This is a genomic window from Alphaproteobacteria bacterium (assembly GCA_019635875.1).
Taxonomy (GTDB): Bacteria; Pseudomonadota; Alphaproteobacteria; order Reyranellales; family Reyranellaceae; genus JAFAZJ01.
On the sequence record JAHBYP010000009.1, the window covers coordinates 107,562 to 219,578 of the forward strand.

The following is a 112,017-nucleotide window of genomic DNA, read 5'->3' on the forward strand; positions in this document are numbered from 1 at the left end:
GTGAAGTCCTTGTCGGTGTCCGTATAGGCCTCGTACATCGCCTCGCGCGTGCCGCCGTTGTTGAGCGCCTTCTTGGTCTCGTCGGCGACGCCTTTGCCGTAGGGCGACTTGTCGTGCAGGATCGCGACGCGCTTGCCCTTGTGATACTTGTTGATGTACCCGCCGACCGTCACGCCCTGGACGTCGTCACGGCCGCAGACGCGGAACAGCGTCGTGTTGCCCTCCTTCGCCGCGTCCTCGGTGAGGCGCGGATTGGTCGAGGCCGGGCTGATCTGCAGGATGCGAGCCTCCCGGTAGATCTTGGAGGCCGGTATCGACGAGCCGGAGCAGAAATGGCCGGCGACGAACGCCACCTTGTCCGACACCATCTTGTTGGCGACGGCCGTGGCCTGCTTGGGATCGCAGGCGTCGTCGCCGATGATCAGCTCGAGCTTCTGGCCGTTGACGCCGCCGGCCGCATTGATGTCGGCGATCGCCATCTGCGCGCCGCGGCGCAGCTGCTCGCCGAAGGCGGCGTACTGGCCGGTCATCGGACCCGCCGAACCGATCTTGATCTGCGCCCAGGCGCTGCCGCCCAGCGCGACGGCGACCGCGGTCGCCGTCCCCAATGTGATGACCCAGCGCTTCATCGGATCTTCTCCCTTTTGCCTCTCCCACGCCCCGAGGGGCGACTGACGGAACCTTAGTTCGCCCGGCGAGCGCCGCCAAGCGCGGAGCGGCCTCAACCCCCAGGCTTGTCGCGCCAGCCGAACAGCCCGTCGCGCTGGTGCAGCCAGGGATACTGAGCCACCATCATCGCCGCGCGCGTCGCGCGATGCATGGCGAGCCCGGCGATGGCGAGTATCGCCCAGGCCAGCGCGAAGCCGATCGGCGCCCACAACTCGCCGTTGGACAGCGCATAGTCGGCGAAGCGATGGGTCGCCGCCAGCATCGCCGAGTACAGCACGACCTGCCAGCCCGGCTGCCACGTGATCGCGACGCTGCGCCCGGTGATCAGCGTCGCAGGCAAGGCCAGCAGCACCAGGGTGAGCAGCCAGCTCCACGGTGTGTTGCCCAGCCAGGGCAGGAACTCGCTCATGCGCAGCTCATGCCCTTCTCCGGAGGGGCTGCCTGGTCGGGGCGTGCCACTCCAGTAGCGCGGCGGACGATCGACGCGACGCGCCACTGGAGTGGCGCGCCCCCAGCCTTTTGAGGGCCATAAGCGACGGCCCTGCCCACGGGGGAAGGTGGAATCTTCGTCGCCATCAGTGCCCACCCAGGTAGGCCGCGCGCACCTCGTCGTTGGCCAGCAGGTCGCGCCCGGCGCCGCTCAGCGTGATGCGGCCGTTGACCATGACATAGCCGCGGTCGGCGAGATTGAGCGCACGGTGCGCGTTCTGCTCGACGAGGAATACAGTGACGTCCTCCTGCCGCGCGATCGAGCCGATGGTGTCGAAGATCTGCTTGACGATCAGCGGCGCCAGGCCGAGCGAGGGCTCGTCGAGCAGCAGCAGGCGCGGCCGGCTCATCAGCGCGCGACCGATCGCCAGCATCTGCTGCTCGCCACCCGACAGGGTGCCGCCTCGTTGCTCGCGCCGTTCCTTGAGCCGCGGGAAAAGCGCGAAGACACGCTCGATGTCCTGCGCGAAATGCGCCGGGTCGGCGAAGGTCGCGCCCATCTGCAGGTTCTCGTACACGCTCATGCGCGCGAAGATGCGCCGGCCCTCCGGCACCTGGGCCACGCCCGCGCGCACGATCTCGTGTGTCGGCAGCCCGATGATGTCGCGCTCCTCGAAGCGGATGCGCCCGGCCCGCGCACGCGGAGCGCCGCAGATGGTCATCAGCAGGGTCGACTTGCCCGCGCCGTTGGCGCCGATCAGCGTGACGATCTCGCCGCGCCGGACCTCGATGTCGACCCCGCGCAATGCCTGGATGGCACCGTAGAAGGTCTCGACGCCCTCGACGCGCAGCATGGGCTCAGCCATGTGCCGTCTCCTCCTCGCCGAGATAGGCGCGGATCACGGCGGGATCGGCGCGCACCTTGACAGGCGATCCGGCGGCGATGCCGCGGCCGTAGTCGAGCACGACGATGTGATCGGAGATCGACATGACGACGCTCATGTCGTGCTCGATCAGCAGAACGCCGACGCCGTCTTGATCACGGATCGAAACCAGCAGCGCGTTGAGCTCGGCCGATTCGCGGGCGTTGAGACCCGCCGCCGGCTCGTCGAGGCAGAGCAGCGCCGGATCGGTGCACATTGCGCGCGCGATCTCCAGGCGGCGCTGGCTGCCGTAGGGCAGTTCGCCCGCCGGCCGGTCGGCCTCGTGCAGCAGGCCGATGCGATCGAGCCAGCCGCGCGCCTTGTCGATCGCCGCGCGCTCGGCGGCGGCATAGCCGATGCCAAGGATGCCGAGCACGGTGTAGCCCGACGCACGCATCAGGCGGTTGTGCTGCGCCACCAGGAGGTTCTCGAGCACGCTCATCGCCGGGAACAGGCGGATGTTCTGGAAGGTGCGTGCCACGCGCGCGAGGCGGCCGATCTCGTGGCCGGACATGCGCTCGAGCAGGAACTCGCCGCCCTCGTGCGTCAGCGTCAGCCGGCCGACGGTCGGACGGTAGAAGCCCGTGATGCAATTGAACACCGTCGTCTTGCCGGCGCCGTTGGGGCCGATGATGGCGGTGATCTGACGCGGCTGGCCCTCGAACGAGACGTCGCTCACCGCCACCAGGCCGCCAAAGCGCATGGTGAGATGCTCGACGCGGATCAGCGGCGTGCTCACCGCCCCGCTCCGCCGGGATTGAGCCGCACCGTGGGGTCGCGATGGGCGATCAGTCCGCGCGGGCGGAACACCATGATCAGCACCATGGCGAGACCAAACGCCAGCATGCGGTACTGGCCGAGATCGCGGAACCATTCCGGCAAGCCGATCAGCAATATCGAGGCCAGCACGACGCCCAGCTGGCTGCCCATGCCGCCCAGTACGACGATGGCCAGGATGATCGCCGATTCGATGAAGACGAAGCTCTCGGGGCTGATGAAGCGCTGCTTGGTGGCGAAGAAGGAGCCGGCGATGCCGGCAAACATCGCGCCGATGGCGAAGGCGGTGAGCTTGGTGTTGGTGGGATTGATGCCCAGCGCCCGGCAGGCGATCTCGTCCTCGCGCAACGCTTCCCATGCTCGGCCCACCGGAAGTCGCCGCAGGCGCAATGTGACGAAGTTGGTGATCAACGCCAGGATCAGGATGAGGAAGTAGAGGAAGATCAGGCGGTGCTTGCCGTCGAACTCGATGCCGACCCACTCGTGGAAGGGCGTCTGGCCCGCGGGCGCGGTCTCGGCGAAGGGATGGCCGAACAGCGTCGCGCCGGGAATGCCGCCAATGCCCGCCGGACCTTCGGTGAAGTCGGTCCAGTTGAGGAGGACCAGGCGCACGATCTCGCCGAAGCCCAGGGTGACGATGGCAAGGTAGTCGCCGCGCAGGCGCAGCACCGGGAAGCCCAGCAGGATGCCGAAGAAGGCGGCCATGATCCCGGCCGCCGGCAGGCAGATCCAGAAGCTGAGCCCATGCTGCGTCGCCAGCAGGGCGTAGGCATAGGCGCCCACGGCGTAGAAGGCGACGTAGCCGAGGTCGAGCAGGCCGGCCAGGCCGACGACGATGTTCAGGCCCCAGCCCAGCATGACGTAGGTCAGGATGAGGATCGCGAGATCCATCACCTTCTGATCGGCGAACGGCAGGAACGGCAGGACGAGCGCGACCACGAAGAGCGCCGCGCCGAACCATGGAAAGGCGTGCTTCAGCGAACCGAGCACGACATCGGTGCCGCGCGCGATCTCCGTGGCGCCGCCCCGGGTGCTGCGCACGAGGCTCCAGCCGCCGCGCAGGATGAGCATGATGCCGGCGCCGACGAACACCACGGCGAGGAAGGTCGAAGGCGTCGGCGCGAACAGCCCTGCCAGCAGGGCCGCCATGCCCAGCCCGATCGCGCCCAGCGGCAGGTCCGCCGACAGGTTGAGACCCAACCGGCCGATGAAGATCGCGATGCAGGCGACCAGCACATCGATGATCTGGTAATCGAACTGCAGCCCGGCGACGCCGTGATCGGCGGTGCGGAAGCCGGCGACGAAGATGCCCAGCGCAAGCGCGACGCCTGCCGTGATCGCGGCGTCCTTCACGGCGAACGAGAGCGGCGCCATCTCAGACTTTCTCGATCTCGGGTTTGCCGAGCAGGCCGGTGGGTCGGAAGATCAGCACCATCACCAGCACGCCGAACACGGCGACGTCCTTGTACTCGCTGGAGAAGTAACCGGCCCAGAACACCTCGATGAGGCCTATCAGCAGCCCGCCCAGCATCGCGCCGGGCAGCGAGCCGATGCCGCCCAGCACGGCGGCGGTGAACGCCTTGATGCCGGCGAGGAAGCCGACGAAGAAGTCGGTCACGCCGTAGTACATCAGGAACATCACGCCGGCGACCGACGCCAGCGCCGCGCCCATGACGAAAGTCAGCGAGATGGTCCGGTCGACGTCGACGCCGAGCAGTGATGCCATCTTCCTGTCCTGCTCGCAGGCGCGCTGCTGGCGGCCCAGCGCCGTGCGGTTGATCATCATGGTGAAGCCGGTCAGCAGCGCGATGGTGACCACCACGATCACGATCTGCAGCCACGACACGCGCACGTCGAAGCCGTCGGCGCTGTACATGATGAATCCCCCCTGCACCAGGGAGACATGCGGCTTCGGGCGCGCGCCCTGCAGCAGCTGCACGTAGTTCTGCAGCGCGATCGACACGCCGATGGCAGAGATCAGCGGCGCCAGCCGGAAGGAGCCCCGCAACGGCCGGTAGGCCAAGCGCTCGATCGCCCAGCCATAGGCGGCGGTGAAGGCCATCGCCAGCAGCAGCACCAGGATGACCGCCAGCGGTGCCCAGCCGATGCCCAGCGTGACGCAGATGATGAAGCCGATCAGGGCAATGAAGCTGCCGATCATGAACACTTCGCCGTGCGCGAAGTTGATCATGCCGATGATGCCGTAGACCATCGTGTAGCCGATGGCGATCAGGCCGTAGATCGCGCCGAGGGTCAGCGCGTTGACAAGCTGCTGAAGGAAATACTCCATGCGCCCCCGTGTCTTGATTGTATCGATATAAACCCGATCAGCCGTCCGGGAGCAAGCGGCGACGGTTCACAGGTTGCGGACATTGCCGTCGTGAAGGTCGAACTCCTCCTGGTCGTCCACGTCGTGGATGTAGGTGACCTTGCGACCGCTGACCTCGACCTTGAAGCAATTCTCCTCCTCGTCCCGCAACTTGAGGCAGAGCTGGTTCTCCTCGTCGATGCGCCAGCGGCCCCGGTCGATGTCGGCGTCGACCTGCGAGACATAGGTGCCGTCGGGCGCGAAATAGTCGACGACCTCCGAGCCATCGATGGTCGCCGTCGTCGTGTTGCCGATCAGGCGTTCGATCGCGGCCCTGCCGGTGAGCCTGGCGCCGGCCGGAGGTGGCGGAGGAGCCGTCACCGTCGTGCCGGCATATGTCACGACCAGTCCCAGCGCCTTCATCGCCTCCTCGGCCTGGGCGATGGCGCCGAGGTCGGCAAATGTCACCGGCCGTTGCGGATTGAGGGTGATGCTGAGCGGCCCTTGCGTGCTCTGCCAGTCGCGCAGGAATGCCGCCACGGTGCGCGCCGCCGCCTGGGTCACCGGCCCTTCGCCGCCCAGCATCATCATCACCGCCTGCGCCAGTGTCTCGGCGTGCCGCTCGGGGGGCACGCCCTCCTCCGCCGCCAGCGCCCGGATCAACCGCGCCATCAGCGAGGCGTCGTGGATGACCAGCGAGGCGCTGCGCAGACTGGCCGCGCCGGCGGCCCGCCCGGGTGCATCGGTCACGTCGGGCGCGACTCCGTCGACCGTGATCGCCAGCGCCAGTCGCGCCAGGCCGCGAAGATCGATCTCCAGCTGCGCCAGTTCGAAGACCCGACTGGCCGGATCGAGCCGATAGGCGATGGCGATGTCCGCCCGTGCCGAGTCGGTGCCGAGGTACTTGCGCATCGCACCTTCGGGTGCCGCTTCGCCGTCGAGCGCGATGCCTTCGAAGCGGGCGCGCACAAAAAGCGGCGGCCTGTCACGGGCGATGCTGTTGAAATCGATCTCCTCGACGCTAACGCGTGCGATGCGCGTCGGCACCGGCTTCACCGGGATATTGCCCGGCTCGACCATGTCGGGTGGCGGCGTTACGACGACGTTCTCCAGCACGAAGCCGTTCGGGCCAAGCGATGAGCCGCTGGCGAAGCGGAACATGTCCACCTTGCCCTTGGCGACCAGCAGATCCTGGAACCGGCTGAAGCCGTCAGCCCAGGCGGCCGGAGCCCCGGTCAGCATCAAGAGGACAAGGATCGTCGGTCGTGCGAACCGCATGGCGAACCCCCAAGAATTGGCCCATCGTAGCACCAATCATGCCGCCTCTGTCGCGCCGTGCCCGTGTCTGTTAAGAGGGCCGCTGAACGTCACCTCCAACCGCAGAAAACAGCGAGATTCGCCATGTCGTCCGCCATCGCCAGCGCCGTGAAGGCCGCCAACGCCAAGGGCATCAAGGAGGGCGCCGCGCCGTTCGACTGGCAGGACCCATTCTTCCTCGACGAGCAGCTCAGCGAGGAAGAACGCGCCATTCGCGACGCCGCGCGCGACTATTGCCAGGACAGGCTGATGAGCCGGGTGCTCGAGGCTAACCGGCATGAGAAGTTCCACCGCGAGATCATGAACGAGATGGGCGCGCTGGGCCTGCTCGGCAGCACGCTGCCCGAGAAGTACGGCTGCGCCGGTTCCAGCTACACCGTCTATGGTCTGGTGGCGCGCGAGGTCGAGCGCGTCGATTCCGGCTACCGCTCGGCGATGAGCGTGCAGTCCTCGCTGGTCATGCACCCGATCTATGCCTACGGCACCGAGGAGCAGCGCATGAAGTACCTGCCCAGGCTCGCCACCGGCGAATGGGTGGGCTGCTTCGGCCTGACCGAGCCCGACCACGGCTCCGATCCCGGCAGCATGATCACCAGGGCGGCCAAGGTGCCGGGCGGCTACAGGCTCAACGGCGCCAAGATGTGGATCACCAACAGCCCGATCGCCGACGTCGCCGTGGTGTGGGCCAAGACCGAGGACGGCGCGATCCGCGGCTTCATCCTCGAGCGCGGCATGAAGGGCTTCGAGACGCCCAAGATCGAGGGAAAGTTCAGCCTGCGCGCCTCGGTCACCGGCTCCATCATGCTGAGCGACGTGATGGTGCCCGACGAGAACCTGCTGCCCAACGTCGCCGGGCTGGGCGGGCCGTTCGGCTGCCTCAACAATGCGCGCTACGGCATCGCCTGGGGGGCCATGGGCGCCGCCGAGTTCTGCTGGATGCGCGCCCGCGACTACACGGTGGAGCGCAAGCAGTTCGGCCGGCCGCTGGCCGCCAACCAGCTGATCCAGAAGAAGCTCGCCGACATGCAGACCGAGATCGCGCTGGGGCTGCAGGCGTGCCTGCGGGTCGGCCGGCTGAAGGACGAAGGCAAGGCCCAGCCGGAGATGATCTCCCTGATCAAGCGCAACAATTGCGGCAAGGCGCTCGACATCGCCCGCCAGGCGCGCGACATGCACGGCGGCAACGGCGTGTCGGACGAGTATCACGTCATCCGCCACGTCATGAACCTCGAGGCGGTCAACACCTACGAGGGCACGCACGACGTGCACGCCCTGATCCTCGGCCGGGCGATGACGGGAATGCAGTCGTTCACCGGGCGCTGAGGAACGCAGCGCGGCGATCCACGTTTCTCTCGACGGCGCCCACCGTAGCGGGCGCATCGGGAGAAACGCCGTGCCGCCAGAGCCGCGCAAGGGAATGCCCGACACCGCGCTGACGCGCGATGTCTTCGATCGCCGCTTCCGTGAACGCTTCATCGATCCGGCCTTCGACAAGCTGAAGAGCGAGATCGACCGTATTGCCGACGCCGCGTGGGACGCCTACAGCGACGGGCGCAAGGCGCCGCGCACGCGCAAGGCCGGCGCCGGATACGCCGATCCGGACTACGAGCTGAGCGACGACTGGCGCGCGGCGAAGTCTGCCGTTGAGGCCGCGCAGCGCCAACACGATGACCGCCAGGGCCCGCTGCGCATCTTGATGATCAACGGCTCGTCACGCAGCGAGCACACCTGCCCCGGGGAGATGTCCAAGAGCTGGCGGCTGCTGGAGATCGCGCGGGCCGTGCTGAGCCAGGCCGACGATGTCGAGATCGAGGTGCTCGACCTCAGTCGGTTGTCTTCCGAGTACGGCCTGCACATCCATCCCTGCAAGGCCTGCTTCTCGACCGCGGCGCCGCTCTGCCATTGGCCCTGCTCCTGCTATCCCAATCACGGACAGGGCCAGGTGCAGGACTGGATGGCCGAGATCTACACGATGTGGGTGCGCGCGCATGGCGTGATGATCGTGGCGCCGGTGCACTGGTACCAGGCGCCCTCGCCGCTGAAGCTGATGATGGATCGCATGGTCTGTGCCGATGGCGGCAATCCCGATCCAACGGCGAGCGGCGGCAAGGACGCGGGGCGCGCCAAGGCCCTGGAGCTGCAGGGTTGGCACTACCCGCGCCACCTCGAGGGACGCCTGTTCTCGCTGATCGTGCATGGCGACACCGAAGGCGCCGAGACCTTGCGCCGCATGCTGGCCGACTGGCTGACGTCGATGCACATGGCGCCGGCGGCCCCGGGCGCGGTGCTCGAGCGCTACATCGGCTACTTCAGGCCCTATGCCACCAGCCACGAGGATCTCGACGCCGACACCGACGTTCAGGAAGAGGTCCGCATCGCCGCGCGTACCCTGCTGGAGGCGCTGCGCCGCAAGCGCGACGGCAAGCTGCTGTCGACCGGGACGATGCACCAGGAGCGGAGGCCGAAATAACCGCGTCGTCCTGAGCGAAGCGAAAGACCTTGCGGTGGTGCGAACGGGCACATCGCATTGATCTGCCCGCGATACCGCTGGATCCTTCGCCTCGCTCAGGATGGCGAGGACCGATCAATCCTCCAGCCAGCGCTGGCAGCCGGTCTCGTTGAGGATCGCGCCGAGGCCGGGCGCGTCCTTCGCCGCGGCGTACTTGCGCTTGATCTCGGCCAGCGAGCGCGCGTGATACCTCTGTGTCTGCTGGGTGAAGGGCCGCCCTTCGAGCATCACAGTGAACTGCTCCTGGCCACCCTGCAGCGCCGCGGCATTGGCGTGCGACCAGGGCAGGTACAGACCGCACACTTCGGTGTCGAGCAGGCGGCCGATGCCCCATTTTAGCGACGACCAGTCGTCCCAGCCGCCCTCGACCCTGGGCTGCAGCATGCGCTCGATCCAGCGCCATGTGTTGGGATAGAGCTCGTCGATCAGCGCCCTGGGCGTCGGGTCGGTCCAGCACTCGTAAAGCTGGCCCCAGACGCCGAAATCGGCCAGCGCCGGCCGGTCGCCAAACAGGTACTTGCGGCCGACGAGATGCGCTTCCAGCGTGTCGAGGATGCGACGCAGGGAACCTTCGATGGTATCCTTGGTGCCTTCGTGCGAGCCGACGAAGCGCAGGCGCGGAATCATGCGGCCGCGCACGCCCTCCGCCGTCTGCGCGACGGCCGCCTCGTCCGAGCCGTCGGGGGCGATCTGCGCGGCGATGCGCTGCGAGGCCGAGGCGGCATCCGCCGCGTAGCTCCAGCGATAGTGGAACATCGACTTGTTGCCCCACTCGTCGGCGTACTCCTCGACCAGCTCGGACAGGAACCGCAGCGCCGGGTCGTCGGGATGGATCGACGGCTCGGGCATTCTCGCCTCGAGCTTCTCGATGATCGGCGTCGAGTCCTGCAGCGCCTCGCCCTCGGGCGTCACCAGCAGCGGAATCAGCGGCAGCTTGGCGTACTTCTGGAACTCCTCGGCGCTCTTGGGTCCGCGCGGGATCCACTCGTGCTCGATGCCCTTGAACCGCAGATAGGAGCGCACCTTCACGGAGTAGGGCGACAGCTCGGAGCCGAACAGGCGGTATCCGCTCACAGCCATTTGCGACGCCTCATCCAGAGAAACAGGCCGCCGACCATCATCACGACCGTGACCCAGAAGTAAAGATAGCCGTGTTTCCAGCCCAGCTCGGGCATGTTGCCGATACCGGTCTCGAAGTTCATGCCGTAGACGCCGGCGAGGAAGCTGAGCGGCATGAAGAACACGGTGACGATGGCCAGCGTCTTCATCACCTCGCTGGTGCGGTTCGAGGTCTCCATCAGGTGGAGCTCCATCAGGCCGCCGGCCATGTCGCGGTAGCTTTCGACCAGTTCCTGCACCGTCACGGTGTGGTCGAGGCAGTCGCGCAGGTAGGTGCGCGTCTCGGGCTTGATGAACGGCGTGTCCGGCCGCATCAGCGCCAGCACGGTCTCGCGCTCGGCCCATTGGACGCGGTGGAAGCCGACCAGCGCGCGCCGCGCCGCGTGGATGTCCTGCGCGGTCTCGCGCGTGGATCGCGGCCCCATCGACAGCTCCTCGAGCTCCTCCAGCCGCTCGCTCAGCCGCGCCAGCAACGGGAACTTGCGGTCGATCACGAGATCGACCAGGGCATAGACGAGGTAGTCGGTGCCGAACTGGCGCAGGCGCGAGCCATCCTGCTGGATACGCTCGCGCACCGGCCTGAAGATGTCTTCCTTGTGCTCGTGGAAGCTGATCACGTAGTTGTCGCCGAAGAAGATGCTGACCTGCCGGCTCTTGAACACATCGTCGACGATCACCGGATCGTTGAGCACGACGAAGCCCTGCCTGTCGTAGATCTCCAGCTTGGGCCGCTGGGTGCCGTGGAACACGTCCTCCAGCGCCAGCGGATGCAGATGAAAGGCCTGGCCCAGCGAGCGCAGCATCTCGGCGCCGGCGTGGCCGGCGACGTCGATCCAGGTGCGGCCCGGCGTGGTGAGGTGGAAGCTGCATTCCGCCACCTCGACCTCGTTGTAGACCTCCCAACCTTCTTGCGTGTACTCGGTCAGCGTGAAGGTCAGCGCCTCGTCCGGCATGGGCTCGCGCCCGACCAGCATGCCCGGCGAGGTGCCGGGCTTGGCGCGGCGGATGAGCCCGTCGAACATGGCGGCTCCGTCGGCTAGAAATCGATCTCCGGCATGCGCTTCACTTCCGGCGGCTTGGCCAGGTAGTCGCCGAGCTTGCGACCCAGCTCCTTGAAGTGCGGCGCCGCGCGATGCGCCGCCAGCGCCGCCTCGTCGTCGTAGCGCTCGAGGAAGACGTAGACATTGGCGTCGTCGGTGCGATGCAGCGCGTAGAGCTTGTTGCCCGGCTCGTTGGCGCGCACGGCCCTGGCCAGCTGGCCGACGACCGCCTCGAAATCGGCGTTGGTGCCGGGCTTGATGGTAAGGGTCGCGATCACGCCGATCATGCTGTCCTCCTCATGGTCCTGTTGTGCTTCAACACGATGACACGGGCCTGATCAAGCCTTGGCCGCCGGCGTCGTGGTCTCCAGCCCGCCGACATAGAAGCGGTTCCAGGTCGGCGACACGACCATCTCGTTGATGCACACGCGGGGCGGCAGGCTGGCGAGGAACAGGATGGTCCTGCCGAGATCCTCCTCCTGCAGCATGCGGTCGAGCTCGACCTGCGGCGGCTTCACCGGCCGTCGCTCCATGATCGGCGTCGCCGCCTCGCCGGGGCACAGGCTGCAGGCGCGGATGCCGAACCTGCCCTGCTCGGCGTTGATCGATTCGCTGAGGAACCGCGCGCCGGCCTTGCTCGCGGTGTAGCTCGGCCCGCCCAGCGGCGAGACATGGCGACCGAGCCAGCTGGCGACGTTGACGATCAGCCCGCCGCCCTGCGCGCGCATGGTCGGGATCACCGCGTGGCAGCAGTAGAAGGTGCCGTCGAGATTGATCGCGCGCACCTGCTCCCAGCCCTCGGTGTCGACCGTGCCCCAGGCGCGGGTCGGAATGTTGATGCCGGCGCTGTTGACCAGGATATCGATGCGGCCCTGCGCCTTGACGATGCGCGCGGCGACATCGGCCACCGTCTTCTTGTCGGCGACATCGAGCAGCTCGATCGCATACGAGCCGCCGGCCCGCTTCACCAGCGCCGCGGTTTCCTCCAGCGTCTTCGCCGTGCGGCCCGAAAGCGTGACATGCGCGCCCTCGCGCGCCAGCTCGATCGCGCCCGACCGGCCGATGCCGGTGCCCGCGCCGGTGATCCACGCCACCTTGCCGTCGAGAATGCCCATGATCCGCTCCTAGGCCGGTCGCTTGCGCACGAGGTACTTGTGCTCGCCGTCCATCACGAGGTCGCCCTTCTCGTTGTGCACGGTGATCCTGCACACCACGACGCCGGTCGTGCGATTGGGCTTGAGCCCGGTGATCTCCATCATCGGAAACAGCGTGTCGCCGACATAGACCGGCTTGAGGAAGCGCGAGGATTGCTCGATGAAGCCGATCAGTGAATCGCCCAGTACATGCGGGAAGATGCCGCCGCCGGCCGCCGCCTGGATCGCCACCTGCAGGCCATGCGCGAGCATGTCGCGATGGCCGCGCGCCTGGCAGTAGACGCGGTCGTAGTGGATCGGATGGTTGTCGCCGCTGGCCAACTGGAAGGCGGCGAACAGCGCCTCGGTCTGGGTGCGCGAGTTGATGTAGAAGCGCTGCCCGAGCTTGAGGTCCTCGAAGTAGTGCGCCGGCCCGAAGCTGTGCTTCGCCGGGTCGAACCGCTCAGCGGTTTCGTGCGCTTGCGCCACGTGGTCCCCCGTCTAGGATGCGCCGCAAAATCGCCGCGGATGCTACGGGAGGGACCCCATGCGCGCCATGCAAATCGTCGAGTTCGGCAAGCCGCTGAAGCTGAACAGCTACGACGATCCCAAGCCCTCGGGTTCCGAGGTGCTGGTGAAGATCGTCTCGAGCGGCGTGTGTCATTCCGACCTGCATATCTGGGAAGGCTTCTTCGACATCGGCGGCGGCCAGAAGCTGGAGATGGCGGCGCGCGGCCTGAAGCTGCCCTTCACGCTGGGCCACGAGATCGCCGGCGAGGTCGTGGCCGTCGGTCCCGACGTGAAGGACGTGAAGCCGGGCAGCCGCTACGTCGTCTTCCCGTGGATCGGCTGCGGCACCTGCGCCGCCTGCCAGGCCGGCGAGGAACTGCTGTGCCCGACGCCGCGCACGTTGGGCACGCGGCGCGACGGCGGCTACGCCACGCACGTGATCGTGCCGCATGCCAGGTACCTGGTCGATCCCGGCAATTCGCCGATCGATCTGGCGTGCACCTACGCCTGCTCCGGCCTCACCGCCTACAGCGCGATCCGCAAGACCGAGACGGTGAAGAACCGCAAGCGCCTGCTGCTGGTCGGCGCCGGCGGCGTCGGGCTCGCAGGCCTAGAGGTCGCCAAGGCGATCTTCGACGGCGAGATCGTGGTGGCCGACATCGACGACAGCAAGCTCGCGGTGGCGAAGAAGCACGGTGCGCACCACACGGTGAATCCCAAGGCCGATGGCGCGGTGCAGAAGCTGGTGCAGGAGACCGGCGGCGGCGTCGACGCGGCCATCGACTTCGTCGGCGCCGCGGCCTCGTTCCGCTTCGCCTTCGACTCGATACGCAGAGGCGGCAAGGTGGTGATCGTCGGCCTGTTCGGCGGCGACGCGCCCTTCGCGCCCATCGCCATGCCGTTCAAGATGGCGGCGATCGAAGGCTCCTATGTCGGCAACCTGCAAGAGCTGCAGGAGCTGATGAAGCTGGTGCGCGAGGGCCGCGTTCAGCCCCTGCCCTACTCCACCCGTCCCCTCGAAGCGGCTTACGATGTGCTGGAAGAGCTCAAGGCCGGCAAGGTCGTCGGCCGCGTGGTACTGACGCCGTAGTAGTCATGCTGTCGACATCCTGACGCGCGCAGAAGTGAACTGTCGCGGCGTCGCGTTGCCGCGTCGGCGCCGCATATCACCTCTTGCCTGTGTGCTCCACCGACAGGAGGTCCCCGATGAACCAGGATCAGCCCCGCCGTGATCTTTTGGCAGCAACTGGCGCCCTCGCGGCAATCGGCGCGATCGGCCTGACCTCGGCCGCGCGCGCGCAGCCGGCAACGCCGAAGGTCGAGTACGCGATCAGGAAGCTGCCCTTCGCACCGGACTCTATCGCTGGCCTGTCCGAGAAGCTGCTCGTCAGCCACCACCAGAACAACTACAGCGGCGCGGTGAAGCGCCTGAACGCGATCACGGCGCAGCTCGGTACCCTCGATATGGCAACGGCGCCGACCTTCGTGCTCAACGGACTGAAGCGCGAGGAGCTCCTAGCTGCCAACTCGATGATCCTGCACGAGCTATACTTCGAAATGCTGGGCGGTACCGGAGATCCTCAAGGCGCGCTGGCCCAGGCGATGATCCGCGACTTCGGCAGCGTTGCGCGCTGGAAGACCGAGTTCTCGAGTATCGGAAAGGCGCTGGGCGGCGGCTCGGGCTGGGTGCTGCTGAGCTATTCGCCGCGCGATCGTCGCCTGGTGACCAGCTGGGCGGCCGATCACACCATGAGTCTGGCGGACGGGCGACCGCTGCTGGCGCTCGACATGTACGAGCACGCCTATCACATGGACTACGGTGCGCGCGCGGCCGCCTATGTCGACACCTACATGCGGACCATCCGGTGGGACCGTGTCGGCGTACTGTTCGAGCGGGCGACTCGCGACGGCTAGACTCAGCTCAGCCGATCGCCAGGCGCGTGCCGGCACCCTGGGCAAGAGCACGGCGATAGATGCCGGCCGCGGCGGCGACGTCCTGCAGGCCGAGGCCGGTGCTGTCGAACAGCGTGATCTGCCCGTCGTCGGTTCGTCCGGACTTCCGTGCGGCGACAATCTCCGCCAGGGTAGCGTGCACGGTCTCGCGCGTGACCGCACCCGCCGCCATGGCGTGATGCAAGTCGCCGATCTCGGCACACTGCTCTAACGAGTCGACGACTGCGCGCGCGGCCGCGTAGAGCCGCGGGTGGATCTCGCTCTTGTCGTGGTTGTCGGCGCCGATGGCGGCGACGAAGGTGCCCGGCCGCACCAGTTCCGTGGTCAGGAACGGGGTGCGAGCCGAAGTGCAGGTGACGATGACGTCGCTGTCGCGGGCGACGGCGAGATCAGGGCTCGGGCGTACCTCGAGCTTCAGCCGCGCAGCGAGCTCGCGCGCCAGCCTGTCGGCGGCGTCGGACCGGATGTCCCAGATGTGGATCGTGTCGAGACGCAGCGCGGCCGAAATGGCGATCGCCTGGATGCGGCCCTGCACGCCGGCGCCGCAGATGGTGGCAATCTTCGAGTCCGGCCGCGCCAGGTGACGGGCCGCGAGCGTGGTCGCCGCCCCCGTCCGATTGATGGTGACCTCGATCGAATCCATCAGTGCCAGCGGCCGCCCGTTGCTCGCGTCGGCGAGATAGATCACGCCCTGCACGGTAGGCAGGCCAGTTGCGGCGGGATTGCCGGGATAATTGCCGTTGAGCTTGATGGCGACGACGGGTGGATCGCCCGTCAGCAATGCCGCGCCCTTGGCATGGTACGAGCCGCCCGGCACCTGGAACCCTGCGGCTGGCGGTGCCAATGCCGCGCCGCCGACGGCGGCCCGAAAGCCCGCTTCGACGGCATCGACGTAGTCGCCGTAGGTCATGAGCCGGGCGATATCGGCACGCGACAGGACGAGCAGGGTCGACATCTCAGTACCTCGGGCGATGCTCGGCGACCCAGCTGCGGGCGTGCTCGACCGGCTTGCCGATGAAGGGCGCCACCATGGCGCGGACCTGCACGACGCTGGGCAGCGCGCTCATACGCGCCAGCCAGGCGAGGATGCGCGGCCGGGTCGACAGCAGGCCCGGGCCTTCGGGCGTCAGGCTGAGCGAGGTCATGGTGGGCAGCATGAAGAAATCCGCGAGAGTCGGTCGCTCCTCGATCAGGAACGCACGTTCGTGCGCCAGCTCGCGCTCCAGGACGTCGAGGCCAGCCGCGATCCTGGGCAGGGCGGCAGCAACGACCTTCTCGTCGGGGGCGATGCCCAGCGCCGGGTAGATCAGTCGCTCATGCGCCAGGTGATAGGCGACGTATGGGTAGTAGTAGCTGTTGAGCGCGCTGATCCACTGGTTCATGCGCGCCCGCTCGCGCACGCCGGCCGGCTGCAGGCTGGGACCGTAGAACGCGTCGTCGACATAGGTCGCGATGGCGGCAGTCTCGTAGAGCCGGAAGCCGTCGTGGTCGAGAATCGGCACACGGTTGAACGGATGCAGCGCGAGATGGTCCGGCTTGCCCATCTCGGGCTCGAGGTCGTGGAAGTCGAAGGCCACGCCTTTGTGCGTCAGCACGAGACGCACGATGTTGACGTAGGTGCTGACGGGAAAGCCGTAGACGGTCACGCCGGTCACGGTCGCCTCCTATGCGTCGTCGATGCGGTAGACCGCCGCGCGATGCGTGCGCGGCAGGAACGCGCAGAGCCAGTCGCCTGATGGCGACAGCGCCGTGGTGTGCGCTCCGTGCTCCGTCTCGATCGTCGCCATCTTCTGCAGCGGCGACGTCGCGAATACGTCGATCACGCCCGGATCGCCGACCGCGACATAGAGCTGACGGCGTCGGCGGTTGAACCAGACGACGTCGGGCGCACCGCTCAGCCTCTTCTCGTCGAGCACCCCGCCTGAGCGCGCGTCGAACGTCACCAGCACGCCGGCGTCGCAGGCACAGAACAGCCGCTGCGTCTCGAGATCGATATCGAGGCCGTGCGCGCCGGCGTGCGGAACAGCAATCGTGCGCGCGATGCGGTCAGGCCGGCGCGCATCGATGACGACAATCTGGGAAGGTTCGGCGATGTTGACGTAGAACAGCCCGGTTGTCGGATCGAACACCGTCCAGCGCGTACGGCCGGGCACCGCGATCTCGCGCCGCACGGAGTCGCCGCCCAGCCAGACCATCGAGACCGTGTGTGTGCCCGGTGTCGCCTCGTCGCCGACATTGGCCGCGAGGACGAGCCGGCGGCTGTGGTCGTATGCCAGGCCGTTGGGTCGCACGCCTACCCCCAGGCGACGCACCACGGGCTCGCGCCCGGGGACGAACACGCCGATCGTGTCGGCGCCGCGATTCGACGAGAGGACGATCTGCCCCTCCTCGCTGACCAGCGCGCCGGCTGCGCCAGGCAGGTCGGGGATCGAATAAAGATACTCGCGGCGCAGCGGATCGAGGACGTCGATGGCGTCATTCGCGGTGTGCGCGACGTAGACGTGACCGCTCGCGGCGTGCACCGCGGCGTGGTCGAAGCCGCCCCTGCCCTTGTGCGGCGGCAGATCGACATGGCCGACGAGGTTTAGCACGCTCATGGCGACCCTCCGGACGGACTGCGGGTGCGCAGCTGAAAGGCGATCGCGACAATCGCGCCAGCCACCGCGAGGCCCAGCGCGGTCACGATGGCGAGGCCGGTCACGCCGCTTTCGGTGGCGTTGATCACGATCCAGCCGCCGACCGCGAGAAACACCGCGCGACTGACGACGGCGACCAGCGGCCAGAATGTCTGGCCCATGGCCTGGAAGGCCTGGGTCAGCGTGTTGGTGCCGATGAAGGCGTAGCCAAGCGCGGCGACACAGAGATAAGCGGCAGCCGGTGCGGCGATGTTGGCATCCGTGGTGAACAGCGAGATCCACAGCCCAGGCCACAGGATCGCCAGCACCCCGACAATGCCCGTCGCCGCTACCGCCAGCCCCGCGGCAATCCAGGCGATGCGCAAGGCGCGCGCCGTCTGGCCGGCACCGATATTGGTGCCGACCATTGCCACGACGGTCGCGCCCAGCCCGAACACCAACGGGTACATCAGGTACTCGAGACGCACCGCCGCACCCACGCCAGCGAGCGTCGCCACACCCAGCGCGCCGGCATAGCTGGTCAGCAGTGCGAGCGAGACATTGTTGAGAATCGGCTGCAGCGACAGCGGCGCGCCGGTGCGAAGAATGTCGCGGAACAGCCGGCCGCTCAGTGTCACGCTGCGCAGGGTCAGGCGTATCGGTGCCCGCCCCGATGCCAGGTACGCCGCGAGGAACAACGACGACGCAGTGAACGAGAACACCGTCGCGATGCCCGCACCGGCAATGCCCAGGGCCGGCACCGGCCCCCAGCCGAACACGAGCAGCGGCACCAGGCCGATGTGCAGAATCTCGGCCGCGATATAGACCCAGGCCAGCACACCCACTTGCCCCGTGCCGCGCACCACGCTGGTGAGCGCGCTCAGCAGCCAGTACGCGAATGCGCCGGCGAAGATGACGTTGGAGTAGTCGAGAGCCGCCACGAGGATCGCGCCACTTCCACCCAGCGCGCGATAGATCGCGGGACCGGCGGCCAGGAACACGGCGCTGAACAGGACCGCGACCGCGAGAGCGATAATTAGACCGTGCACCGCAAGCGCTGCGGCTTCCTCGCGCCGGCCCGCGCCGATCGCGCGCGCGACGGCCGAGGCCATCGCGCCGCCCATGCTGAAGTTCGCCGTCTGCTGCATCAGCATCAGCAGCGGAAAGACAAGCGCCAGACCGGCCAGCGCGTCTGCGCCGAGCCGGCCGATGAAGTGCGCGTCGACCGTCGTGGTGACGGTGATGAGCACGACATTGACCACGAGGTTGGGCACCGACAGCCGCAGCAACGTCGGCACGATCGGTCCCTCAAGCAGCAGGCGCGTGCGCGCTGCCGCCGCCGGCACGGCTGCCGGCTGCGTCGCGGCCATGCTCATCACGGCCTCACATCTTCGGCGGCCAGTTGTGGGTCTCGCCCGTCAGGCTGCGGCACCACGCATAGAGCGCGTCGTACATCACCATGCCGTGCTTCAGCATCTCGTGGTCGTCCTGGCAGATGTGACCCAGGCCGAGCGAGATCGCGAACAGGCCGGCCGATTGCGGCGTCAGGTCGAGTCGCGAGGTGTCGGCACCGCGCACGATGTCGGCCAGGCGATCAAGGCCCGGCGCATCGAGCCGGTATTCGGCGATGAAGGCGTCGAAGCTGCACTTCTCCCCGACATGGCTGAACTTCACGCCGGGGATGTCGTAGGGCTCGGCCCCGGTCTCCTTGGCCACGGCGAGCACGCGCTCGGGCGGCACGTAGAGAAACTCCGGCTGCTTGTCGATGAAATGCGTGATCAGCCACGGACAGGCGATGCGGTCGATCTTGGGACGCTCGCGGGTAACCCACTTCATGGTGTGTCTCCTTCCTGATGCGGTTCCGTCGGCATGCCGTCGGCGCGCCACGCGCCGATGCCGCCGGCGATGGTGACGGCGTCGAGGCCCTGCTCGCGCAGCTTGGCGGCGCAATCGCCGCCGATCTCGAAGCCCCAGGCGCAGTAGACCAGCGCCTTGGCGCCCTTGGGCAGCGTGGGCACGACCGCCTCCACCTGGCCGGGCGGTACGCGGCGCGCGCCGCGCAGGCGCACCGGCACGAGCGTGGCGTCGTCGGACTGGCGCGCGTCGATCACCAACAGGTCGGGATTGGCCTCGAGCAGCGCGCGAGCGGCTGCCGTGTCGATGGCGTGCGCCCTCGTCTCGGCATGTCTCCCCATGAATCTATCGGCGACACGCTGCCAGGAGAGATTGGCCATGAAGGCATTGACATAGGCGCCGACATTGGCGCCGAAGTCGATGTGATAGGAATGCTCGTACATATCGAGCGCCAGGATCGGCGAGCCGCCCGCGAGGCTGTGCGTGTGATCCGCTGCCCAGACGTTCATCAGCCGCCCGTCGCGCGGCGAGCGCGTCAGCAACACCCAGCCCGAGCCACCGCCCAGCGCCTTGCCCATGGCGACGAACTCCGCGCGCCATCGGCCGACGGACCCGAAGTCACGCTCGATGGCCCGCGCCAGCTCGCCATCAGGGTCGCCACCCGGTCCGCCCAGTGCCTCGAAGTAGAGCTCGTGCAGGAGCATCGAGTTGGTGGCGATCAGCTCCTCGCGCTTCAATCCGTTCAGCCGAAAGCCGGGCGCACTCGTTGGATCGAGAACGGCCAACTCGCTGCGGATCGCGTTCAGGCGCCGCACCGCGCCGCCGTAGTTGTTCTCGTAGTGGCTGGTGATCAGCCGCCAGCTCATTCCGTTCAGACGCGCCGGCTTGAAGGAAATCGGTCGAGCGTACAAAGGCATGGTCGCTCCTCAGTTGATATACTCGTTTCAACGCAATGATACCCATGCGACCGGCGATGGCAAGGAAAAAGATATAGGTGTTGCAAATTACCTGGTGACGATGATACAGATGCACCGTGACCACGCTGGAACACCCTCCTTCCCTGACCTGGCTGCTGTTGATCCATCAGCTGCCGGCCAAGCCGCCCTATGCCCGAGTGAAAATCTGGCGCCGCCTCAAAGGCTTGGGCGCCGTCACGGTGAAGAATTCGGTGTACGCGCTGCCGAGCAACGCCGAGACTCGGGAGGACTTTGCCTGGCTGGTGCGGGAGATCGTCGAACTCGGCGGCGAGGCCTTCACCTGCGAGGCGTCGCTGGTCGACGGCCTCGACGACGGAGAGGTCCAGGCCCTCTTCGATGCCGCGCGCGACCAGGACTACGCCGAGATCTCCGAGACCGCGCGGGAGCTTGCCGCTCGCCGCGCAAGCCTCGAAACGGCCGAGCTGCGCGCCGACTTCACGGCGCAGGTAGCGCGCCTGCGCCGGCGTCTCGACGAGGTCATGGCGATCGACTTCTTCGGTGCCGATGGCCGCGAGCCCACCAAGGGACTTGTCTCCGGCCTCGAGTCCGAACCACAACCGGAGGATCCAGCCATGGGCGAGACTTCAGCCGATGCCGGCACGGCCGGCGGGCCGAAGGGACGGGTCTGGGTGACGCGCAGGGGCGTGCAGATCGACCGCATCGCCTCGGCCTGGCTGATCCGCCGCTTCATCGACAGCGAAGCGCGCTTCAAGTTCGTGCCCGGCACCGGCTACGCGCCGCAACCCGGCGAGTTGCGCTTCGACATGTTCGAAGGCGAGTTCACCCATCGCGGCGATCGCTGCACCTTCGAGGTGCTGATCGGCGAGGTAAGGGCGCTGAGCGGCGCGGAGGATCCGGCGCTTGTCGCGATCGGCGAGATCATCCACGACATCGACCTGAAGGACGGCAAGTACGGGCGAGAGGAGGCCGCCGGCATCCGCACGCTGATCGCCGGCATAGCCGACTCCCATAAGGACGACGAGCAACGCCTGGCGCGCGGCGCCGCCGTGCTCGACGATCTCTATCAGTCCTTCCGGGGAAAGAGAGGCGGCAAATGACCGATCAGGCTCTGCCCGCCCGCCCGGCGGATGCGCCCGGCCACGGCGTGACCTTCGGCGAGGCGATGAAGGTCTGGCTGCGCGTCGCGGCCCTGAGCTTCGGCGGTCCCGCCGGACAGATCGCCGTCATGCACCGCATCATCGTCGAGGAGAAGCGCTGGATCGGCGAGACGCGCTTTCTGCAGGCACTGAACTACTGCACCCTGCTGCCCGGGCCGGAAGCACAGCAGCTCGCCACCTATATCGGCTGGCTGATGCACAAGACCAAAGGCGGGCTGGCGGCCGGCCTGCTCTTCGTGCTGCCCGGCCTGCTGTCGATCATGGCGCTGAGCTGGATCTACGTGATCTTCGGACAGGTCGGCATCGTGCAGGGCCTGTTCTTCGGCCTGAAGGCCGCCGTGCTGGCGATCGTCATCGAGGCCGTCGTGCGCGTCGGCAAGCGCGCGCTGAAGAACCGGGTGATGGTCGGCATCGCCGCCGCGGCATTCATCGCCATCTTCTTCTACGATGTGCCCTTCCCGCTGATCATCGTCATCGCCGGCGCGATCGGCTACATCGGCGGCCGCGCCGGCGCGGCGGCGTTCCTCGGCGGCGGCGGACACGGCAAGGTCGGCGACAGGCAGGTCGCCGATCGCGATTCGCTGCTCGGCGAGGAGACGCCCGCACATGCGCGTCCCAACCTGCGCTGGTCGCTGCGCATCAGCGCGGCGTTCCTGCTGCTGTGGCTGGGGCCGGTGGCGGCGCTGCTGGCTTTCCTGGGGCCGGACAACGTCTTCAGCAGCATCGCCGTCTTCTTCAGCAAGATGGCGATCGTCACCTTCGGCGGCGCCTATGCCGTACTGGCCTATGTCGCGCAGCAGGCAGTCGACCAGTACCACTGGGTGACCGCCGGCGAGATGCTCGACGGCCTGGGCATGGCCGAGACCACGCCCGGCCCACTGATCATGGTGACGCAGTTCGTTGGCTTCCTCGCCGCCCATCGCGCGCCCGGCGGTTTGCATCCCCTGCTCGCGGCGACCCTTGGCGGCCTGCTGACCACCTGGGTGACCTTCGCGCCCTGCTTCCTGTGGATCTTCTTCGGCGCGCCCTTCGTCGAGGCGTTGCGCGGCAACCGGGCGCTCTCGGCAGCGCTGGGCGCGATCACCGCGGCGGTGGTCGGCGTGATCCTCAACCTCGCGGTCTGGTTCGCGCTGCAGGTGCTGTTCAAGAGCCACGTGCCCGTGGGCTGGCTCGGCATGTCGCTGCAGGCGCCGGTGCTGTCGTCGGTCGACTGGCCGTCGCTTGCGCTCGCGGCGGCCGCGGCCATCGCGGTGTTCCGCTTCAAGGCCGGGATGATCCCGGTGCTGCTGGCCAGCAGCCTGGCCGGCATCGCCTGGCACTTCCTTCGTGGCGCGCTCTGACGGCTTCAGGCAGCGGTCTTGTGCGCGCGGCCCATGCCATTGAACAGGTCAAGCATGCGGCCGATCCAGCCGTGCAGCGGGTCGTCGCCGGCCAGCAGCGGCACGGCGCAAACGGTCCGCACCCACATGAAGGCGCCCATCACGGTGTAGTCCGGATAGGCAGGCGCGGCACCGGAAATGAACGGCTGGTCGCGCAGTTGCTGGCGCAGCGGCTCGAGCGTTGCGCGCAGCGCCGGAATGCGCTGCTCGCGCGCGGCGCTCTGCGCCGCCTCCAGGCTCGTGCCCAGGCGCTTCTCGCGGCTCTCGCGGAAGTACGCCTGGTCGGCGGGATGGGCGGCGGCATGGATGTCGGCGACGACCAGCGGGAACAGCGCGCCGTGCAGGGTGACATTGGTCCAGGCGGCGACAAAACGCGCGAACGCCTTGCCGCGTTCGCCGCCCAGCAGCGCCGGGCCGTCGGTATAGGCCTCGTCGAGTTGCTCGGCGATGTCCCAGCTGTCCTTCACCACCTTGCCGCCATGGCCGGCGTCGACCATGACCGGCACCGTGCGGGCCTGAGCAAAGGCGATCTTGTCCTTCTCGGTGAATCCCACCGGCACTTCGTCCCAGCTGAGCCGCTTGTGGGCCAGCGCGAACTTGGCGCGCCAGCAGAACGGGCTGGGCCGCCGGCCGCCGGTGACGTCGAGGTCATAGAGGGTGATCGTAGCCATGACGGCTCCATCGGTAGCGCGTGGCGCATCCTATCGACGGCTTGTGCCACACGGAACAGCCGGATGCGTCTTGAGCGGGTAAACTGGCACCATCGACCACATGGAGAGCCCCGTGGCCAACGTTCCGTTTGTCGCTCCGTCCTCGATCCCCGAGAGCTGGCGCAGGACGCCGCTGCAGCTGGCCGGCACAGGCGAAGTCACGATGTACCGTGGCTTCTCGCGCAACGCGCAACGACGCATCAACGAGCGCATGGTGGTGCGGCCCGAGCAGGACAGCGGCGGCATCTTCTCGCGCCGGCTCGACGCGGCGCACGACGCGATCTTCAACCAGTATGGCCGCAACCCGACTCTCGCCGGCCCGGAGGCGGGCGGCGTGGTGGCCGTCCACCTGAGCGCGGCGGATTGGAACCTGCTGGTACGGCAGAACGGTATCAGCGAGCGAGGCAACTACCCCGGCTTCTCGCGTCAGCTCAACTCGACCGAGATCCGCGTCAACTCGCCGGAAGCCGGCGAGCTGATCAACAACGCGCGGATGAGCCTGATCGCCCCAGACGGCCGCTACGACTTCCGCGGCCGGATCTAGCCGCTCCTGCCGTCGATCATGCGGATGATGCCGGAGAAATCGACGGCGCCCGAACCCGCGTTGACGAACAGGTTGTAGAGCTGCGCCGCCTCGGCGCCCATCGGCGTCGAGGCGCCGGCCGAGCGCGCCGCGTCCTGCGCCAGCATCAGGTCCTTGAGCATCATCGCCGCGGTGAAGCCGGCGGCGTAGTCGCGGTTGGCCGGCGATGCCGGCACCGGGCCGGGCACCGGGCAATAGCTGGTGAGCGCCCAGCTCTGGCCCGACGCCGTCGAGGCGATGTCGAACAGCTTCTGCGCATCGAGCCCGAGACGCTTGGCCATCATGAAGGCCTCGCAGGTGCCGATCATGGTGATGCCCAGCATCATGTTGTTGCAGATCTTGGCCGCCTGGCCGTTGCCGCTGGCACCGGCGTGCACGATGTTCTTCCCCATCTTCTCGAGGATCGGCCGGGCACGCGCAAAGGCCGTATCCGGACCACCGACCATGAAGGTCAGCGTGCCGGCCGCCGCACCGCCGACGCCGCCCGAGACCGGCGCATCGACCATGTCGAGTCCGGCCTTGGCCGCCGCCGCCGCGACGTGGCGCGCGCTGTCGACATCGATGGTCGAGCAATCGATCAGCAGCGCGCCCTTGGCCGCGGCGCCGAGCACCGAACCCTCGTAGACCTCGCGCACGTGCTTGCCGGCGGGCAGCATGGTGATCACCACCTCGGCACCGCTCACCGCCTCGGCGATACTCGCGGCGCGCGACGCGCCCGAGGCGACGGCGGCCTCGACCGCCTTGGCCGCAAGATCGAACGCCGCGACCTGATGCTGCGCCTTGAGAAGATTGGCGGCCATCGGCCCGCCCATGTTGCCCAGTCCGATGAAGGCGATCCTGGCCATATCCACTTCTCCCTCAGTCGAACGTCAGGTCGTTGGCGACCGGCTTGAAATGCGCCTCGACCATGTCGCGCGGGACTCCTTCGAGCGTCGCTGGGGTCCAGGTCGGCTTCTGGTCCTTGTCGATCAGCACCGCGCGCACGCCCTCGAAGAAGTCGTGGCCGGGCTTCATGCATTCCTGCGACATGCGGTACTCGATGGTCATCACGTCCTCGAACGAGCGGTTGGCGCAGCGCGCCAGCTGCTCGAGCGTGATCTTCAGCGACAGCGGCGACATCTTCTGCAGCACCGCGAGCTGCTTGCCGGCCCACTCGCCGCCGTGGGCTTTCAGCTTGGCGAAGATCTCCTCGACGCTGCCGGCCGAGAAGCAGCGGTCGATGTCCGCCATCATTGTCGGCAGAGTCGGTTGACCCGGATCCTCGGCGAAGGGCGCGACGATCGCGTCGATGCGCCGCGGCAGCGGCGTGCCTGACAGGTCGGCATTGGCCAACGCCTCGATCACCTGAGGCAGCCTGGCACTCGGCACATGGGCCTGCACGATGCCCGCCCAAAGCGCATCGGCGGCACGCAGGCGGTGACCGGTCAGTGCCAGGAACACGCCGAGAGCGCCCGGCAGGCGATTGAGGAAGTAGCCGCCGCCGACATCTGGGAACAGCGCGATCGCCGTCTCCGGCATGGCGAACAGGAACTTCTCCGTGGCGATCGAGTAAGTGCCATGGACCGACAGGCCCACGCCGCCGCCCATGTCGATGCCATCGATCAAGGAGATCCACGGCTTGGCGAAGCGGTAGATGCGGCGATTGACGATGTACTCCTCGCGAAAGAAGTCGCGCCGGCCGGTGCCCGAGGGATTCTCCTTCGCCTCACGCGCGAGGAACGCCACGTCGCCACCGGCACAGAACGCCTTGTCGCCGGCACCGCGCACGATCACCGCCTTCACCTGGGGATCCTTCTCCCACTGCGGCAGCATGCGCTCCATCTCGCGGATCATGCCCACCGACAGTGCGTTGAGCGCCCGCGGCCGATTGAGCGTCATCAGGCCCAGGCCGTCCTTCACCTCGAACAGTATTTCAGCTTCCGACACGCTCGCACTCTCCATCAACCCGTCATCAGCCGGCGCGCGATCACCACGCGCATGATCTCGTTGGTGCCCTCGAGGATCTGGTGCACCCGCAGGTCGCGCAGGTAGCGCTCCAGCGGGAAGTCCTTGAGGTAGCCGTAGCCGCCGTGCAATTGCAGCGCCTCGTTGACGATGCGAAAACCGGCATCGGTGGCGAAACGCTTGGCCATGGCGCTGGCCTGCGTCGCATCGGGCGACTTGGCGTCGAGCAGCGAAGCGGCCTTGTGGATCAACAGGCGCGCCGCTTCCAGCTCGGTCGCCATGTCGGCCAGCTTGAACTGTGTCGCCTGGAACTCGGCGATCGGCTTGCCGAACTGCTTGCGCTCGACGACATAGCGCGAGGCGGTCTCCAGGCAGGCGCGCGCGCCGCCCAGCGAGCAGGCGCCGATGTTGATGCGCCCGCCATCGAGACCGGCCATGGCGATGCGAAATCCGTGGCCCTCGGGCCCGATGCGGTTGGCTACCGGCACCCGGCAATTCTCGAAGATCACCGCCGCGGTAGGCTGGCTGTTCCAGCCCAGCTTCTCCTCCTGCTTGCCGAAGCTCAGGCCGGGCATGCCGTTCTCGACCACCAGGCACGACACGCCGCCGGCGCCCTCGCCGCCGGTGCGCACCATGGTGACGTAGATGTCGCTGCGGCCACCGCCGGAAATGAACGCCTTGGTGCCGTTGAGCACATAGTGGTCGCCGTCGAGCACCGCCTTGGTGCGCAGGCCCGCGGCATCCGAGCCGGCGCCGGGCTCGGTCAGGCAGTAGCTGGCGAAATGCTCCATCGAGCAGAGCCGGGGCAGGAAACGTTGGCGCTGCTCTTGATCGGCGAAGGCGTCGATCATCCACGCCGCCATGTTGTGGATCGAGATGTACGCCGCGGTCGACGGGCAGGCGGCCGACAGCTCCTCCATGATCAGCGCGGCGTCGAAGCGCGACAGCGCGCTGCCGCCGACATCGTCGCGCACATAGATGCCACCGAAGCCCAGGGCCGCCGCCTCGCGCAGCGTGTCGACTGGGAAGAACTTGTCGCGATCCCATTGGGCCGCGTGCGGCAGCATGCGATCGCGGGCGAAGTTGCGCGCGAGCGTCTGGAAGGCGAGCTGGTCCTCGGAGAGGGCAAAATTCATCGGCGGCCACCATAGCCAGCGACTCCGGCCTGTCAACGAAACGCAACCGCGCTATTCTGCAGGTGATAATGAAAAGGGGAGCGCGATGGCGTGGCGTGCAATGACGGCCGAGGAAACCGCCAGCCGACCCGAGGCGCACCTCGGAGGCTCTTTGCTGCTGGTGGTGGTCTGCGCCGCGGCGCTGGCTGTCACCTTCGTGATCACAATGCTGCTCGCGATACTGATGGTGGCTTCGGGGACGTTGGGCCTGTCGGTGGGCAACCTCTTCAGGTCGGGGATGGCAGGGTTAGGCGCACTCTACGCCGTCCCAATGCTTTTCTTGCTGCTCTGGGCGTTGGCATTCTCGCTCATGACGCTCGTGCGCTCGCCATTCACGCCGAGCTTTGCCGCGGGCGGGCTCATTGGCTGGGTCGGGGTGCGCCTGGTGATCGGCATCATCGGCCAGTTCTGGATCGCGAGCCGCTACAGCGGCGACGGCGGCGGTCTCGTCTTGCAATCGGTGCTGCCGATGCTGCTGGCCTTTGTCGGCGAGATCATGCTGGTCGCCGGCTTCTGGATCTACATGCGCGACGGAGATCGGCCCAACGGCTACTATCGGCGTCTCGTCCGGGCTTGAGTGGCGGGCAGGCCGACGGTGGGCAGTTCGAGAAAGCACTCCTTCGGCGCCGGCGGCGCTTCCTCGACGCGGCGCAGAATGAAGGTCGAGCAAGCCGGACCTTCGACGCGGCCGACGATGTGATGACGCCCGCCGGCGAAGCGGCCGCGGAAGTTCACCGTGACGTAGCCCGACGGCCGCAGGATCCAGTGGCTTTCGTCGCTTTCCAGATTGATCGTGCCGGAAGCCGTCTCGACATGGCCGAGCATGGTGTAGCAGCCGACCGGCACACTGGGGTTCTCGGCCACCGGGTAGAAGTGGAACAGCGCCTCGGCACGCTGGTCGTCGCCGCGGATGGTCAGTGTAACGCCCGTCAGGCCCTGAGCGCAGTAGTAGGTGCCCTGCCAACGCCCGGCCAGACGGTCCTGCGCCGGCGCCGATGTCGAAACCAGCAGCAGGGCCAGCAACACCACGACCAGCCGGATCATTCCCGCCCTCTCCCTGCGGCACGGCGAGGGCTTACGGGGCGGCGTTCCCTGCCCTATAAGCTCGGCCAAGGGAGAGATAGTCCATGCCGCAGCGCTACACCACCCTCGGCTCGTTCCCGACCACGCGCATGCGCCGCAACCGCCGCGCCGACTGGTCGCGCCGCCTCGTCGCCGAAACCAGGCTCGGCGTCGACGACCTGATCTGGCCGGTCTTCGTGCAGGAAGGCAGCAACGCGCGCACGCCGGTCGCATCGATGCCCGGCGTCGATCGCCTGACCGTCGATCTCTTCGTCGAGGCGGTGCGCGAGGCGCGCGACCTCGGCATTCCGGCGATCGCCATCTTCCCCGAGGTCGATCCCGCCGCGAAGACGCCGGACGCGCGCGAGGCCCACAATCCAAAGGGCCTGGTGTGCCGCGCCATTCGCGCCGCCAAGAAGGCCGTGCCCGACATCGGCATCGTCTGCGACGTGGCGCTCGATCCGTTCAACAGCGACGGCCACGACGGCATCGTCAAGGACGGGGTGATCCTCAACGACGAATCCGTCGAGGTGATGATCAAGCAGGCGCTGGCGCAGAGCGAGGCCGGCTGCGATGTGCAGGCGCCGTCGGACATGATGGATGGCCGCATCGGTGCCTTCCGCAAGGCGATGGACGATGCCGGCTACAAGGACGTGCAGATCATGTCCTACGCCGCCAAGTATGCCTCGGCGTTCTACAACCCGTTCCGCGACGCCATCGGCAGCTCGGGCGCGCTGAAGGGCGACAAGAAGACCTACCAGATGGACCCGGCGAACTCCGACGAGGCGCTGCGCGAGGTCGGCATGGATATCGCCGAGGGCGCCGACATGGTGATGGTCAAGCCCGGCCTGCCCTATCTCGACATCGTGCGCCGCGTGAAGGACGCCTTCGGCGTGCCGACTTACGCCTACCAGGTGAGCGGCGAGTACGCGATGCTGCGTGGTGCCGCCGATCGCGGCTGGCTGGTTTGGGAGAAAGTGCTGATGGAGACGCTCAGCTCCTTCAAGCGCGCCGGCTGCGACGGCATCCTGACCTACGGTGCGATCGACGCGGCGAAGCTGCTGGCGAAGAAGTAGCCGGCCGGCGCCGGCCATGCGCCTGATCCCGTCGGCCCGCGCCTTGCTGATCGATCCGCAGGATCGCGTGCTGATGATGAAGCTCGCCGGGCGGCGCATCGTCGATCCCGCCGCGCGGTTGCGGCCGACCTTCTGGGTTACGCCCGGCGGCTCGCTCGAGCCCGGCGAGTCGTTCGAGGACGGCCTGCGCCGCGAGCTGCGCGAGGAGACCGGCCTGGAGGTCGGCGATGTCGGCCGCCACGTCTGGATCAGCGACAAGGAACTCGACATCGCCGGCGAGCGCGTGCTGACGCGCGCCCACGTCTACGCGCTGCGCGTGCCGGCCTTCGAGCCCGTCGTGCGCACCATGACAGCGGACGAGGCCGACGCTTTTCGCGGCTTCCGCTGGTGGTCGATCGACGACATCGCCAGTTCGCGCGAAACCTTCATACCGCGCGACCTCGCCGGCCTGATGCGTCCCCTGCTCGCCGGTGACTGGCCAACGGCGGCGATCCGGATCGCGCCTTAGAGGTTGCTCAGCCGCGGCCGGATCGCGTGTGCCGGCCCGGGCCCGATGGGCTCGATCGCGTCTTTGCGCCTGCCATCCGCATTGACGTCGGGCATAGCCGATGTCGGCTGGCCCTCCTGTGGAGCCTCCAGGCCGTCTGGCGTGCCGCCGGCGTTGCGCTCGCCCCGGGCGTTGAGCGCGGGCTGTGGCTTGGTGAAACCGGCGTCCCTCATGCACGAGTCGATGGCGGCATTGGCGGCGACCCCCTGCGCCGCGCCGTGCACCATCCCCACCACCAGCGCTCCTACGAGAATGCCGATCACGCCCCCGGACGAGGTCGCTTGCTGGTAGGCATGCGATGGTACTGGCCCCGACGTACGGGCGTTCGCCTCGGCCCTGCACTTGGCAAAGGTGGCGTCACGGTGCTCGACGCTGGCTTCCTCCTTGTTCCAGCTATCCGCCGTCGGCGCACAGGCCGGCAGCATCGCGACAAGCGACATGGATACCGCGCAAACACGGATGGCGCGACGCATACCTCTCCCCCAATCAGTCTGCAGCGCAGCCAACAATTTAGGGCAGTATCGCGCGCGCGGCAATCAACCGATGCTACGGCACGCCAGGAAAGCTGTTGACGTACATGATCTTGACGTCGGGAAAGGACGTCACGAACTGGACCTTCAGGTCCGGCCAGGACGTGACCACCTGCCACTTGCCACAGGAATCGGGAAACGAGCCGACGTTCATGACCTTGAGGTCGGGAAACGAGTTGACGATCTGCACCTTGATGTCGGGCGAGGAGGTCACGACCTGGACCTTGCCCCACAGCTTGCGGCCCTTGAAGGTGCAGTCCTTGCCCACCGCCTGCGCGCTCGCTTCGCCCGCGACGGCGGCCAGCGCCAGCATCGCTGCCACCGCGCATGTCACGCTTCTCATTTCGTGATCTCCCCGATGAAGCGCTCAATCGCGCGATCATGCCACGGCAGCGCGTGACCCGCGGCATGGAATCCGACATGGCCGCCGCCTTCGGCAAGCAGCGGCGTCAGATCGGGATGCGCCCTCCAGTCGAAGCCGCGATAGATCGCGATCGGTATCCACGGGTCGTCGCTCGCGGCGATCGCCAGCGTAGGCTTGCGGATGGCGGGCATGAATCTCAGGGCCTTGTTCTTCTCGTAGTAGTCCTCGGCGCCGGCGAAGCCGTGGCGTGGCGCGATGAAGACGTCGTCGTACTCCCATACCGAGCGGCAGCCGAGGATCGCGTCGCGCTCCGTCGCCGTCAGCCGCGCGCCCGCGGCCGTCGCCTCCGCTTTCATCTGCCCAAGGATGTAACGATGATAGAAGCGATTGCGTGGCCGCAGCATATGCTGGCAGGTCACCGACAGATCCACCGGCGTGCACACGGTGGCCGCACCGATCAACGGCGCCGAAGCTCCCTCCTCGCCGAGGAACTTGAGCAGCATGTTGCCGCCCAGCGAGTAGCCGACGGCGAAGATCCCGTCCTTCGTCAGGCGGGGATCGAGCAGGCCGAGGACGGCGCGGAAGTCCTGGGTGCGGCCGGCGTAGTAGATGTCGCCGCAGGTCGTGCGCGACTCGCCGGCGGCGCGGAGGTTCAGCCGCAGCACCCGTCGGCCCTGCGACAGCATGTGACGTGCGGTGGTGCGCACGTAGGCGCTGTCCTCGCTGCCGGTCAGCCCGTGGATCAGGATCACCAGCGGGCCACCGCGATCGACCGCCGGCCGGTCGAGCCTGGCAAGCAGCGTGTCGCCACTGCCGTCGGCCATCGGCAGTCGGATGCGCTCGCTCGCCCCGGCGCCCAGGTGCGTCGTGGGCGGCAGGATGCGGTTGGCGATGGTCTGTAGATCGGCGGTCAGCCAGGGGAATCGCGGGCGAAACGGCTCGATGTCGAGAGCGACGGACATTGCGTCGAACAATACCATTGTTGCCTCCGTCGCAGGCGCCGGACATAACCTGCCACCATGGTCCGTCCATCCTTCGCCCTGGGCGTCGCCCTGGTCGCCGGCGCCGCTCTGTGCTGGAGCGTCGCCGGCGTCGTCACGCGCTCGCTGCAGGCCAATCCGTGGGAGATCGTGTTCTGGCGCTCGGTGGTGATGGCCCTGACCATCGGCGGCTATCTCATGGTCTTCGATCGTGTCGCGACGCTCGACGCGCTGCGTCGCGCCTGGCGGGCGATGCTGCTGAGCGCCTTTTGCCTGTCGGGCGCCTTTGTTGGTTTCTTCGTTGCATTGCAGCACACCACCGTGGCCAACACGCTGGTGGTCACCGCCTCCGCGCCGCTGATCGCCGCCCTGCTGGCGCGCGTGTTTCTTGGCGAGGCGGTACGGCCGGCGACCTGGATCGCGATGCTCGCCGCGATCGGCGGCGTGGCGCTGACGGTCGTCGATTCGCTCGCGGGCACGGGCATCGTCGGCCCGCTCCTGGCGCTCCTTTGCGCCATCTGCTTCGCCGCCAACATGGTGGTGCTCCGGGCCCGGCCCGACGTGAGCATGATGTTCGCCGTAGTGCTGGGTGGCATCGTCTCGGCGCTGATCACCCTGCCCCTGGCCTGGCCCTTTCCGGCGCCGACCAACGAGATTCCTTGGCTTGCCTTCCTCGGCGTCGTGCAGCTCGGACTCGGTCTGGTGCTGTTCACCCTGGGCCTGCGCCACCTGCCGGCGGCAACCGCAAGTCTCGTCGGCCTGCTTGAGACCGTGCTCGGCCCGCTCTGGGTCTGGCTGGCCTTCAGCGAATCGCCTGGCCTCTACGGCTTCATCGGCGGCGGCGTGATCGTGGGAGCGCTGGCGCTCAACACCCTGTGGGAAATGCGCGCCGCCAGGCCACGGCTGGCGCCGGCCTAGCGGGCCACCCTTTCGCCATGCTCTCGCCGCAGGCTGGTGGCGCATGAGGCGCGTCGTCATCGTTCTCAGCCTCGCCATCGCCGCACTGTTCGCGTTCGGCCACCCGCTGCGCTGGACGACGGCGGCGTTGCTCATGTCCGACATCGCCGCCTCCGGCGAGCGATCGCTCTTCAAGCGCCTCACCGGAACGCCGCGCGAAGCCACCAGCACGCTGCGCAACGTCGAGGTCGATCTCTACACGCCGGCCAGCGGCGCCCGGGCGAGTCTGGTGCTGGTCCCCGGCGCCGCGGTGCTCGGTCGCGACGAGCCACGCCTGCAGAACCTGGCGCGCTCGCTGGCGCGCGTCGGCTTCCTGGTGATCGTTCCGGAATTGCCGGGCCCGCGCCGGTTGTCGCTGTCGCGCGCCGATGCCGATACCCTGGCGGAGGTGCTGCGCGGCGCCAACGCCAATCGCCCCTGGCTGCCTTCCGGCATCGCCGCGATATCCTACGGCGTCGGGCCGGCGATCATCGCCGCGCTCGAACCCGACCTCGTGTCCAAGGTCGACTTCATCATCGGCATCGGCGGCTACCACAGCACCGACAGCGTCATCCGGTTCCTGGTCACCGGCACCTTCCGCCGCGCGAACGATCCGCTGCTGCATCGCATGGGGCCGAACACCTACAGCCGCTGGGTGTTCTTGCAGGCCAATGCCGGCCGCCTCGAGGACGAGCGCGACCGCGACCTGCTGCGCTCGCTGGCCGATCGCCGGCTCGAGGACAGCACCGCCTCCTCTGCCGACGTTCGGGCGATGCTCTCGCCGCAGGGCCTGGCAGTGCTCGACCTGCTCGAGGAAACCGACCCGGCGAAACTGCCCGCCCTGATCGCGGCGCTGCCAGAGGCGGTGCGGCGCGACATCGATGCCTTGAACCTCGCGCTGCACGACCTGAAGCCGCTGAAGGCGCGCCTGATCCTCGTGCATGGCCGCAACGATTCGATCATCCCCTACAGCGAGAGCGAGGCGCTGGCTGCCGCCGCGCGACCCGGCGCGGCGAGGCTCTTCCTCGTCGATCGGATCGGTCATGTCGGCTTTTCCGCCGTCACCCTGGACAATGCCTGGGGTGTCTGGCGCGCCGTCGACGCGGTGCTGGCCGAACGGAGATGATCGGGGCGCGCCCGCGACCAGGCAATTGCTGGCCGTAGCCCGGCGCACTATGTCTGGAAGGTCCATCTCGTCTGAGCTATGACACTCCCGATTCGAGGGAGTCGCATGAGCGTTTCTGCCACCAAGGGCCCGCTGTCGGGCGTCACTGTAATCGACCTGTCGCGTATCCTCGCCGGTCCCTACTGCACCATGATGATGGCCGAGCTCGGCGCGCGGGTGATCAAGGTCGAGCCGCCCAAGGGCGGCGACGACGCGCGCGCCTATGGGCCGTTCATCGAGGGCCGCTCGATGTATTTCGCCTCGGTCAATCGCGGCAAAGAATCGATCGCGCTCGACCTGAAGCTGGATGCCGACCGCGCGATCTTCGAAAAGCTGCTGGCCAAGGCCGACGTCCTGGTCGAGAACTTCCGCCCCGGCACCATGGAGAAGCTGGGCTACGGCTGGGAACAGCTGCATCCAAGGTACCCGCAGCTGATCTATGCCTCGGCCTCGGGCTTCGGCCACACCGGTCCGAACTCCAGGGACCCGGCCTACGACATGGTCGTCCAGGGCATGGGCGGCATCATGAGCGTCACCGGCTATCCCGAGGTACCGCCGGCGCGTGTCGGCATGTCGATCGGCGATATCGGCGCCGGCCTCTACACCGCCATCGCCGTCAACGCCGCGCTGCTGCACCGTTTCCGTACGGGCGAATCGACAAAGGTCGACATCGCGATGTTCGACTGCCAGATCGCGCTGCTGGAGAACGCGGTGATGCGCTACCAGGTCGAGCGCGAGATTCCCGGCCCGCTCGGTGCACGCCATCCCACGATCACGCCGTTCCAGGCCTTTCGCACCGCCGACGGCTTCCTGATCATTGCCGCCGGCAATGACGGGCTGTGGCTCAAGACCTGCGAGGCGCTGGGCCGGGCCGACATGGCGGCCGACCCCGCCTACAAGACCAATGCCCTGCGCCTGAAGAGCTTCGAGAAGATCCAGGGCGAGATCGAATCGGTGCTCAAGACCAACACCACCGAGCACTGGATCGCGGTCATCGGCAAGGCCGGCGTGCCGTGCGGGCCGATCAACAACATCGAGCAGGCGCTGGCTCACCCGCAGGTCGCGGCGCGCAACATGCTGGTAACGGTGCCCGACGGCAACGGCGGCGTGCTCAAGCTGGCCGGCAATCCGCTGAAGATGTCGGCCTTCGCCGACGACACGACGCGCCCGCCCGCGCCCGACCTCGACAGCGACCGCGTGCGCATCGTGAAGTGGCTGGACGGGGCGTGATCGCTCCCGTCGCAGCATGAAGCGCCTGGGCCGCATCCTCGGCCGACTCGGCGGCGTGCTGGCCTCGCTGGTCATCGTGCTCGCGGTGATGGCTGCAGGCCTCTACTTCCATCTGCGCGGCTCATTGCCTTCGCTCTCCGGCAACCGCACCATCGCCGGCCTGCGGGACCGCGTGCAGATCGTGCGCGACACCAACGCGGTGCCGCACATTTTCGCCAGTTCATACGAGGACGCGGCCCTGGCGCTTGGCTACGCCCACGCCCAGGACCGGCTGTGGCAGATGGAGTTCGGCCGCCGTGTCGGCGCCGGCCGCGTCGCCGAGATGCTGCCGCCGCTGGGCCCGCTCAAGCCGCTGCTCGATCTCGACCGCACCATGCGCGGTCTCGGCGTCTATCGGCGCGCGCAGGAAAGCGTCAACGCCCTGCAGCCGCGCACCCGCCGCATCCTCGAGTCCTACGCCCAGGGTGTGAACACGTATATCCGCGACCGCCAAGGCTCGTTCGGCCCGGAGTTCACGCTGCTGCAGGTGACACCCGAACCCTGGGCGCCGGCGGATACGCTGGTGATCGCCAAGCTGTTCGCGCTCAGCCTCGACGGCAACTGGCGGGCCGAGCTGATGCGCGCGCGCGTGATGCTGGCGCTGGGCGAGCAGAAGGCGCGCGAGCTCTTTCCCCAGCTCGACGATGCGCGCGACGCCACGCTATCGGTGGTCAATGAGGCACTGCGGTCGCTGCCGCTCGATCGGCTCTACGACGTCACCGAGCACGACGCGACGCGCAAGCGCGAGGCATCGAACGAATGGGTCGTATCGGGCGCGCGCACGCGCTCGGGCAAGCCCCTGCTGGCCAACGATCCGCATCTCGGCCTCGCCGCGCCCGGCACCTGGTATCTCGCCCGCCTGGTTGGCCGGGATTTCGACATCCGTGGCGCCACCATGCCCGGGGCGCCGGCGATCCTGCTGGGCCACAACAACCGCATTGCCTGGGGATTCACCACCACCAACCTCGACAGCCAGGATCTCTTCATCGAGAAGATCGATCCGACCAATCCCAACAACTACGTGACCCCCGACGGCTCGCGCGCCTTCGCCGTGCGCGAGGAGGTCATCAACGTCCGCTTTGGCGACCCTGTGCGCCTGCGCGTGCGCGAGACGCGCCACGGTCCGGTGATTTCCGACGTGCTGGATCCCAAAGCCATCGCCGCGGCGACACCCGCGGGCCATGTGCTGGCGCTCTCGGCCACCGCGCTCGATCCCGCGGACACCTCCGCCGAAGGCTTCCTCGAGATCGGTCTGGCGGCCAACTGGGAGCAGTTCCTCGCTGCAACGCGCAAGATCGTCAGCCCGATGCAGAACATCGTGTTCGCCGACATTGAGGGAAACATCGGCTTCATCTCGCCGGCACGCGTGCCGATCCGCCGCCGGGGCGACGGCAGCCTGCCGATGCCGGGGTGGACCGGCGAGTACGATTGGGCGGGTTTCGTGCCCTTCGAGGAGCTGCCGCGCGCCTTCAATCCGCCCAGCGGTGTGATCGTCAATGCCAATGCGCGTGTCACGCCCCAGGCCTATCGTCATTTCATCACCAGGGACTGGGTCGAACCCTACCGGCAGCGCCGCGCCGCGGCGATGCTCGCGGCCGCCCAGCGCCACAGCGTCGGCAGCATGATCGCGATGCAGGAGGACAACGTCTCGCCCGATACGGCCGACACGCTGCCTCTGATGCTGGCGATCGAGCCGCGCAGTTTCCGCCAGGCCGCCGCCATCGACATGCTGCGCGCCTGGAACAGGCGGATGCTGGCCGACCGGCCGGAGCCGTTGATCTACAGCGCCTGGCTGCGCGAGCTGCACCGCGCGCTCTACTCCGACGAGCTGGGCGAGGACCTTTTCCGCGAGGTTTCCGGCCAGAGCGTCGCCTTCCTGGTCAAGACGCTGCGCGAGAACAGCCCGTGGTGCAACGACACGCGCACGCGCGAGGCCGAGACCTGCGCCGACATCATCGCACGGGCGCTCGACACGGCTCTGGACCAGCTCGTCGCACGCTTCGGCGCCAGCATGGAACGCTGGCGCTGGGGTGACGCGCATCCGGCGGTCCACCGCCATGTGCTGCTCGATGCCCTGCCGCTGGTACGCAACTTCGCCTCGGTTCGCTTTCCCTCGGACGGCGGCCCGCATACGCTCAACCGCGCCGCATACAGCGTACGCGATCCCTTCGGCGCCGTGCATGGCGCGACCTTGCGGGCGATCTACGATTTCGATGATCTCGACAACAGCCGCTTCGCCATCCCGCTGGGCCAGTCCGGCAACGTGCTGTCGCCGTGGTACCGGAACCTGGTCGACGGCTGGCGCCGCTTCGACTATGTGCGCATCGCGGGATTCCGCTTCGCCGTGATCAACCAGGGCATCGGCACTCTCAATCTCGCGCCACCGGCGAAGTAGGCATCAGCCAACCCTTGTAGGCGACGAGCCTGCCGAGCAGCGGCACGGCTATATCGACATCGAAGGTGAAGCGCCCGCGCCCGTCGATCCGCTCGCTCACATGCACGCGCGGCCAAAGTGCGCGCGGCAGGCGGATGCCCAGCACATAGGCCGCCGCGATGGCCTGCGACAGGCCATTGCCGTCCAGCGTATTGCGCAATGCGAAGGACAGGACGCCGAAGCGCTCGATTACAGTGCCCGTATCCGGCCCCTCGCCGGCGTATTGCAGCGAGACGAACGGTCTGCCGGTGAACCATCGCCGCCAGCGCTCGACGCCATCGCGCGCCTCGAACTCGACCGTGACGTCGACATCCCGGGCCGCGCGCGGCATGCCGACGATGCGCGCGGCGATGAAGGCCAGCGGATTGGACGCGCCCACGATATCGGTGCGACCCGACCAGAGCGCGCGCGAGACATTGTCGTGCAACGCCCGGATCGGTGCCGGCAGAACGGACCAGGCGCCGCACCCACAAACGCCTTCGTAGACCGGCCCGACTTCGTCCGACGCGGTGCGGATCGCCAGCCCTTCGGCGACGGCGAGGATGTCGTCGAGCGCCAGCAGTCCGACGCAAGCCCGCGCGCCGCGCTCGGCGACGGAGCCGCGCTCCAAGCCACGGGCCAGCGCGACGGCGGCGAGCGTCGGCACCCATGGTCCGTCCCCAGACTCGGCGATCAGGCGCCAGCGGCGCGAGACGGCGCGGCCGTCCGCGTGACGGCCGGCGACATCGACCGCCATGCCGCCATGGTCGGTGCCAAAAGCGCGAACGAGGTCGGCGGTCCAGACAAGGCTGACCACTGCCGGGGCCAGGGAACGCACCCAGCGCCAGCGCACCGGCCATGAGAGCAGCCACAGCCCCAGATGCAGGAGCGACAGTTCCAGCCCGGCATGGAACAAGACGCGCTCACGCACCTGGTAGCGTTCGGGGAAGATCGCGAGATCGGGCACGTCGCAGGCCGAGAACCAGCGGCGTCCCAGGGTCGGCAGTCGGCGACGATGCAAATCGTGCCAGCCAGGGACTTCGCACCATCGCCCACCTCGCCACACACTTAGTGGACGGCCGACATAGCTCAGGATCGAGGCCACGGTGGCGCGGCCACGTGGCGCGCGATTGCCCGGCGTGATGGCGATGTCGATTGCCTCGATGTCCGCGAGGCCCTCACGCAGCCGGTCGACAACGGCCGACGACAGCGCGGGGACCGTGCTCGCGCCGCTGGCGACCAGGACTCCAGCAGCGCCCGCCGCCTCATCGAGCGCGCCGATGCCGGCGACAAAGTCGCGCGCATCGGCAAGGTCGATGTAGTGGGCGCCCATCGCGATGCAGGCCGAGGCGACGGCATAGTCGCGGCCCTGGAACGGCCCGGCAGTATGGATGACCAGGTCGGGCCCGGTCGCGCGCAGCGCCTCATGCCAGTCGCCGGCGAGATCGAACGCGGCAGTCGTCACCCCGAGTTCCTGGCGCAGCCTCCCCAGCCTTGCGCGGTCGCGGGCGACGGCGGTGATCGCGATCGCGGGATCGCGCACCAGCAGCCGGCAGATGCGCGCGCCAAACAGGCCGGTCGCGCCCAGAACCGTAACCTTCATTCCACGAACCGGCGGCTGATGTCGGGTGTCGGGACCAGGCACGAGTCGCGCTTGCCGAACAGGCGGTAACGGTTGTCGGCGATGGCGTTGTAGACACAGTCGGTCAACGCCAGCGGCAGGAACCGCAGAACCGTCAGCCACGGCCAGGGCCAGGGCAGATGACGCAGGATGGCGAAGAGCGCGCCCGACTTGAACCAGGCGCGGCCATCCTCGATCAGGATGCTGCTTTCGAAATCCGTCGTCGAGAGGCCCAGCCGCGAGAGCAGCGACTGGCCCAACGGTGTCTGCGCGGCAACGAAGCGGAACCGGGCCCGGGAATCGCGCCGGATGACGAAGGCGACGAAGCCCGAGCACATCACGCAGACGCCGTCGAACAGGATCAGCGGCCCCACCACCGCCGGCGGCGGCAGGGCGGTTCCGTTCGGCGGCACGCGCCGTCGCGACGACATGGGGTGCCCCTTTTTCGTCCCTCGATCCTGCGCGTGAACATTGATCATTGCCATTGACAGGAAGCCGCATGTGGGAGCGATGCCGCGGACGAAGCGCTGGCCGTATCGCGATCGATGTGCCTACACTTCACTGTCGCCCACCACGTTCCGGCATACCAGATGTTCATACGGCAAGCACAGGCCCCGCTGCGGTTCTTCCGAACCACGCCGGCGCTGCGCTGCCCGTATCTCACGCACAAATTCGAGACCAAGCTGGTGACCGAGCTGGCGGGCCCCGATGTGCTCGATCTGCACGACCGCTTGACCGATTCCGGCTTCCGCCGCTCGCACCATTTCGTCTACAAGCCGCTTTGCGATGGCTGCCGCGCCTGTGTGCCGGTGCGGGTGCCGTCCGGTGCGTTCGCGCCGAGCCGCTCTCAGCGACGCATCTGGCGCGCCAACGAGGGCGTGCATGCCGCGGTGGTGCCGGCGATGGCGACCAGCGAGCAGTTTGCGCTGTTCTCGCGCTACGTCGCCGCCCGCCACGGCGACGGTGACATGGCCGACATGGATTTCGACGACTACCGTGCCATGACCGAGGAGAGCCCGGTCGACACGCATCTCGTCGAGTTCCGCGACGGCGGGCCGGCCGGCCGGCTGATCGGCACCTGTCTGATCGATGCGCTGGGCTCTGGCCTGTCGGCGGTCTACAGCTTCTTCGATACGCGCCAGCCACGCCGGGCACTGGGTGTCTACATGGTGATGTGGCTGATATCGGAGGCGGCCCGTCGCGGTCTGCCCTATGTCTACCTCGGCTACTGGATCAGTGATTCGCAGAAGATGGCGTACAAGGTGCGCTACCGCCCGATCGATGCGCTGGGTGCCAATGGCTGGGAGAGGCTGGGTTAGCTGCGGCGCCGGCGCTCCCAACGACGCCCTACAGATGTTGGAACGCCGCCAGCAGCACCAACGCCACACTGCCCAGCATGATGCGATACCAAGCGAAGATGCCGAAGCCGTATCGGCTGACGAAGCTGACCACGGCGCGCACAACCAGCATCGCGGCCACGAAGGCCAGGACGAAGCCGACAACAATCAGGAGTATGCCGCCTGAATCGGCGCCGAGCGATGCGCGATTCTTGAACGTGTCGTAGACCGCCGCACCCAGCATCGTTGGTATCGCCAGGAAGAACGAGAATTCCGCCGCCGTCGCGCGATCAGCACCGAAGACCCGGGCGCTCATGATCGTGGCGGCGGAACGCGAGGTGCCGGGGATCATGGCGAGGCACTGGAAGATGCCGATCTTCAACGCCAGCTTCCAGTCCATGTCGTCGACCCGCTTCACCGAGGGCCGGGGCGCGAAGCGCTCGATCAGCAGGATGACGAAGCCGCCCACGATCAACGCCACCGAGACGACCCAGGCGTTGAGCAATACTTCCTTGATCTGCCTATGGAACAGCACGCCGATCACGACGGCGGGCAGGAAGGCGATCACGATGTTTGCGGCGAAGCGCTGGGCCACCGGATCGCGGCGGATGTCGAGTGCCGTGCGCCACATCTTCGCGCGATAGAGCCAGCAAACCGCCAGGATGGCGCCAAGCTGGATGACGATCTCGAAGACCTTGCCCTTGGGGCCCTGGAAGCCGATCAGCTCCTGCATCAGGATGATGTGACCTGTCGAAGAGACCGGCAGGAACTCGGTCAGACCTTCGAGGATGCCGAGCAGCGCGGCCTTGAGGATGGTCAGGATGTCCATGCCGCCTCCGCCGCCGTCCACGCCGATCAGAACTTGTTGGCCCGCGGTGAGCCGGACGGCGGCAGCCGTCCCGCCTGGGCCCTTTCGCCGATCCACTCCTTGAGCTCCGCCGCGCTTTTCGTGCGGCTTTGCCACGACAGGCCCTCGGACAGCTTGAACGCCCTGGCGTCCGACAGCCCGCCATCCTTGTGCTTCTGCAGGATCACGCCGCGGCCGCGCGCCATCTCGGGCACCTGCTCGATCGGGAAGACAAGCAGCTTGCGATTGTCGCCGATCACCGCGACGTGGTCGGCACCGTCGGGCACCACCGAGCAGACGGCGGCCTCCTCGTTGTCAGTGAGGTTGAGCACCTGCTTGCCGTTCTTGGTCTGCGCCACGACCTCGTCCTCGGGCACGATGAAGCCGCGTGTCTGGTGCGAGGCGACGAGGAAGCGCCGTCCGCCCTTGAGCACCAGCATCTCGACGATGTCCTGGTCGTTGGCGAGGTCGATCATCAGGCGCAGCGGCTCGCCATGGCCGCGTGCGCTGGGCAGCTTGTCGATGCCCACGGTGTAGAAGCGGCCGTTGGTGCCGAACACCAGCAGCTTGTCGGTCGACATCGCGTGCAGGGTGAACTTCTCGCGATCGCCTTCCTTGTACTTCAGATCGGCGGCGGCGGTCGGCTCGAGGTGGCCCTTGGCGGCGCGGATCCAGCCCTTCTCGGAGCAAACGACGGTGACCGGCTCCTTCTCGACGAAGGCCTCGATCGGCACGTCGATCGGCACGGGCGCGTCGGCGACCTCGGTGCGGCGACGACCCTCTTCGGTCTTCGCGCCGTACTTCCTGCGCAGCTCCTGGATCTCGCCGGCGATCGACTGCCACTGCGCCTTCTCGTCGGCGAGCAGCGCCTTCAAGCCCTTACGCTCCTCGGTCAGCGCCTTGTTCTCGCGCTTGATCTCGATCTCTTCCAGCCGGCGCAGGCTGCGCAGGCGCATGTTGAGGATCGCCTCGGCCTGTGCGTCGCTCAGCTTGAAGCGGCTCATCAGAACGGCCTTGGGCTCCTCCTCGCGGCGGATGATCTCGATCACCTCGTCGATGTTGAGGTAGGCGATCAGGTAACCGCCCAGCACCTCCAGCCGCCGCTCGATCGCCGCCAGCCGGTGCTGGGTGCGCCGCTGCAGGACGACGCGGCGATGGTCGAGAAAGGCCTGCAGCGCCTCGCGCAGGTCCATGACCCTGGGCGTCTGGTCGGCGTCGAGCACGTTGAGGTTCAGCGGGAATCGGCTCTCCAGATCGGTGAGCTTGAAGAGCTGCTCCATCAGCAGGTCGGCCGGCACGTTGCCGGTCTTGGGCTCGATCACCAGGCGGATATCGTCGGCCGATTCGTCGCGCACATCCTCGACCATCGGCAGCTTCTTGCCGTTGACCAGCTCGGCCAGCTTCTCGATCAGCTTGGCCTTCTGGACCTGGTACGGGATCTCGGTGATGACGATGCGGTACTGGCCGCGCGGCAGCGGCTCCTTCATCCATCGCGCGCGCATGCGGAAGGAGCCGCGCCCGGTCCTGTAGGCCTCGATCACCGATTCGCGCGGCTCGACAAGGATGCCGCCGGTCGGGAAGTCCGGGCCGGGCACGTGCGCGACCAGGGTCTCGATGCGCGCGTTGGGCATCTTGATCAGATGCAGCAGCGCATCGCAGAGCTCGCCGACATTGTGCGGCGGGATCGACGTCGCCATGCCCACTGCAATGCCCGCCGCGCCGTTGGCCAGCAGGTTGGGGAAGGCCGCCGGCAGCACGACCGGCTCGGTCTCGGAGCCGTCGAAATTGGCGCGGAAGTCGACGGCATCCTCGTCGATGCCGCTGAGCAGCGCTTCCGACACCTCGGTCAGGCGCGCCTCGGTGTAGCGCATGGCCGCGGCGTTATCGCCGTCGATGTTGCCGAAATTGCCCTGGCCATCGACCAGGGGGTAGCGGATGGCGAAATCCTGCGCCAGCCGCACCAGTGCGTCGTAGATCGATTGGTCGCCGTGCGGATGCAGCTTGCCGATGACGTCGCCGACGACGCGCGCGCTCTTCTTGTAGGGTCCGTTGGCGTCGAGCCTCAGCTGCTGCATGGCGTACAGCAGCCGGCGATGCACGGGCTTGAGCCCGTCGCGCACGTCGGGCAGCGAACGCGCCATGATGGTGCTGAGCGCATAGGAGAGGTAGCGCTCGGAGAGCGCCTCGCCCAGCGCCACCGGCCGGATCGGGGGTGGCGGCGGCGCGGCCGTTACGGTCTTTTTCGCCATTCTCTAGAGGGGCCGGTGGCCGCGAAGAACGGCCGCCGTTTCGTTGTTGTAGCGGATATTGCCTGCCTCAATAGGTCCGCGCGGCAGCCGAGGCAAGCGGCATGTTTCCGCAGGTTTTCCGACCACAGTTCTGTCATCCCGAGCACAGCGAGGGATCTTGGTGCTGACGAAAAGATCCCTCGCTGCGCTCGGGATGCCAGCAAAACTTACTCCGACGCCTGCCGCTTGAGCGCATCAAGGAACCGGTCTCGGGCCGGCGGCAAGGGGCGATTGTGTGGCCAGAACACGTGCCGCTCGATGAAATAGCCGGTGAGTTCCAGCCCCATCAGCACGTCCTCGACACCCGCTGCGCCGCCCACCACCAGGAAGGACGGCAGCTTCAGCAGCCTGTCGGCATAGGGTGCCCCCGCCTCCTCGCTCACCGCGCGGCCGGTCTTGGGCGAGACATAGACGAGCCTGTCGGTCGCGCCCGTGGCGGCGCATTTCTCCAGGTCGAGGCCGAAGCCCAGCTCCTGCAACAGCCCCAGCTCCAGTCGAACCAGGATGCTGGGCCAGCCCTCGTGACCGATCGCGGTCATCAGCGCGACGAAACCGTCGTAGATCGCCGAATGCGGCTCGCGCTCCGGCAGCGCGCCGTCGATCAGCGCGCAGGCGGCGCTCAGCCCGCTCAGCTCCAGTGCATCGTCGAGCGCACGCGCGGCATGGGCGGCCAGCAGCTCGCCCCTATAGGTCCCGAGATGCTCGGCCAGGCGCGCGCGCCATTCGACGCGCACGAGATTGCCCGGCTGCCAGAGCGGCCGCTGCCGCGACGACATGCCCCCGTGAACCAGACCGGCATGCCGCCCGCGCTCGCGCGTCAGCAGCGTCGCGACGATGGCATTCTCGCCATGCTCGCGCGTGTGCAGGACGAAGCCATCGTCGATCCAGTCCATGTCACTACCAAGTCGTCGTCCTGAGCGAAGCGAAGGACCTTGCGGTGGTGCGCACACGCCATGCCGCGAGATCCTTCGCTTCGCTCAGGATGACGGGGATGGGTTCAAGCATCGTACTCCAGCCCCCACGCCGTGTAGCGCGAGCGGTCGTCGGCCCAGTTGGCACTGACCTTGACGTGCAGGAACAGGTGCACGGGATGGCCGACCACCTCGGCCAGCTCGCGCCGCGCGCGCGCGCCGATCGACTTGATCTTGGCGCCGCCCTTGCCCAGCACGATCGAGCGCTGGTTGTCGCGCGCGACATGGATGGTGCATTCGACTCGCGCGCTGCCGTCCTTCTTCTGCTGCCAGCCCTCGGTCTCGACCGCGATCTCGTAGGGCAGCTCTTCGTGCAGCTGCTCGAAGACCTGCTCGCGCACGATCTCCGACGCCAGCTGCCGCATCGGCATGTCGGTGGTCTGGTCCTCGGGGAAGAGAAACGGGCCGGGCGTAGCCTGCGCGGCGACGTGGTCGAGCAGGTCGCCGACGCCATCGCCGTTGATCGCCGACACCAGGAAGGTGCGCTCGAACGCCAGCGCCTGGTTGGTCTCGGCGACCAGCGCCAGCAGCTTCTCGCGCGGCAGCAGGTCGATCTTGTTGACGACGAGGATCTTGGGATCGGGCCGGCTCGCCAGCCGTTCGAGGATGGCGCGCACGTCCTCGCTCAGCCCCTTGGCGGCGTCGATCACAAGCAGGATGCGATCACCCTCCTCCGCGCCCTTCCAGGCCGCGGCGACCATGGCGCGCTCCAGCCGGCGCTTCTGGGTGCGGAAGATGCCCGGCGTGTCGAGGAACAGGATCTGCGCGCGCCCGCCGTCCGGCAGCTCGCGCATGGCGATGCCCATGATGCGCGTGCGCGTGGTCTGCACCTTGCGCGAGACGATCGAGACCTTGGCGCCGACCAGCGCGTTGACCAGGGTCGACTTGCCGGCGTTGGGCGCGCCGACCACGGCGACCACGCCGGCGCGGGTCTTCATCGCCGACTGGCCACTCACCGCAGCGTTTCCAGCAGGGTCTGCGCGGCGATGCGCTCGGCCTCACGCTTGTTGCCGCCGGCGCCGCGCATGGCGGCATGTCCCTTGACCTCGACCTCGATGACGAACTTGGGCGCGTGCGCCGGCCCTTCACGGCCCACCTCGCGGTAGACCGGCAGCGGCAGGCCGCGGCCCTGCGCCCATTCCTGCAGCTCGGTCTTGGGATCGCGCGGCGGCTTGGGTGAGCCGGCGATCAGTGGCTGCCACAGCCGCTCGATGAAGCCGCGCGCTGCCTGAAGGCCGCCGTCGATATAGAGCGCGCCGATCACCGCCTCGCAGGCATCGGCGAGGATTGCCGACTTGTCGCGCCCGCCGGTGGCATCCTCCGACTCTCCCAGGATGAGGTCGCCGCCCAGCTCGATCTCGCGCGCCACCGCCGCCAGGGCGCCGGCGCGGACCAGGGCGGCGTGGCGGCGCGCCAGCTCGCCTTCGCTCTCGGCCGGGAATTGCGCCAGCAGCATGTCGGCCACGACCAGCGACAGCACGCGATCGCCGAGGAACTCCAGCCGCTCGTTGCCGAAGCGGAACGCCGCGTCGACGCGCTGGCGCTCGGCGGCGCTGCGATGCGTCAGCGCCTCGTCCAGCACGGCGGCATTCCTGAAGCTGTGGCCGAGCAGCCCGGCCAGTCGCACATGCGCGTCGGCCGATCGGCGCCCGGTCTTGCGGCGCTCGGCCACCACGGGAGCCTCAGTGAATCGCCTGGCCGATGCGCGACCAGCGGATGCGGCCCTCGAAGGGCGCGGTGACGAAGTTGCCGATGCCGTCGAGAATGCGGCCGATCACGCCGAGAGAGACTCCGCTCAGCAGGCGCTCGGTGAAGCCCGGCTCGTAGCCGGTCTCGATGTAGGAGAAGAACAGGAACTCGGCGCGGCCGACCAGGTTCTCCATCGGCACATACCAGCCCTGGACCTTGGTCTCGACCTGGCGCATACGCCCGTCGGGCATGCGCTCCATCGAGGTGAGGAAGCTGCGGCTGTCGGCCGAGTTGTCGCGATTGTCGCCCATGACGAAGACGTGGCCGGGCGGCACCTTGAACACCTCGGTGTTGTCGAAGCGCTCGTTGTCAGACTCCTCGAGGATGCGATGCGACACACCGCCGGGCAGGGTCTCGCGATAAAGCGTGCTGCGCGTGGTCCCGCCGCCGCTGCCCTGCACGGTGTCGTCGATGCGTGCGCGCTCGACCGGCTTGTCGTTGATGTGCAGGACGCCGCCCTTCACCTGCACCGTGTCGCCCGGCAGGCCGACGATGCGCTTGATGTAGTCCGTCCTGTGGATGCCTTCGCCCTGGTCGCCGGGGTACTTGAACACCGCGACGTCGCCGCGCCGCGGCGCGCTTTCCATGACCCGGCCCGAGAACGGCGCCAGCGACAGCGGGAAGGAGTGCCGGCTGTAGCCGTATGAGTATTTCGAGACGAACAGGTAGTCGCCGACCAGCAGGGTCGGGATCATCGAGCCGCTGGGGATGTTGAACGGCTCGAAGGCGAAGGTGCGAACGACCAGCGCGATCAGCACGGCATAGACGACGGTCCGGATGGTCTCGCCCCAGCCGCCCTCGTCCTTGCTGTCCCGGTTTCTGCTCGCCATTCCGCCGTCCATCATCGCCTGCGCCGGCCGGACGGGGTCACCGGCCGACGGAGCGCGGATATAACAGGGATCGGGGGGCGAGTCCTGCTGATTTCCCTGAGATTTCCGGGGATTCCCGCCTGCGTCACACGAACGCAGGCGATCCAGCACGGTCACAAATCAGGCGGTTGTCGCTTGCCTGCCCACCGCCCAGGCATCATCCCAAGCAGCGGCCAAGGTTGGAATTCTCCCTACGATTGCCGACTCAAGCCGGCAGGGCCTCGATGACCACGAAGGCCTGGGCCAGCGGCCCGTCATCGGTGATGGTGACGTGGACCTCGACCCGCATGCCCGGCGGGGTGATCTCCTGAAGCCGGGCCAGCGCGCCGCCGGTCATGACCACGGTGGGCTTGCCGCCGCGCTGGTTGACCACCCCCATGTCGCGCCAGAAGACGCCCCGGCGGAAGCCGGTGCCCAGGGCCTTGGAGCAGGCCTCCTTGACGGCGAAGCGCTTGGCGTAGCTCGCCGCCCGCATCGCCCGGCCGTCCGATTTGGCCCGCTCGATATCGGTGAACACCCGGTGCGTGAAGCGGTCGCCGAAGCGCTCCAGGCTCTTCTCGATGCGGCGGATGTCGATCAGGTCGCTGCCGATGCCGATGATCATGCCCCGCCCATAGCGCGAAGCTCAGGCTTTCGCCACCCCGCGCGCGAAGTCCATGATCCGGCGCATCTCGCGGATCGCCGGCACGAATCCGACGAAGATCGCCTCGCCGACCAGGAAATGACCGATGTTCAGCTCCCGCACATTGGCGATGGCCGAGATCGGTGCGACGTTCTCGTAGTTCAGCCCGTGCCCGGCATGGCACTCCAGGCCCAGCGTCTCGCACAGCGCGGCCGCCTTCTGGATGCGCGCCAGCTCGGCGGCGCGCTCGGCACCCTCGATCTCGCAGTATCGGCCGGTGTGCAGCTCGACCACAGGTGCGCCCAGCGACACCGCCGCCTCGAGCTGCCGCGAATCGGCCTCGACGAACAGCGACACGCGGATGCCGGCATCGCGCAGGCGGGTCACGATCGGCTTGAGGTTGTTGTGCTGGCCGGCGGCGTCGAGCCCGCCCTCAGTCGTGCGCTCCTCGCGCTTCTCCGGCACGATGCAGGCGGCGTGCGGCCGGTGCTTGAGCGCGATCGCCAGCATCTCCTCGGTCGCCGCCATCTCGAAGTTCAGCGGCAGCGCGACCTCGCTTACCAGCCGCGGAATGTCGGCGTCGATGATGTGCCGGCGATCCTCGCGCAGATGCGCGGTGATACCGTCGGCCCCCGCCTCCTTCGCCAGCAGCGCCGCACGCACCGGATCGGGCGTGCTGCCGCCGCGCGCGTTGCGCACGGTGGCGACGTGATCGACGTTGATCCCGAGGCGCTGATGGGCGGCGGTCATGGAGAGTCCGACAGGTTGATCGTCGCCGCGATGCTACGGAGACGTCCATTCAGCGTCCGCCAGGAGATTGTCCGCATTGTGGGACAAAGTCACATCCGCGCCCGCTCCACCGCATTGATCACCGGCGTCGCCCGCAGTGCCGCGGTGATCTCCGCCAGATGCCGCACGTCGTTGACCTCAATATCGACGATCATGTCGAAGAAGTCGGGCGAGCGGTTGACGATCTTGAGGTTGTTGATGTTGCCGTCGTTCTTGGCGATCACCGTCGTCATGCTCGACAAGGTACCGGGCTGGTTGGCCACCGTGATCTTCAGGCGGCCGACATACTTGCCGATGTTCTCGCCGCTGGCCTGCCAGCCGACATCGATCCAGCGCTCGGGCGTGTCGGCGAAGCTCTCCAGGGTCTCGCAGTCGATGGTGTGGATCGTCACGCCCTTGCCCGTGGTGATGATGCCGACGATACGGTCGCCCGGCAGCGGGTGGCAGCAGCGCGCGAAGTGCACCGCCATGCCCGGGATCAGGCCGCGGATGGCGATCGCGGTGCCCTTGCCATCGGCACCCGAATCGCCCTGGTCGCGCAGCCTGGCGCGGGCACGCGCCAACGGCACGACGTCGGCGCCCTTGGCGCCGCGCGTGCGTTGCGCCTTCAGCCCGGGATAGACCGCCATCACCACGTCGCGCGCCGAGACGAGGCCGGCGCCGATCGCGGCGTGCAGGTCCTCGACGCTGGCCTGCTTGAAGTTGGCCAGCACGCCCTGCAGGCCCTTCTCGGTCTGCGTCTCGCCGCTGTCGGTGAAGGCGCGCGACAGCATCGAGCGGCCAAGGGTCAGATACTGCTCGCGCTGGCGCGTGCGCACGAAACGGCGGATCGCCGCCTTGGCCTTGCCGGTGACGACGAAGCGTTCCCATTCCGGTGACGGCGTCTGCGCCTTGGAGGTCGAGATCTCGACCTGGTCGCCGTTGCGCAGCTCGTGCCGCAGCGGAACGATGCGGCCGTTGACCTTGGCGCCGACGCAGGTGTCGCCGATCTGCGAGTGCACGGCGTAGGCGAAGTCGATCGGGGTGGAGCCGCGCGGCAGGGTGATCAGCTCGCCCTTGGGCGTGAAGCAGAACACCTGGTCCTGGAACATCTCGAGCTTGGTGTGCTCGAGGAACTCCTCCGGGCCGGAGGCCTTGTCGAGGATCTCCAGCAGCTCGCGCAGCCAGCGGTACTGACGGCCCTCGGTATGGCTGTCGCCGTCCTTGTAGATCCAGTGGGCGGCGACGCCGTGCTCGGCCTCCTCGTGCATCTCGCTGGTGCGGATCTGGATCTCGATGCGATGGTTCAGCGGCCCGAGCACGCCGGTATGCAGCGAGCGGTAGCCGTTGGGCTTGGGCAGCGAGAGATAGTCCTTGAAGCGATCCGGCACGACGCGGTAGCGCGCGTGAATTGCGCCCAGCGCCCCGTAGCAATCGGCGATCGTGCCGACCACGACCCGGAAGGCCATGATGTCGGAGAGCTGCTCGAACGAGACGTTCTTGCGCTGCATTTTGCGCCAGATCGAGTAGGGCGATTTCTCGCGACCGCTGACCTCGGCCTGCAGTCCCTGCTCCTTCAGCGTGGCGCCCAGCTCGGCGACGATGCGCGGCACGGCACTGCGGCCCCTCTCGCGCAGGAAGTCGAGCCGCGCCACGACCGATTGGCGGCCCTCGGGATTGAGCTCGGCGAAGGCCATGTCCTCGAGCTGGTCCTTGACGCGCTCCATGCCGATGCGCGAGGCGAGCGGCGCGTAGATGTCCATTGTCTCGCGCGCGATGCGGCGGCGACGTTCGTCCTCCTTGATGTAATTCAGCGTCTTCATGTTGTGCAGCCGGTCGGCCAGCTTGACCAGCAGCACGCGGATGTCGTCGGACATCGCCAGCACCAGCTTGCGGAAGTTCTCCGCCTGCTTGGTGCGGTCCGATTGCAGCTCCAGCCGAGACAGCTTGGTCACGCCGTCGACCAGCTTGGCGATCTTGGGGCCGAAGAGCTGCTCGATCTCCTCCAGCGTGGCGTCGGTGTCCTCGACCGTGTCGTGCAGGAGCGCGGTGACGATCGAGGCGCTGTCGAGCCGCATGTCGGTGAGGATGCCGGCGACCTCGAGGGGATGCGAGAAATAGGGATCGCCCGAGGCGCGCGTCTGCGCGCCGTGCTTGCGCAGGCCGTAGACATAGGCGCGGTTCAGCAGATCCTCGTCAGCACCGGGATCGTAGGCCTTGACGCGCTCAACCAGCTCGAACTGGCGAATCATGCGTCGAATATAATCGCTGCGACGCGGGATCGCCACGCGTGGCGCTCGGCGCCGCCGCAATCGTTGTCATCCCGAGCGCAGCGAGGGATCCCGGCGGTATCCCGGATCCCCCGCTGCGATCGGGATGACAGTCGGAAACGGCAAAGCGCCGGTCGGCGGACCCGACCGGCGCTCGCGAAAACGTAAGGTCCCTGACCGATCTACGGCTGATCGGTATCGTCGTACTCGTCGGCGCCCGGCAGCGCGCGCGGCTGCGCGGCCTCGGCGCCCTGCTGCGCCAGTGTCGCGGCCAGTTCCTGCTCGAGCTCCAGCATTTCGCCGCCCTCTTCCGGACGGTCGATATCGGAGTGCTTCTGCAGGCCCTTGACGATCGACTCGCGCAGCACGTCGAGCTGCATCTTGGACTCGGCGATCTCGCGCAGGGCGACGACCGGGTTCTTGTCGCGGTCGCGGTCGAGCATCAGCGGCGCGCCGGCCGAGATGTCGCGCGCACGCTGGGCCGCCAGCATGACGAGATCGAAACGGTTGGGTACCTGGACGATGCAGTCTTCGACGGTGACGCGTGCCACTGAGGGCCTCCATCACGGCAAATGGGGAGCGCGGTGATACCGGCGGCAGGCGCCGATGGCAAGCCTTCAGGCGGGCAGGCGCTCGGCCGCCTGGCCGGCCGGCAGGGCCGCAATCAGCGCGTCGATCGCCGCACCGGTGAGCGGATGCCGCCAGTCAGGCGCGATGTCCCGCAGGGGCAGAAGGACAAAGGCCCTTTCTTCAAGTTTCACATGAGGAATGATTGATATTCCTATATAATTCAACCGATTAATAATCGACCTATAGTCAACGAGATCAAGGTCTATGAAGCGTGGGGCATTGCGAACCGAGCGCACGCGCCCGAAATCGTCCTCGATGCCATGCATTGTCGCCAGGAGGGCGTCGGGGCCCAGACCGGTGGCGACCTCGGCCACGGCGTTGATGTACCAGGGCTGGTCGGACGCCGGCACGGGCGCCGTGCGGTACCAGGGCGAGCGTCTGACCACGCGGACACCGCGATCATTCAAGCGGGCGAGCGCGTGCCTCAAGGTTCGGGTCGGTGGCCCGAACTTCGGATGGGGAAGGTTGGCGCCCAGACCGATGTAGATGCTCACTGATTATTTCCCAAGCACTGTCAGCAGTTTATGACCGAGAACTGCGAGAAACGTCGAAGTCGTTGATAAATCGTCAACATCTTGCCGTCCGCAATTGACTCACGTACACTCAGTGGTAGTTTGCGTCGTTTCCGAATTGTCGGCGGCATGGAACCAACTGTGCCAGCCAACCAAGAATTACCTCCCCTCTGGACTCATAAGGATTAGTGCGATGAAAAATCATTTCTACCCCGAAGAGCGCCTAGCCCTCTTCATCGACGGTGCCAATCTCTACTCTGCCGCCCGCGCCCTGGGCTTCGATATCGACTACCGCAAGCTGCTGAAGGTCTTCCGCGACCGCGGCCGACTGGTGCGTGCCTACTACTACACGGCGCTGGTCGAGGATCAGGAATACTCGCCCATCCGTCCGCTGGTCGACTGGCTCGACTACAACGGCTACACGATGGTGACCAAGCCGACCAAGGAATTCACCGACGCCATGGGGCGTCGCAAGATCAAGGGCAACATGGACATCGAGCTGGCCATCGATGTCCTGGAAATGGCCGAGCATCTCGACCACGTCGTGGTGTTCTCGGGCGACGGCGACTTCCGCCGCCTGGTCGAAGCCGTGCAGCGCCGCGGCCTGCGCGTCTCGGTGGTCAGCACCATCAAGTCGGCGCCCCCGATGGTCGCCGACGAGCTGCGTCGCCAGGCCGACGAGTTCATCGAGCTGGCCGAGCTGGCGCCGCTGATCGCGCGCTCCGCCGCCGACCGCCCGTCGCGCCAGACCAGCCCGATCCAGCGGCCGGACGCTGATGCCGACGACGACGGCCAGATGGTGCGCTCAGCCTGAGGCGGCCTCCCTCGACCGGATCGACGAAAGGGGGCTGCGGCCCCCTTCTCATTTGCCTAATGTCCGCGCCGTGTCCGACAGCACCACCTTCACCCCGCCCTCGCGTGACTGCCCGCTCTGTCCGCGACTGGTCGATTTCCGCCACCTGCATCGCGCCGAGCACGCCGACTGGCACAATGCGCCGGTGCCCTCCTTCGGGCCGATCACCGCGCGGCTGCTGATCGTCGGCCTGGCGCCTGGCCTGCGCGGCGCCAACCGCACCGGGCGGCCCTTCACCGGCGACTACGCTGGCGACCTGCTGTACTCGACCCTGCTGAGATTCGGCCTGGCGCGCGGCACCTTCCGCGCCGATCCGGGGGACGGGCTGGAACTGCTCGATTGCCGCATCGCCAACGCCGTGCGCTGCGTGCCGCCCGAGAACAAGCCCCTGCCCACGGAGTTCGGTCACTGCCGGCCGTTCCTGGTGAGCGAGATCGCCAGCATGCCAAACCTCAAGGTGCTGGTGGCGCTGGGCAAAGGCGCGCACGACCAGGCACTTCGCGCACTGCATGTGCGGCCGGCCGGCAGGTTCCCCTTCGTCCATAATCGCCTGCACGATCTGCCCAGCGGCCTGGCGCTGGCCGACAGCTACCACTGCTCGCGCTACAACACGAATACCGGGCGCCTGACCGAGGCCATGTTCCACGACGTGTTCCGGTCCGTCCTGGAGCGTCTGGCGGGCTGACGCCACGCCGCCGCCGGCGTATGCTGCGCCCTGAAATGCCCGACAAAGACCCCCTGCTGGAAGCGGCCCTATCGCATCATCGCCAGCCGCATCGCGCCTATCACGACGAGCGCCACGTGCTCGAGCTGCTGGAGCTTGCGGCCGAGCACACCCCCGATCTGACCGAGACAGAGCGGCTCGCCATCCTGTTCCACGACGCCGTCTATGTGCCCGGGGCCCCCAAGGGCATGAACGAGACCCTCTCGGCGCTGCTGATGCGCGCCACGGTGGCCGGCCTGGTGCGCGCCGGCACGATCCCGGCGCCGCCGCAGCAGATGATCGACGACGCCGCGGCGATCATCGAGGCCACGACACATGTCGATCCGCCGTCGCCGGCGGCCGAGCGCGTCTGCGACCTCGACCTGTGGCGCCTGGCGGCGCCGTGGGAGGAGTTCCAGCAGCACAGCGCCGACATCGACCGCGAGTTCCGCCATCTCTACCCGCCGGGCGATTCGTGCAAGCTGGCGCGCAAGGAGTTCTACCGCTCCATGCTGGAGCGCGAGCACGTGTTCCACACGCCGTACTTCCGCCAGCGCTTCGAGCCGATCGCGCGCGCCAATTTCCGACGCGCGCTGCAGGCATAGCTCAGGCCGCCAACGCCTTCTCGACCGCGCCGGTCACTTCCTTCGACATCGGAGCAACGCGGCTCGACCAGGCCTCAAGCAACTGGCCGTCGCGGCCGATCAGGTACTTGTGGAAGTTCCAGCGCGGCGCGGCGCCTTCGCCGAGCTCCGACGCTATCCAGCAATAGAGCGGATGCGCTGAAGCGCCGATCACCGCCTGCTTGGACGTCATCGGGAAGGTCACGCCGAAGCGCGTTTCGCAGAAGGCACGGATCTGCTGCTCGCTGCCCGGTTCCTGGGCACCGAAATCGTTGGACGGCACGCCAAGCACGACGAGACCCTTCGGGCCATAGGTTTCGTGCAGCTTCTGCAGGTCGGCGTATTGCGGCGTGAACCCGCAGGCCGAGGCGACGTTGACCAGCAGCACCGGCTTGCCAGCAAAGCGGCTCATCGGCAGGTCGGCGCCGTCGATGTCGGTGAAGGTGAAATCGGTTGCCGGCATCTTCTGCTCCTTTGGGACCGCTTCAGCTCTCCGTGTCGTAGCGCTGCTCGAGCCACGGATCGCCGTGATTGTGATAGCCGCGCACTTCCCAGAATCCCGGCTTGTCGTGCTGGCTGAACTCGATGCGCTTGATCCACTTTGCGCTCTTCCAGAAATAGAGCTTGGGCATCACCACGCGCACCGGCCCGCCGTGCTCCTGGCTGATCGGCTCGCCATTCCACTTGATCGCCAGCAGGACATCGTCGTCGGCAAAGCAGTCGAGCGGCACGTTGGTCGTATAGGTGTCATAGGAATGGAAGATCACGTGCCGTGCCTCGGGCTTCGGCTTGACGACATCGAGGATATGCCGCGCGCTCACGCCCTCCCAGTCGTTGTCGTAGCGCGACCAGGCGGTGACGCAGTGGATGTCGCTGCGATGACGCACCATCGGCTCGTCGGTGAACTCGCCCCACTTCCACACTGTGGGGATCTCGACGAGCCCGTCGATGGTGATGCGCCAGATGCTGGTGGGGATGTCGGGCTGCACGCCGAGATCGAGCACCGGCCAGTTCTGCACCAAGCGCTGGCCCGGCGGCAGACGGTTGGCGCGACGCAAATCGGCCGCGCCGGTCAGCAAGCGGCCGTCACGCGCCCATTTCTGCTTGCTGTCGATCAGCTTATCCCTGATCCGGCCGAACAAGCCGACACTGTCATCGTCCTGCATCACCACCGAACTCCGTCGCTCGCCTTCCCTTCCCCCGGAGGGGGAAGGTGCCCGAAGGGCGGAAGGGGGATGTCGAAGACGGACTCCTGCGTTCGTCCTCGACATCCCCCATCCGTCATCGCGCTTCGCGCGCTGCCACCTTCCCCCTCCGGGGGAAGGTAGGCAAGACGTCAGATCGTGCGGCCCGCCTTCTCCCAGTAGGGCTGGCGGAGCTTGCGCTTGAAGATCTTGCCGGAATCCTCGCGCGGCAGCTCCGGCGTAAATTCGACGACCTTGGGGATCTTGTACTTCGCCAGTCGCTCCGCAAGATATGCGCGCACGTCGCCGGCGCCGATGGCATTGCCGTCGATCGGCTGGATATGAGCGCAGATCGCCTCGCCGAATTCCTCGTCGGGAATGCCGAACACGGCACAGTCGCGCACGCCGGGCATCTGGATCAGCACCGACTCGATCTCCGCCGGATAGATGTTCACGCCGCCGGAGATGATCATGTCGCGCTTGCGATCGCACAGGAAGACGTAGCCGTCGGCGTCCATGTAGCCGACATCGCCGACCGTCACGAGATCGCCCAGCGCCACGTCGCGGCGCTTTGCGTCGTCGTTGTTGTAGGTGAAATCGCTCAGCCCGGGCGCCTTGAGGTAGATCTCGCCCACCTCGCCCTGCTTCACGTCGCGGCCCTGCTCGTCGACGATGCGCAGGATGCCGCCGGGCACCACGCGGCCCACCGTGCCGGGCTTCTTCAACGCCTCCTCCGAGGTGTGCCAGACCACGACACCGGTCTCGGTGGCGCCGTAGTACTCGTTGATCACCGGTCCCCACCACTCGATCATGCCGCGCTTCACCGCGGGCGCGCAGGGCGCGGCGCCATGGGTCAGGAAGCGCAGCGAGGAGACGTCGTACTTCCCCTTCACCTCCTGCGGCAGGCGCAGCAGGCGCACGAACATGGTGGGCACGATGTGCATGTGACTGACCTTGTGGCGATCGATCAGCCTGAGCATGTCCTCGGCCTCGAAGCGCGGCTGCAGCACGATGGTCAGCCCCAACCGCGCCGCGACCATGCCGTAGGCCGCGGGCGCGGAGTGGTACATCGGCCCGTTCATCAGGACGACAGTGCCGGGGTCGGCCCTAAGATCCCAGACCACCGCGACCTGATCCATCATCGATTGCTGCACCTCGGGCGGCGTCGGCCGCCGCCGCACGCCCTTCGGCTTTCCGGTGGTCCCAGAGGTGTAGATCATGCTGCCGCGCGACGCCGGCGGCGGCTGCATATGCGGCGTGGCGGCGGCGAGAAAGTCGTCCCAGGCGGTGACGCCGTCAGGCACATTCGCCTGCTCGTCGCCGACGGCATACGCCGCGGCGATCTCCGGCGGCGTCTCGACCGCCAGCACCTTCACTCCGGCGGGGATCGCGTCCCTCACCTTCGCCAGCAGATCGGCATGTGCCACCAGCGCCTTGGCGCCGCTGTCGCTCAGGATGTAGCCCGCCTCCTCGCCGGTGAAATGCCAGTTGATCGGCACCGCATAGGCGCCCAGCAGCGAGGCCGCCATATTGGCCTCGAACAGCTCGAGATCGTTGCGCAGCAGAAGCGCAATCGAATCGTCTTCGCCCACGCCCAGTGCCTTCAGCGCGCCGGCCGCCCTGGCCGCGCGTGCCGCCAGCGCGACATGCGAGCGTTCGCGCTCGCCCGAGATGATGCGGCTCAATGCGGCCTCCTCAGCCAGCCTCGATGACGTCGCCGATCAGACGGTAGGACGTGCCGTCGAAGCGCTGCAAGCGCAGCTTCTGGTAGGGCTTGTAGTCGTTCGCCGAGGTGTCGAGCGTGATGCCCGGCAGGGTCAGCGGCGAGGTGTATCCCTTCAGGCTCGCGGCCTGCTTCATGACGTTCTCGCGCGTCAGCTCGTCGCCGCACTGGCGCAGCACATGGGCGATCAGGTGGCCGTAGGTGAAGCCGGCGGCGGCGAAGGAATCGTGCGGATTGAGCTCCGGTGCCCAGCGCTTGATGAAGGCGTAGTACTCTTTCATCCCGGCGTCGTCCTCCCAGGCTGGATCGCCCGGGCTCTTGGCGTTCGCCGCGGTGATCACGCCGGTCGCGGCGTCGGTACCGGCCGGACGCAGCACGCCGACGACCGAGGACGAGCCCACTGGCAGGTAGACCTGGGCCTTCCAGCCGAGCTCGCGCGCCTTGCGGATCGCCTGCGTCGCATGCTTGCCCGTGGCGATGACGAACAGTGCGTCTGCGTTGCTGGCGCGCAGCTGGATGACCTGCGAATCGACCGTTGGATCGGTCGTCTCGTAGGTCACCTCGGCCACGATCATGTCCTTGGCCTTCGCACCGAGCGCGTGGCGGAAGCCCTCGGCGTAGTCCTTGCCGAAATCGTCGTTCTGGCGAAGCAGCGCGATCCTGGCATTGGGCGTGCTCTGCAGGATGTGGCGCGCGTAGACCTCGCCCTCGGTCTCATAGGCGATCATCCCCATCATGGTCCAGGGATGGTTCTTGGGATCGTTCCATTGCGAGGCGCCCGTCAGAATGAACAGCTGCGGCACCTTGCGCTGATTGAGATAGCGATGGATCGCGCGGTTGGTGGCGGTGCCCAGTGTATTGACGATGGCCAGCACCTTCTCGCTCTCGACCAGCTGGCGCGTCATCTCCACGGTCTTGGGCGGGCTGTAGCCGTCGTCGAGGCTGACCAACGTCACCTTGCGGCCGTTGATGCCCTTCTGCGTCTCGTTGAGCATGCGGAAATACGCCGCCTGCGACTTGCCGACGACACCCAGAGCCGAGACCGGGCCGCTATAGGGCATGCTCTGGCCCAGCCTGATCTCGCTGTCGCTGGCGCCGGGCCCATAGCTCTTGGCCCAGGCGGCGCTGCCGACTACCGGTACCGCCAACGCGCCCAACGAAAATGCACGTCGCTTCATGACTGTCCCCTCCTCTCGCGTTTCTTCGGCGCCTCGTCCTTCGCCGCGCGCGCGCCGCGCGCGATCAGCCGCATGGTCGCGGCGTGCAGATCGCGGAACCCCGCATCTTCGCTGAGGAAGCCGGCCAGACGCAGCACCACCAGGCCATGCACCGCCGCCCACATGGCGTAGCCGACGATACGTGCGTCGCCCTCGACCAGCCCGACCGAAGCCATGTCCTCGGCCTGCCGCGTGATGAAGCCGCGCGCCCGCTTGGACTCCCGCGCCAACTCGGGATGCTCGGTGTCCTCGGCGCGGTGGTGGTCGAACATGATGCGGTAGGCTGCCGGGTTGGCGAGCGCGAAGTCGAGATAGGCCTGGCCCACGGCGCGAGCCCGCCTCGCCGGATCGGCGTGCCGTCCGGCCTCCGCTTCCAGCGCGTCGGCAAAGCGCCGGAAGGCGTCGGCGCGCACCGCCGCCAGGATCTCGTCCTTGTCCTTGAAGTAGCGGTACGGCGTCTTGGGACTGCAGCCCAGGTCGTCGGCGAGCTGGCGCATGGTCACGCCGTCATAGCCGTAGCGCGCGAAGCGCTCGGTCGCGACGCGACAGAGCTCGCTGCGGAAACCCGCGATGTCCTCGGCGGATAGGATCTTGGGCACGGCCTCTTTAATTCACAGCGTGAACTGATAGTCAACCCAAGCTTCCGGTCCTATAGATTGCACAATACTTGCGTACGGCACTATCTCGGCCTATATCCTGCCGATGCCGGCCCCCTCCTTTGCCGCGGTCATCCACCTGCTGCGCGCCCAGGCCGCTATCGCCGACCGCTTCTCCCGCGGGCTGGGCGTCCTGCACGGCCTGGGCCTCAACGAGGTGCTGCTGCTGATGCATCTCGAGCGCGCACCCTCGAACCGGCTCAGCCGCGTCGACCTCGCCCAGCGTCTGAGCGTCAGCCCGTCGACCGTCACCCGCATGACCTCGCCGCTGGAAAAGATCGGCATGGTCGGCCGGCAATCCAACCCGCGCGATGCGCGGCTGGCCTATGTCGTGCTGACCGCCGGCGGCCGCAAGGCGATCGCCAATGCCCGTGCCTCGCTGGAGCAGATGGCCGAGGGCGTCTTCCGCGACCGCTGGGCCGACGAGGAGATCGCCACGCTGGCGTCCCTGCTCGCCCGCCTCACGTCAGGCCAGCCCGGCGACATCGCCTGAACAGAGTCCCCTGATGATCCTGCACCTTATCTGCGGCTCCACCGGCGCCGGCAAGACGACATATGCACTGGAGCTCTGCCGGCAGACCGGCGCGGTCCACTTCTCGATCGATGAGTGGATGGTGAGCCTCTACGGCCCGGATGCGCCACAACCGCCGGACTGGGGCTGGATTTCCACACGCGTGCGCCGCTGCGAGGATCTCATCGCGATCCTGGCGCTGCAAACCGCGGGCCGCGGTGTACCAGCCGTGCTGGATCTCTCATTCCTGCGTGCCGCCGACCGTAAGCGCTTCGCCGACAAGGCGCGCGAGGCCGGCGTGCCGGTCAAGCTGCACCATGTCGATGTCGCGGCGGATGAACGCTGGCGCCGCGTGCAGGAGCGCAATGACCGCAAGGGCGAGACCTATCGACTCGCCGTCACGCGCTTCATGTTCGATGGCATCGAGTCGATATGGCAGCCGCCCGGCACGGACGAGATGGCTGCTCTCGACGGCGTGCGGGTCTGATCAGGCGGTTTCCTCGAACAGCTCGCGGCCGATCAGCCAGCGGCGGATCTCCGAGGTGCCGGCGCCGATCTCGTAGAGCTTGGCGTCGCGCAGGAAGCGGCCGGTGGGATAGTCGTTGATGTAGCCGTTGCCGCCGAGGATCTGGATGGCGTCGAGCGCGATCAGGGTGGCCTTCTCGGCGGCATAGAGGATCGCGCCGGCGGCGTCCTTGCGCGTGGTCTTGCCGGCGTCGCAGGCCCGGTTGACCGCGTAGACGTAGGCGCGCGCGGCGTTCATCACGGTGTACATGTCGGCGACCTTGCCCTGGATCAGCTGGAAGGTGCCGATGGGCTGGCCGAACTGCTTGCGTTCGTGGATGTAGGGCACGACCACGTCCATGCAGCTCTGCATGATGCCCAACGGGCCGGCCGCCAGCACCGCGCGTTCATAGTCGAGGCCGGACATCAGCACGTTGACGCCCTTGCCGACCTGGCCCAGCACGTTCTCCTCGGGAATCTCGACATCCTCGAACACCAGCTCGCCGGTCGAGGAGCCGCGCATGCCCATCTTGTCGAGCTTCTGCGCCACCTTGAATCCCTTGAATCCAGTCTCGACGACGAAGGTCGTCATGCCGCGAGGACCCGCCGCCGGATCGGTCTTGGCATAGACGACGATGACCTGCGCGTCGGGGCTGTTGGTAATCCACATCTTCGTGCCGTTGAGCACGTAGCGATCGCCCTTCTTCTCGGCGCGCAGCTTCATCGACACCACGTCGGAGCCGGCGCCAGTCTCGCTCATGGCGAGGCTGCCGACATGCTCGCCGGAGATCAGCTTGGGCAGATACCGGCGTTTCAGCTCGTCGCTGCCGTTGCGGCGAATCTGGTTGACGCAGAGGTTGGAATGCGCGCCGTAGCTCAGGCCGACCGCCGCCGAGCCACGGCTGATCTCCTCGACCGCGATCGCCTGCTCGAGATAGCCCAGCCCGGCGCCGCCATATTCCTCCTCGACCGTGATGCCCAGCAGGCCCAGCGCACCCATCCGCGGCCACAGCTCGCGCGGGAAGCGATCGGTCCTGTCGAGCTCGTTGGCGATCGGTGCCACGTCGTCGGCGGTGAAGCGCTGCACCGTCTCGCGAATCGCATCGGCGGTCTCGCCCAGCATGAAGTCGAAGGGCGGCATGCGGTTGGAAATCATGATCGCAACGGTTCCTCGTGACGCTTGGAGGGCATGATCCACGAAATCATCGCGCCTGTCGGCCTGAATCGACGAGCTGTGCAGGGTCCTATCCCCTCGGCTGGCGGCAGCGACGCGCTTGCGCCCGCAAGGCTGCCGGGATCCGGCTGCCCTGCAACAGTCAGTCGCGATCGCCTGGGCGGCGCGGTCGGAAAGGCACGGGCCGAACGGCTGGGGCGGTTGGTCCAATCCGCACTGGCCCTAAAGCAGAAAGACTGCCGCAAGCCCCAGGAAAGCGCAGAAGCCTACCACATCGGTCACGGCCGTCAGGATCACGGTGGACGACACCGCGGGATCCACCCCGGCCCGACGCAGGCCCAACGGTATCAACGCGCCTGAGAATGCGGCGATGACCAGATTGATGATCATCGCGGCGGCGATCACCAGGGCGATGCGCAGGTCATCGAAGCGCAGCCAGGTGATGGCCCCGAGCAGCAGTGCGAAAGTGAAGCCGTTGGCGCCACCGACGAACAGCTCCTTGATCACGAAGCGCGCGACATTGGCGATGGTAAGCTCGCCCATTGCCAACGCGCGCACCGCAACGGTGACGGTCTGCATGCCGGCATTGCCGCCCATCGAGGCGACGATCGGCATCAGCACGGCCAGCGCCACGATCTTCTGCAGCTCGTCCTCGAACTGGCCGATTGCTAGCGAGGCCAGCAGCGCCGTGCCGAGATTGACCAGCAGCCACCAGAAGCGCTGGCGCGCCGTGCGCACCATGGGCGCGTGGACGTCATCCTCGCGCACGCCACCCATCTTCAGCAGATCGTCCTCAGCCTCCTCGTCGATGACATCAAGCACGTCGTCGACCATGATCACGCCCAGCAGGCGGTCCGAGGAATCGATCACCGGACAGGACACCAGATTCTGGTCGCGGAAGATGTGCGCGACCTGCTCCTGCTCCGTCGTCACCGGGATCGAAGGAATGTCGGGGTCCATGATCTCGATGATCGGCACCGGGCGCTTGGTGCGCAGCATGCGGCCCAGCGCGACCGATCCCAACAAACGGCGTTGCTCATCGACAACGAAGAGGTCGTAGACGTCGTCCGGCAGATCGGTGGCCTCGCGGCAGTAGTCGATGACCTGGCCGACGGTCCACGTGCTTGGCACCGCCACAAGCTCGCGCTGCATCAGACGGCCGGCAGTGTACTCCGGATAGGCCAGCGTCGCCTCGATCGCCGCGCGCTCGTCGGCCGGCAGCGCCGCCAGCACCTGCGCGCGTTCCTCGTCGGGCAGGTCCTCGATGATGTCGGCAGCGTCGTCCGTATCGAGCTCGCGCGCCGCCTCGGCGATGTCCCTGGGCTCGAGCGCCTCCAGCACCTCGTCGCGCACGTCATCATCGAGCTCGACCAGGGTTTCGGGGTCGAGGTCGCGCTTCAGGATGCCGATGAGCTGGTTCCGCGCGTCCGAACGGACCTGCTCCAGCAGGTGAGCGACGCCGGCCGGACTCAGATCGGCGGCGATGGCGCGAATCTCGTCGACTCGTCCATGTTCGAGGTGCTCGAGTACGGTGCGCAGCAGCGTCTCGGTTACCTCCTCCAGGCTCTCACTTTCCTCGCCGGGAGCGCGCGCAGTGTCGGCCATGGCGGTCTCCTTGGTACGCTATCTCTCTCTCGGCCTTCCCCGACAGTGGGGGTAGGCAGGAACGGTGGCCGATCAGCCAATGCGCCGCGCGGCCTCCTGCGCGTCGACCACAGCGAGCGCGCTCATGTTGACGATGCCGCGCGCCGTTACGGACGGCGTCAGGATATGCGCCGGCAGGCGCGGGCCCAGCAGGATCGGTCCGACATGCAGCCCGTCGGCCGCAGCCTTGAGCAGGTTGAAGGCGATATTGGCGGAATCGAGCGACGGGCAGACCAGCAGGTTGGCCGGCCCCTGCAGCCTGGAGCGCGGAAACAGCTCGCGCCTGATCTCCTCGTCGAGCGCGCAGTCACCGTGCATCTCGCCATCGACCTCGAGTTCCGGCGCGCGCTGCCAGATCAGCTTCAGCGCGGCGCGCATCTTCTCGGCGGAGGCGGAATCAGCGCTGCCGAAATTGGAATGCGACAGCAGCGCCACCTTAGGCTCGATGCCGAAGCGGCGCACCTCCTCGGCCGCCAGCACCGTGGTGTCGGCGATCTCCTCGGGATCCGGATTCTCGTTGATATAGGTGTCGCAGATGAACAGCGGCATCTTGGGCAACACGATCAGGCTGACGGCGGCAAACCGCTCGATGCCCTCGCGCAGGCCGATCACGTCCCGTACGTGATTGAAATGCGTGCGGTACCTGCCGAAGGTGCCGGCGATCAACGCATCAGCGTCACCCTTGCGCACCGCCAGCGCGCCGATCAGCGTCGGGCTGGAGCGCACGAGGTTGCGCGCCGCCACCGGCGTGACGCCGCGGCGTTCCATGATCTCGTGATAGGTCGACCAGTAGGAATCGAAGCGCGGATCGCTTGCCGGGTTGATCAGCTCGACATCCTCGCCGGGCCGAAAGCGCAGGCCCAGGCGCTGGGCGCGATGGGCGACGATCTCGGGTCGGCCGATCAGGATCGGCTGCGCCAGCTTCTCGTCGAGCAGCACTTGCACGGCGCGCAGCACGCGATCGTCCTCGCCGGCGCTGAAGATCACCCGCTTGGGGTCGCGCCTGGCCTGGTCGAATACCGGGCGCATGATCAGGCCGGAGCGGAAGACGAACTGCTCCAGCCGGTGACGGTAGGTCGCCATGTCGGCGATCGGCCTTGTGGCCACGCCGCTGTCCATCGCGGCCTGGGCTACCGCCGGCGCAAGCTCGACGATCAGTCGCGGATCGAACGGCTTGGGAATGATCTGCTCGGCGCCGAATCCGTCGCTGCCCTCGCCGAAGGCCTTGGCGACGACCTCGGAGGATTCGGCGTGCGCCAGCCGCGCCAGCGCCTGCACGCAGGCCACCTTCATCTCGTCGTTGACCGTGGTGGCGCCGACATCGAGCGCGCCGCGGAAGATGAAGGGGAAGCACAGGACGTTGTTGACTTGGTTGGGGTAATCGCTGCGGCCGGTGGCGATGATGGCGTCGTCGCGCACCGCCTTGACGTCCTCCGGCATGATCTCCGGGTTGGGGTTGGCGAGCGCCAGGATCAGCGGCTTCTTGTTCATGCGCGCGACCATGTCGCGCTTGAGCACGCCGCCGGCCGACAGGCCGAGGAAGACGTCGGCGCCGTCGATGATCTCGCCCAGGGTGCGCTTGTCCGTGGCGCGCGCGTAGCGCTCCTTCCACGGATCCATCAGCGTGTTGCGGCCTTCGTAGACCACGCCCTCGATATCGCTGACCCAGATATTTCCGACCGGCAGGCCGAGCTTGACCAGGATGTCGAGGCAGGAGAGCGCCGCGGCGCCGGCGCCGGAGCACACCAGCTTCACATTGGCGATGTTCTTGCCCACCAGCTTCAGGCCGTTGGTCACGGCGGCGCCGACGATGATCGCGGTGCCGTGCTGGTCGTCGTGGAACACCGGGATCTTCATGCGCTCGCGCAGCGCGCGCTCGACGGTGAAGCACTCCGGCGCCTTGATGTCCTCGAGGTTGATGCCGCCGAAGGTCGGCTCGAGCGCCGCGACGATGTCGATCAGCTTCTGCGGATCCTTCTCGGCGACCTCGATGTCGAAGACGTCGATGCCGGCGAACTTCTTGAACAGCACCCCCTTGCCTTCCATCACCGGCTTGGCGGCCAGCGGGCCGATATCGCCCAGGCCGAGCACGGCGGTGCCGTTGGTGATCACCGCCACCAGGTTGGCGCGGGAGGTGACGGTGGCCGCCTCGGCCGGGTCGGCGACGATGGCGTTGCAGGCGGCGGCGACGCCGGGCGAATAGGCCAGCGACAGATCGCGCTGGGTGGCCAGCGGCTTGATCGGCGTGACCTCGATCTTTCCCGGGCGTGGCTGGCGGTGATAGCGCAGCGCGGCGTCGGCGAGTTCCTCGGCCATGTTTCCTCCCGGGTATGCACCCCAAACAAAGCGGCCGCCCCTGATCGGGGCGGCCTCCTTGTCGCATCTTGCCGGTTACGAACGGATGATTGGTGCGCCCGAGAAGACTCGAACTTCCACGGTGTTACCCGCCAGCACCTCAAGCTGGTGCGTCTACCAATTCCGCCACGGGCGCAAACACCGATCGGCCGGCCTGGATGCCCGGTCGGGCCTGTCGGCCAAACCGGCCGGGGAGATAGCAAATCGCCCCTCTGGAGGCAACGGTTTGACCGTCCCAGGCCGAAAGCCTATCTCACGGCCATGGAATGGCGGGTCGAGGACCGGCTGGTGCCCTATCCCGAGGCCCTGGCGACGATGGAAGCCCGGGTGGCGGCGATCCGCGCCGGCACGGCCGCCGAGCAGGTCTGGCTGCTGCAGCATCCCCCGCTCTATACCTCGGGGACCAGCGCCAGGACGGCCGACCTGCTGAGCCCCGATCGCTTCCCGGTCTACGCAGCCGGCCGCGGCGGGCAGTACACTTATCACGGCCCCGGCCAGCGCGTGGCCTATGCCATGATCGACCTGCGCCGGCGCCGCAGCGACGTGCGCCGCTATGTCCACGACCTCGAGGAATGGATCATCCGCGCCTTGGCCCGGTTCAACGTCACCGGCGAGCGCCGGTCGGACCGCATCGGCGTCTGGGTGGCGCGCCCGGACAAGCCGCCGATCCTGGCCCCTGATGGCACGACGCTGCCGGCCGAGGACAAGATCGCCGCCATCGGCGTGCGCGTGCGCCATTGGGTGGCCTTCCACGGCATCTCGATCAACGTCGACCCCGACCTCAGCCATTTCCAGGGCATCGTGCCCTGCGGCATCCAGGGCTACGGCGTGACCTCGCTGGTCGATCTCGGCCTGCCCGTCACCATGGCCGATCTCGACGTCGCATTGCGCCAGGCGTTCGACGAGGTGTTCGGCCCGTCCGCAGCGAATTGTCAGGCGCCCGTCTTCATCCGATAGCGGAAATCGCAGTACGGCGCGCCCTTCATGATGGTCTGGGTGCGCGTGAACTCGATCTCCGGGCCGCCGACGTCGGCGATGTGGAAGTCGATCTCGCACAGCAGGATCGTGCCGAGATCGGGCTCGCCCAGCGCCTTGAAGAACTCGGCGTAGCGGCAACGCGTGATGTTGTAGTCGCGCGCCTCGGCATCCTCGCGCAGCATGTCGCGCTCGACCGAGTCACCGATCCGCGGGCGCAGATCGGCCCAGATGGCGTCGAATCGCTGCTTCGGCCCGCCCGTTTCAGCCGCGCCGATGCGGTGATAGAGGCCCTTCGACCACTCGCGCAGCGCCCCGCCGACGAGGCGGTTGGCGCGCTCCGCGCCGAGCTCGGCCCGCAGCGTCTTGAGCACCGGCACCAGCACGCGCGCCTGCGCCTTCACCTCGTCCATCAGCGACACCTGGGATGCGATCTCGGTCATGCCCGTCCTCCTGCTCAGAGCGTGGCGATTTCTCCAAAGCCGGGGCCTACCGTCTCGACGGCGTCCTCGACATCCACCGAATCGACCCGCGCCGCACGCGGGCCCCGGCGGCAGGCGAGGATGAAAAGGTTCAGCGCATCCTGCGGGCCGGTTGCGACGGCTTCGACCGAGCCGTCGCTGCGGTTGCGCACCCAGCCCTTCAGGCCGAGCGCCCGCGCCTGGCCGACCGCCCAGTAACGGAAGCCGACGCCCTGCACGCGGCCGCGGATGCGCAGCCTCTTCATGCCGCCCCTCCGGTCAGCCGGCGATCGCGCGCCAGCCGTTCTGCAGCGTAAGCACCACGCCGGAGGCCAGCAACAGGCCGAGCACGACGATGCGGAACGAGGCCGGCGGAATGTGTCGCGTGGCGATGGTGCCGATCCAGGCGCCGGCGATCAGGCAGGGCAGCATCCAGGCCCAGCGCCACAGCGTGGTGGAGCCGATGTAGCCGGCCCAGGCCACCATCCCCAGCGCTACGATCTGGCTGGCCGAGTTCAGGATGGTCATCAGGCCGCGGTGGCGCTGCTTGTCCCAGCCGCGCAGCACGCCCCATACCGCCGGCACCGCGCCGGTCAGCCCGGCCAGCCCGCCCATCACGCCGCCCACGGCGCCGATCGCGGCATCGGCCAGCTTGCCGCCGCCCTCGACGCGCAGGCGCGTGCCCATCGCCAGCTGGAACAGCGCATAGGCGATCAGCAGCAGGCCGAAGCTGAGCCGGAACAGGTCGAGGTCGGTGTGGGCGATCAGCCAGACGCCGAGCGGCAGACAGACCAGCGAGGCGCCGAGCATGGGAAACAGCGTCGGCCAATCGACCGTGCGCCACACCGTGGGCACGGCGACGCACTGCGACACCACGGCGCCGAACAGCACCAGGGGCGTCAGCTCCGAAAGCGGGAACAGCCACACCCAGAAGGCGATCGACACCAGCGCGTAGGCAAATCCCGACAAGCCGGAGACGAAGGCGGCGACGAAGGCCCCGGCGAGGAATACGGCGAGATCGGTTGGAGACATCTAGTCTTCCTGGGACCGCCGGCTCAAGGCAGGAGGCCGGCGGGACGCCGGCGGTCCCACTACGCGAACTCGAGGATCTTCTGGTCGACGCGCAGGCTTTCGCCGGGCTGGGCGTGCAGCTTGGCGATGGTGCCGTCGCGCGTGGCGCGCAGCACGTTCTCCATCTTCATCGCCTCGACCTTGGCCAGCGCCTCGCCGGCCTTGATCTCCTGGCCCTCGGCGACCTCGACCGAGACCAGCAGGCCGGGCATCGGCGAGAGCAGGAACTTCGAGGTATCGGGCGCGGCCTTCGTCGGCATCAGCTTTAGGAGCTCGGCGCGGCGCGGGCTGAGCACCAGCACGTCCGCCTGGCCGCCGGCGTGGAACAGCGTGTAGCCGGCGCCCCTTGTGTCGACTTGCGCCACCACGCGCGTGGCATCGATCATGGCGTCGAACAGCGGCTGGCCGGGGGACCAGCGCGTCGCGACCTTCATCTCGCGTTGCCCGACCGTGACCTCGATACTGCCGAACAGTTCCTCGATCGACACCGAGGCGTCGTGGTGCACGCCGTTCAGCACCACCACGACCGAACCGGCCGCCGGGCCGCCGTGGCGTGCGCTGGTGATCCGATCGATGGTCGCGGCGACGGCGATCAGGATCGCAGGATCCCTGGGCGGCAGATGCGCCGTGGTGAAGCCGCCCTTGAATTCCTCGGCGATGAAGTTGGTGGTGAGCTTGCCGGCGCGGAAGCGCGGATGACCGACCAGCGCGGCGAGGAAGCTCATGTTGTGATTGAGTCCGCGCACGTAATATTCGTCGATCGCCTGCAGCATGCGATCCGAGGCCTCGTCGCGCGTGGCGCCGTAGGTCACCAGCTTGGCGATCATCGGATCGTAGAACATGCTGATCTCGCCGCCCTCGTACACGCCGGTGTCGACGCGCACATCGGCGGCGGCCGGCGGCGGCGAATAGCGGACCAGGCGCCCGGTCGAGGGCAGGAAGCCGCGGAACGGATCCTCGGCATAGACGCGCGCTTCGACCGCCCATCCCCTGAGCTCGACGTCCTTCTGCGTGAACGGCAGCTTCTCGCCCGCCGCGACGCGGATCATCAGCTCGACGAGATCCAGGCCGGTCACCATCTCGGTCACCGGATGCTCGACCTGCAGGCGCGTGTTCATCTCCAGGAAGTAGAACTTGCGGTTCCTGTCGACGATGAACTCGACCGTGCCGGCCGACTTGTAGTTCACCGCTTGGGCCAGCGCGACCGCCTGCTCGCCCATCGCCTTGCGCGTCTTCTCGTCGAGGAAGGGGCTCGGCGCCTCCTCGATCACCTTCTGGTGGCGGCGCTGGATCGAGCATTCGCGCTCGCCGAGATAGACGCAGTTGCCGTGTTCATCGGCCAGCACCTGGATCTCGATGTGGCGCGGCTCCTCGACATACTTCTCCACGAACACGCGATCGTCGGCGAAGCTCGCCTTGGCCTCGTTGGTGGCCGAGACGAAGCCTTCCCTGGCCTCGGCATCGTTCCATGCCAGCCGCATGCCCTTGCCGCCGCCGCCGGCCGAGGCCTTGATCATCACCGGATAGCCGATCGACTGGGCGATCTTCACCGCCTCGTCGGCATTGGGGATCGCCTCGAGGTGGCCGGGCACGGTGCTGACGCCGGCCTTCTTCGCCAAGATCTTCGATTCGATCTTGTCGCCCATGGCGTGGATGGCGTGCGCATCCGGGCCGATGAAGGTGATGCCGGCCTTCTCCAGCGCCGCCTGGAATTCCTGCTTCTCCGAGAGAAAGCCGTAGCCCGGATGCACCGCCTGCGCGCCGGTCTTCCTGCAGGCCTCGACGATGCGATCGACCACAAGATAGCTCTGCGCCGAGGGCGGCGGGCCGATGAACACCGCCTCGTCGGCCTCGCGCACGTGCAGCGCGTCGGCGTCGGCCTCGGAGTATACCGCCACCGACTTGATGCCCAGCGCCCTGCAGGAGCGGATCACGCGGCAGGCGATCTCGCCGCGATTGGCGATCAGGATCTTGTCGAAGGGCGGCTCGGTCGGCCGGCTCGCCGCCGCCTTGCGTGCCGCCGGTGTCGCACTCGCATCCGGGGCGGCAACGCCCTTCGCGGCCTTCTTGCTGGCGGCCATCAAGCTCTCCATCAAACCGGATTGGGCTGAACGGGCAGGTCGAGCGCGCGCACCACGAAGGCCAGGCGCTCGGCGACCTCGATCAGGATCTTGTAGCGACCGGAGGCGCCGCCATGGCCGGCCTCCATCTCGGTGTGCAACAGCAGCACGTTGTCGTCGGCCTTGGTGGCGCGCAGCTTGGCCACCCATTTCGCCGGTTCCCAGTACGTCACGCGAGGATCGTGCAACCCTGCCGACACCAGCGTCGGCGGATAGGCCTGCGCCTCGACGTTGTCGTAGGGGCTGTAGGTCTTCATGTAGTCATAGAATTCCGGCTCGGCCGGATTGCCCCACTCGACGAATTCGGGCGGCGTCAGCGGCAGGGTCGCATCGAGCATGGTCGACAGCACGTCGACGAAGGGCACCATCGCCAGCACCGCGCCGAAGAGATCGGGCCGCATGTTGGCCACGGCGCCCATCAGCATGCCGCCCGCGCTGCCGCCCATCGCCGCGATACGGCCGGACGCGGTGCGCCTGTTCTCGACCAGGTATTCGGCGCAGGCGATGAAGTCGTCGAAGGTGTTGCGCTTGTTCAGCAGCTTGCCGGTCTCGTACCAGGCGCGCCCCATCTCCTGCCCGCCCCTGATATGGGCGATCGCCCAGGCCATGCCGCGGCGCAGGAAGGGAATGCGGTTGGCCGAGAAGCCGGCGTCCATCGAGGCGCCGTAGGAGCCGTAGCCATACAGCAGCAGCGGCGCCTCGCCGTGCTGCGGCGTATCGCGGTGGCGCACGAGCGAAATCGGCACCTTCACGCCGTCCTTCGCCGTCGCCCACAGGCGCTCGACGACATAGGCCGACGGGTCGTGGCCCGGAACCCGGGTCTCCTGCACGACGTCGAGGCGCGAGGCCGCGACGTGATAGTCGTACCAGGTGCGGGGCCGCGCCGGCGATTCGTAGACCAGGCGCAGAGTCGGCCGATCCCATTGATGGCCGCCCATCGCCGAAACCGTGAAGGCCGGATCGGGGAACGTCACCACGCGGCCGCCGGCGGCGCTGTCGTGCCCGCCGGGCACGACGCGCACGCGCTTGAGGCCCTCGGCGCGCTCGACCATCCACCAGAAATCGCGCGCCGCGCCATGCCCGGCGATGAAGACGTCGTCGGAGGGCGGTACGACCTCGCGCCAGTTGGCCTCGATAGGCTCGGACAGCGGCGCACGAACGATGCGGAAGTTCAGGTGCCTGTCGTTGGTGCGGATCAGCAGCTCCTCGCCGCGATCCGCAACGTCGTATTCGTGATCGGCGCGGCGCGGCAGGATCAGGCGCGGCGGCCGCGTCGGATCGTCGAGCGGAATCAGCCGCGTCTCGCTGCTGTTCTTGGCCGCCGATTCGATCATCAGGAATCGGCCGGACGCGCTCTCGCCGATGCCAAGGAAGAAGGTTGGATCCGCTTCCTCGTAGATGATCGGATCCTCGTCCGTCGCCCCGCGCTCGTGGCGGTGCAGCCAGCGCGGCCGCTGCTTTTCGTCCTGGCGGATGTAGAAGAGCGAGCGCGAATCGCTCGACCAGCCAAGGCCCGGCGAGCACTCGACCTTCAAGGTCTCGGCATCGATTCCCGTGTCGAGATCGCGGATCCGCAGCCGCAGGCGTTCCGAACCATCACGATCGTCGAGGATGGCCAGCCAGCGATGATCGGGCGAGACCGCCCAGTCGCGAACGGCATAGAACGACTGCCCTGCCCCCTCGACATTGGCGTCGAGGAAGACCTGCTCGGGATCGCCGGGCGTCGCACGGCGATACCACAGCGGATACTCCTTGCCCGGCACGAAGCGGTGGCCGTACCAGCGGCCGTGCAGCCACTCCTGCGGCGCGCTGTCGTCGGGGATCACCAGCGCCTTGAATTCCTCCAGCAGCGCCGGCCGGATGTCGCCCGCGCCGCCCAGCACCGTGTCGCAGTAAGCGTTCTCGGCGCGCAGATAGGACAGCACCCGCTCGTCCTTGACGTCGGGGTAGCCGGGATCGCGCAGCCAGTGCCATGGATCGTCGCGCCCGTCGGCGTGGCGATGCCGCACGCGTGCCGCCAGCGGCGGCGGCGCGAAGGCGGACTGGCGAAAGGTCTTCACAGCGGGATGTTGCCGTGCTTGCGCCAGGGGTTGTCGAGCTTCTTGCTCTTAAGCAGCTCCAGCGCCCGGCACACACGGCGGCGCGTGCCGTGCGGCATGATGACGTCGTCGATGAAGCCGCGATTGGCCGCCACGAAAGGATTGGCGAACTTCTCGCGGTACTCCTTCTCGCGCGCAGCGAGCTTGGCGGCATCGCCGATGTCGGAACGGAAGATGATCTCGACTGCGCCCTTGGCGCCCATGACCGCGATCTCGGCGCCCGGCCAGGCGTAGTTCATGTCGCCACGCAAATGCTTGGACGCCATGACGTCGTAGGCGCCGCCATAGGCCTTGCGCGTGATCACCGTGACCTTCGGCACCGTGGCCTCGGCGTAGGCGTACAGAAGCTTGGCGCCGTGCTTGATGATGCCGCCGAATTCCTGCGCCGTGCCCGGCAGGAAGCCCGGCACGTCGACGAAGGTGACGATCGGGATGTTGAAGGCGTCGCAGAAGCGCACGAAGCGGGCGGCCTTCTTCGAGGAATCGATGTCGAGGCAGCCGGCCAACACCATCGGCTGGTTGGCGACGAAGCCGACCGTGTCGCCGTTCATGCGCCCCAGGCCGATGACGATGTTGCCGGCGTAGTCGGCCTGCAGCTCGAAGAAGTCGCCCTCGTCGCAGACCTTCAGGATCAGCTCCTTGATGTCGTAGGGCTTGTTCGGGTTGGCCGGCACCAGCGTGTCGAGCGAGGGATCGTCGCGCATCGAATCGTCCGCGGTCGGCCGGTGCGGCGCCTTCTCGCGGTTGTTCAGCGGCAGGAAGTCGTAGAAGCGGCGCAGCTGCAGCAACGTCTCGATGTCGTTCTCGAAGGCGAGGTCGGCGACGCCGGATTTCGTGGTGTGGGTGATCGCGCCGCCCAGCTCCTCCTGGGTCACCGTCTCGTGCGTCACGGTCTTCACCACGTCGGGGCCGGTGACGAACATGTAGGAGCTGTCCTTCACCATGAAGATGAAGTCGGTCATGGCCGGCGAATAGACCGCGCCGCCGGCGCACGGGCCCATCACCACCGAAATCTGCGGAATGACGCCCGAGGCCATGACGTTGCGCTGGAACACATCGGCATAGCCCGCCAGCGAGTCGACGCCCTCCTGGATGCGCGCGCCGCCGGAATCATTGAGCCCGATCACCGGCAGGCCGTTCTTCATCGCCGTGTCCATGACCTTGCAGATCTTGCCGGCATGGGCGGCCGACAGCGCGCCACCGAACACCGTGAAGTCCTGGCTGAACACCATCACCGGCCGGCCATTGATCTTGCCGTGGCCGGTGATCACGCCGTCGCCGGGGATGCGGTTCTCGGCCATGCCGAAATCGGTACTGTCGTGCTCGACGAACATGTCGAACTCCTCGAAGGAGCCCTCGTCGAGCAGGACCTCCAGCCGCTCGCGCGCCGTCAGCTTGCCCTTGGCGTGCTGCGCCTCGATGCGGCGCTCACCGCCGCCCAAGCGCGCCGCGGCCCGCTTCTTCTCGAGCACCTGGAGGTTTTCCAGCATGAGCGATCCCCGATCCTTCGGCCTTGCGCAGGTCACCCAAGGCACACGCTATGCCATTGGCCGCCCGACGAAAAACGCCTGCCCATAGCACCGCCTTCCGCGAAGCGCCAGCCGCGCGCGACCGCCCTGCGGACGCCCGCCTGCCCGCTGTGGCATGCTACCCGACATGCACGTTCTTGCGCTCATCGCTGCCCTGTTGTTCGCCCTCGGTGCCGCCCTGCGGATGGGCACCGACCTGTCCGCCATCTTTCTGCGCTACGCGGCGATGACCCCGCTTTCCGAACCGCCGTGGCTGGCACAGACGGTCGCATCCCTGCTTGTTGCCGGTGCACTGGTCGGCCTGCCGCTGCAAATCCGCATCGCGGCTGACCGATCCGACCAGGCACGGCCAAAGCTGTTCGCCGGCGCGGGCGCGCTGGTCTCCGTCGTGATCATCATTCTGTCGCTTGTCGTGATCGGCCTGCATGGCGACCTGCCGATGCTGCAGATGATCGTGCTGCGGCAGGGGTTGGACATGGGCGGGCAACTCGGCGCCATGCCGGTTCTGCTGATGCTGAGCGGCATGGCGGCGATCGCCGGGCGTCTGGCGCCGAGCGCCGGTGCGCTGCTGGCGGCGCCGCTGATCATGCTGGGTGCCATGGCGCTGACCCTCGAGGTCAGCATCGTCGGCGCGGCGCTCACCGCGATGCTGTTCCTGCTGCTGTGCGCCGCCGCCCTGCTGCCGGCCGCGATCCTCGGTCGCCGCCCGGCACTGGCGGTCTGGCCGATCGCCGCCGTCAGCGTCTCGGCATTCGGGCTGATCCTGCATCCCGGCCTGCTCACGCCCGGCGAGCTGACGGCGCTGCTGGCGACGGCCGCCATCGTGGTCGGCGCCACTGGTCTTGTCGGCGCGAGCCCCGAACGGCGCCGCGCTTGGCTCGAGCGTGCCGCGGGCGAGCTTGGCGCCATTGTCCTGGCGCTCGCGGCGCTCAATCTCATGAGCTTCCTGATCACGGCGGTGCCCTGGATCGTCGACGGCAAGCGGGCGCTGGCGGGCGTGACGCCGGCGATGATGCTGGCCGGGACCTTCATCGCCTACATCGTCGTCGCGGCCTTCACCGGACCGCTGACCGGCGTGGCCGTGGTGCTGATCATGATATCGGCGACCTACGGCGCCGGCGTACCGGCCGACATCCTGGTCGTCGGGCTGGCGATCGCCGCCCTGCAGAACATGGTCGGGCGCGGCACGGCGCGGCAGTCGCCGCAGGGCGAAGCGGTCGCCCTGCCCGCACGACAGGCGGGATGGACCCAGACACTGATCATCTTCATCGTGATGGCGCTTGGCGCCGCCATAGTCCTGGGCTGGATCTGAGGTCAGCGCGCCCGGTAGACGCAGTTCCAGACGTGCGCGCGCATGAAGGCGTCGAGCGCCGAGCGGCTGCCATTGAACGCATTGCGGTCGATCGGCTTGCCGTCGATGCGCGATTCCGGCAGCAGCGCGGTCGCCGAGCGATCACCGTCGGTGTACTGCCACAGCGCGAAGCTGCGCCACGGCAGACCGTCGAGCCGCGGACCCGAACCGTCACGCAGCAGGCCGCCGCCCTCGGCCCGCAGGCTGGCGATCCAAAGCGGCTGGCTGCCAAGCAACTCCCAGAGACCCGGCCGCTCGGCGATGTCGCCCCGTCGATCCTTCAGGAAGTTCTCGTAGCTGTAGACCAGGATGGGCCTGCCGGTGCGCGCGATGACGCGGCGGATGAAGCCGCCCAGCTCGACGGCAGGCATGAAATTGTCCGGGTCGCTGCTGGTGGGCTCCCAGTCGACGGCCAGCAGAATGCGCCGACTGGCCGACGGCAGGCGCTCGCAAGCCGCCTTCACGACCTTGAGGAAATCGTCGGCCTGCTGACTGCCGGTGCCGGTGCGGGTGCCGACGTGGTAGGCGCCGAGCCCGAGCCCGTGCGCCGCCGCCTGCGCCAGCCGCTCCTCGAAGCGGAAGTCGGCGTCGCTGAAATTGCCGACATCGAGCCCGATGGTGGCGCGGTGGATGATGATCGACACGGCATGCCGCGTCCGCATGCGCGCGTCGATCGTCACTTCGTTGTGGCTCGACAGATCGATGACGCTGGTCGTGAGTTGCTGCGCCGGCGCCTCGCCCGGCGCGAGGAAGCCCACGGCCAGCGCCAGGGCCCTAACGCAACCGCGCATCGTCCAGCAACTCGAGGAAACGCGCAGCGGCCTGGATGTCGGCGCGCAGGCGCTGATGACGCGATGTCGCTTCGGCATCGGCACCCCAGCGCTCGATCTCGAACAAGGCATCGAGCTCGGCGGCTTCGAACGCCGCGGCGCCGTCGAGGCGCCGGTCCGAGACGGCGAGCGCCAGCACGACCGAACCCATCCAGGTCGTGAGGTTGTAGAGCGCCGCCAGCGCAAGGTCGCCATGCGCGGCCACCGCCTGGCGGACGCAGTCGATCGCATCAGGCGACTGCGTGCGCAGCATCACGCCCGACGCCGGCTCCAGCCGTGCATCGTGGCGTTCACCGAGCCATGACAGCAGCGGATCCCAGACCTTGCACTGCCGAGTCACCAGCGAATCCGGGTCGGTGGCGCGATAGCACAGCAGGTCGGAACCGGCGTACTTGGTGGTGTCGGCAATGACCTTGTCGCGCTGCCCCGGCACGCGCTCCAACCCGGTCGCCGCCAATCGCATCAGCGGCATCTGCAAGGGCTTGATCTCGCCTCCCGCGGGCTGCGCCTGCCACTCCTCGGCGATGGCGCGCGCCAGATCCTGCTTCGGCACGACGATCGGCGTGCCACCGGGTGCACGGATCGGCTTGCCGTCGAGGCGTATGTCGAAGCCACCGTCGACTGCCGACGCGCTGGCCGTGGAGTAGAATCGCTTCATCGCGGACGACGCGGCGGGCGCGGTGGACGATCGATCGGGATCGCCGGTGGCTGCGGCAATTGCAGGCGCATCAACGGCCTCAGGCCGTCGATCCGCGCGGCGACGCGGGCGCAGGCATTGGGCGACGCAGCACTGCCGGCGTCACCGGGCGGTCTTCGGCCCGACGCAGCAATCGCTGCGGTCAGGCTTGGGATACGCACCTGCGGCGGCACGCCGGCGGGCAGCTTGTTGGCACCCATATCTACGTTACCGGAGACGCGCGCGAGGTTGCCCTTGATGCGCAACGGCACGGCGATCTGCATCAGCGCCACCTCGCGCGGCTCCGACCACAGGACGACCTCGAGCTGCTCATTGCGCATGTGCAGATAGCCGCCGCCAACGGCGGTGAAGCGCGGCGCATCGAGCGCGAAGCGGCGCATGCTGGCCACGCCATTGTTGATGTCGATGCGGCCACCAATGCAGTTGATGTGGCCGTTGCCGGGTTCGCCGAAGGCAAGCAGCTTCGACCATTGCGGCGGGAAGACGGGCAGCGCGTCCGGCGCCATCACGCCCGACGAAGCCGCGAACTCGACACTGCCGGAGGCCACCCCCATTGCGTCGCGCAGCGAACGACCGGTGCCGCGCAGGCGAAGGTCGATATCGACCGCCAGATCGCTGAAGCCGGTACCGAAGCCCAGCAGGGTGAGGATCTCATTGAGGGGCACGCGCGACGAGGAGGCATTGATCGTGGTGACCGGATTGTTCGGCGCGACGTCAATCTGGATGTCGAAGCCCGCCTGGCCACCGCCGATGGTAGCCGCCGGGCGCAGCGTCAGCTTGCCGTTGCTGAGCGCCAGCGCAATCGACAGATCCTGCACCTTCACCGACATGCCGCCAAGCTCGGCGATCTTGACGCTGACCGATGCGTTCCATCGCCGGATCATCTCAAACGGATAGGGATCGGCCGGGATCACTCGCTGATCCGCCGAGGGTGGCGGGGGCACCGTCGCACCCGGTGGAAGGACGGGGCTGACGCCAGGCTGGGCGACCATGGGCTGGGGCGTCCGCGCGCGCAGATCGGCGAGCTCGACCTTGTCGGCGGCCAGGTTGAGGGCAATCATCGGGCGATTCTGCCGGTCCTTGCGCAGGGTAACGTCTCCCTTGGCGACGCTCGAGCCGATGCGCAGCTCGACGATCTCGACCTTTGTAACGGCGCGCGGATTGGAAAGCTTGAAGGTCAGGGCAACGGGCGCGGTTTCCGGAAACGGGAACCCCAGCAGCGGCGCCAGCGCGGCCATCGAGCGGGCCTCGATCGAGCCGCTGACGCCCACCGCCTTGCTGGTCGCGGATCCGCTGATGGAAACGGGGCCCGCCCCGAACGTGCCCTCGAGCTTCAGCTCGCCGGGCAATCCCCGCATCCAGCCATCGAAGGTGCCGGCACGGCCGGCGAGTACGATCGGCTCACCGCCATTGATCTTGCCGGCGAAGTCGATGGTGAACGGCGAGTTGGTCGCCGAGGCCATGCCCGCGAAGCGCTCGATGGCCACGACCAGGGTCTGGCGGTCAGCGGTCTCGCGCAGAGTGAGCGTCGAGTTGTTTGCCTCGATGCGATTGATCCAGGGAAGAGTGGGGATCGTACGCACGCGCAGCGAGCGGCGCTCGCTGGGATGCGGCCCCGAACCTTCCACCGGTGGCGTCATTTCCAGGTTCGAGCGGCCACTGGCATCGCGCTCCACCAGAATATCGGCGCCGGCCAGCTCGACGCGACCTATGCGCAGCTCGCCCAGCAGCAGAGAGACCGGATCGAGGTGCAGAATCAGCCGGCTGATGCGCGCCATCTCCGGCCGGCTGCCGCCTTCCATGTTCGATACCGTGACGTTCTCCGCCACCGCGGAAGGCGACAGGGTGAAGTTGACGCGGAGCTGTCCCCTGATCACCAATTCACGGCCCGTGGCGCGGCGCACCTGGTCGACGATCTGGTTCTGGTAGCGGCTCAGATCGCGCGTACTGGCCCAGACATAGAGGCCAGCCGGCGCCAGCAGGGCCAGGAGAAGGCCCGCGCATGCGAAGATCAGCCAGCGTCTGAGACGTCCCATCGTGCGCCAGATGCGCCTGCCGGGGGCTGGCGGCGCTTGTCTCTTGGTTAGCGGGTGCCCGGCGCCACGTCGCGCGGCGAGGAGAACCCGAATGCAGTCATAGTACGACGAAAATGCGGCGGCGGTTCGGCAAAGAGGTCGAGCCGGCCGCTTCGCGGATGCGGCATGACGAGGCGGGCGGCGTGCAGGTGCAGCCCCGCTTCAGCCTCCGACGGCAGCCCCTCGGTGCCCGGTCGTGGACCGTATTTGACGTCGCCGAGGATCGGTGTGCCCAAGGCCGCGCAATGGGCGCGCAGTTGATGCGTCCGTCCGGTCAGCGGTCGCAGCACCGCCAGTGCGACATGCTTGCCCACGGTGTCGGCGACCACGTAGTCGGTGATCGCATCGTCGCCCTCCTCGTGGTCCACCGCCATCGCCTCGCGACCGCGGCGGCCCACGGCGGTCTTGGCCAGCGGCAGATCGATGCGGCCCCGCTCGGCCTTGGGCACGCCGACGAGGATGGCCCAATAGAGCTTGGTGGTGTCGCGACGGCGGAACGACTCCGCGAGCTTGGCGGCCGCCCCGGCGGTGCGGCCGAGCACCAGCAGGCCGCTGGTGTCGCGATCAAGACGATGCACCAGGCGCGGCCGCTCCGTGGCCTCGAATTTGAGCGAATCGAGCATGCCGTCGACGTGCACCGAGGTGCGGCTGCCACCCTGAACCGCCAGGCCGGGCGGCTTGTTCAGGACCAGGACCAGCGGGTCGCGATGGACGATGCGGGACTTGAGGTCTTCGATCAGCCCCGGCGGCGCGGAGATGGCGCGCTTTTGCCCGTCGGCGGGCTGGATTTCCAGAGGCGGGATGCGGATCACCTGGCCGGCGGCCACCCGGTCGCCCGACTTGGCGCGCTTGCCGTCGAGACGGATCTGGCCACCGCGCAGCAACTGCTCCAGCCGCCCATGGGTCAGTCCGGGATGATGGCGGCGGAACCAGCGATCGAGGCGGATCTCGGCATCGTCGGCCTCGACCGTGACCTGCTGGACGCCAGGCGCGCCTGTGTCGCTCATGGCGCGAGGGTATCGCATGGACGGGGTCCCGCCGGCTATCGTCGGCCGATGGGTGACCTGGACCTGACCGCCGAAATCGAGCGGCTCGCTTTCGAGACGTTGACCCCGGTGGCGCCGCTGGCGCCGCCGGCGGCGACCGTCACGGCCCGGCTGTTCCGTCCGGACGGCCACGCTCGACCGGCGCCGGCCATGGTGATCCTCAGCAGCAGCGCCGGCGTGCAGCGGCATCGCGAGCTCTACTATGCCCGACGCCTGGCCGAGGCGGGCGTCGCCGCCTGCGTGGTCGACAGCTTCGGCCCGCGTGGCGTGCGCTCGACCGTGGCCGACCAGTCGAGGGTTTCGGCCTTCCAGATGGAATGCGATGCGGTCGCCGCCCTGCGCCTGCTGCGCGAGGACCCGGCGATCGACGGCGGGCGCATCGGTGTCATGGGCGTATCCAAGGGCGGCGTCGCAGCGATCAACAGCGCCATCGCCGTGCGCCGGGCCTGGCGCGGCGTCGATGACGACTTCGCCCTGCATGTCGGCATCTGCCCGGGCTGCGTGGCGCAGCATCGCAATGCCACGACCACCGGCCGGCCGGTCTTCTTCATGCTGGCGCGCCACGACGACTACACGCCGGCGCGTTTCGCCATCGACTATGCCCAGCGCATGCGCGCCGCCGGCAACAGCGCCATCCGCGTCAAGGTCTACATGGCACACCACGGCTGGGAATCGATCGGTCCTGTCTACGCGATCGCCAACGCGCAGAACTATTCACGCTGCGCCAACCTGATCGAGGACGACGGTCGGCATTTCGTGGCGGCGGCCGGACGCGCCATGAGCGAGGCCGAGTACCGGCAATGGGTCCGCGACAACAACCTGCTGGATTTCGGCGCCCATGCCGGCGGCGGGTCGGCGTCGCTCAGAGATCGGGCCACCGAGGACTTGCTGGGGTTCCTGGCAGTGCACGGGTTCAGGCAGTGACACTGCGCGCCTTTGCAGGCGGCCGAGCGTTCACATATAAATGGGCCCACAAGACAAGGGGGAGTAACACCTTGAGGCTCTTTTCTGGCGTGGCGGCACGTGTTGCATCCCTCGTGCAACTTGTTGCCCTTGCCACCGGCTTCGTGGCGATCCTCGCCGTCTCGGCGGCAGCCCAGGGCGACGTGGTGTCCCTGGCCCTGCGCGAACGGGTCAAGCAGGCGGTCCAGGCCAGCACGGACTACGCCGCCCCGATCCACGGCGCGATCGAGAAGCACTACCAGGAGCGGTCCTTCGAGCCGCTGTGGCTCAAGGACGGGCGCCGCAGCGAGAAGGCCACCGCCCTGCTCGCCGCCCTGCGCAGCCTGACCGCCGATGGACTGGAACCCGAAGACTATGACGTCTCGGCCGTCGAGAAGCTGCTGGACTCGCAGACCGCGCTGGACCTCGCCCGGGGCGACTTCCTGCTGACCCGTGGATTGCTGTTGGCCGCCGCCGACCTGTCGACCGGACGGGTCAACGCCAACGCCATCGACAAGGACATGTCGCCTGTCCAGCGCAAGCCGGACTACGACCTGCTGCTGCGTGACGGAGCGGCCCATGCCGATCCCAAGGCCTTCTTCGAGACCCTCATGCCGCAGGGCGTACAGTATCCGGCCCTGAAGAAGGCGCTGGTCGAGTGGCGCGAGAAGGCCCGCACCATCCGCTACACCACCGTCCCGCCGGTGACCACGCTGCTCAGGCCCGGCGCCGTCGACCCACGCATCGCCGTCATCCGCACCCGCCTGGCCGAGACCGAGCCCAACGTACCTGAGCCCGGTGCCAACGGCCCGAATCACTACGATGATGCGCTGGTCGACGCGGTCAAGCGTTACCAGGAGGAGCACAATCTCAGCGTTGACGGTGTGATCGGCGCCAAGACCGTCTTCTCCCTAAACATCCCGATCGAAGAGCGGGTGCAGCAGGTCGTGGTCAACCTCGACCGCCGCCGCTGGGCGGCGGAAACCCCGGGCGAGCGCTTCGTGATGATCAACGCTGCCGACTATTCGATGTACTTCTTCGACGAGGGCAGGATCGCCTTCCGCAGCAAGGTCATCGTCGGCAAGCCCAATGAGCAGACGCCGGAGATCACCAGCACGCTGATCACCTTCCAGACCAACCCCTACTGGACGGTGCCCAGCTCGATCGCCGGCAAGGAACACCTGCCGCTGCTGCGACGCGATCCCTACGCGCTGCAGAAATCGAACATGCGCATCTTCACCGACTGGTCGAGCGATACCGAGCTCGACCCCGCCTCCGTGGACTGGGAATCGATCAATCCCAAGGCCTTCCCCTACCGCATCCGCCAGGAGCCGGGCCCCGGCAACGCGCTTGGCTACATCTTCTTCGGCTTCAAGAACAAGTACGGCATATACATGCACGACACCGCGTCGCGCTTCCTGTTCACCCAGGGCAGCCGCAATTTCAGCTACGGCTGCATCCGGCTGCAGAACCCATTCGACTTCGTCGAAGCGGCGTTCAAGAGCAGCGAGATGAAGGCGCGCGTCGCGGCGGCGGCCAATTCCGGCAGGCAGGCGAGCTTCGGATTCAGCAAGCCGATCGACATCCACGTCACCTACCAGACCGTATTCGCCGACCTGGACGGCAAGGTTCAGTTCCGCGACGACGTCTACGGCCGCGACCGCAAGGTCGCCGCCGCAATGAAGCGGGTGCGGGTGTTGGAGAAGCGCTCGTCGTAGATTCCCTCTGTCATCCCTCGGTGCGCTCGGGATGGCAGTGCCTGATTCTACGGATCTCCCGAACGCTGTGAACGCAATCGCGCCCAGTATTCGATGCGCTTGAGGATGTCGCGTTCGAAGCCGCGCTCGACAGGGCGGTAGAACTGCCGGCGCGCCATGCCGTCGGGGAAGTAGTTCTGGCCCGAGAACGCATCGGGCGCGTCGTGGTCATAGTCGTAGCCGCGGCCGTAGCCGATCTCCTTCATCAGCCGCGTCGGCGCGTTGAGGATGTGCATCGGCGGCATCAGCGAGCCGGTCTCCTTCGCCGCGCGGTTTGCCTCGCCCTGCGCGACATAAGCGGCATTCGATTTCGGCGCGGTGGCGAGATAGATCACTGCCTGGGCGATCATCAACTCGCCCTCGGGCGAGCCTAGCCGTTCATAGGCGTCCCAGGCCGCCAGCGTCTGCGGCAGCGCCTGCGGGTCGGCCATGCCGACATCCTCCGAGGCAAAGCGCACCAGCCGGCGCACGACGTAGAGCGGATCCTCGCCGCCCTGCAGCATGCGCGCGAACCAGTAGAGCGCGGCATCGACGTCGGATCCCCGCAGCGACTTGTGCAGGGCGCTGATCAGGTTGTAGTGGCTCTCCTGCGCCTTGTCGTAGATCGGCGCGCGCTTCTGCATCAGCGCGGCCAGCCCCTGCGCGTCGAGCGGCGTCTGTTCCTTCAGCTCGAAGAGCTGCTCGGTCATGCTCAGCAGGTAGCGGCCATCGCCGTCGGCCATGGCGCAGAGCGCGTCGCGACCGTCGTCGTCGAGCGGCAGCTTCCGGCCCATCGCCTGCTCGGCCCGTTGGATCAACAAGCGCAGCGCCGTGTCGTCGAGACGCCGCAGCACCAGCACCTGGCAGCGCGACAGGAGCGCGGCGTTGAGCTCGAAGGACGGGTTCTCGGTTGTCGCGCCGACGAGCGTCACGGTACCGTCCTCGACAAAGGGCAGGAAGCCGTCCTGCTGGGCGCGGTTGAAGCGGTGGATCTCGTCGACGAAGAGCAGGGTGCCCTGCCCCGCCGCGCGCCGGCCGCGCGCCGCCTCGAAGACCTTGCGCAGATCGGCGACACCGGAGAACACCGCCGACAGGGGCTCGAAATGCAGGTCGACGCGATCGGCCAGCAGGCGGGCGATGGTGGTCTTGCCGCAGCCCGGCGGGCCCCAGAGGATCAGCGAGCCAAGCCGGCCGCTCTGCAGCATGCGACCCATTGGCGCCGTCGGCGCCAGCACGTGGTCCTGGCCGACGACTTCCTCGATGCTGCGCGGGCGCAGGCGGTCGGGCAGCGGCGCCGGCGCCAGCCCGGCGAACAGCGAATCGTTCGCCGGTTCCGCGCGCCCCTTCCTCGCCGCCACCGGCCCCTTCCTCAGCCGCGGAAGGTGAAGGTGCGCTCCTCGCCCTTGCGGCGCACCGTGACCGACCAGCCCGGCTTCTCGCCGCCCAGCGCCGAGCGCAGGGTGGCCACCGAATCGATCGGCTGCCCGTTGATTGAAACGATGTAGTCGCCCGGCCGGACGACGCGCGCGATCGGCGCACCCTGGGCGATCTCGGCGACCACCACCCCCTGCGTCCAGGCATCGACGCCCAACTCGTCGGCCACCGCCGGCGACATGTTCATCACGGTGACGCCGGCCAGCGGATTGCGGCCGCTGAGCTGCGAACGGTCGCGCGCAGGGTTCTCCGGCGGCGCGGTCAGCCTGACCTGCACCGAACGCTCCTGGCCGCGACTCAGCACACGGACGTTGGCGGTGCTGTTGAGCGGCAGCGTCGCGAGACGGAAGCGCAACGAGGCCTCGTCGTCGACCGCCTGCTCGTTGATGCTCAGCATGACGTCGCCGACGCGCAGGCCGGCCCTGGCCGCCGGACCGTCAGCCGCCACCGCTCGCAGGATCACGCCGTGCGGCCTCGCCAGGTTGAGCGACGTGGCGATATCGGCGCTGACGCGCTGCACGCTGGCGCCGATCCATGAGCGCACCATGCGCCCACCGCGCTCACCGGCCTCGATCATGCGCGCAATGATATTCGACGGCGTGGCGAAGCCGATGCCGATCGAGCCGCCGCTGCGCGAGAAGATCGCGGTGTTGATCCCGATCAGCCTGCCGTCCATGGACACCAGCGCGCCGCCGGAATTGCCGGGATTGATCGCCGCGTCGGTCTGGATGAAGAATCCGTTCTCGGTCACGCCGCTGCCGCTACGGGCCAGCGCCGAGATGATGCCGCTGGTCACGGTCTGGTTGAGGCCGAAGGGATTGCCGATCGCCAGCACCAGGTCGCCGACCTCGAGGGTGTCCGAATCGCGCAGTTCGAGGAATGGCATGTTGCCGGGCTCGCCATCGAGCTTGAGGATGGCGAGATCGTAGCGATCGTCGGTCGACAGCACCGTGGCGGCGAATTCGCGCCGGTCGGCGAGCACGACGTTGATCTCAGTGGCGCCGCGCACGACGTGATTGTTGGTCACGATCAGGCCGCCCTGGCGCACGATGACGCCGGAGCCGAGCGACTGCGCCACTCGCTCCTTCGGCAACTGGCGCAGGAACTCGTCGCCGAAGAAGCGCAGGAATGGCGGAATCTCCTGCTTCACCCGTGTGCGGGCGTAGATGTTGACGACGGCCGGCGAGACGCGCTTGACCAGCGGCGCGAAGGAGACCTGCATCTGGTCGCGCGATGCTGGAACCTGCTGCGCCCAAGTCGGAGCCGCCGAAAGCAGGCCGGCGACAAGAGCCACGGACAAGGCGGCGATCCTTGCATTCATCTGGCGCTCGCTCCCCATGGAGACAGTGTAGACCTCGAAACGCCCGGGTAGAAAAGGAAAGAGGCGGCACTGTGGCCGCCCCCTGCCCGTTCCCCGCTCGCCACAGGCCGTTACGCTGCAGCCTCGGCGTTCTCGTCCGCCTTCTCGGCCGACGGGCCGCTGTCCTGGCCCTTGGCGTCGACATCGCGGTCGACGAACTCGATCAGCGCCATCGGCGCGGCGTCGCCGTAGCGGAAGCCGGCCTTGAGCACGCGGGTGTAACCGCCGGCGCGGCTCTTGTAGCGCTCGGCGATGGTCGTGAAGAGCTTGTGCACCATGCCCTCGTCGCCGAGTTGCGCCAGCGCCTGGCGGCGGGCATGCAGATCGCCGCGCTTGCCCAGCGTGACCAGCCGCTCGACAATCGGGCGGATGTCCTTGGCCTTGGGCAGGGTGGTGCGGATCTGCTCGTGCTTGATCAGCGCCAACGAGAGGCTCTTGAACAGCGCCTTGCGCTGGGACGAGTCCCGGTTGAACTTCCGTCCGTTCATTCCATGTCGCATCGTCAATCTCCAATGTTGTGTTTATCGACGGCCGCTTGCGATTGCGCGGCCGCGTTGGGGGCCCCGGGGCCCCGGCACGCTACAAACTTACGCCACAGGCTCAGTACGGCTCCTCGAGACGCTTGGCGAGCTCCTCGATGTTCTCCGGCGGCCAGTTGGGGATCTCCATGCCGAGATGCAGACCCATCTGGGCAAGAACTTCCTTGATCTCGTTGAGCGACTTGCGGCCGAAGTTCGGCGTGCGCAGCATCTCGGCCTCGGTCTTCTGCACGAGGTCGCCGATGTAGATGATGTTGTCGTTCTTCAGGCAGTTGGCGGAGCGCACCGACAGTTCCAGCTCATCGACCTTGCGCAGCAGGTTGCGGTTGAACGGGATGTCGTCGGCGACGACATCGGCCTTCACCGCCTGCGGCTCCTCGAAGTTGATGAAGAGCTGCAGCTGGTCCTGCAGGATTCGCGAGGCGATCGCCACCGCGTCGTCGGGACTGACCGTGCCGTTGGTCTCGACGCTCATCGACAGCTTGTCGTAGTCGGTGACCTGGCCGACGCGGCTGTTGTCGATCTTGTAGGCGACCTTCTTCACCGGGCTGAACAGCGCGTCGACCGGGATCAGGCCGATCGGCGCGTCGGCCGGTCGGTTGGCCGTCGCCGGCACGTAGCCCTTGCCGGTCGAGACCGTGAGCTCCATGTGCAGCGAGGCGCCGTCGTCGAGCGTGCAGATCAGGTGCTTGGGATCCATGATCTGGATGTCGCCGGTGGTCTCGATCATGCCGGCGGTGACCTCGCCGGGACCGGTAGCGCGCAGGATCAGGCGATGTGCCCGGTCGCTCTGCATTTTCACCGCCATCGACTTGATGTTCAGCACGATGTCGGTGACGTCCTCGCGGACACCCGGGATGGAGGAGAACTCGTGCAGCACGCCGTCGATCTTGATCGACGTCACGGCAGCGCCCTGCAGCGAGGACAGCAGCACGCGGCGCAGCGCGTTGCCGAGCGTCAGGCCGAAGCCGCGCTCGAGCGGCTCGGCGACGATGGTTGCGACGCGCATGGCGTCGCTGCCAGGCTCGACCTGCAGCTTGTTCGGCTTGATCAGTTCCTGCCAATTCTTCTGAAGCACGGGGGGCTACCTCTCGGATCGGCTTGCAGGCCAGGCATCGCGCGGACCCGCGGCGGCCTCGATTATCGGGCGCCGCGGCGACGGGCCGCGGCGTACTGTGGACAGCGGACGAAGATCAGACGCGACGACGCTTGGGCGGGCGGCAGCCGTTGTGCGGGATCGGCGTGACATCGCGGATCGCGGTGACGGCGAAACCCACGGCCTGCAGCGCGCGCAGGGCCGACTCGCGCCCCGAGCCCGGGCCCCGCACCTCGACCTCGACGGTGCGCATCCCGTGCTCCATGGCCTTGCGGCCGGCGTCCTCGGCCGCCATCTGCGCCGCGAACGGCGTCGACTTGCGCGAGCCCTTGAAGCCCTGCGTGCCGGACGACGACCAGGCGATCGTATTGCCCTGCACGTCGGTGATGGTGACCACCGTGTTGTTGAACGACGCATTCACGTGGGCGATGCCCGACGTGATGTTCTTGCGCTCGCGACGCCGGGGACGCGCGGCGGCGGCTGTGCCGCCGGCAGGTGCTTTCGCCATGACTTCGAACCTCTTGGCCTAGACGGCTTTCTTCTTGCCAGCGATCGGCTTGGCCGGTCCCTTGCGGGTGCGGGCATTGGTATGGGTGCGCTGGCCGTGGACCGGCAGTCCCCGGCGGTGACGCAACCCGCGATAGCAGCCGAGATCCATCAGCCGCTTGATGTTCATGGCCACTTCGCGGCGCAGATCACCCTCGACCATGTAGTCACGGTCGATGGTCTCGCGGATGCGAAGCACCTCGTCGTCGCTCAGCTGGTTGACGCGCCGCTCGTCGGCAATGCCAACCTTCTGGCAGATCTCCTTGGCCTTCAGCGCGCCGATGCCATGGATGTACTGCAGCGAGATCAGGACGCGCTTGTTGGTCGGAATGTTAACGCCTGCGATACGGGCCAATTTCCCAGCTCCTTCAATACGTTAAGCGCGGCCGTATCCCGACGGTCGCGCTTCGGCTATTTCTGGAAAGCGCGCGATTATAGGGATCGAGCCTCGCGAGTCAACCATCTGCCGAGTTTGTCAAGCCTTTCCCACCACCGCCTTCAGCTGGCGGTAAACCTCGTCCATGGACGCCATGCCGTCGATCCGCCGCAGCACCCCGCGCGCACCGTAATAGGGCAGCAACGGAGCGGTCTGGGACCGGTAGGCGGCCATCCGGGCAGTCACCGTCTCGGCGTTGTCGTCCTTGCGGCGGACGAACTCGGTCGAGCCGCAGACGTCGCACACGCCCTCCGTCTTCGGCCGCTTGAACGTGTCGTGGTATCCCGCGCCGCACTTGGCGCACGAAAAGCGGCCGACGATGCGTTCGGTGAGCACCTTTTCGTCGACCGTCATCTCGATCACGTGGTCGAGCTTCCAGCCGCGATTGGCCAGCATCTTGTCGAGCGCCTCGGCCTGGGCCGTCGTCCGCGGGAAACCGTCCAGGATGAAGCCCTGGGCGCAATCGGGCTGGCCGATGCGGTCCTCGATCAGGCCGACCATGAGATCGTCGGGAACCAGCCCGCCGCTCTCCATGATGCCCTTGGCCTTCCTGCCCAGCTCGCTGCCCGAGGCGACGGCGGCGCGCAGCATGTCGCCGGTCGACAGTTGCTTCAAGCCGAACTCGTCCTGCAGCCGCTGCGCCTGGGTGCCCTTGCCGGCGCCTGGCGGCCCCAACAGGATCAGCTTCATTTGTTCTTGCCCCCCTTCAGACGCGCCTGACCGATCAGGTCGCCGTACTGGTAGGCGAGCAGATGCGACTGGATCTGGGTGACCGTGTCGAGCGTCACCGAGACCACGATCAGCAGGCTGGTGCCGCCGAAGTAGAACGGCACGCCGCCCTGGGCGATCAGCACCTCGGGAATGATGCAGACCACCGAGAGGTAGGCCGCACCGATCGTGGTCAGGCGGGTGAGCACGTATTCGAGGTAGTCGGCGGTGTTCTTGCCGGGACGGATGCCGGGCAGAAAGCCACCATACTTCTTCAGGTTCTCCGCGGTGTCGGCCGGCTGGAAGACGACCGTGGTGTAGAAGAAGCAGAAGAACACGATCAGGCCGACATAGACCGCCAGGTAAAGCGGCTGGCCGTGGCCGAGATACACCGAGATCCACTGCACCCAGTCGCTGGTGCCCTGGCCCTGGAATCCGGCCAGGGTGGCCGGGAACAGCAGAAGCGAGGAGGCGAAGATCGGCGGGATGACGCCCGAGGTGTTGATCTTGAGCGGCAGGTAGCTGGCCTGGCCGCCATAGACCCGATTGCCCATCTGGCGCTTGGGATACTGCACCAGTATTCGTCGCTGCGACGTTTCGATGAAGACGACGAATATCACCACCGCGATGATGCCGATGATCAGGCCGATGATGAACAGCGCCGAGAGCGAGCCCGTCCGGCCCAGCTCCAGGGTCTGCACCATGGCCCCGGGCATGGCCGCGACGATGCCGGCGAAGATGATCAGTGAGATACCGTTGCCGACGCCGCGCGCCGTCACCTGCTCGCCCAGCCACATCAGGAACATGGTCCCGCCGACCAAGGTGACCACGGTGACGAAGCGGAAATAGAGTCCGGGATCGTGGACCACCGGGCCGACGGCGCTGGTCTGAGATTCGAGGCCCACGGCGATGCCGTAGGCCTGGATAGCCGCCAGGAAGACGGTGCCGTAGCGGGTGTACTGGTTGATCTTCTTGCGGCCGGCCTCGCCTTCCTTCTTCAGCGCCTCGAGCGACGGAATCACCGTCGTCAGGATCTGCATGATGATGGAGGCCGAGATGTACGGCATGATGCTGAGCGCGAAGATCGACATGCGGCCGATCGAACCGCCCGAGAACACGTCGAGCATGCCAGCGAGGCCGCCGGACTGTCGCTGGAAGACTTCCGCGAGGGCGGCCGGATCGACGCCGGGCACCGGGACGTAGGAGCCGATGCGATAGACGATCAAAGCGCCCAGGGTGAACCACAGGCGCTTCTTGAGCTCGGTCGCCTTGCCGAGATTGCCCCAGTTCAGGTTGCGGGCGAGCTGTTCGGCGGCTGAGGACATGGCTTCCGATCCTCCGGCAGCCGGCGGCGCAGCGCCGGCGCATCATCGATCGCGGGCGGGAAACAGCCGCGGCTAGGCCGCTTCCGCCTCGACGGGCGCCAGGACAGTCACCTTGCCGCCGGCCTTCTCGATCGCCTCGATCGCGGCCTTGGACGCGCCGGTCACGGTGATCTGGAGAGCGGCCTTGACCTCGCCCTTGCCGAGCAGGCGCACGCCGTCGCGCAGGTGGCGGACGATGCCGGCCGCCTGCAGGGCGGCAGCGTCGACCGGCTTGCCGGCCTCAAGCTTGCCGGCCTCGACGGCGCTCTGCAGCGTGCCGAGATTCACCAGCGCGTATTCCTTGCGGAACGGATTGTTGAAACCACGCTTGGGCAGGCGGCGGAAGAGCGGCATCTGGCCGCCCTCGAATCCCTTGATGGCGACGCCCGAGCGGCCCTTCTGGCCCTTGCCGCCGCGTCCGGCGGTCTTGCCCTTGCCCGAGCCGATGCCGCGCGCGACGCGCATGCGCGACTTGCGGGCGCCCTGGTTGTCGGAAAGCTGATTGAGTTTCATGGCTGGCTCACTTGGCGTCTTCGACGCGCACGAGATGCTGCACCTTGCCGATCATGCCGCGCACCTCGGGCGTGTCCTTGAGGACCTTGCTGCGGTGGCGCTTGTTGAGGCCAAGGCCGACCAGGGTCTCGCGCTGATCGTGGCGGCGGCCGATCGGGCTGCCGGTCTGCGTGACTTTGATCGTCTTCCGGTCGGACATGGGAACGCTCCTCAGGCGGCGGCTTCGGCGGCCTGGTCGTCGCGGCGGCCGAGGATATCGCCCACCTTCTTGCCGCGGCGGTTGGCGACCATGCGCGGCGACTGCACCAACGACAGCGCATCGAAGGTCGCCTTGATCATGTTGTGCGGGTTCGACGTGCCGACCGACTTGGCGACGACGTCCTTCAGGCCCAGCGTCTCGAACACGGCGCGCATGGCGCCGCCGCCGATGATGCCGGTACCCGCCGGAGCGGCACGCAGCACGACGCGGCCGGCGCCGAAATGGCCGAGCACGTCGTGGTGCAGCGTACGGCCCTCGCGCAGCGCCACACGGATCATGCCGCGCTTGGCCGCCTCGGTCGCCTTGCGGATCGCCTCGGGCACCTCGCGCGCCTTGCCGGTGCCGTAGCCGACGCGGCCGCGCTGGTCGCCGACGACGACGATCGCGGCGAAGCCGAAGCGCTTGCCGCCCTTCACCGTCTTTGACACGCGGTTGATACCCACGAGCTTGTCTACCAGCTCGCTCTCCTCGCGATCGCCGCCGGCGCCGCGCTGCTGACCCCGACCGCCGCCGTCGCGATCGCGACGACCGCGGCCGCCGCCGCCCTCGCCGTCGCGCGGACCGCGGCTCGAACCACCCGGTGCACGTGCCATGTGCCTGCTCCTAGAACGACAGGCCGCCCTCGCGGGCGGCATCGGCCAGCGCCTTGACGCGGCCATGGAACATATAGCCGCCGCGATCGAACACGACGGTGCTGACGCCGGCCTTGATCGCGCGCTCGGCGATCAGCTTGCCGACCTCGGTCGCCGCCGACTTGTCGGCGCCCGTCTTCAGCTTGCCCTTGAGCTGCTCGTCGGCCGACGAGGCCGAGGCGACCGTATGACCCTTCAGGTCGTCGATCACCTGGGCGTAGATGTGCTTGCCCGAGCGGAACACGCTCAGGCGCGGACGACCGCCGGCGCGCTGCTTCAGCGCGTGGCGGGTGCGGCGCTGGCGCCGCTCGAACTGAACCGACGTGGTCATGGCGGCCCTTACTTCTTCTTGCCTTCTTTACGCAGGATCTTCTCGCCCGCGTACCTGATGCCCTTGCCCTTGTAGGGCTCCGGCGGCTTCCATCCGCGGATCTCGGCGGCGATCTGGCCGACCTTCTGCTTGTCGGCGCCGCTGATCTCGATCTCGGTCGGCTTGGCCGTCTTGATCGTGATGCCCGGCGGGATCGGAATCTCGACGTCGTGGCTGAAGCCGAGCTGCAGCTTGAGCTGCTTGGCGTCCGCCGCGGCGCGATAGCCGACGCCGGTGATCTCGAGATTCACCGTGAAGCCCTCGCCGGCGCCGTGCACCAGGTTGTGAACGAGGTTGCGGTTGGTGCCCCACAGCACGCGCGAGCGCGGGTTGTCGTGGCGCATCTTGAGCGAGATCAGGTTGCCCTCGCGGACCACCTCGATGTCGTCATGCACGACCATCGACAGCTCGCCCTTCTTGCCCTTGGCCTTGATCGCCTGGCCCTTGATGTCGACCGTGACGCCGGCGGGCACCGGCACCGGGTTCTTTCCGACGCGCGACATGATCAGAACACCTTGCAGAGGACTTCGCCGCCGACATTGGCGGTGCGGGCCTCGCTGTCCGACATGACGCCTCGCGGCGTCGACAGGATGGAGATGCCGAGGCCGTTGTAGACCTTCGGCAGGTCGGCGATCTTGGAATAGATGCGCCGGCCCGGCGTCGACACGCGATGGACCTCGCGGATCACCGGCTTGCCGTTGTCGTACTTCAGCTCGACGCGCAACTCCTTGATGCCGGCGCGCATCTCTTCCTCGAAATAGCCGCGGATGTAGCCCTCGCGTTGCAGCACGTCGAGGACATTCGCGCGCAAACGGGATGCCGGCATCGTGACGCTGTCGAGCCGCGCCGCCTGACCGTTGCGGATGCGGGTCAACATATCGCCGACAGGATCGCTCAGTGCCATGACCGTCGTCTCCTTCGACTCACCAGCTCGACTTGACCACGCCGGGCAGCTGCCCGCGCGAGGCAAGGTCGCGCAACGCGATGCGCGAGAGCTTGAACTTGCGGTAGACCGCGCGCGGGCGGCCGCTCAACTCGCAACGGCTGGCCAGGCGGTCCTTGGCGCCGTTGCGCGGCAGCTCGTTGAGCGTGAGCTGCGCCTCGAAGCGCTCCTCCACGGGACGCGAGCGGTCCATGATCACTTCCTTGAGCGCCTTGCGCTTGGCGGCGAACCGCTTGACCAACGCCGCCCGGTTCTTGTTCTTCTCGACCATGCTGGTCTTGGCCATGTGAGCCTCCAGCTCTCAATTGACGAAGGGGAAGTCGAAGCCGCGCAGCAGCGCCTTGGCCTCGGCGTCCGTCTTCGCCGTGGTGCAGATGATGATGTCCATGCCGCGGACCTGGTCGACCTTGTCGTAGTCGATCTCCGGGAACACGAGCTGCTCCTTGAGGCCCATGGCGTAGTTGCCGCGGCCGTCGAAGGAACGGCCGTTGAGCCCGCGGAAGTCGCGCACGCGCGGCAGCGCGATATTCACCAGGCGATCGACGAACTCGTACATGCGGTCGCGTCGCAGGGTGACCTTGCAGCCCAGCGCCATGCCCTCGCGCACCTTGTAGGTGGCGATCGACTTGCGCGCCTTGGTGATCACCGGCCTCTGACCGGAGATGCGGGCGAGCTCGACGGCGGCGTTGTCGACCGCCTTGCGGTCGGCGACGGCCTCGCCGACGCCCATGTTGATGACGACCTTGTCGAGCTTCGGCACTTCCATCGGATTGCCGTAACCGAACTGCTTCAGCAGCTCGGCGCGCACGACCTTCTCGTAGTGCTCTTGCAGACGGGCGGGCATCTTTCCCACTCCCCTAGCGATCGATCGACTCGCCGGAGGCGCGCGCGATGCGCACCTTGCGGCCGTCGTCGAGGAACTTGAATCCGACGCGCGTCGGCTTGCCGCTCGACGGGTCGATGTGAGCCACGTTGGAGACGTGGATCGAGGCTTCCTTGGCGATGATGGCGCTCTCCTCGCCGGCGCGGCGCGCCTTCTGGTGTCGCTTCATCATGTTGACGCCCTGGACGACGACGCGGCTGGCGTCGGGCAGCACCTGGACGACCTCGCCCTGCTTGCCCTTGTCGCGGCCGGTGATGACGACCACCCGGTCGCCCTTGCGGATCTTCAGTTTCGGCATCGCGTCCTCACAGCACTTCCGGTGCCAGGGAGATGATCTTCATGAACTTGCGCGCGCGCAGCTCGCGGGTGACCGGTCCGAAGATTCGGGTGCCGACCGGCTCGTCCTGCTTGTTGACGAGCACCGCAGCGTTGCGGTCGAAGCGGATGGCGCTGCCGTCCGGCCGGCGGATCGCCGCGGCGGTGCGCACGATGACCGCACGGGCCACCTCGCCCTTCTTCACCTTGCCACGCGGGATCGCGTCCTTGACCGCGACGACGATGACGTCGCCGATGGTCGCGAACTTGCGCTTCGAGCCGCCCAGCACCTTGATGCACTGCACCCTCTTGGCGCCGGAGTTGTCGGCGACGTCGAGGTTCGTCTGCATCTGGATCATGTCTGCCTATCCGGCGGGTGACCCGCCGCTCCCAAAATGCTTGGCCCAGCCGTCCCTCAGGACGCCTGTCCGCCCTCGGTGATCACGACCCACCGCTTGGTCTTCGACAGCGGACGGCTCTCGATGATGCGCACGGTCGTGCCGGTCTTCACCGTATTGGACTCGTCGTGCGCGTGATAGCGCTTGGAGCGCCGGATGAACTTCTTGTAGACCGGGTGCTGAACGCGACGCTCGACCTCGACAACGACGGTCTTGTCCATCTTGTCGCTGACGACGACGCCCTCAAGAATTCGCTTCGGCATCTCGTTGCTCCTCAGGAGGCGGCTTTTTGCTTGAGCACGGTCATGATGCGCGCGATGTCGCGACGCACCGCCTCCACGCGGGCCGTGTTGCCCGACTGCGGACCGATCACCCCGTTGGCCTGCTGGAAGCGCAGGTTGAACGCCTCCTTGCGCAGGTCGCCGAGCTGGGTCTTGAGCTCGTCGGCCGTCTTGGCGCGCAGATCGCTGGCCTTCATCACGCGCCTCCCTCGCTCATGCGAGCGATGAACTTGGTCTTGATCGGCAGCTTCGCGGCGGCGAGGTCGAAGGCCTCCTTCGCCACGTTCACCGGCACGCCGCCGATCTCGAACATCACGCGGCCCGGCTTGATGCGGCAGGCCCAGAACTCCGGCGAGCCCTTGCCCGAACCCATGCGCACCTCGGCCGGCTTGAGCGACACCGGCAGATCCGGGAAGATGCGGATCCACACGCGGCCGGCGCGCTTCATGTGACGCGTGATGGCGCGGCGGGCGGCCTCGATCTGGCGCGCGGTGACGCGCTCGGGCTCGAGCGCCTTCAGGCCGTACTCGCCAAAGGCCAGCGTCGTGCCGCCCTTGGCCTGGCCGCGGATGCGGCCCTTGAAGGCCTTGCGGTACTTGGTTCTTTTCGGACTCAGCATGACACTGCCCTATCCCGTCTCAGCGCCCGGCCTGGGCTTCTTCGAGACGCTTGTCCTGGACCATCGGGTCGTGGACCATGATCTCGCCCTTGAACACCCAGACCTTGACGCCGCAGGTGCCGAAGGTGGTGAACGCCGTCGCGGTGCCGTAGTCGACGTCGGCGCGCAGCGTGTGCAGCGGCACGCGACCTTCGCGGTACCACTCCATGCGCGCGATCTCGGCGCCGCCCAGGCGACCCGAGCAGTTGATGCGGATGCCGAGCGCGCCCAGGCGCATGGCCGACTGCACGGCGCGCTTCATGGCGCGGCGGAAGGCGACGCGGCGCTCGAGCTGCTGGGCGATGTTCTCGGCGATCAGCGTGGCGTCGATCTCCGGCTTGCGGATCTCGACGATGTTCAGGCTGACCTCGGCCTGACTCATCTTGCCGAGCTCGGCGCGCAGCTTCTCGATGTCGGCGCCCTTCTTGCCGATGACGACGCCGGGGCGCGCGGTGTGGATGGTCACGCGCGCCTTCTTGGCCGGCCGCTCAATGACGATCTTGCTGACGCCGGCCTGGCGCAGGCGCTCGCGCAGGAAATCGCGGATTCGGATGTCCTCGTGCAGCAGGCGCGCATAGGCGCCCTCGCCGGCGTACCAGCGCGAATCCCACGTCCGGTTGATGCCGAGGCGCAGGCCGATCGGGTTGACCTTCTGACCCATTACTTCGCCTCCTCCTGCGCGCGCTCGCGCACGACGATGGTCAATTGGCTGAACGGCTTCTCGATGCCTGCGCTGCGGCCGCGCGCGCGGGTGTGGAAGCGCTTCATGACGAGGCCCTTGCCGACGCTGGCCTCCGACACGAACAGCCGGTCGACGTCGAGCTGGTGGTTGTTCTCGGCGTTGGCGACCGCCGACTGCAGCGCCTTGCGCACGTCGGCGGCGATGCGCTTGCGCGAGAAGGCGAGCTCGTTGAGCGCCTTGCCGGCGCCCATGCCGCGGATCTGCTGGGCGACCAGATTGAGCTTGCGCGGGCTGACACGCAGCACGCGCAGGACCGACTTGGCCTCGTTCTCCGCCTCGCGGCGCTCGTTGGGTTTCTTGCTCATCGCGCGACCTACTTCGACGCCTTCCTGTCACCGCCACCGGAGTGGCCGTGGAAGGTCCGGGTGGGCGAGAACTCGCCGAACTTGTGGCCGACCATCTCCTCGGTGACGTTCACCGGGATGAACTTCTGGCCGTTGTAGACGCCGAAGGTCAGGCCGACGAACTGCGGCAGGATGGTCGAGCGCCGCGACCAGGTGCGGATGACCTCGTTGCGGGTCGACTGCCGAGCGGCATCCGCCTTGTCCAGCAGATAGCCGTCGACCATCGGTCCTTTCCAAACTGAACGTGCCACGTTCGTCCTCCTTGATCCGTCGCGATCAGCGCGTCGCGTGACGGCGCCGGATGATCATCTTGTCGGTCGCCTTGTTGTTGCGGGTCTTCTTGCCCTTCGTGGGCTTGCCCCAGGGCGTGACCGGGTGACGACCGCCCGAGGTGCGGCCCTCGCCGCCGCCGTGCGGATGGTCGATCGGGTTCATGGCGACGCCGCGCGTCACCGGGCGGCGGCCCAGCCAGCGCATGCGGCCGGCCTTGCCGTAGTTGATGTTCTGCTGGTCCGGGTTGCTCACGGCGCCGATCGTCGCCAGGCACTCGGCGCGCACCATGCGCACCTCGCCCGAGCTGAGCTTGAGCTGCGCCATGCCCTGGTCCTTGCCGACCAGCTGGACATAGGTGCCGGCCGACCGTGCGATCTGCCCCCCCTTGCCGGGCTTCATCTCGACGTTGTGAACGATGGTGCCCACCGGCATGTTGGCCAGCGGCATGGCGTTGCCCGGCTTGATGTCGACGCGCTCGCCCGAAACGACCTGGTCGCCGGCCTTCAGACGCTGCGGCGCCAGGATGTAGGCAAGCTCGCCGTCCGGGTACTTCACCAGCGCGATGAAGGCGGTGCGGTTGGGGTCGTACTCCAGGCGCTCGACGGTCGCGACCTGGTCGAACTTGCGGCGCTTGAAGTCGATCGTGCGGTAGCGGCGCTTGTGGCCGCCGCCGCGATGCGGGCCGGTGGTGTGACCGTGATTGTTGCGGCCGCCGGTGTTGTGCTTGCCCTCGGTCAAGCCCTTGACCGGCCTGCCCTTGTGCAGCTCGGAGCGGTCGACGAGCACCAGGCCGCGCAGCGACGGCGTGACCGGCTTGTAGGTTTTCAGTGCCATTTCAGCCGCTCCCCGCTCACAGGCCCGTCGTCAGGTCGATCTTCTCGCCGTCGACGAGCGAGACGATCGCCTTCTTCCAGTCGCTGCGGCGACCGCGCACGCCGCGGAACACCTTGTTCTTGCCCTCGACGCGCAGCGTGTTGACCGCCTTGACCTTGACATTGAACAGACCTTCGATGGCCTGCTTGATCTCGGGCTTGGTGGCGTCCAGCGAGACCTTGAAGGAGATCTGGCTGTGCTCGCTCTGGTGCGTCGACTTCTCGGTCACCAGCGGCGCGCGGATGACCTCGTACATGCGCGCGCGCGACATGACGGCCGGCTTCTTTGCGGCACTCATTGCAGGCGCTCCTCGAGATGCTTCACGGCATCGCGCGTCAGCACCAGGGTGTCGCGACGCAGGATGTCGTAGACGTTGGCACCCTGCTGCGGCAGCACGTCGACCAGCGGGATGTTGCGCGCGGCGCGGGCGAAGTTCTCGCCGATCGTCGGGCCATCGATGAACAGGGCGTTCCTGATGCCCAACCCCTTCAGCGTGGCCGCCAGCTTGCCGGTCTTGGGCTCGGCAACCGTGGTGCTCTCGAGCACAACCAGCTTGCCCTCGGCCGCCTTGGCCGACAGCGCGGTCTTCAGGGCCAGCTTGCGCACCTTCTTGGGCAGGTCGATCTCGTGGCTGCGATTGACCGGGCCGAAGGCCTTGCCGCCGCCGCGGAACTGCGGCGCCGCCTCGTTGCCGTGGCGGGCGCGACCGGTGCCCTTCTGGGCCCACACCTTCTTCGAGGTCGCCTTGACCTCGGAGCGGATCTTGGTCTTGTGCGTGCCGGCGCGGCGCTTGGCGAGCTGCCACACGACGCAGCGCTGCAGGATGTCGGCACGCACCGGCAGGCCGAAGATGGCGTCGGCGAGATCGATCTCGCCGGCCTCGGCGCCGTCCAGCGTCTTGACGTTGAGCTTCATGGCAATCAGCCCTTGTTCTCTTCGGCCGCGGCCGCGGCGGCCTTCACGGCGCCGGGAAACGGCAGGTCCTTGGGCGCCTTGCGCTTGGCGGCGTCGCGCACCAGCACCCAGGCACCGTTGTGGCCGGGCACCGCGCCCTGGATCAGGATCAGGCCCTTGGCCTCGTCGGTCGACACGACCTTGACGTTTTGCGTGGTGACCCGCTCCGAACCGAGATGGCCGGCCATCTTCTTGTTCGGGAAGGTGCGGCCGGGATCCTGGCGGTTGCCGGTCGAGCCGTGGCTGCGATGCGAGATCGACACGCCGTGCGAGGCCTCGAGGCCGCCGAAGTTCCAGCGCTTCATGGCACCGGCGAAGCCCTTGCCGATGGTCGTGCCGGTGACGTCGACGATCTGGCCGGCGACGAAGTGCGCGGCCGACATCTCGGCGCCGACCGGCAGCAGGCCGTCCTTGTCGACGCGGAACTCGACCAGCTTGCGCTTGGGCTCGACCTTCGCCTTGGCGAAGTGGCCGCGCTGCGGCTTGGTGACGTTCTTGACCTTGGCGGTGCCGATGCCGAGCTGGACAGCGTTGTAGCCGTCCTTCTCCTCGGTGCGCACGGCCACGACCTGGACGTTGTCCAGCTTCAGCACGGTAACGGGCACATGCTCGCCGGCGTCATTGAAGACGCGGGTCATGCCCAGCTTCTGTGCGACCAATCCGGTACGCATCGCCCCGTTCCTTCTTACTGGCCGAGCTTGATCTCGACGTCGACGCCGGCGGCGAGGTCGAGCTTCATCAGCGCGTCCACCGTCTGCGGCGTCGGGTCGACGATGTCGAGCACGCGCTTGTGCGTGCGCATCTCGAACTGCTCGCGCGACTTCTTGTCGATGTGCGGCGAGCGGTTGACCGTGAACTTCTCGATCCGCGTCGGCAGCGGGATCGGCCCCCGCACGCGCGCACCGGTCCGCTTCGCCGTGCTCACGATCTCGTTCGTCGACTGGTCGAGAACGCGATGATCGAAGGCTTTGAGCCTGATCCGGATGTTCGTGCTATCAGCCATATCCGCTGCTCCCAAACAGGTGCGGCGCGGTTGCCCGCGCCGGCGCCTTGTTCCTCTTACTTCACGACCTTGGTGACGACGCCGGCGCCGACGGTGCGGCCGCCCTCGCGGATGGCGAAGCGCAGACCCTCGTCCATGGCGATCGGCTGGATCAGCTCGACCACCATGCGCGCGTTGTCGCCCGGCATCACCATCTCGGTGCCCTCCGGCAGGGTCACCACCCCCGTCACGTCGGTCGTGCGGAAGTAGAACTGCGGCCGGTAGTTGGTGAAGAACGGCGTGTGCCGGCCGCCCTCCTCCTTCGTCAGAATGTAGGCCTCGGCCTCGAAGTTGGTGTGCGGCGTGATCGACCCCGGCTTGGCCAGGACCTGGCCGCGCTCGACGTCCTCGCGGCCCACGCCGCGCAGCAGCGCGCCGATGTTGTCGCCCGCCTCGCCCTGGTCCAAGAGCTTGCGGAACATCTCCACGCCCGTCACCACCGTCTTCGACGTCTCCTTCAGGCCGACGATCTCGACCTCCTCGCCCACCTTGATCACGCCCCGCTCCACGCGGCCCGTCACCACCGTGCCGCGGCCCGAGATCGAGAACACGTCCTCGATCGGCATCAGGAACGGCTTGTCCTTGTCGCGCATCGGCTGCGGAATGTAACGGTCGACCTCCTCCATCAGCTTCAGCACCGACTGCTCGCCGATCTCAGGCTGCTTGTCCTCCAGCGCCATCAGCGCCGAGCCCTTCACCACCGGCAGATCGTCGCCCGGGAACTGGTAGCTCTTCAGCAGCTCGCGCACCTCGAGCTCCACCAGCTCCAACAGCTCCGGGTCGTCCACCATGTCGACCTTGTTCATGTACACCACCAGCGCCGGCACACCCACCTGCCGCGCCAGCAGGATGTGCTCGCGCGTCTGCGGCATCGGACCGTCCGCCGCCGACACCACCAGGATCGCACCGTCCATCTGCGCCGCGCCCGTGATCATGTTCTTCACGTAGTCCGCGTGACCCGGGCAGTCGACATGCGCGTAGTGCCGGTTCTGCGTCTCGTACTCGACATGCGCCGTCGAAATCGTGATGCCCCGCTCGCGCTCCTCCGGCGCCTTGTCGATCTGGTCGTACGCCGTGTACGTCGCGCCCCCCGTCTTCGCCAGGATCTTCGTGATCGCCGCCGTCAGCGACGTCTTGCCGTGATCCACGTGCCCGATCGTCCCGATGTTGCAGTGCGGCTTCGTCCGCTCGAACTTGCTCTTCGTCATGGTGCTTCCCTCATCAGGCGAGTTTGGCGACGACTTCGTCGGCCACGGCCTGGGGCACAGGCGCGTAGTGATCGAAGACCATCGAGTAGGACGCGCGGCCCTGGGTCATGGAGCGCAGCGTGTTGACGTAGCCGAACATGTTGGCCAGCGGCACCATGGCGTTGATCACCTGGGCGTTGCCGCGGGCTTCCATGCCCTGGATCATGCCGCGTCGGCTGTTCAGGTCGCCGATGCAGTCGCCCATGTAGTCCTCGGGCGTCACGACCTCGACCTTCATGATCGGCTCGAGCAGCTTGCACTGCGCCTTCTGTAGCGCCTCCTTGAAGGCGGCGCGCGCGGCGATCTCGAAGGCCAGCACGCTGGAGTCGACGTCGTGGTAGGCGCCGTCGACCAGCTTCACGTTGAAGTCGATCACCGGGAAGCCGGCCAGCACGCCGGACTCGCGCGAGGACTCCAGCCCCTTCTCGACGCCCGGCACATACTCCTTGGGCACCGAGCCACCGACGATGGCGCTCTCGAAGCTGTAGCCCGAACCCGGCTCGCCCGGCTCGAACACCAGCTTGATGCGGGCGAACTGGCCCGAACCGCCGGTCTGCTTCTTGTGCGTGTAGTCGTGCTCGACGCGGCGGCCCAGCGTCTCGCGATAGGCGACCTGCGGCGCGCCGACATTGGCCTCGACCTTGTAGGTGCGCTTGAGGATGTCGACCTTGATCTCGAGATGGAGCTCGCCCATGCCCTTGATGATGGTCTGGCCGCTCTCTGGGTCAGTCTGGACGCGGAAGGTCGGATCCTCCTGCACCAGCTTGCCCAGCGCCTGCGACAGCTTCTCCTGGTCGCCCTTGGTCTTCGGCTCGATGGCGAGCTCGATGACCGGGTCCGGGAAGTCCATCTTCTCGAGGATGATCGGATTCTTCGGATCGCACAGCGTGTCGCCGGTGGTCACCGACTTCAGGCCGGTCAGCGCGACGATGTCGCCGGCGCGGGCCTCCTCGATGTCCTCGCGGTTGTTGGCATGCATCAGCAGCATGCGGCCGACACGCTCGGAACGGTCCTTGGTGCTGTTGAGCACGCCCGAGCTCTTCTGCAGCACGCCTGAGTAGACTCGCAGGAAGGTCAGCGACCCGACATGCGGGTCGGTTATGATCTTGAACGCCAGGCCGGAAAACGGCGCCTCGTCCACGGTCCGGCGTGTGTCCGGCGCGCCGGTCTTGACGTTGCTGCCGTCGACGCTCGGACGATCGTTCGGCGCCGGCAGGTAGTTGACCACCGCGTCGAGCATGGGCTGCACGCCCTTGTTCTTGAACGCCGAGCCGCACAGCGTCGGCACGAAGGCGTAGGAGATCGTGCCCTTGCGGATGCACCGGATCAGCGTATCGTAGTCTGGCTCCTCGCCGCCGAGATACTTCTCGAGCGCCTCGTCGTCCTGCTCGACGGCCATCTCGATGAGCTTGGCGCGGTACTCTGTCGCCTGCTCCTTGAGGTCGTCCGGAATATCGGTGATCTCGAACTTGGCGCCCAGCGTCTCCTCGAGCCAGACGATCGCCCTGTTCGCGACCAGATCGACGATGCCCTTGAAGCCGCCCTCGGAGCCGATCGGCAGCTGGGTGACCAGCGGCTTGGAGCCCAGCCGGTCGACGATCATGTCGATGGTGCGCCAGTAATTGGCGCCGACGCGGTCCATCTTGTTCACGAAGCAGATGCGCGGCACGCCGTACTTGTCGGCCTGGCGCCACACGGTCTCGGATTGCGGCTCGACGCCGGCCACCGAGTCGAAGACGCAGACGGCGCCGTCGAGCACGCGCAGCGAACGCTCGACCTCGATGGTGAAGTCGACGTGGCCGGGTGTGTCGATGATGTTGACGCGGTGCTGCTCGTTCTTGAACGGCCCGGCCTCGGTCTTCCAGAAGCAGGTCGTCGCCGCCGACGTGATGGTGATGCCGCGCTCCTGCTCCTGCTCCATGAAATCCATGGTGGCGGCGCCGTCGTGCACTTCGCCGATCTTGTAGCTCTTGCCCGTGTAGTAGAGGACGCGCTCGGTCGTGGTCGTCTTGCCGGCGTCGATATGAGCCATGATACCGATGTTACGGTAACGCTCGATGGGGGTAGTTCGGGCCATGGGGGTGGGCTTTCGCTCGGGGGTGCGTCGGTCTACCAGCGGTAGTGGGCGAACGCCTTGTTGGCGTCGGCCATGCGGTGCGTGTCTTCACGCTTCTTGACCGCGGCGCCGCGGCGGTTGGCGGCGTCGAGCAGCTCGCCGGACAGCTTCTCCGTCATGCTGTGCTCCGAGCGGTCGCGCGCCGCCTGGATCAGCCAGCGGATGGCCAGCGCCTGGCGCCGCTCGGGACGCACCTCGACGGGGACCTGGTAGGTGGCGCCGCCGACGCGGCGCGAGCGAACCTCGACGGCCGGCTTCACGTTGTCGATGGCCTCGTGGAACACCGGCAGCGGATCCTGCCGGGTCTTGTCGCCGATGATGTCCATGGCGCCGTAGACAATGGTCTCGGCGACCGACTTCTTGCCCTGGAACATCAGGGTGTTCATGAACTTGGAGACGACGAGATCGCCGAACTTGGCGTCGGGGAGGATCTCTCGTTTCTCGGCGCGATGACGACGCGACATGGTAGAGCCTTCCCTTACTTCGGCCGCTTGGCGCCGTACTTCGACCGGCGCTGCTTGCGATCCTTGACGCCCTGGGTGTCGAGCACGCCGCGCAGGATGTGGTAACGCACGCCCGGCAGGTCCTTGACGCGACCGCCGCGGATCATGACGACCGAATGCTCCTGCAGGTTGTGACCCTCGCCGGGGATGTAGCTCACCACCTCATACCCGTTGGTCAGGCGCACCTTGGCGACCTTGCGCAGCGCGGAGTTCGGCTTCTTCGGCGTCGTGGTATAGACGCGCGTGCAGACGCCGCGCTTCTGCGGGCAGTTCTGCATCGCCGGCACCGTGTTGCGATATGTCGGTGCCACACGCGGCTTGCGGATCAACTGGTTGATGGTGGGCATTCGCTCGGGTCCTCGCCGATCACCTGACTGTCGCCACCAACGTCCGGACACCCCTGGAAACGCAAAAAGGCAAAACGCCAACATGCGCTGGCTTTGCCCGATTTCGGGTGGGAGGCCTGCCAGAGTGGCCCGAACGACGATGTAACGGTTCTCCCGCTCAGACTGCGTCTAGGGCGCGCCCTACCACCAGTCCTCCCGGGAAAGCGCGCGGGTTATATGAGCGAGTCAGGACCCCGTCAAGCGCGCAGCGGCGATTTCTCAAGATTTTTCCTAGCTTTGACGCAACCAATGAAGCGCGCAACTTCATTGCGCCGGATGCTGTCGCCGCAAAATATTGGGGCGCCCCGTTGGGGGCGCCCCGACTAATGTAACTCCGGTCAGCAGCGCTGGCTATTCGGCCGCCGGCGCCTGCTCGCGCAGGGCCTGCTCGTCCGGCTGACCGACCTCCTCCATGGGCTGCGAGGCCAGCATCTCGCGGTCGCGCTTGGCCGCCAGCTCCTTGAGGCGATTCATCACGCCCCCGGTGCCGGCCGGGATCAGGCGGCCGACGATGACGTTCTCCTTGAGGCCCAGCAGCGTGTCGATCTTGCCCGACACAGCCGCCTCGGTGAGCACGCGCGTGGTCTCCTGGAAGGAGGCCGCGGAGATGAACGACTTGGTCTGCAGGCTGGCCTTGGTGATGCCCAGAAGCACGGGCTCGCCGCGCGCCGGCTTGAGGTTCTCGGTCGCCAGCTTGGCGTTGATCTCCTCGAACTCCAGCTTGTCGACCTGCTCGCCGATCAGGAACGTCGACTCGCCCGGATCGACGATCTCGACCTTCTGCAGCATCTGGCGGCAGATGACCTCGATGTGCTTGTCGTTGATCTTCACGCCCTGCAGTCGGTAGACCTCCTGGATCTCGTTCACCAGATAGGTGGCGAGCGCCTCGATGCCCATGACGCGCAGGATGTCGTGCGGCACCGGATTGCCGTCGATCAGCAGATCGCCCTTCTCGATCCAGTCGCCTTCCTGGACCGCGATGCGCTTGCCCTTGGGGATCAGGTACTCGACCTGCTCGCCCTGGCCGTCCGGCGGGATCACCAGCAGACGACGCTTGTTCTTGTAGTCCTTGCCGAACTCGATACGGCCGGCGCCGTCGCTGATGATGGCGAAGTCCTTGGGACGACGGGCCTCGAACAGCTCGGCGACGCGCGGCAGACCGCCGGTGATGTCGCGTGTCTTGCTGCCTTCGCGCGGAATGCGGGCGAGGACATCGCCGGCGTTCACGGTCTGGCCGTTCTCGACCGACAGGACCGAGTCGACCGCGAGGAAGTAGCGGGCCTCCTGGCCGTTGGCGAGGATGATCGGCTTGCCCTGGCCGTCGAGGATGGCGATGCGCGGCCGCAGCTCGCCGCCGCGCGCCTGCTGCTTCCAGTCGACGACGACGCGGTTGGAGATGCCGGTGGCTTCGTCGATCACCTCGCGCATCGAGGTGCCCTCGACGAGATCGACGTAGCTCGCCGTGCCCGCCTTCTCGGTGATCACCGGCAGGGTGTACGGATCCCACTCGGCCAGCTTCTGGCCCTTGACGACCGGCGTGTCGTTGTCGACCAGCAGGCGCGCGCCATAGGGCACGCGGAAACGGGCGCGCTCGCGCTCGTTGGCGTCGATCACCACAAGCTCGGTGTTGCGGCCCATGACGATGAGCACGCCCTCGCCGTTGGTGACGACGTTTCGGTTGCGCACCGAGACGCGACCCTCGTGGGAAGCCTCGACGTTCGACTGCTCGGCGCCGCGCTGCGCGGCACCGCCGATGTGGAAGGTGCGCATGGTGAGCTGCGTGCCCGGCTCGCCGATCGACTGCGCGGCGATGACGCCGACCGCCTCGCCGATGTTCACCGGCGTGCCGCGCGCGAGATCGCGGCCGTAGCATGTGCCGCAGATGCCCCAGCGGGTGTCGCAGGTCAGCGCCGAGCGAATCTTCACCTCCTCGATGCCGGCCCGCTCGATGGCGTCGATATCCTCCTCGCCGATCAGCGTGCCGGCCTTCACCAGCACGTTGCCGTTCAGCGGATCGACGATGTCCTCGAGCGCCGAGCGGCCCAGGATGCGCTCGCCCAGCGGCTCGATGATGTCGCTGCCGTCGACGACGGCGCGCATGGTCAGGCCGTCCTTTGTGCCGCAGTCGTTCTCGGTGATGATGCAGTCCTGCGCCACGTCGACCAGGCGGCGGGTCAGGTAGCCCGAGTTCGCCGTCTTGAGCGCCGTGTCGGCCAGGCCCTTGCGCGCGCCGTGGGTGGAGTTGAAGTACTCCAGCACCGATAGGCCTTCCTTGAAGTTCGAGATGATCGGCGTCTCGATGATCTCGCCCGACGGCTTGGCCATCAGGCCGCGCATGCCGGCGAGCTGCTTCATCTGCGCCGCCGAGCCGCGCGCGCCCGAGTGGGCCATCATGAACACCGAGTTGATCGGATCGCCCTTCTTCGGCGTCGAGATGCCCTTCATCATCTCGTCGGCGACCTTCTCGGAGCAGCGCGACCAGGCGTCGACCACCTTGTTGTACTTCTCGCCCGAGGTGATCAGGCCGTCCTGGTACTGCTGCTCGTACTCCTTGACCTCCTTCTGGGTCTGCGCGACCAGCTTCTCCTTGGAAGCCGGGATGACGAGGTCGTCCTTGCCGAACGAGATGCCGGCGCGGCAGGCGTGGCCGAAGCCCAGCGCCATCAGGCGGTCGGCGAAGATCACCGTCTCCTTCTGGCCGCAGTGGCGGTAGACCACGTCGATGACGTTCTGGATGTCCTTCTTGGTCAGCACGCGGTTGATCAGGGAGAACGGCACGTCCTTGCTCTGCGGCAGGATCTCCGACAAGAGCATGCGGCCCGGCGTGGTCTCGACCACCTTGACCACCTCGGCGCCGGTCTCGTCGACCGTGTGCAGGCGCGCCTTGATGCGGCTGTGCAGGGTGACGATCCGCGAGTCGAGCCCGTGCTGGATCTCGCCCATGTCGCCGAAGACCATGCCCTCGCCCGGCTCGCCCTCGCGCTCCATGGTGATGTAGTAGATGCCGAGCACGATGTCCTGCGACGGCACGATGATCGGCTTGCCGTTGGCGGGACTGAGGATGTTGTTGGTCGACATCATCAGCACGCGTGCCTCGAGCTGGGCCTCCAGCGACAGCGGCACGTGCACCGCCATCTGGTCGCCGTCGAAGTCGGCGTTGAAGGCAGTGCAGACCAGCGGATGCAGCTGGATCGCCTTGCCCTCGACCAGCACCGGCTCAAAGGCCTGGATGCCCAGCCGATGCAGGGTCGGCGCGCGGTTGAGCATCACGGGATGCTCGCGGATCACCTCCTCGAGGATGTCCCAGACCTCCGGCCGCTCCTTCTCCACCATGCGCTTGGCCGCCTTGATGGTGTTGGCCATGGCGTAGTTCTGCAGGCGCGAATAGATGAACGGCTTGAACAGCTCGAGCGCCATCTTCTTGGGCAGGCCGCACTGGTGCAGCTTGAGCTCGGGACCGACGACGATCACCGAACGGCCCGAGTAGTCGACGCGCTTGCCGAGCAGGTTCTGGCGGAAGCGGCCCTGCTTGCCCTTCAGCATGTCGCTGAGCGACTTCAGCGGACGCTTGTTGGCGCCAGTGATGACGCGGCCGCGGCGGCCGTTGTCGAACAGCGCGTCGACCGCCTCCTGCAGCATGCGCTTCTCGTTGCGCACGATGATATCGGGCGCGCGCAGCTCGATCAGCCGCTTCAGGCGGTTGTTGCGGTTGATGACGCGGCGATAGAGGTCGTTGAGGTCCGACGTGGCGAAGCGGCCGCCGTCGAGCGGCACCAGCGGACGCAGCTCGGGCGGGATCACCGGCACGACGTCGAGGATCATCCACTCCGGACGCGCACCCGAGTCGATGAAGGCCTCGATCATCTTCAGGCGCTTCACGAGCTTCTTGCGCTTGGCCTCCGAGGAGGTCTCGCGCAGGTCGACGCGCAGCGTCTCGCGCTCCTTCTGCAGGTCGATGGCGACCAGCATGTCCTTGATCGCCTCGGCGCCGATCTTGGCGGTGAAGCTGCCCTCGCCGTACTCGTCCTCGGCGCGGATGTGGCCTTCCTCGGACAGCAGCTCACGGTACTTCAGCGGCGTCAGGCCGGGCTCGATGACGACGTAGTTCTCGAAGTACAGGATACGCTCGAGATCCTTCAGCGTCATGTCGAGCAGCAGGCCGATGCGGCTGGGCAGCGACTTCATGAACCAGATGTGGGCGACCGGCGAGGCCAGCTCGATGTGGCCCATGCGCTCGCGGCGCACCTTGGTCAGCGTGACCTCGACGCCGCATTTCTCGCAGATGATGCCGCGGAACTTCATCCGCTTGTACTTGCCGCACAGGCACTCGTAGTCCTTGATCGGCCCGAAGATGCGGGCGCAGAACAGGCCGTCCCGCTCGGGCTTGAAGGTGCGGTAGTTGATGGTCTCCGGCTTCTTGATCTCGCCGAAGCTCCACGAGCGGATACGCTCGGGCGAGGCGATGGCGATGCGGATGTGGTCGAAGCTCTGGGTGCCCTGCGGCTGGCCCAGGATGTTGACGAGGTCGGTCATGGTCCGCTGCTCCTGTTATGGGCGCGATATCGCGACGTGAGGGGGCGGGACGGCCTCGCGGCCGTCCCCGTTTTGCTCAGACGGCTTTCTGCTCGAGCTCGACGTTGAGGCAGAGCGAGCGCAGCTCCTTGACGAGCACGTTGAACGATTCGGGGATGCCCGCCTCGAACGTGTCGTCGCCGCGCACGATGGCCTCGTAGACCTTGGTACGGCCGGAGACGTCGTCGGACTTCACCGTCAGCATCTCCTGCAGGGTGTAGGCCGCACCGTAGGCCTCCAGCGCCCAGACCTCCATCTCGCCGAAGCGCTGGCCGCCGAACTGCGCCTTGCCGCCGAGCGGCTGCTGGGTGACCAGCGAGTACGGGCCGATCGAGCGGGCGTGGATCTTGTCGTCCACGAGATGGTGCAGCTTGAGCATGTAGATGTAGCCGACGGTCACCTTGCGGTGGAACGTCTCGCCGGTGCGTCCGTCGATCAGCGTGACCTGGCCCGAGGTGTCGAGCCCGGCCTCGCGCAGCATGTCGACGATGTCGCCCTCGTGGGCGCCGTCGAACACCGGCGAGGCGAAGGGCACGCCGCCCTTGAGGTTCTCCGCCAGCGTCAGCGTCTGCTCGTCGTCGAGCTCGGCGATGTCGCTCTTGTAGATCTTCTCGCCGTAAACCTCGCGCAGCGTCTTGCGCACGCCGCCGGCGGCCGCCTTCTCGCCCTTGGCGGCGACGACAATGTCGCCGATCTTGTGGCCCAGGCCCGCCGCGGCCCATCCCAGATGGGTCTCGAGAATCTGGCCCACGTTCATGCGGGACGGCACGCCCAGCGGGTTGAGCACGATGTCGACGTGACGCCCGTCGGGCAGGTACGGCATGTCCTCGATCGGCATGATCTTGGAGATGACGCCCTTGTTGCCGTGACGGCCGGCCATCTTGTCGCCCGGCTGCAGCTTGCGCTTCACCGCGACGAAGACCTTGACCATCTTCATCACGCCGGGCGGCAGCTCGTCGCCGCGCTGCAGCTTGTCGACCTTGTTCTCGAAGCGGTCCTGCAGGCGCTTCATCGAGTCGTCGAACTGCTTGGTCAGCGACTCGATCTCCTCCATGCGCTTGTCGCCCTTGACGGCGATCTGGCGCCACTGCGCCGGGGGGAACTCGCCCAGCACCTTCTCGTTGATCTTGGTGCCCGCCTTGGCGCCCTTCAGGCCGCCGGCGATGGTCTGGTTGAGCAGCAGCTCCTGCAGCTGGTTGTAGAAGCTGCGCTCGAGGATCGCCTTCTCGTCGTCGCGGTCCTTGGCCAGGCGCTCGATCTCGTCGCGCTCGATGGCGAGAGCGCGCTCGTCCTTGTCGACGCCGCGGCGGTTGAAGACGCGGACCTCGACGATGGTGCCGTTGACGCCGGGCGGAACGCGCAGCGAGGTGTCGCGCACGTCGGATGCCTTCTCGCCGAAGATGGCGCGCAGCAGCTTCTCCTCGGGGGTCATCGGCGATTCGCCCTTCGGCGTCACCTTGCCCACCAGGATGTCGCCGGCCTCGACCTCGGCGCCGATGTAGACGATGCCCGCCTCGTCGAGGTTCTTGAGCGCCTCCTCGCCGACGTTCGGGATGTCGCGGGTGATCTCCTCCTGGCCCAGCTTGGTGTCGCGGGCCATCACCTCGAACTCCTCGATGTGGATCGAGGTGAACACGTCGTCGGAGACGATGCGCTCGGAGATGAGGATGGAGTCCTCGAAGTTGTAGCCGTTCCACGGCATGAAGGCGACGAGCACGTTGCGGCCCAGCGCCAGCTCGCCGTTCTGGGTCGAGGGCCCGTCGGCGATGATCTCGCCCTTGGCCACCGAGTCACCGACCTTCACCAGCGGCTTCTGCGTGATGCAGGTGCTCTGGTTCGAGCGCTGGAACTTCAGCAGGTTGTAGATGTCGACGGCGGGCGCGCCCGGACCGGAGTCCTCGGTGGCGCGCACGACGATGCGCATGGCGTCGACCTGGTCGATGTAGCCGGAGCGGCGCGCCACGATGGTCACGCCGGAGTCGCGGGCGACGACCTCCTCCATGCCGGTGCCGACCAGCGGCGCGTCGGAGCGCAGCAGCGGCACGGCCTGACGCTGCATGTTCGAGCCCATCAGCGCGCGGTTGGCGTCGTCGTTCTCGAGGAACGGGATCAGCGCCGCGGCGACCGACACGACCTGCTTGGGCGAGACGTCGATGAAGTCGATGGTCTCCGGCCGCGCCAGGATGTACTCGCCGCCCTTGCGGCAGCTCACCAGGTCGGTGGCGAACTTGCCGCGCGGATCGAGCGCGGCGTTGGCCTGGGCGATGGTGTAGCGCCCCTCCTCCATCGCCGACAGGTAGACGACCTCGTCGCCGACCCGGCCGCCATGGACCTTGCGGTACGGGCTCTCGATGAAGCCGTACTGGTTGACGCGCGCGTAGGTCGCCAGCGAGTTGATCAGGCCGATGTTCGGGCCTTCCGGCGTTTCGATCGGGCAGATGCGGCCGTAGTGCGTGGGATGCACGTCGCGCACCTCGAAGCCGGCACGCTCGCGAGTCAGGCCGCCCGGCCCGAGCGCCGAGAGACGACGCTTGTGCGTGACCTCCGAGAGCGGGTTGGTCTGGTCCATGAACTGCGAGAGCTGCGAGGAGCCGAAGAACTCGCGCACCGCCGCCGCCGCCGGCTTGGCGTTGATCAGGTCGTGCGGCATGACCGTGTCGATGTCGATCGAGCTCATGCGCTCGCGGATCGCGCGCTCCATGCGCAAGAGGCCGACGCGGTACTGGTTCTCCATCAGCTCGCCGACCGAGCGCACCCGGCGGTTGCCGAGATGGTCGATGTCGTCGATCTCACCGCGGCCGTCCTTGAGCTCGTGCAGGGTCTTGACCACCGCGAAGATGTCCTCGCGGCGCAGGATGCGCATCTGGTCGTCGACGCCCTTGAGCCCCAGCCGCATGTTCATCTTCACGCGGCCGACGGCCGAGAGGTCGTAGCGCTCGGGGTCGAAGAACAGGCCGCGGAACAGGGTCTCCGCCGTCTCCAGCGTCGGCGGCTCGCCCGGACGCATGACCCGGTAGATCTCCATCAGCGCGTCCTCGCGCGTCTGGTTCTTGTCGGCGACCAGCGTATTGCGCAGGTAGCCGCCGACGTTGACGTGGTCGATCGCCAGCACGTCGATGCTGTCGATCTTGACAGCGTCGAGCGCCGCCAGCGTCGCCTCGGTGATCTCGTGACCGGCCTCGATATAGATCTCGCCGGTCTTCTCGTTGACCACGTCGCGCGCGGCGTACTTGCCGGCGAGTTCCTCGGGCAGCACGCGCACTTCCTTCAGGCCGCCCTCGACCAGGCGAGCCGACAGGCGCGGCGTCATCTTGGCGCCGGCCTCGGCCACGACCTTGCCGGTCTTGGCGTTGATCAGGTCGTGCGTCAGTTTCACACCGCGCAGCGCCTCGGCCTGGAACGCGGTGCGCCAGCCTTCCTTGTCGCGCGCGTAGGTCGTCGAGCCGTAGAACGCCGAGAGGATGTCCTCATGCGCGATGCCGACGGCCTCGACCGGGTCGAGCGTCTGGCCCTTGGCGGCGAGATCGACGCGCTTGCGCTCGGTCTCGGCGCTGTCGAGCGCCATCAGCAGGGTCGTCACCGGCAGCTTGCGGCGGCGGTCGATGCGGACATGCACCAGGTCCTTGGCGTCGAACTCGAAATCGAGCCAAGAGCCGCGGTAGGGGATGATGCGCGCGGCGAACAGGTACTTGCCCGAGCTGTGGGTCTTGCCCTTGTCGTGGTCGAAGAAGACGCCCGGCGAGCGATGCATCTGCGAGACGATCACGCGCTCGGTGCCGTTGACGATGAAGGTGCCGTTGCTCGTCATCAGGGGCATGTCGCCCATGTAGACGTCCTGCTCCTTGATGTCGCGGATCGAGCGCGAGCCGGTCTCCTCGTCGATGTCCCAGACCACGAGCTGCAGGGTGACCTTGAGCGGCGCGGCGTAGGTCATGCCGCGCTGCTGGCACTCCTCGACGTCGTATTTCGGCTCCTCGAACTCGTACTTCACGAACTCCAGGCTGGAGCGCTCGGCGAAGTCCTTGATCGGGAAGACGGAACGGAACACTTCCTGGATGCCGACGTTCACGCGCGCGGCGGGCGCCGTGTGCATCTGCAGGAACTGATCGTACGACTTCTTCTGCACCTCGATCAGGTTCGGCATCGGAGCGGCGGCGGCGATATGGCCGAACTGCCGGCGAATCCTGGTACGGGCGTTGAAGGTCGTGGCCATGCGAAAACCTCTTCGGTTTCAGGCGGCGGACGCCCCATCTGCTGTCTCGGTTCCGACGATCCGCGAAGCC

116 protein-coding genes and 1 tRNA gene (1 of these 117 cut by a window edge) are annotated in these 112,017 nt (G+C 67.4%); 24 read left to right on the forward strand and 93 right to left on the reverse strand.

All coding sequences use genetic code 11. The features are described 5' to 3' along the window. From KF889_25970 to KF889_26000, 7 genes are all read right to left on the reverse strand, one after another. Positions 1-629, reverse strand: partial view of a branched-chain amino acid ABC transporter substrate-binding protein gene (locus KF889_25970; GenBank protein ID MBX3502907.1) — the 5' portion only. Its footprint begins 490 nt before the window's first position; 629 of the gene's 1,119 nt are visible here — the first part of the coding sequence; it begins with the start codon at positions 627-629; its stop codon lies off the left edge, out of view. Positions 630-721: 92 nt separating this feature from the next. Then, positions 722-1,078: a hypothetical protein gene (locus tag KF889_25975; GenBank protein MBX3502908.1), complete on the reverse strand. Its 357-nt coding sequence runs from the start codon at positions 1,076-1,078 to the stop codon at positions 722-724. 166 nt (positions 1,079-1,244) lie between these two features. After that, a complete protein-coding gene (locus tag KF889_25980; GenBank protein ID MBX3502909.1) occupies positions 1,245-1,964 on the reverse strand; it encodes an ABC transporter ATP-binding protein in 720 nt (239 codons plus the stop codon). Next, on the reverse strand, positions 1,957-2,760 hold the full coding sequence (locus KF889_25985; GenBank protein MBX3502910.1) for an ATP-binding cassette domain-containing protein: 804 nt from the start codon (positions 2,758-2,760) through the stop codon (positions 1,957-1,959). The genes KF889_25980 and KF889_25985 overlap by 8 nt, the downstream gene beginning before the upstream one ends. After that, positions 2,757-4,172 carry a high-affinity branched-chain amino acid ABC transporter permease LivM gene (livM, locus tag KF889_25990; GenBank protein ID MBX3502911.1) on the reverse strand — a complete coding sequence of 472 codons (1,416 nt, stop codon included), beginning with the start codon at positions 4,170-4,172 and terminating at the stop codon, positions 2,757-2,759. The genes KF889_25985 and livM overlap by 4 nt, the downstream gene beginning before the upstream one ends. Position 4,173: 1 nt before the next feature. Further along, entirely contained in the window at positions 4,174-5,088 is a 915-nt protein-coding gene (locus KF889_25995; GenBank protein MBX3502912.1) for a branched-chain amino acid ABC transporter permease LivH, read from the reverse strand. Positions 5,089-5,154: 66 nt separating this feature from the next. Continuing rightward, positions 5,155-6,384: a hypothetical protein gene (locus KF889_26000; GenBank protein MBX3502913.1), complete on the reverse strand. Its 1,230-nt coding sequence runs from the start codon at positions 6,382-6,384 to the stop codon at positions 5,155-5,157. A gap of 123 nt (positions 6,385-6,507) precedes the next feature. Here KF889_26000 and KF889_26005 point away from each other — a divergent pair, with 123 nt between their 5' ends. Next, the gene (locus tag KF889_26005) at positions 6,508-7,746 is read left to right on the forward strand and encodes an acyl-CoA dehydrogenase (protein ID MBX3502914.1); all 1,239 of its coding nucleotides are present in this window, start codon (positions 6,508-6,510) and stop codon (positions 7,744-7,746) included. Positions 7,747-7,840: 94 nt separating this feature from the next. Beyond that, complete coding sequence (locus tag KF889_26010; GenBank protein ID MBX3502915.1) at positions 7,841-8,893, forward strand: flavodoxin family protein; 1,053 nt, start codon at positions 7,841-7,843, stop codon at positions 8,891-8,893. Between the two features lie 114 nt (positions 8,894-9,007). Here the strand turns inward: KF889_26010 and KF889_26015 are convergent, their stop codons facing one another. From KF889_26015 to KF889_26035, 5 genes are read right to left on the reverse strand one after another with little or no spacing between them, the layout of a single operon-like run. Then, positions 9,008-10,012 carry a glutathione S-transferase family protein gene (locus KF889_26015; protein MBX3502916.1) on the reverse strand — a complete coding sequence of 335 codons (1,005 nt, stop codon included), beginning with the start codon at positions 10,010-10,012 and terminating at the stop codon, positions 9,008-9,010. Continuing rightward, positions 10,003-11,073: a magnesium/cobalt transporter CorA gene (corA, locus tag KF889_26020; GenBank protein MBX3502917.1), complete on the reverse strand. Its 1,071-nt coding sequence runs from the start codon at positions 11,071-11,073 to the stop codon at positions 10,003-10,005. Before corA ends, KF889_26015 begins: the two co-directional genes overlap by 10 nt. Positions 11,074-11,087: 14 nt before the next feature. Then, positions 11,088-11,378, reverse strand: coding sequence for an antibiotic biosynthesis monooxygenase (locus tag KF889_26025; protein MBX3502918.1), 291 nt, complete (start codon positions 11,376-11,378; stop codon positions 11,088-11,090). A gap of 51 nt (positions 11,379-11,429) precedes the next feature. Then, a complete protein-coding gene (locus tag KF889_26030) occupies positions 11,430-12,200 on the reverse strand; it encodes an SDR family oxidoreductase (protein ID MBX3502919.1) in 771 nt (256 codons plus the stop codon). 15 nt (positions 12,201-12,215) lie between these two features. Continuing rightward, the gene (locus KF889_26035; protein MBX3502920.1) at positions 12,216-12,713 is read right to left on the reverse strand and encodes a MaoC family dehydratase; all 498 of its coding nucleotides are present in this window, start codon (positions 12,711-12,713) and stop codon (positions 12,216-12,218) included. Between the two features lie 58 nt (positions 12,714-12,771). On the opposite strand from KF889_26035, the gene KF889_26040 reads away from it, so the two are divergent. Together KF889_26040 and KF889_26045 are read left to right on the forward strand one after the other, a co-directional pair. Further along, positions 12,772-13,824, forward strand: coding sequence for an alcohol dehydrogenase catalytic domain-containing protein (locus KF889_26040; protein MBX3502921.1), 1,053 nt, complete (start codon positions 12,772-12,774; stop codon positions 13,822-13,824). Positions 13,825-13,940: 116 nt separating this feature from the next. Continuing rightward, the gene (locus tag KF889_26045) at positions 13,941-14,648 is read left to right on the forward strand and encodes a superoxide dismutase (protein MBX3502922.1); all 708 of its coding nucleotides are present in this window, start codon (positions 13,941-13,943) and stop codon (positions 14,646-14,648) included. Positions 14,649-14,655: 7 nt separating this feature from the next. Here the strand turns inward: KF889_26045 and KF889_26050 are convergent, their stop codons facing one another. From KF889_26050 to KF889_26075, 6 genes are read right to left on the reverse strand one after another with little or no spacing between them, the layout of a single operon-like run. Then, positions 14,656-15,642 (reverse strand): ornithine cyclodeaminase family protein, encoded by a 987-nt coding sequence (locus KF889_26050; protein ID MBX3502923.1) that lies wholly within the window; start codon positions 15,640-15,642, stop codon positions 14,656-14,658. Between the two features lies 1 nt (position 15,643). Beyond that, positions 15,644-16,342 (reverse strand): glutathione S-transferase family protein, encoded by a 699-nt coding sequence (locus KF889_26055; protein ID MBX3502924.1) that lies wholly within the window; start codon positions 16,340-16,342, stop codon positions 15,644-15,646. A gap of 9 nt (positions 16,343-16,351) precedes the next feature. Beyond that, a complete protein-coding gene (locus KF889_26060) occupies positions 16,352-17,284 on the reverse strand; it encodes a hypothetical protein (GenBank protein ID MBX3502925.1) in 933 nt (310 codons plus the stop codon). Continuing rightward, positions 17,281-18,678 (reverse strand): MATE family efflux transporter, encoded by a 1,398-nt coding sequence (locus KF889_26065; protein ID MBX3502926.1) that lies wholly within the window; start codon positions 18,676-18,678, stop codon positions 17,281-17,283. Before KF889_26065 ends, KF889_26060 begins: the two co-directional genes overlap by 4 nt. A 7-nt stretch (positions 18,679-18,685) precedes the next feature. After that, positions 18,686-19,138: a chromate resistance protein gene (locus KF889_26070; protein ID MBX3502927.1), complete on the reverse strand. Its 453-nt coding sequence runs from the start codon at positions 19,136-19,138 to the stop codon at positions 18,686-18,688. Continuing rightward, positions 19,135-20,073, reverse strand: coding sequence for a superoxide dismutase (locus KF889_26075; protein ID MBX3502928.1), 939 nt, complete (start codon positions 20,071-20,073; stop codon positions 19,135-19,137). The genes KF889_26070 and KF889_26075 overlap by 4 nt, the downstream gene beginning before the upstream one ends. A gap of 152 nt (positions 20,074-20,225) precedes the next feature. On the opposite strand from KF889_26075, the gene KF889_26080 reads away from it, so the two are divergent. Together KF889_26080 and chrA are read left to right on the forward strand one after the other, a co-directional pair. Continuing rightward, positions 20,226-21,191 carry a chromate resistance protein gene (locus KF889_26080; protein MBX3502929.1) on the forward strand — a complete coding sequence of 322 codons (966 nt, stop codon included), beginning with the start codon at positions 20,226-20,228 and terminating at the stop codon, positions 21,189-21,191. Beyond that, entirely contained in the window at positions 21,188-22,591 is a 1,404-nt protein-coding gene (chrA, locus tag KF889_26085; GenBank protein ID MBX3502930.1) for a chromate efflux transporter, read from the forward strand. The genes KF889_26080 and chrA overlap by 4 nt, the downstream gene beginning before the upstream one ends. A gap of 5 nt (positions 22,592-22,596) precedes the next feature. On the opposite strand, the gene KF889_26090 is transcribed toward chrA, so the two are convergent. Next, positions 22,597-23,301, reverse strand: a complete 705-nt coding sequence (locus tag KF889_26090) for a glutathione S-transferase family protein (GenBank protein ID MBX3502931.1) — start codon at positions 23,299-23,301, stop codon at positions 22,597-22,599. A gap of 112 nt (positions 23,302-23,413) precedes the next feature. Between KF889_26090 and KF889_26095 the strand changes: the two genes are divergently transcribed. Continuing rightward, positions 23,414-23,884 (forward strand): hypothetical protein, encoded by a 471-nt coding sequence (locus KF889_26095; protein MBX3502932.1) that lies wholly within the window; start codon positions 23,414-23,416, stop codon positions 23,882-23,884. On the opposite strand, the gene mmsB is transcribed toward KF889_26095, so the two are convergent. Genes mmsB through KF889_26110 form a run of 3 tightly spaced genes read right to left on the reverse strand, consistent with a single transcriptional unit; the run spans position 23,881 to position 27,003 of the window. Further along, the gene (mmsB, locus tag KF889_26100) at positions 23,881-24,768 is read right to left on the reverse strand and encodes a 3-hydroxyisobutyrate dehydrogenase (GenBank protein ID MBX3502933.1); all 888 of its coding nucleotides are present in this window, start codon (positions 24,766-24,768) and stop codon (positions 23,881-23,883) included. The two genes, KF889_26095 and mmsB, sit on opposite strands and share 4 nt — an antisense overlap. A 13-nt stretch (positions 24,769-24,781) precedes the next feature. After that, positions 24,782-25,864: an enoyl-CoA hydratase/isomerase family protein gene (locus tag KF889_26105; GenBank protein ID MBX3502934.1), complete on the reverse strand. Its 1,083-nt coding sequence runs from the start codon at positions 25,862-25,864 to the stop codon at positions 24,782-24,784. Beyond that, entirely contained in the window at positions 25,864-27,003 is a 1,140-nt protein-coding gene (locus KF889_26110; GenBank protein ID MBX3502935.1) for an isobutyryl-CoA dehydrogenase, read from the reverse strand. The genes KF889_26105 and KF889_26110 overlap by 1 nt, the downstream gene beginning before the upstream one ends. 85 nt (positions 27,004-27,088) lie before the next feature. On the opposite strand from KF889_26110, the gene KF889_26115 reads away from it, so the two are divergent. Further along, the gene (locus tag KF889_26115) at positions 27,089-27,619 is read left to right on the forward strand and encodes a hypothetical protein (protein MBX3502936.1); all 531 of its coding nucleotides are present in this window, start codon (positions 27,089-27,091) and stop codon (positions 27,617-27,619) included. Here KF889_26115 and KF889_26120 read toward each other — a convergent pair. Next, positions 27,595-28,086 carry a hypothetical protein gene (locus tag KF889_26120; GenBank protein ID MBX3502937.1) on the reverse strand — a complete coding sequence of 164 codons (492 nt, stop codon included), beginning with the start codon at positions 28,084-28,086 and terminating at the stop codon, positions 27,595-27,597. The genes KF889_26115 and KF889_26120 overlap by 25 nt on opposite strands. A gap of 83 nt (positions 28,087-28,169) precedes the next feature. Here KF889_26120 and hemB point away from each other — a divergent pair, with 83 nt between their 5' ends. Both hemB and KF889_26130 read left to right on the forward strand, forming a co-directional pair. Then, a complete protein-coding gene (gene hemB, locus KF889_26125) occupies positions 28,170-29,180 on the forward strand; it encodes a porphobilinogen synthase (GenBank protein MBX3502938.1) in 1,011 nt (336 codons plus the stop codon). Between the two features lie 16 nt (positions 29,181-29,196). After that, a complete protein-coding gene (locus KF889_26130; GenBank protein ID MBX3502939.1) occupies positions 29,197-29,688 on the forward strand; it encodes an NUDIX domain-containing protein in 492 nt (163 codons plus the stop codon). Here KF889_26130 and KF889_26135 read toward each other — a convergent pair. From KF889_26135 to KF889_26145, 3 genes are all read right to left on the reverse strand, one after another. Beyond that, on the reverse strand, positions 29,685-30,200 hold the full coding sequence (locus KF889_26135; protein ID MBX3502940.1) for a hypothetical protein: 516 nt from the start codon (positions 30,198-30,200) through the stop codon (positions 29,685-29,687). The genes KF889_26130 and KF889_26135 overlap by 4 nt on opposite strands. Before the next feature lie 73 nt (positions 30,201-30,273). Beyond that, complete coding sequence (locus KF889_26140) at positions 30,274-30,570, reverse strand: hypothetical protein (protein MBX3502941.1); 297 nt, start codon at positions 30,568-30,570, stop codon at positions 30,274-30,276. 26 nt (positions 30,571-30,596) lie between these two features. After that, positions 30,597-31,583, reverse strand: a complete 987-nt coding sequence (locus KF889_26145) for an alpha/beta fold hydrolase (GenBank protein ID MBX3502942.1) — start codon at positions 31,581-31,583, stop codon at positions 30,597-30,599. Positions 31,584-31,640: 57 nt separating this feature from the next. Between KF889_26145 and KF889_26150 the strand changes: the two genes are divergently transcribed. The 4 genes from KF889_26150 (at position 31,641) to KF889_26165 (ending at position 37,366) form a co-directional block, all read left to right on the forward strand. Beyond that, positions 31,641-32,519, forward strand: coding sequence for an EamA family transporter (locus tag KF889_26150; GenBank protein MBX3502943.1), 879 nt, complete (start codon positions 31,641-31,643; stop codon positions 32,517-32,519). A gap of 43 nt (positions 32,520-32,562) precedes the next feature. Beyond that, on the forward strand, positions 32,563-33,663 hold the full coding sequence (locus KF889_26155; protein ID MBX3502944.1) for an alpha/beta hydrolase: 1,101 nt from the start codon (positions 32,563-32,565) through the stop codon (positions 33,661-33,663). 105 nt (positions 33,664-33,768) lie between these two features. Continuing rightward, the gene (locus KF889_26160; protein MBX3502945.1) at positions 33,769-34,932 is read left to right on the forward strand and encodes a CoA transferase; all 1,164 of its coding nucleotides are present in this window, start codon (positions 33,769-33,771) and stop codon (positions 34,930-34,932) included. A 16-nt stretch (positions 34,933-34,948) separates the two neighbouring features. Further along, positions 34,949-37,366 (forward strand): penicillin acylase family protein, encoded by a 2,418-nt coding sequence (locus KF889_26165; protein MBX3502946.1) that lies wholly within the window; start codon positions 34,949-34,951, stop codon positions 37,364-37,366. Here the strand turns inward: KF889_26165 and KF889_26170 are convergent. Continuing rightward, positions 37,341-38,987, reverse strand: coding sequence for a DUF4166 domain-containing protein (locus tag KF889_26170; protein MBX3502947.1), 1,647 nt, complete (start codon positions 38,985-38,987; stop codon positions 37,341-37,343). The two genes, KF889_26165 and KF889_26170, sit on opposite strands and share 26 nt — an antisense overlap. Next, positions 38,984-39,436: a thiol-disulfide oxidoreductase DCC family protein gene (locus KF889_26175; protein MBX3502948.1), complete on the reverse strand. Its 453-nt coding sequence runs from the start codon at positions 39,434-39,436 to the stop codon at positions 38,984-38,986. Before KF889_26175 ends, KF889_26170 begins: the two co-directional genes overlap by 4 nt. Before the next feature lie 159 nt (positions 39,437-39,595). Between KF889_26175 and KF889_26180 the strand changes: the two genes are divergently transcribed. After that, positions 39,596-40,324 carry an arginyltransferase gene (locus KF889_26180; protein ID MBX3502949.1) on the forward strand — a complete coding sequence of 243 codons (729 nt, stop codon included), beginning with the start codon at positions 39,596-39,598 and terminating at the stop codon, positions 40,322-40,324. Between the two features lie 28 nt (positions 40,325-40,352). Here the strand turns inward: KF889_26180 and KF889_26185 are convergent, their stop codons facing one another. The 11 genes from KF889_26185 to folK form a co-directional block, all read right to left on the reverse strand. Beyond that, on the reverse strand, positions 40,353-41,171 hold the full coding sequence (locus KF889_26185; protein MBX3502950.1) for an undecaprenyl-diphosphate phosphatase: 819 nt from the start codon (positions 41,169-41,171) through the stop codon (positions 40,353-40,355). A gap of 26 nt (positions 41,172-41,197) precedes the next feature. Further along, positions 41,198-43,438, reverse strand: coding sequence for a DNA topoisomerase IV subunit A (gene parC, locus KF889_26190; protein MBX3502951.1), 2,241 nt, complete (start codon positions 43,436-43,438; stop codon positions 41,198-41,200). A gap of 206 nt (positions 43,439-43,644) precedes the next feature. After that, positions 43,645-44,370: a DNA repair protein RecO gene (gene recO / locus KF889_26195; protein ID MBX3502952.1), complete on the reverse strand. Its 726-nt coding sequence runs from the start codon at positions 44,368-44,370 to the stop codon at positions 43,645-43,647. A 104-nt stretch (positions 44,371-44,474) separates the two neighbouring features. Next, the gene (gene era / locus KF889_26200) at positions 44,475-45,386 is read right to left on the reverse strand and encodes a GTPase Era (protein MBX3502953.1); all 912 of its coding nucleotides are present in this window, start codon (positions 45,384-45,386) and stop codon (positions 44,475-44,477) included. Between the two features lie 14 nt (positions 45,387-45,400). Beyond that, complete coding sequence (rnc, locus tag KF889_26205; protein ID MBX3502954.1) at positions 45,401-46,075, reverse strand: ribonuclease III; 675 nt, start codon at positions 46,073-46,075, stop codon at positions 45,401-45,403. Between the two features lie 55 nt (positions 46,076-46,130). Next, entirely contained in the window at positions 46,131-47,027 is an 897-nt protein-coding gene (gene lepB, locus KF889_26210) for a signal peptidase I (GenBank protein MBX3502955.1), read from the reverse strand. 244 nt (positions 47,028-47,271) lie between these two features. Beyond that, positions 47,272-47,670 (reverse strand): holo-ACP synthase, encoded by a 399-nt coding sequence (acpS, locus tag KF889_26215; protein MBX3502956.1) that lies wholly within the window; start codon positions 47,668-47,670, stop codon positions 47,272-47,274. A gap of 21 nt (positions 47,671-47,691) precedes the next feature. After that, positions 47,692-48,438, reverse strand: coding sequence for a pyridoxine 5'-phosphate synthase (locus KF889_26220; protein ID MBX3502957.1), 747 nt, complete (start codon positions 48,436-48,438; stop codon positions 47,692-47,694). Between the two features lie 89 nt (positions 48,439-48,527). Further along, the gene (locus KF889_26225) at positions 48,528-50,708 is read right to left on the reverse strand and encodes a bifunctional (p)ppGpp synthetase/guanosine-3',5'-bis(diphosphate) 3'-pyrophosphohydrolase (GenBank protein MBX3502958.1); all 2,181 of its coding nucleotides are present in this window, start codon (positions 50,706-50,708) and stop codon (positions 48,528-48,530) included. Between the two features lie 200 nt (positions 50,709-50,908). Then, positions 50,909-51,277, reverse strand: a complete 369-nt coding sequence (rpoZ, locus tag KF889_26230) for a DNA-directed RNA polymerase subunit omega (GenBank protein ID MBX3502959.1) — start codon at positions 51,275-51,277, stop codon at positions 50,909-50,911. Positions 51,278-51,343: 66 nt separating this feature from the next. Continuing rightward, the gene (folK, locus tag KF889_26235) at positions 51,344-51,844 is read right to left on the reverse strand and encodes a 2-amino-4-hydroxy-6-hydroxymethyldihydropteridine diphosphokinase (GenBank protein ID MBX3502960.1); all 501 of its coding nucleotides are present in this window, start codon (positions 51,842-51,844) and stop codon (positions 51,344-51,346) included. A 217-nt stretch (positions 51,845-52,061) separates the two neighbouring features. Between folK and KF889_26240 the strand changes: the two genes are divergently transcribed. From KF889_26240 to KF889_26250, 3 genes are read left to right on the forward strand one after another with little or no spacing between them, the layout of a single operon-like run. Continuing rightward, entirely contained in the window at positions 52,062-52,682 is a 621-nt protein-coding gene (locus KF889_26240) for an NYN domain-containing protein (protein MBX3502961.1), read from the forward strand. After that, positions 52,645-53,406, forward strand: a complete 762-nt coding sequence (locus KF889_26245; GenBank protein ID MBX3502962.1) for a uracil-DNA glycosylase — start codon at positions 52,645-52,647, stop codon at positions 53,404-53,406. The genes KF889_26240 and KF889_26245 overlap by 38 nt, the downstream gene beginning before the upstream one ends. Positions 53,407-53,441: 35 nt before the next feature. Next, positions 53,442-54,029: a hypothetical protein gene (locus KF889_26250; protein ID MBX3502963.1), complete on the forward strand. Its 588-nt coding sequence runs from the start codon at positions 53,442-53,444 to the stop codon at positions 54,027-54,029. A gap of 1 nt (position 54,030) precedes the next feature. On the opposite strand, the gene KF889_26255 is transcribed toward KF889_26250, so the two are convergent. The 5 genes from KF889_26255 to KF889_26275 form a co-directional block, all read right to left on the reverse strand. Beyond that, the gene (locus KF889_26255; GenBank protein ID MBX3502964.1) at positions 54,031-54,510 is read right to left on the reverse strand and encodes a glutathione peroxidase; all 480 of its coding nucleotides are present in this window, start codon (positions 54,508-54,510) and stop codon (positions 54,031-54,033) included. 22 nt (positions 54,511-54,532) lie between these two features. Beyond that, positions 54,533-55,213, reverse strand: coding sequence for a sulfite oxidase-like oxidoreductase (locus KF889_26260; GenBank protein ID MBX3502965.1), 681 nt, complete (start codon positions 55,211-55,213; stop codon positions 54,533-54,535). 170 nt (positions 55,214-55,383) lie between these two features. Continuing rightward, positions 55,384-56,907, reverse strand: a complete 1,524-nt coding sequence (locus KF889_26265) for an AMP-binding protein (protein MBX3502966.1) — start codon at positions 56,905-56,907, stop codon at positions 55,384-55,386. 19 nt (positions 56,908-56,926) lie between these two features. After that, positions 56,927-58,132 carry an ABC transporter substrate-binding protein gene (locus tag KF889_26270; GenBank protein MBX3502967.1) on the reverse strand — a complete coding sequence of 402 codons (1,206 nt, stop codon included), beginning with the start codon at positions 58,130-58,132 and terminating at the stop codon, positions 56,927-56,929. Then, positions 58,129-58,770, reverse strand: a complete 642-nt coding sequence (locus KF889_26275) for a TetR/AcrR family transcriptional regulator (protein ID MBX3502968.1) — start codon at positions 58,768-58,770, stop codon at positions 58,129-58,131. Before KF889_26275 ends, KF889_26270 begins: the two co-directional genes overlap by 4 nt. 103 nt (positions 58,771-58,873) lie before the next feature. On the opposite strand from KF889_26275, the gene KF889_26280 reads away from it, so the two are divergent. Then, on the forward strand, positions 58,874-59,320 hold the full coding sequence (locus KF889_26280) for a winged helix-turn-helix transcriptional regulator (GenBank protein ID MBX3502969.1): 447 nt from the start codon (positions 58,874-58,876) through the stop codon (positions 59,318-59,320). A 13-nt stretch (positions 59,321-59,333) separates the two neighbouring features. Next, positions 59,334-59,825, forward strand: a complete 492-nt coding sequence (locus KF889_26285; protein ID MBX3502970.1) for an ATP-binding protein — start codon at positions 59,334-59,336, stop codon at positions 59,823-59,825. Here KF889_26285 and KF889_26290 read toward each other — a convergent pair whose 3' ends face one another. The 4 genes from KF889_26290 to KF889_26305 all read right to left on the reverse strand — a co-directional run bounded on the left by KF889_26290 (position 59,826) and on the right by KF889_26305 (position 65,151). Beyond that, positions 59,826-60,998: an isovaleryl-CoA dehydrogenase gene (locus KF889_26290; GenBank protein ID MBX3502971.1), complete on the reverse strand. Its 1,173-nt coding sequence runs from the start codon at positions 60,996-60,998 to the stop codon at positions 59,826-59,828. Positions 60,999-61,238: 240 nt separating this feature from the next. Beyond that, entirely contained in the window at positions 61,239-62,621 is a 1,383-nt protein-coding gene (mgtE, locus tag KF889_26295) for a magnesium transporter (GenBank protein ID MBX3502972.1), read from the reverse strand. A gap of 72 nt (positions 62,622-62,693) precedes the next feature. Beyond that, on the reverse strand, positions 62,694-64,976 hold the full coding sequence (locus KF889_26300; GenBank protein ID MBX3502973.1) for an NADP-dependent malic enzyme: 2,283 nt from the start codon (positions 64,974-64,976) through the stop codon (positions 62,694-62,696). A 90-nt stretch (positions 64,977-65,066) separates the two neighbouring features. Further along, positions 65,067-65,151: transfer RNA gene (locus tag KF889_26305), tRNA-Leu, on the reverse strand. Between the two features lie 125 nt (positions 65,152-65,276). Between KF889_26305 and lipB the strand changes: the two genes are divergently transcribed. Then, positions 65,277-65,972, forward strand: a complete 696-nt coding sequence (lipB, locus tag KF889_26310; protein MBX3502974.1) for a lipoyl(octanoyl) transferase LipB — start codon at positions 65,277-65,279, stop codon at positions 65,970-65,972. On the opposite strand, the gene KF889_26315 is transcribed toward lipB, so the two are convergent. The 6 genes from KF889_26315 to KF889_26340 are packed head-to-tail and all read right to left on the reverse strand — an operon-like array spanning position 65,948 to position 73,231. After that, entirely contained in the window at positions 65,948-66,433 is a 486-nt protein-coding gene (locus tag KF889_26315) for an L-2-amino-thiazoline-4-carboxylic acid hydrolase (protein MBX3502975.1), read from the reverse strand. The two genes, lipB and KF889_26315, sit on opposite strands and share 25 nt — an antisense overlap. A gap of 14 nt (positions 66,434-66,447) precedes the next feature. Next, positions 66,448-66,717: an acylphosphatase gene (locus KF889_26320; GenBank protein MBX3502976.1), complete on the reverse strand. Its 270-nt coding sequence runs from the start codon at positions 66,715-66,717 to the stop codon at positions 66,448-66,450. Between the two features lie 13 nt (positions 66,718-66,730). Continuing rightward, positions 66,731-67,483: a sulfite exporter TauE/SafE family protein gene (locus tag KF889_26325; protein MBX3502977.1), complete on the reverse strand. Its 753-nt coding sequence runs from the start codon at positions 67,481-67,483 to the stop codon at positions 66,731-66,733. 59 nt (positions 67,484-67,542) lie between these two features. Next, positions 67,543-69,603 (reverse strand): acetyl/propionyl/methylcrotonyl-CoA carboxylase subunit alpha, encoded by a 2,061-nt coding sequence (locus KF889_26330; protein ID MBX3502978.1) that lies wholly within the window; start codon positions 69,601-69,603, stop codon positions 67,543-67,545. 11 nt (positions 69,604-69,614) lie between these two features. Further along, complete coding sequence (locus KF889_26335; GenBank protein MBX3502979.1) at positions 69,615-71,702, reverse strand: S9 family peptidase; 2,088 nt, start codon at positions 71,700-71,702, stop codon at positions 69,615-69,617. Further along, positions 71,699-73,231 (reverse strand): acyl-CoA carboxylase subunit beta, encoded by a 1,533-nt coding sequence (locus KF889_26340; protein ID MBX3502980.1) that lies wholly within the window; start codon positions 73,229-73,231, stop codon positions 71,699-71,701. The genes KF889_26335 and KF889_26340 overlap by 4 nt, the downstream gene beginning before the upstream one ends. A gap of 166 nt (positions 73,232-73,397) precedes the next feature. Here KF889_26340 and KF889_26345 point away from each other — a divergent pair, with 166 nt between their 5' ends. Further along, the gene (locus KF889_26345) at positions 73,398-74,582 is read left to right on the forward strand and encodes a hypothetical protein (GenBank protein ID MBX3502981.1); all 1,185 of its coding nucleotides are present in this window, start codon (positions 73,398-73,400) and stop codon (positions 74,580-74,582) included. 2 nt (positions 74,583-74,584) lie between these two features. Here KF889_26345 and KF889_26350 read toward each other — a convergent pair whose 3' ends face one another. The 4 genes from KF889_26350 to KF889_26365 are packed head-to-tail and all read right to left on the reverse strand — an operon-like array spanning position 74,585 to position 79,230. Beyond that, positions 74,585-75,412, reverse strand: a complete 828-nt coding sequence (locus KF889_26350; GenBank protein MBX3502982.1) for a glycoside hydrolase family 25 protein — start codon at positions 75,410-75,412, stop codon at positions 74,585-74,587. Then, positions 75,396-76,109 carry an ATPase gene (locus tag KF889_26355; protein MBX3502983.1) on the reverse strand — a complete coding sequence of 238 codons (714 nt, stop codon included), beginning with the start codon at positions 76,107-76,109 and terminating at the stop codon, positions 75,396-75,398. The genes KF889_26350 and KF889_26355 overlap by 17 nt, the downstream gene beginning before the upstream one ends. Further along, positions 76,106-78,184 carry an AsmA family protein gene (locus KF889_26360; protein ID MBX3502984.1) on the reverse strand — a complete coding sequence of 693 codons (2,079 nt, stop codon included), beginning with the start codon at positions 78,182-78,184 and terminating at the stop codon, positions 76,106-76,108. Before KF889_26360 ends, KF889_26355 begins: the two co-directional genes overlap by 4 nt. Before the next feature lie 47 nt (positions 78,185-78,231). Next, entirely contained in the window at positions 78,232-79,230 is a 999-nt protein-coding gene (locus tag KF889_26365; GenBank protein ID MBX3502985.1) for an RluA family pseudouridine synthase, read from the reverse strand. 48 nt (positions 79,231-79,278) lie between these two features. On the opposite strand from KF889_26365, the gene KF889_26370 reads away from it, so the two are divergent. Both KF889_26370 and KF889_26375 read left to right on the forward strand, forming a co-directional pair. Then, positions 79,279-80,193 carry a dienelactone hydrolase family protein gene (locus KF889_26370; protein ID MBX3502986.1) on the forward strand — a complete coding sequence of 305 codons (915 nt, stop codon included), beginning with the start codon at positions 79,279-79,281 and terminating at the stop codon, positions 80,191-80,193. 71 nt (positions 80,194-80,264) lie between these two features. Then, positions 80,265-81,929 (forward strand): L,D-transpeptidase family protein, encoded by a 1,665-nt coding sequence (locus KF889_26375; GenBank protein ID MBX3502987.1) that lies wholly within the window; start codon positions 80,265-80,267, stop codon positions 81,927-81,929. Between the two features lie 47 nt (positions 81,930-81,976). Here KF889_26375 and KF889_26380 read toward each other — a convergent pair whose 3' ends face one another. From KF889_26380 to rpoB, 35 genes are all read right to left on the reverse strand, one after another. Beyond that, on the reverse strand, positions 81,977-83,305 hold the full coding sequence (locus KF889_26380; GenBank protein MBX3502988.1) for a replication-associated recombination protein A: 1,329 nt from the start codon (positions 83,303-83,305) through the stop codon (positions 81,977-81,979). Between the two features lie 11 nt (positions 83,306-83,316). Continuing rightward, complete coding sequence (locus tag KF889_26385) at positions 83,317-84,702, reverse strand: Do family serine endopeptidase (GenBank protein MBX3502989.1); 1,386 nt, start codon at positions 84,700-84,702, stop codon at positions 83,317-83,319. 110 nt (positions 84,703-84,812) lie between these two features. Next, positions 84,813-85,241 (reverse strand): 50S ribosomal protein L17, encoded by a 429-nt coding sequence (rplQ, locus tag KF889_26390; GenBank protein MBX3502990.1) that lies wholly within the window; start codon positions 85,239-85,241, stop codon positions 84,813-84,815. Positions 85,242-85,341: 100 nt separating this feature from the next. Beyond that, the gene (locus KF889_26395) at positions 85,342-86,358 is read right to left on the reverse strand and encodes a DNA-directed RNA polymerase subunit alpha (GenBank protein ID MBX3502991.1); all 1,017 of its coding nucleotides are present in this window, start codon (positions 86,356-86,358) and stop codon (positions 85,342-85,344) included. A 115-nt stretch (positions 86,359-86,473) separates the two neighbouring features. After that, positions 86,474-86,884, reverse strand: coding sequence for a 30S ribosomal protein S11 (rpsK, locus tag KF889_26400; protein MBX3502992.1), 411 nt, complete (start codon positions 86,882-86,884; stop codon positions 86,474-86,476). A gap of 18 nt (positions 86,885-86,902) precedes the next feature. Next, positions 86,903-87,277, reverse strand: a complete 375-nt coding sequence (rpsM, locus tag KF889_26405) for a 30S ribosomal protein S13 (GenBank protein ID MBX3502993.1) — start codon at positions 87,275-87,277, stop codon at positions 86,903-86,905. 120 nt (positions 87,278-87,397) lie between these two features. Continuing rightward, entirely contained in the window at positions 87,398-88,048 is a 651-nt protein-coding gene (locus KF889_26410; GenBank protein ID MBX3502994.1) for an adenylate kinase, read from the reverse strand. Continuing rightward, entirely contained in the window at positions 88,045-89,391 is a 1,347-nt protein-coding gene (gene secY / locus KF889_26415; GenBank protein MBX3502995.1) for a preprotein translocase subunit SecY, read from the reverse strand. The genes KF889_26410 and secY overlap by 4 nt, the downstream gene beginning before the upstream one ends. Positions 89,392-89,463: 72 nt before the next feature. Continuing rightward, positions 89,464-89,943, reverse strand: coding sequence for a 50S ribosomal protein L15 (gene rplO, locus KF889_26420; protein MBX3502996.1), 480 nt, complete (start codon positions 89,941-89,943; stop codon positions 89,464-89,466). A gap of 7 nt (positions 89,944-89,950) precedes the next feature. Continuing rightward, on the reverse strand, positions 89,951-90,142 hold the full coding sequence (gene rpmD / locus KF889_26425) for a 50S ribosomal protein L30 (protein MBX3502997.1): 192 nt from the start codon (positions 90,140-90,142) through the stop codon (positions 89,951-89,953). A gap of 11 nt (positions 90,143-90,153) precedes the next feature. Beyond that, on the reverse strand, positions 90,154-90,795 hold the full coding sequence (gene rpsE, locus KF889_26430; protein ID MBX3502998.1) for a 30S ribosomal protein S5: 642 nt from the start codon (positions 90,793-90,795) through the stop codon (positions 90,154-90,156). A gap of 10 nt (positions 90,796-90,805) precedes the next feature. After that, entirely contained in the window at positions 90,806-91,165 is a 360-nt protein-coding gene (gene rplR / locus KF889_26435) for a 50S ribosomal protein L18 (GenBank protein ID MBX3502999.1), read from the reverse strand. 8 nt (positions 91,166-91,173) lie between these two features. Further along, a complete protein-coding gene (rplF, locus tag KF889_26440; protein ID MBX3503000.1) occupies positions 91,174-91,707 on the reverse strand; it encodes a 50S ribosomal protein L6 in 534 nt (177 codons plus the stop codon). Positions 91,708-91,709: 2 nt separating this feature from the next. Further along, positions 91,710-92,108 carry a 30S ribosomal protein S8 gene (gene rpsH, locus KF889_26445; GenBank protein ID MBX3503001.1) on the reverse strand — a complete coding sequence of 133 codons (399 nt, stop codon included), beginning with the start codon at positions 92,106-92,108 and terminating at the stop codon, positions 91,710-91,712. Between the two features lie 19 nt (positions 92,109-92,127). After that, entirely contained in the window at positions 92,128-92,433 is a 306-nt protein-coding gene (gene rpsN, locus KF889_26450) for a 30S ribosomal protein S14 (protein ID MBX3503002.1), read from the reverse strand. Between the two features lie 15 nt (positions 92,434-92,448). Continuing rightward, the gene (gene rplE, locus KF889_26455; protein ID MBX3503003.1) at positions 92,449-92,991 is read right to left on the reverse strand and encodes a 50S ribosomal protein L5; all 543 of its coding nucleotides are present in this window, start codon (positions 92,989-92,991) and stop codon (positions 92,449-92,451) included. A 13-nt stretch (positions 92,992-93,004) separates the two neighbouring features. Then, positions 93,005-93,328: a 50S ribosomal protein L24 gene (gene rplX, locus KF889_26460; protein ID MBX3503004.1), complete on the reverse strand. Its 324-nt coding sequence runs from the start codon at positions 93,326-93,328 to the stop codon at positions 93,005-93,007. A 7-nt stretch (positions 93,329-93,335) separates the two neighbouring features. Beyond that, on the reverse strand, positions 93,336-93,704 hold the full coding sequence (gene rplN / locus KF889_26465) for a 50S ribosomal protein L14 (GenBank protein MBX3503005.1): 369 nt from the start codon (positions 93,702-93,704) through the stop codon (positions 93,336-93,338). Between the two features lie 56 nt (positions 93,705-93,760). Further along, positions 93,761-94,006 (reverse strand): 30S ribosomal protein S17, encoded by a 246-nt coding sequence (rpsQ, locus tag KF889_26470; GenBank protein ID MBX3503006.1) that lies wholly within the window; start codon positions 94,004-94,006, stop codon positions 93,761-93,763. An 11-nt stretch (positions 94,007-94,017) separates the two neighbouring features. Continuing rightward, a complete protein-coding gene (gene rpmC / locus KF889_26475) occupies positions 94,018-94,221 on the reverse strand; it encodes a 50S ribosomal protein L29 (protein ID MBX3503007.1) in 204 nt (67 codons plus the stop codon). Further along, positions 94,221-94,643 (reverse strand): 50S ribosomal protein L16, encoded by a 423-nt coding sequence (rplP, locus tag KF889_26480; protein ID MBX3503008.1) that lies wholly within the window; start codon positions 94,641-94,643, stop codon positions 94,221-94,223. Before rplP ends, rpmC begins: the two co-directional genes overlap by 1 nt. 19 nt (positions 94,644-94,662) lie before the next feature. Then, positions 94,663-95,343: a 30S ribosomal protein S3 gene (gene rpsC / locus KF889_26485; GenBank protein ID MBX3503009.1), complete on the reverse strand. Its 681-nt coding sequence runs from the start codon at positions 95,341-95,343 to the stop codon at positions 94,663-94,665. Then, positions 95,343-95,729 carry a 50S ribosomal protein L22 gene (rplV, locus tag KF889_26490; protein MBX3503010.1) on the reverse strand — a complete coding sequence of 129 codons (387 nt, stop codon included), beginning with the start codon at positions 95,727-95,729 and terminating at the stop codon, positions 95,343-95,345. Before rplV ends, rpsC begins: the two co-directional genes overlap by 1 nt. 8 nt (positions 95,730-95,737) lie before the next feature. Then, the gene (rpsS, locus tag KF889_26495; protein ID MBX3503011.1) at positions 95,738-96,019 is read right to left on the reverse strand and encodes a 30S ribosomal protein S19; all 282 of its coding nucleotides are present in this window, start codon (positions 96,017-96,019) and stop codon (positions 95,738-95,740) included. 25 nt (positions 96,020-96,044) lie between these two features. Continuing rightward, positions 96,045-96,875 carry a 50S ribosomal protein L2 gene (gene rplB / locus KF889_26500; GenBank protein ID MBX3503012.1) on the reverse strand — a complete coding sequence of 277 codons (831 nt, stop codon included), beginning with the start codon at positions 96,873-96,875 and terminating at the stop codon, positions 96,045-96,047. Positions 96,876-96,891: 16 nt separating this feature from the next. Beyond that, on the reverse strand, positions 96,892-97,212 hold the full coding sequence (locus KF889_26505; GenBank protein ID MBX3503013.1) for a 50S ribosomal protein L23: 321 nt from the start codon (positions 97,210-97,212) through the stop codon (positions 96,892-96,894). Beyond that, entirely contained in the window at positions 97,209-97,829 is a 621-nt protein-coding gene (gene rplD / locus KF889_26510) for a 50S ribosomal protein L4 (GenBank protein ID MBX3503014.1), read from the reverse strand. The genes KF889_26505 and rplD overlap by 4 nt, the downstream gene beginning before the upstream one ends. Positions 97,830-97,834: 5 nt before the next feature. After that, complete coding sequence (gene rplC / locus KF889_26515; protein MBX3503015.1) at positions 97,835-98,539, reverse strand: 50S ribosomal protein L3; 705 nt, start codon at positions 98,537-98,539, stop codon at positions 97,835-97,837. 14 nt (positions 98,540-98,553) lie between these two features. Continuing rightward, entirely contained in the window at positions 98,554-98,871 is a 318-nt protein-coding gene (gene rpsJ / locus KF889_26520) for a 30S ribosomal protein S10 (protein MBX3503016.1), read from the reverse strand. 56 nt (positions 98,872-98,927) lie between these two features. Further along, complete coding sequence (gene tuf / locus KF889_26525; GenBank protein ID MBX3503017.1) at positions 98,928-100,118, reverse strand: elongation factor Tu; 1,191 nt, start codon at positions 100,116-100,118, stop codon at positions 98,928-98,930. 13 nt (positions 100,119-100,131) lie between these two features. Next, the gene (gene fusA / locus KF889_26530; protein MBX3503018.1) at positions 100,132-102,234 is read right to left on the reverse strand and encodes an elongation factor G; all 2,103 of its coding nucleotides are present in this window, start codon (positions 102,232-102,234) and stop codon (positions 100,132-100,134) included. A gap of 32 nt (positions 102,235-102,266) precedes the next feature. After that, positions 102,267-102,737 carry a 30S ribosomal protein S7 gene (rpsG, locus tag KF889_26535; GenBank protein MBX3503019.1) on the reverse strand — a complete coding sequence of 157 codons (471 nt, stop codon included), beginning with the start codon at positions 102,735-102,737 and terminating at the stop codon, positions 102,267-102,269. Positions 102,738-102,751: 14 nt separating this feature from the next. Beyond that, positions 102,752-103,123, reverse strand: coding sequence for a 30S ribosomal protein S12 (rpsL, locus tag KF889_26540; protein MBX3503020.1), 372 nt, complete (start codon positions 103,121-103,123; stop codon positions 102,752-102,754). Between the two features lie 390 nt (positions 103,124-103,513). Next, entirely contained in the window at positions 103,514-107,695 is a 4,182-nt protein-coding gene (rpoC, locus tag KF889_26545; GenBank protein MBX3503021.1) for a DNA-directed RNA polymerase subunit beta', read from the reverse strand. 76 nt (positions 107,696-107,771) lie between these two features. Further along, positions 107,772-111,947 (reverse strand): DNA-directed RNA polymerase subunit beta, encoded by a 4,176-nt coding sequence (gene rpoB / locus KF889_26550; protein ID MBX3503022.1) that lies wholly within the window; start codon positions 111,945-111,947, stop codon positions 107,772-107,774. Positions 111,948-112,017 lie beyond the last annotated feature (70 nt).

Bases quoted from the DNA above. Each gene is read 5' to 3' on its own strand.
- KF889_26005 (MBX3502914.1), top strand. From the start codon at position 6,508: ATGTCGTCCGCCATCGCCAGCGCCGTGAAGGCCGCCAACGCCAAGGGC.
- rpsN (MBX3503002.1), bottom strand. From the start codon at position 92,433: ATGGCCAAGACCAGCATGGTCGAGAAGAACAAGAACCGGGCGGCGTTG.
- KF889_26320 (MBX3502976.1), bottom strand. From the start codon at position 66,717: ATGAAGAGGCTGCGCATCCGCGGCCGCGTGCAGGGCGTCGGCTTCCGT.
- tuf (MBX3503017.1), bottom strand. From the start codon at position 100,118: ATGACGAAGAGCAAGTTCGAGCGGACGAAGCCGCACTGCAACATCGGG.
- rplX (MBX3503004.1), bottom strand. From the start codon at position 93,328: ATGCCGAAACTGAAGATCCGCAAGGGCGACCGGGTGGTCGTCATCACC.
- KF889_26365 (MBX3502985.1), bottom strand. From the start codon at position 79,230: ATGAGCGACACAGGCGCGCCTGGCGTCCAGCAGGTCACGGTCGAGGCC.
- KF889_26155 (MBX3502944.1), top strand. From the start codon at position 32,563: ATGAGGCGCGTCGTCATCGTTCTCAGCCTCGCCATCGCCGCACTGTTC.
- KF889_26280 (MBX3502969.1), top strand. From the start codon at position 58,874: ATGCCGGCCCCCTCCTTTGCCGCGGTCATCCACCTGCTGCGCGCCCAG.
- KF889_25980 (MBX3502909.1), bottom strand. From the start codon at position 1,964: ATGGCTGAGCCCATGCTGCGCGTCGAGGGCGTCGAGACCTTCTACGGT.
- KF889_26340 (MBX3502980.1), bottom strand. From the start codon at position 73,231: ATGCTGGAAAACCTCCAGGTGCTCGAGAAGAAGCGGGCCGCGGCGCGC.
- KF889_26165 (MBX3502946.1), top strand. From the start codon at position 34,949: ATGAAGCGCCTGGGCCGCATCCTCGGCCGACTCGGCGGCGTGCTGGCC.
- KF889_26045 (MBX3502922.1), top strand. From the start codon at position 13,941: ATGAACCAGGATCAGCCCCGCCGTGATCTTTTGGCAGCAACTGGCGCC.
- KF889_26025 (MBX3502918.1), bottom strand. From the start codon at position 11,378: ATGATCGGCGTGATCGCGACCCTTACCATCAAGCCCGGCACCAACGCC.
- parC (MBX3502951.1), bottom strand. From the start codon at position 43,438: ATGGCGAAAAAGACCGTAACGGCCGCGCCGCCGCCACCCCCGATCCGG.
- KF889_26285 (MBX3502970.1), top strand. From the start codon at position 59,334: ATGATCCTGCACCTTATCTGCGGCTCCACCGGCGCCGGCAAGACGACA.
- rplC (MBX3503015.1), bottom strand. From the start codon at position 98,539: ATGCGTACCGGATTGGTCGCACAGAAGCTGGGCATGACCCGCGTCTTC.
- KF889_26010 (MBX3502915.1), top strand. From the start codon at position 7,841: ATGCCCGACACCGCGCTGACGCGCGATGTCTTCGATCGCCGCTTCCGT.
- KF889_26115 (MBX3502936.1), top strand. From the start codon at position 27,089: ATGGCGTGGCGTGCAATGACGGCCGAGGAAACCGCCAGCCGACCCGAG.
- rplV (MBX3503010.1), bottom strand. From the start codon at position 95,729: ATGAGCAAGAAACCCAACGAGCGCCGCGAGGCGGAGAACGAGGCCAAG.
- KF889_26050 (MBX3502923.1), bottom strand. From the start codon at position 15,642: ATGTCGACCCTGCTCGTCCTGTCGCGTGCCGATATCGCCCGGCTCATG.
- rpoB (MBX3503022.1), bottom strand. From the start codon at position 111,947: ATGGCCACGACCTTCAACGCCCGTACCAGGATTCGCCGGCAGTTCGGC.
- corA (MBX3502917.1), bottom strand. From the start codon at position 11,073: ATGTTCGACGGGCTCATCCGCCGCGCCAAGCCCGGCACCTCGCCGGGC.
- rpmD (MBX3502997.1), bottom strand. From the start codon at position 90,142: ATGTCCGACCGGAAGACGATCAAAGTCACGCAGACCGGCAGCCCGATC.
- rpsQ (MBX3503006.1), bottom strand. From the start codon at position 94,006: ATGCCGAAGCGAATTCTTGAGGGCGTCGTCGTCAGCGACAAGATGGAC.
- rplE (MBX3503003.1), bottom strand. From the start codon at position 92,991: ATGCCCGCCCGTCTGCAAGAGCACTACGAGAAGGTCGTGCGCGCCGAG.
- rpsL (MBX3503020.1), bottom strand. From the start codon at position 103,123: ATGCCCACCATCAACCAGTTGATCCGCAAGCCGCGTGTGGCACCGACA.
- KF889_26130 (MBX3502939.1), top strand. From the start codon at position 29,197: ATGCGCCTGATCCCGTCGGCCCGCGCCTTGCTGATCGATCCGCAGGAT.
- rplO (MBX3502996.1), bottom strand. From the start codon at position 89,943: ATGAAACTCAATCAGCTTTCCGACAACCAGGGCGCCCGCAAGTCGCGC.
- KF889_26060 (MBX3502925.1), bottom strand. From the start codon at position 17,284: ATGAGCGTGCTAAACCTCGTCGGCCATGTCGATCTGCCGCCGCACAAG.
- KF889_26160 (MBX3502945.1), top strand. From the start codon at position 33,769: ATGAGCGTTTCTGCCACCAAGGGCCCGCTGTCGGGCGTCACTGTAATC.
- KF889_26410 (MBX3502994.1), bottom strand. From the start codon at position 88,048: ATGAAGCTGATCCTGTTGGGGCCGCCAGGCGCCGGCAAGGGCACCCAG.
- rpmC (MBX3503007.1), bottom strand. From the start codon at position 94,221: ATGAAGGCCAGCGATCTGCGCGCCAAGACGGCCGACGAGCTCAAGACC.
- rplR (MBX3502999.1), bottom strand. From the start codon at position 91,165: ATGACCACGTCGGTTCAGTTCGAGCGGCGCCAGCGCCGCACCCGCCAC.
- KF889_26240 (MBX3502961.1), top strand. From the start codon at position 52,062: ATGAAAAATCATTTCTACCCCGAAGAGCGCCTAGCCCTCTTCATCGAC.
- secY (MBX3502995.1), bottom strand. From the start codon at position 89,391: ATGTCCTCAGCCGCCGAACAGCTCGCCCGCAACCTGAACTGGGGCAAT.
- KF889_26315 (MBX3502975.1), bottom strand. From the start codon at position 66,433: ATGACCGAGATCGCATCCCAGGTGTCGCTGATGGACGAGGTGAAGGCG.
- rplF (MBX3503000.1), bottom strand. From the start codon at position 91,707: ATGTCGCGCGTCGGAAAGAACCCGGTGCCGGTGCCCGCCGGCGTCACG.
- recO (MBX3502952.1), bottom strand. From the start codon at position 44,370: ATGGACTGGATCGACGATGGCTTCGTCCTGCACACGCGCGAGCATGGC.
- mgtE (MBX3502972.1), bottom strand. From the start codon at position 62,621: ATGGCCGACACTGCGCGCGCTCCCGGCGAGGAAAGTGAGAGCCTGGAG.
- KF889_26245 (MBX3502962.1), top strand. From the start codon at position 52,645: ATGCCGACGACGACGGCCAGATGGTGCGCTCAGCCTGAGGCGGCCTCC.
- KF889_26135 (MBX3502940.1), bottom strand. From the start codon at position 30,200: ATGCGTCGCGCCATCCGTGTTTGCGCGGTATCCATGTCGCTTGTCGCG.
- rpsH (MBX3503001.1), bottom strand. From the start codon at position 92,108: ATGGCACTGAGCGATCCTGTCGGCGATATGTTGACCCGCATCCGCAAC.
- livM (MBX3502911.1), bottom strand. From the start codon at position 4,172: ATGGCGCCGCTCTCGTTCGCCGTGAAGGACGCCGCGATCACGGCAGGC.
- KF889_26325 (MBX3502977.1), bottom strand. From the start codon at position 67,483: ATGTCTCCAACCGATCTCGCCGTATTCCTCGCCGGGGCCTTCGTCGCC.
- lepB (MBX3502955.1), bottom strand. From the start codon at position 47,027: ATGGCGAGCAGAAACCGGGACAGCAAGGACGAGGGCGGCTGGGGCGAG.
- KF889_26120 (MBX3502937.1), bottom strand. From the start codon at position 28,086: ATGATCCGGCTGGTCGTGGTGTTGCTGGCCCTGCTGCTGGTTTCGACA.
- KF889_26225 (MBX3502958.1), bottom strand. From the start codon at position 50,708: ATGATTCGCCAGTTCGAGCTGGTTGAGCGCGTCAAGGCCTACGATCCC.
- mmsB (MBX3502933.1), bottom strand. From the start codon at position 24,768: ATGGCCAGGATCGCCTTCATCGGACTGGGCAACATGGGCGGGCCGATG.
- KF889_26330 (MBX3502978.1), bottom strand. From the start codon at position 69,603: ATGGCCGCCAGCAAGAAGGCCGCGAAGGGCGTTGCCGCCCCGGATGCG.
- KF889_26260 (MBX3502965.1), bottom strand. From the start codon at position 55,213: ATGCAGGACGATGACAGTGTCGGCTTGTTCGGCCGGATCAGGGATAAG.
- hemB (MBX3502938.1), top strand. From the start codon at position 28,170: ATGCCGCAGCGCTACACCACCCTCGGCTCGTTCCCGACCACGCGCATG.
- rplB (MBX3503012.1), bottom strand. From the start codon at position 96,875: ATGGCACTGAAAACCTACAAGCCGGTCACGCCGTCGCTGCGCGGCCTG.
- KF889_26000 (MBX3502913.1), bottom strand. From the start codon at position 6,384: ATGCGGTTCGCACGACCGACGATCCTTGTCCTCTTGATGCTGACCGGG.
- KF889_26255 (MBX3502964.1), bottom strand. From the start codon at position 54,510: ATGCCGGCAACCGATTTCACCTTCACCGACATCGACGGCGCCGACCTG.
- KF889_26140 (MBX3502941.1), bottom strand. From the start codon at position 30,570: ATGCTGGCGCTGGCCGCCGTCGCGGGCGAAGCGAGCGCGCAGGCGGTG.
- rpsE (MBX3502998.1), bottom strand. From the start codon at position 90,795: ATGGCACGTGCACCGGGTGGTTCGAGCCGCGGTCCGCGCGACGGCGAG.
- KF889_26355 (MBX3502983.1), bottom strand. From the start codon at position 76,109: ATGAAGCGATTCTACTCCACGGCCAGCGCGTCGGCAGTCGACGGTGGC.
- KF889_26150 (MBX3502943.1), top strand. From the start codon at position 31,641: ATGGTCCGTCCATCCTTCGCCCTGGGCGTCGCCCTGGTCGCCGGCGCC.
- KF889_26345 (MBX3502981.1), top strand. From the start codon at position 73,398: ATGCACGTTCTTGCGCTCATCGCTGCCCTGTTGTTCGCCCTCGGTGCC.
- KF889_26175 (MBX3502948.1), bottom strand. From the start codon at position 39,436: ATGTCGTCGCGACGGCGCGTGCCGCCGAACGGAACCGCCCTGCCGCCG.
- KF889_26360 (MBX3502984.1), bottom strand. From the start codon at position 78,184: ATGGGACGTCTCAGACGCTGGCTGATCTTCGCATGCGCGGGCCTTCTC.
- KF889_26090 (MBX3502931.1), bottom strand. From the start codon at position 23,301: ATGGCTACGATCACCCTCTATGACCTCGACGTCACCGGCGGCCGGCGG.
- KF889_26065 (MBX3502926.1), bottom strand. From the start codon at position 18,678: ATGAGCATGGCCGCGACGCAGCCGGCAGCCGTGCCGGCGGCGGCAGCG.
- chrA (MBX3502930.1), top strand. From the start codon at position 21,188: ATGACCGATCAGGCTCTGCCCGCCCGCCCGGCGGATGCGCCCGGCCAC.
- KF889_26385 (MBX3502989.1), bottom strand. From the start codon at position 84,702: ATGAATGCAAGGATCGCCGCCTTGTCCGTGGCTCTTGTCGCCGGCCTG.
- rpsK (MBX3502992.1), bottom strand. From the start codon at position 86,884: ATGGCGAAAGCACCTGCCGGCGGCACAGCCGCCGCCGCGCGTCCCCGG.
- KF889_26370 (MBX3502986.1), top strand. From the start codon at position 79,279: ATGGGTGACCTGGACCTGACCGCCGAAATCGAGCGGCTCGCTTTCGAG.
- era (MBX3502953.1), bottom strand. From the start codon at position 45,386: ATGAAGACCCGCGCCGGCGTGGTCGCCGTGGTCGGCGCGCCCAACGCC.
- KF889_26170 (MBX3502947.1), bottom strand. From the start codon at position 38,987: ATGAAGGTTACGGTTCTGGGCGCGACCGGCCTGTTTGGCGCGCGCATC.
- KF889_25975 (MBX3502908.1), bottom strand. From the start codon at position 1,078: ATGAGCGAGTTCCTGCCCTGGCTGGGCAACACACCGTGGAGCTGGCTG.
- KF889_26270 (MBX3502967.1), bottom strand. From the start codon at position 58,132: ATGAAGCGACGTGCATTTTCGTTGGGCGCGTTGGCGGTACCGGTAGTC.
- rplP (MBX3503008.1), bottom strand. From the start codon at position 94,643: ATGCTGAGTCCGAAAAGAACCAAGTACCGCAAGGCCTTCAAGGGCCGC.
- lipB (MBX3502974.1), top strand. From the start codon at position 65,277: ATGGAATGGCGGGTCGAGGACCGGCTGGTGCCCTATCCCGAGGCCCTG.
- KF889_26015 (MBX3502916.1), bottom strand. From the start codon at position 10,012: ATGGCTGTGAGCGGATACCGCCTGTTCGGCTCCGAGCTGTCGCCCTAC.
- KF889_26070 (MBX3502927.1), bottom strand. From the start codon at position 19,138: ATGAAGTGGGTTACCCGCGAGCGTCCCAAGATCGACCGCATCGCCTGT.
- KF889_26105 (MBX3502934.1), bottom strand. From the start codon at position 25,864: ATGGAGAGTGCGAGCGTGTCGGAAGCTGAAATACTGTTCGAGGTGAAG.
- KF889_26290 (MBX3502971.1), bottom strand. From the start codon at position 60,998: ATGATTTCCAACCGCATGCCGCCCTTCGACTTCATGCTGGGCGAGACC.
- rpoC (MBX3503021.1), bottom strand. From the start codon at position 107,695: ATGACCGACCTCGTCAACATCCTGGGCCAGCCGCAGGGCACCCAGAGC.
- KF889_26220 (MBX3502957.1), bottom strand. From the start codon at position 48,438: ATGACCGCCGCCCATCAGCGCCTCGGGATCAACGTCGATCACGTCGCC.
- KF889_26145 (MBX3502942.1), bottom strand. From the start codon at position 31,583: ATGTCCGTCGCTCTCGACATCGAGCCGTTTCGCCCGCGATTCCCCTGG.
- rplN (MBX3503005.1), bottom strand. From the start codon at position 93,704: ATGATCCAGATGCAGACGAACCTCGACGTCGCCGACAACTCCGGCGCC.
- rpsG (MBX3503019.1), bottom strand. From the start codon at position 102,737: ATGTCGCGTCGTCATCGCGCCGAGAAACGAGAGATCCTCCCCGACGCC.
- KF889_26180 (MBX3502949.1), top strand. From the start codon at position 39,596: ATGTTCATACGGCAAGCACAGGCCCCGCTGCGGTTCTTCCGAACCACG.
- rpsJ (MBX3503016.1), bottom strand. From the start codon at position 98,871: ATGGCTGATAGCACGAACATCCGGATCAGGCTCAAAGCCTTCGATCAT.
- KF889_26300 (MBX3502973.1), bottom strand. From the start codon at position 64,976: ATGGCCGAGGAACTCGCCGACGCCGCGCTGCGCTATCACCGCCAGCCA.
- KF889_26110 (MBX3502935.1), bottom strand. From the start codon at position 27,003: ATGAATTTTGCCCTCTCCGAGGACCAGCTCGCCTTCCAGACGCTCGCG.
- rpsC (MBX3503009.1), bottom strand. From the start codon at position 95,343: ATGGGTCAGAAGGTCAACCCGATCGGCCTGCGCCTCGGCATCAACCGG.
- rplD (MBX3503014.1), bottom strand. From the start codon at position 97,829: ATGAAGCTCAACGTCAAGACGCTGGACGGCGCCGAGGCCGGCGAGATC.
- KF889_26350 (MBX3502982.1), bottom strand. From the start codon at position 75,412: ATGCGCGGTTGCGTTAGGGCCCTGGCGCTGGCCGTGGGCTTCCTCGCG.
- KF889_26185 (MBX3502950.1), bottom strand. From the start codon at position 41,171: ATGGACATCCTGACCATCCTCAAGGCCGCGCTGCTCGGCATCCTCGAA.
- acpS (MBX3502956.1), bottom strand. From the start codon at position 47,670: ATGATCATCGGCATCGGCAGCGACCTGATCGACATCCGCCGCATCGAG.
- KF889_25995 (MBX3502912.1), bottom strand. From the start codon at position 5,088: ATGGAGTATTTCCTTCAGCAGCTTGTCAACGCGCTGACCCTCGGCGCG.
- rplQ (MBX3502990.1), bottom strand. From the start codon at position 85,241: ATGCGACATGGAATGAACGGACGGAAGTTCAACCGGGACTCGTCCCAG.
- KF889_26040 (MBX3502921.1), top strand. From the start codon at position 12,772: ATGCGCGCCATGCAAATCGTCGAGTTCGGCAAGCCGCTGAAGCTGAAC.
- fusA (MBX3503018.1), bottom strand. From the start codon at position 102,234: ATGGCCCGAACTACCCCCATCGAGCGTTACCGTAACATCGGTATCATG.
- KF889_26075 (MBX3502928.1), bottom strand. From the start codon at position 20,073: ATGCCTTTGTACGCTCGACCGATTTCCTTCAAGCCGGCGCGTCTGAAC.
- KF889_26505 (MBX3503013.1), bottom strand. From the start codon at position 97,212: ATGAGTGCCGCAAAGAAGCCGGCCGTCATGTCGCGCGCGCGCATGTAC.
- KF889_26250 (MBX3502963.1), top strand. From the start codon at position 53,442: ATGCCCGACAAAGACCCCCTGCTGGAAGCGGCCCTATCGCATCATCGC.